Below are 104,068 nucleotides of genomic sequence, written 5' to 3' on the forward strand. Positions count from 1 at the left end.
GGCCTACTCGCTCCCTTGGGGGGGGGGCGCACACTCGCCGGGCCCCCCCCGGGTGGCGGGCCCTGTTCCGCCCCGTCGTGTGCCCGGCCCCCCCCCGGGGGGGGCGCGGTCCTCGGGTGTCACGGGGTGGGGGAGAGCGCGGCCAGCCCCTTCCTGGCGTAGGCGATGCTTCCCGACAGGAGCGTCACGCCCGACAGCACGCCGCTGACGAACGGCACCCAGGCCAGGGCGGGGGTGAACGACATGATCAGACCGATGATCCCGAGCGCGGTCAGCCCCACGCCGGGGATCAGGATGCTGGGCTCCTTCCACACCGGGGCCAGCGCGACGAAGTGGACGCCGACGATCAGGGCGACCCACGCGACATTCGTCTCGACGGGACGCTCCATGAGGCGCAGCACCTGCAGGCCGCCGAACAGCAGGATCGCCTCCGCGGCGACGATCAGCAGGTAGCCGCGGCCGAACATGGTGCCGCCCTCGGGCGGCTGGGGAGGCTGGGCGCCCGACCTGAGGCGCCGACCGGCGCTGAACCACAGGAAGATCGCGTACGCCGCGGCGAGACCCGCGGCCACTCGAAGGACGGTCGCGATCACGGAGCCCAGGGGGCCCGGCGCGTTGACGATCACGAATACCGCTCCGAAGACGGCACCGACCAGCATTCCGGTCAGACGATTCTGCATGTCCGGAAACGATACAGGTTGTCATCATCTTTCCCGGAAGTGGGTATTCGCCGCAGAACTAAACATCAACACCATCGCTCCCAGCACCGCCGCCAGGTGCAGGACGCGGCTGACCGTGAACGCGTAGGTGGGCAGGTCGGCGGAGGCGAAGAAGGCCGTGACGGAGTTGCCCGCCAGCAGCCACTGGACGGGTTCGATCACCAGTGACACGGTGCCGAAGACACCGAGCGTGAGGGCCAGCGCGATCCTGGCCCAGTTTCGGCCCTGTCGCAGGCGGATCGCGAGGAAGACGGCGCCGGCGAAGACCGCCAGCCGTACCGCGAGGCCGCCGGCGAGGGAGGAGAACGGCGCGCCGGCCGACATCGCTTGCCCGACGGCGAGGGCGGCCTCGAAGGCGCCCGCGCCGACGGCGGCGAACCAGAGGGTGGCGGCGGCCCTGACGGGGGCAGGGACGGGGGCCGGAACGGAGGCTGTCTGTACGGTGACCATGCACGCAGTCTCCACGCACGACCCAGGCCGGATCAGCCCTGCGCGCACCCGGACCGGAGGTGGGGCGCTCCCTACCCCCGGTCGGTGGTCAGCTCGTCGGTGGCCTCCTGGAAGGCGTTGGCGGCCTTGCCGAAATAGTCGAACAGCGTCGCCTGCTGCTCGTCGGTGTAGTCGCCCAGCAACTCCGCCAGCCGCCGCCTGGCCCCCTTGAGCGCCTCGTCGAGCCGGGCGGGCCTGCCGGAGGCCTCGACGATCACCTTGCGCCGGTCGGTGGGGTCGGCGACCCGCCTGACGTAGCCGCTGCGCTCCAGGCGGTCGATCAGCCTGGTGGTCGCGCCCGTGGTGAGCCCCGCGCGTACGGCCAGCTCACCCGAGGTGAGCGGGCCCGACAGCGCCAGCGTGTTGAGCGCGTAGAGGTCGGTGGCGTTCAGCCCCGCCGATTCGGCGCTGGCCAGGCTGTGCAGGACCACCGCGCTGAGGTACTGCCGGAAGACCACGCTCGGTTCCATCGGGGGATTCCTCTTCCTGTGCAAGTGTTGCACTAAGGAAGATATCATCCCCCGTTCCGGTCAGCGAAGCTCGCGCTTGAGGATCTTCCCGGTGGCGGTCATCGGCAGGCTCTCACGGAACTCGACGACGCGGGGGTACTTGTAGGCGGCCATGTTCTCCTTGCACCAGGCCACCAGCTCGTCCTCGGTGATCGAGGCGCCCGCGTTCGGGATGATGTAGGCCTTGATCTCCTCGCCGTGCGACTCGTGCGGGATGCCGACCACGGCGGCCAGTGAGACCGCGGGGTGGGTCATCAGGACCTCTTCGAGCTCGCGCGGGTAGACGTTGAACCCACCGCGGATGATCATGTCCTTGGCCCTGTCGATGATGGCGTAGTAGCCGTCCTCGTCGCGGGTGGCGATGTCGCCGGTGCGGAACCAGCCGTCGTTCATGACCTCTTCGGTCGCCTCGGGCCTGTTGTAGTAGCCCTTCATGACGTTGTGACCGCGGACGGCGATCTCGCCGGGGCCCTCGCCCTCGATCGTCTTCCAGTCGTTGTCGACCAGTCGTATCTCCACGCCCCAGATCGGGGTGCCGATGGTGCCCGGCTTGGTCGGCCGGCCGAGCTGGTTGAAGCTGGCCACGGGGGAGGTCTCCGACAGGCCGTACCCCTCCAGGATGCCGATGCCGAAGGTCTGCTCGAAGTCGCGCAGCACCTCGACGGGGGAGGAGGCGCCGCCGGCCACGGCGACCTTGAGCGAGGTCGGCACCTCGGCGCCCTCGGCGTGGATCTTGGTGAGCAGGCCCCAGAACATCGTCGGCACGGCCGCGAGGAATGACACGTTCTCCCTGAGTATCAGCCCCAGGGCCTCGCCCGGCTCGAAACGCGGCATGAACACGAGCGTGCCGCCGCGGCGGAAACCGGTGTTCATCACGACGGTCTGGCCGAAGGAGTGGAAGAGCGGGAGCACGGCCAGGTAGGTGTCGCCGCCCTGCGTGCGCGGGAACATCTCGTCGCTGACCATGGCGTTCATCAGCATGTTCTGGTGGCTCAGCTCGGCGCCCTTGGGCTGGCCGGTGGTGCCGGAGGTGTAGAGGATGACCGCGGTGTCGTCGGGGGCGGTCTGCACGGTCTGGAACTCGCCCGGCATGCCGTTCAGCGCCGCCCAGATCGACTCGCCGTACACGGACTCGGTGGCCAGCGGCGTGGCCGGCAGCACGAAGAAGTGCTCGCACCCGTCGGCGGCCTCGAAGCCCGCCCTGCCGCGCTCGCCGAGCGGCAGCTCAGGGGTGCCCTCGAAGCAGAACAGCGCCTTGGCGTCGCTGTCGTCGAGGTGGTAGGCGATCTCCCTCGACTGCAGCAGCACGTTCAACGGCACGACCGTCGCCCCGGCCTTGAGGATGCCGAAGTAGACAAAGGGGAAGTAGGGCACGTTCGGACAGGCGAGCGCGACCTTGTCCCCCTTGCCGACGCCGCGCGCCACCAGCAGGTTCGCCACCTGGTTGGCGACCGTGTCCACCATGGAGTACGGCAGGCGCATATCGCCGAAGACGACGGCCGTGTCGTCGGGCGCGGTGCGGGCGCTGTCCTCGAGGACGATCGACAGGTTGAGCATGGGCAGGCCTTCCTCCCTCGCGCTTACTCCTACCCGCGACATCTTGGCAGCAAGTACATACCAACCGGTAGGTAACAAAGGTTACAGATGAGTATGGACGAGCCGGGCAAGCTGACGTATGCACGTCCTGTGGAGTATGACTATGTGATCGTCGGCGCGGGTTCGGCGGGCTGCGTGCTGGCCAACAGGCTTTCCATGGACCCCTCGGTGACAGTGGCGCTGGTCGAGGCGGGCGGGCGGGACGACAAGCTGGAGATCCGCATGCCCGTCGCCTTCGCCAAGCTCTTCAAGACCGACTACGACTGGAACTACTCCACCGCCAAGCAGGACGAGCTGGCCGGGCGCGAGCTCTACTGGCCGCGCGGCCGCGTCCTCGGCGGCTCCTCCTCGCTCAACGCCCAGATGTGGGTGCGTGGACACCGGCGCGACTACGACCAGTGGCAGGTCCCCGGCTGGGGCTACGACGACGTCCTGCCGTACTTCCGCAGGGCCGAGCGCCGCGTCGGCAGCAACACCGGCGGCGTGTACGGCGAGGCCGGACCCGTGCACGTCTCCGAACTGCGCAGCCCCAGCCCCACCACGCTGGCCTTCCTCCAGGGCTGCGAGGAACTGGGCATGAGCAGGCTCGACGAGCTCAACGGGCCGTCGAACGAGGGCTACAGCCCGACCCCTGTCACCCAGAACCGCGGCCGCAGGTGCAGCGCGGCTGACGCCTACCTCAAGCCCGTGCTCAGGCGGCGCAATCTGACCGTCGTCACCGGCGCCCGGGTCGAGCGGGTGGTCTTCGACGGCAGGCGGGCGGTGGGCGTCGAACATGACGGTGGGGCCAGGATCACCGCCAGGCGCGAGGTGGTCCTTGCGGCGGGCGCGATCGGCTCCCCGCACCTGCTGCTGCTGTCGGGCGTCGGCGCGGCGGGAGAACTGAAAGAGGCCGGTGTGCCGGTGGTCCACGACCTGCCCGAGGTCGGCAGGAACCTGCAGGACCACCTCGCCTCGGCCGTCTACATGAGCTGCCCCCGGCCGATCACGCTCACCAAGGCCGCCGAGAGTTTCGGCAACCTGCTGCGCTACCTGGTGCTGCGCAACGGGCCGCTGACCACGAACGTGGGCGAGGCCGTCGCCTTCGTCAGGACCTCGCCCGACGAGCCGGCCCCCGACATCGAGCTGGTCTTCGCGCCCGGCTTCTTCTTCGAGCACGGGCTCGTCGCGCCCACTGAGCACGGGCTGACCATCGGCGCGGTGCTGCTGCAGCCCGAGAGCAGGGGACGGGTGGGGCTGAGCGGCCGCGACGCGGTCATCGACCCCCGCTACCTGTCGGCCGAGGCGGATCTGCGCAGGCTGGTGGCGGGGCTCAGGACGGCCAGGCAGATCTTCGCGACCGGGGCGCTGCGGCCGTACGCGTCGGGGCCGATGGCGCCCTACGCCGGGCAGAGCGAGGACGAGGAACTGGAGCGGTGGGTGCGCGAGCGCGCCGAGACCCTCTACCACCCCGTGGGCACCTGCAGGATGGGCACGGACGCGGGCTCCGTGGTGGATCCCGAGCTGCGGGTGCGCGGAGTGGAAGGGCTGCGGGTCGCCGACGCCTCGGTCATGCCGACGCTCAACCGCGGTCACACCCACGCCCCGGCCGTCATGATCGGTGAGAAGGCGGCGGACCTGCTGGTCGCGGCGGCTCGGCGTGGACCCTTGACGTAAGTGAACACTTGCGCCAACGATGGGCGGCATGGACATCGATCTGGCGCAGATCCCGTTCTGGGGGCTTCCGCAGGCCGAGCGGATGGAGGCCTTCAGGCGGCTGCGCGAGCTGGACCGGCCGGTGTTCGTCAAGGAGAACGCGGTCCCGTTCATCGGCGGGGGCGAGGGCTACTACGCCCTGGTACGGCACGCCGACGTGACCGAGGCCAGCCGCAACGCCGCGGTGTTCAGCAGCGAGCCGTGTTCCAACAGCATCCCCGACATGCCGCGCTGGCTGGCGGTCTACTTCGGCTCGTTGATCAACATGGACGACCCGCGGCACGCCAGGCTGCGCAGGATCGTCTCCAGGGCGTTCACGCCGCGCATCCTGGCCAAGATGGAGGACGACCTGGCCGTGGCGGCGGCGGAGATCGTCGACGCGGCGGTCAAGGAAGGGCCTGGCGACTTCGTCGAGCAGATCGCCGCCAGGCTCCCGGTCCGCGTCATCTGCGACATGATGGGGATTCCACCGAAATTTCATGACATGGTGCTGCGCCGTACCAATGTGATCCTCGGCAACGCCGACCCCGAGTACACCGGCATCGGGCCCGACCTCGACCGGTGGAACGTCGCCAAGGGCCTCGGCAAGCTCCTGCACGCCGGCCACTCGCTCAACCGGCTGGCCGCCAGGCTCGGCGACGAGCGGCGCAGGCGCCCCACGGGCGACCTGGTCAGCCTGCTGGTCAACGGCGAGGAGCGGCTCACCTCCCAGGAGCTGGGCTCGTTCTTCATCCTGTTGGTCGTGGCGGGCAGCGAGACCACCCGCAACGCGATCGCCTACGGGCTCAAGCTGTTCACCGACCATCCCGAGCAGCGCGAGCACCTCATGGCCGACTTCGACGGGCGGATCGTCAAGGCGTGCGACGAGATCGTGCGCTACTCCACCCCGGTGATCCAGTTCCGCAGGACCGTCACCAGGGACCACGGGATGTACCGCAAGGGCGACAAGGTGCTGCTCTTCTACAACTCCGCCAACAGGGACGAGTCGGTCTTCGCCGACCCCGACGTCTTCGACATCACCCGCGACCCCAACCCGCACGTCGGCTTCGGCGGCCCTGGACCGCACTACTGCCTCGGCGCGCACCTGGCCCGAAGGGAGATGACCGTGATGTTCCGCGAGCTGTTCACCAGGCTGCCCGCCATCCGCGCGGTGGGCGAGCCCGACCTCCTGCTGTCGAACTTCATCAACGGCGTCAAGCGCCTGCGGTACGAGCACTGATGCGTGGCAGACTGGCCGCCATGGAGATCAGGACAGTCCACGCCAACGGGCTGGAGTTCGCATATCTGGCCTTAGGTGATGGCCCCCTCGCCCTGTGCCTGCACGGCTTTCCCGACACCGCGCACACCTGGCGCCACCTGATGCCCGAGCTGGCCGCGCACGGCTACCGCGCGGTCGCGCCGTTCCTTCGCGGCTACGCGCCCACCGAGGTCCCCGCCGACGGCGCCTACGAGGCGGCGGCGCTCGTCGCCGACGTGGTGTCCCTGCACGAGGAGCTCGGCGGCGACGAGCAGGCCGTGATCATCGGCCACGACTGGGGTGCCGTCCCCGTGTACGGCACGACCGGCCGCTTCCGCAGGTCGGTGGCCCTTGCCGTACCGCCGGTCGGCGCGCTGCTGGGCGGCTTCACGGAGTACGAGCAGCTCAAGCGCTCCTTCTACGTCTTCCTGTTCCAGACCGGCCTGGCCGAGAGCGCCGCCGCCACGCCCGGCTTCATCGAGGGCCTGTGGCGCGACTGGTCGCCCGGCTACGACGCCACCCGCGACCTGGAGTTCGTCCGCCACAGCATCGGCGCGCCCGCCAACCTGGCCGCCGCCATCGGCTACTACCGCGCCATGCTCGGCACCACGCCGCCCTCAGGCCGCTACCCCGCACCTCCCGCCCCCGACCGGCCTGTCCTCTACCTGCACGGCGCCCAGGACGGCTGCCTCGGCGAGCACCTGGCCAAGGACGCGCTCGCCCACCTGCCCGAGGGCTCCAGGGCGGAAAGGGTCGCGGGAGCGGGCCACTTCCTCCACCTCGAACGCCCCCGAGAGGTCAACGACCTGATCCTGTCCTGGCTGCGGGCCTGAGCAGGCGGGCTATCCGCCCAGCACCAAACTGACGTTGTGGCCGCCGAACCCGAACGCGTTGACCAGGACCGCGCCGCGGGGCAGCGGGGCGGCCGACCCCCGCACCACGTCGAGCTCGATCGCCGGGTCGAGCGCGTCGAGGTTGACGGTCGGCGGCACCAGGCCCGCCATGATCGAGCGCACGGCCGCGACGGCCGCCACGCCGCCCGCGCCCCCGCAGAGATGGCCGATCATCGACTTGATCGCGGTCACCGACGGATGCCCGCCGACCGCCCTGCCGATCGCCGCAGCCTCCACGGGGTCGCCCTCGGGGGTGGAAGTGGCGTGCGCGCTGACGTGCCCCACGTCGGCCGGGTCGAGCTCCGCCTCCCGCAGCGCCGTCGTGATCGCCCTGGACTGGCCTTCGACGTCGGAAGCGGTGATGTGGACCGCGTTCGACGTGATCGCCGCCCCCGCCAGCGTGGCCAGCACGCGGGCGCCGCGCGCGGCGGCGAACTCGACCCGCTCCAGCACCACCAGGCCCGCCCCTTCACCCAGGACGAACCCGTCCCTGCCCACGTCGAACGGCCTGGAGGCCCGCTCGGGCTCGTCGTTGCGCTTCGACAGCGTTCTGGCCTGCGCGAACCCGGCCAGCGTCAGCGGGTGGACGCACGCCTCCGCGCCGCCGGCGACCACGACGTCCGCCCTGCCCAGCCTGATCAGGTCGAGGCCCAGCGCGATCGCCTCCGAGCCTGACGCGCACGCGCTGACGGGAGTGTGGGCGCCGCCGCGCGCGCCGAGCTCGATGCTGACCCAGGCGGCCGGGCCGTTGGCCATGAGCATGGGAATCGTGTGCGGCGAGACCCTGCGCACGCCCTCCTTCTCCAGGATGTCGTCCTGGCCGAGCATGGTCAGCGCGCCGCCGGTGCCCGTGCCGATCACCACGGCCAGCCGTACCGGATCGACCTCGGGGCTGCCCGCGTCGGCCCACGCCTCCCGCGCCGCGACCAGGGCCACCTGCTCGCAGCGATCGAGGCGGCGGGCCAGCGGTCTGCCGAGCACCTCGGCGGGGTCGTCGGCCAGCGGCGCCGCGATCCGCGCGGGCAGGTCCCACTCCGTCTTCCGCACGCCCGAGCGCCCGGCCAGCAGCCCTTCCCACGTCGCCTGCACGCTCCCGCCCAGCGGGGTGGTCGCGCCGAGCCCGGTGATCACCACGTCAGATCTCATGCCTCCACGCTGCAGGGTAGAGATCGCCCGCGTGGTTGACGCATCCGACGAACGTCGGCACGGGATCTTGTCGGACCCGCACACAATCTTGACGTAAGTGGTCACTTTCGCTAACTATGGGGTTCATGACTGCCGTGGACTTCGACCTGTCGGACCAGGCCTTCTGGGCACTGCCCATGGCCGAGCGCGAGGCGGCGTTCGCGCGGCTGCGCGCGCTCGACGAGCCCGTCTTCTTCGAGGAGATGGAGGTGTCCTTCGCGCCGAAGGGGCCCGGCTACCACGCTCTGGTACGGCACGCCGACATCCTCGAGGCCAGCCGCAACCCCGCGGTCTTCTGCTCGGGCGACGGCGGCGCGACCAACATTCCCGACATGCCCGCCGAGTTCGCCGAGTACTTCGGCTCGATGATCAACATGGACGACCCGCGGCACGCCAGGCTGCGCCGGATCGTCTCGCGGGCCTTCACCCCCAAGATGATCAAGCAGTTCGAGGCCGACGTCGAGTCCGCCGCCGCCCGCATCGTCGACGACCTGCTGGCCAAGGGGCCCGGCTGCGACTTCGTCACCGAGGTGGCCGCCCGGCTGCCATTGAAGATCATCTGCGACATGATGGGCATCCCGGAGAAGGACTACCAGTTCGTCTTCGACCGCTCGAACTTCATCCTCGGCGGCTTCGACCCCGAATACACCGGACCGGACATCGGCGACATCGCCACCCGCCTGCTCAACGCGGGCTTCGAGCTCCAGCAGCTCGTGCAGGACCTGGCCGCCTACCGCGCCGAGCACCCCACGAACGACCTGACCTCCGCGCTGGTCAACGCCAACCTCGACGGCGAGCGGCTCACGCTGCAGGAGCTCGGCTCCTTCTTCATCCTGCTCGTCGTGGCGGGCAACGAGACCACCCGCAACGCCATCTCCTACGGCCTGCGCCTGCTCACCAAGAACCCTTCCCAGCGGGCCCTGCTGCTGTCCGACATGGAGGCGCACCTGCCCGGCACGGTGGAGGAGATCGTACGGCTGGCCTCGCCGGTCAACTTCATGCGCCGCAAGCTCACCCGCGACTTCGAGATGAACGGCCACCTCTACAAGGCGGGCGAGAAGGCCGTCCTGTTCTACTGGTCGGCCAACAGGGACGCCGCCGTCTTCACCGCCCCCCACGTCTTCGACATCACCCGCAACCCCAACCCCCACGTCGGCTACGGCGGGCCTGGCCCCCACTTCTGCCTCGGCGCTCACCTGGCGCGCAGGGAGATCACGGTGATGTTCCGCGAACTGCTGCACCGGGTGCCCGGCCTCGAGGGCGGCAGGCCCAACCGGCTGCACTCCGCCTTCATCAACGGCATCAAGCACATGGAGTGCACGTTCTGACCTCCGCCGACTGACCCCCGCCGACCGACCTCCCGCCGGGCTGTCAGGAGGCGGTCGGCTTGATCTGCCTGAAGACGCTGTTGATGTCGGGCAGCAGTTCCTTGTGCTCCGTCGGGACCGACATGTAGACGATCGCGGGCACGTCCGCGCCCGTGCTGATCGCCGCGGCGACCACGGTCGTCTTCACCCCGTCGACCGTGACCTCGTAGGCGTTGAGCTGCGCGGGCATGCCGCCGACCTTCAGCGCCTGGGTGGCGGTCTTCCTGGCGGAGTTCGGGGTGGAGAAGTACAGCTTGCGAGCCGACACCACGACCGCCTTGATCACCGGCTCGAGATTGTCGGGCGAGGCGTAGTGGCCGGCCAGCTTGGCGGGAAGCGGGCCGGTCATCACCTGGGCGACGACCTCCTTGCCCGCCGCGTCGGTGCCCGCAAGGGCGAACTGGCGGGTGCTGTAGCCGTACGTGGACTTCATGGTGCTGCGCAGGTCGGGCTTCCACGGGCCGCCGAGACGCGGCACGGAGATGCCGGCGGTGGCGTCGGCGGTGACGCCCGTGACGGGGGAGGGCTCGCCCTGGAACCTGGGCAGGCGGCCGACGGACGGCTTCTTCGTGGGGGGCTTCTTGTCGACGGGTCCGGTCGAGGTCGGGTCGGAGATGGGGGCGGCCGAGGTCTCCGAGGCCAGCGGGCCCGCGAGGAAGGCCCACAGCAGGGCGGCGACCAGCGCGATGGCGACCGATCCGGCCAGCGCGTAGATCCAGACGGGCTTGCCGGGGCCGTCGTCGTCCTCGCCCATGGCCTCGTAGTTGTCGCCGAAGACGGTGTCCCAGAGCTCCTGCTGCCGCTCGGGCGGCGGGGTGCGGGAGCCGCTGATCTGTCCGGCGGTGACGAAGCGGTTGTCGGGGTCGGAGGGGTCGCGGCTCAGGTTGGCGCCCGGCCGCGGCTCACCGGGCGAGCCCTGTGGCGAAGCGCCCTGTGAGGGACCGCCGTGTCCGTGAGCGCCTTGTCCATGAGCGCCTTGTCCATGAGCGCCGGAGCCGGGGGCGCCGTGTCCTGGAGCGCCGAGTCCTGGGGCGCCGTGTCCTGGAGCGCCGAGTCCGGGGCCGCCGGGGGACGCGGCGTGGCCGTTACGCATGCCGTCGCCCATGGGGCCGTGCTGGAGGTGCCCGTGGCCGGGCTGGGGCGGCATGCTCCCGGCGGGACCACCGGCGCCGAGTGGGTCACCGGCCCGAGGGTCACTCGCCTGGGGGTGGCCCGCGCCCGGATGCCCCGTCTGCTGCTGGGACCCGAGCGGGTCGAGGCGCGGGTGGGAGGGGTTGGTACCCGGTCCGAGCGGGTCGAGGCGCGGGTGGGAGGGGCTGGTGCCCGCACCCAAGGGGTCGGACGGGTCGATGCCGAGCGGGTCGGCCCCGGACGGCGTCGCCGCAGCGTCCCTCGGCGGCCACGGCGCGGGGCTGGACAGGTTGGACCAGGCCGGCAGCGGATCACGGGCCGGCGGCGACTGCTCGGGCCAGGCGGGCGCCGAACCACCGGCGCGAGGGGCCTCGGGCCACGAGCCCGAGGCGGGCTCGATGCGCCCGGACTCCGGCCAGGAGGTGGGAACGGGCTCGTCGCGCGGTACCTCGGGCCACGACGTCGGCACGTCAGGCCAGGACGGCGGCAAGGGTGACGCTCCGGAATTCTCCGTTGCCATTGCTGCCGTACCTCCCGAGGTTATGTCCGGATTGGACGCACCCGGCATGATCTCATGCGAAGCCGGTAGTTCCGCAGCAAAACGTGAGAAGCCGGTGGGATCGGTCGGCGGGTCCTGCATGGGCAGGTCGTCGGGGTCCCATCCGGGCTCAGCTGGGCGCGCCACGGTGACGAGAGTAATCTAAAGGGACATAAGCGGGCACATGGGGCGTAGGTAGTCGGGTGGGAACAGCGAGGAAACGCTGCATGCTTCACCAACGGGTCTCGCAGTAGCAGAAACGTCCATTGTGCCCGGGGATCCTGCTCCGGACATGGCTTTCCCGGAAGACGAGGAGTTGCGGGCTGCGCTAGTCTTGACGTATGCGTTCCGCGACCCAGCTTCTTAGCGGGCCGCGACGGCCGTCGAGCTGAACTCCCGCCGTCGCGGCAACCCCTCGTTGCGGGAACGAGGGGTTTTCTTATGGGTCAAGCCAACCGAAGGAAAATCGCCGTGAGTGAGTACGATCCGCAGGCGCTGCAGGCCAAGTGGCAGCAGCGGTGGGAGGAACAGGACCCCTTCCGGGCGAGCGAGGACGCCGCCGACACCCGGGAGCGGCGCTACCTGCTCGACATGTTCCCGTACCCGTCGGGCGACCTCCACATGGGCCACGCGGAGGCGTTCGGCCTGGGCGACGTCGTGGCGCGCTACTGGTTCCAGAAGGGCTACAACGTCCTGCACCCCATCGGCTGGGACTCCTTCGGCCTGCCCGCGGAGAACGCGGCGATCAAGCGCAACGCCCACCCCGCCGAGTGGACCTACGCCAACATCGAGACCCAGGCGGCCTCGTTCAAGCGCTACGCGATCTCCTTCGACTGGTCCAGGCGCCTGCACACCAGCGACGCCGAGTACTACAAGTGGACTCAGTGGCTGTTCATCCGCTTCTTCGAGCGCGGCCTGGCCTACCGCAAGGGCGGCCTGGTCAACTGGTGCCCCAACGACCAGACCGTGCTGGCCAACGAGCAGGTCGTCGCGGGCCGGTGCGAGCGCTGCGGCGCCGAGGTCGTCCGCCGCGAGCTGACCCAGTGGTACTTCAAGATCACTGACTACGCGCAGCGGCTGCTGGACGACATGGACCAGTTGCAGGGCGGCTGGCCCGACCGCGTGCTGGCCATGCAGAACAACTGGATCGGCCGCTCCACCGGCGCCGACGTGAAGTTCGAGATCGAGGGCCGCGACGAGCCCGTCACCGTCTACACCACCCGCCCCGACACCCTGTACGGCGCGACGTTCTTCGTCGCCGCCGTCGACTCGGCGCTGGCCGAGGAGATCTGCGACGACGACCACAGGGAGGCCTTCGAGGCCTACCGCGCCGAGGTCGCCAAGCTGAGCGACATCGAGCGGCTGTCCACCGAGAAGGACAAGACGGGCGTCTTCCTGGGCCGCTACGCGATCAACCCGGTCAACGGCGAGCGCATCCCCGTCTGGGCCGCCGACTACGTGCTGTCCGACTACGGCCACGGCGCCATCATGGCCGTGCCCGCGCACGACCAGCGCGACCTCGACTTCGCCCGCGCCTTCAACCTGCCGGTCAAGGTGGTCGTCCACACCGGCCTGGCCGACCCGGGCGAGACCGGCGTCGCCACCCCCGGCGAGGGCCTGCTGGTCAACTCCGGCCCGCTGGACGGCCTGAGCAAGGTCGAAGCGATCGCCAAGATCATCGAGGTGCTGGAGGAGCGCGGCACCGGCACCGCCACGGTCAACTTCCGCCTGCGCGACTGGCTGCTGTCGCGCCAGCGGTTCTGGGGCACCCCGATCCCGATCATCCACTGCCCCGACTGCGGCGAGGTCCCCGTCCCCGACGACCAGCTGCCCGTCACGCTGCCCGACCTGCGCGGCGAGGCGCTGGCCCCGAAGGGCATCTCCCCGCTGGCCGGCGCGAGCGAGTGGGTCAACGTCGAGTGCCCCAAGTGCGGCGGCGCCGCCCAGCGCGACACCGACACGATGGACACCTTCGTCGACAGCTCCTGGTACTACCTGCGTTACACCGACCCGACCTACGCCGACGGCCCGTTCGATGTCGAGAAGGTCCGCCAGTGGGGCCCGGTCGACCAGTACGTCGGCGGCGTCGAGCATGCGGTGCTGCACCTGCTCTACTCCAGGTTCTTCACCAAGGTCCTGCACGACATGGGCATGGTCGACTTCACCGAGCCGTTCACCCGCCTGCTGAACCAGGGCCAGGTCATCAACCAGGGCAAGGCGATGTCCAAGTCGCTGGGCAACGGCGTCGACCTGGGCCAGCAGATCGACGCGTTCGGCGTCGACGCGGTCCGCCTGACGATGGTGTTCGCCGGTCCGCCCGAGGACGACATCGACTGGGCCGACGTCTCGCCCGCCGCCTCGCAGAAGTTCCTGGCCAGGGCCTTCCGGGTCTTCGCCGAGGTGGCCGGCGAGCCCGGCGTCTCCTTCGAGGGCGGCGACCTGGAGCTGCGCAAGTTCACCCACCGGACCATCGACGAGGTCACCAAGCTGGTCGAGTCCCACCGCTTCAACGTGGCGGTGGCGCGCATGATGGAGCTGACCTCGGCCATCCGCAGGGCGATCGACTCCGGCCCCGGCGCCGCCGACCCCGCGGTCCGCGAGGGCGCGGAGGTGCTGGCGGTCATGCTGTCGCTGGCCGCGCCGTACACCAGCGAAGAGGGCTGGGAGCGGATGGGGCGCACCGGCTCGGTCTTCCACGCGGGCTGGCCGGTGGCCGAGCCCGCGCTGCTGGTACAGGACTCGGTGACGGCGGTCGTCCAGGTCGCGGGCAAGGTGCGCGACCGGCTGGAGGTCTCGCCCGACATCTCCGAGGGCGACCTGCTGGAGCTGGCGCTGGCCTCGGAGAAGGTGCGGGCGCTGGTGCCGGGCGAGCCGCGCAAGGTGATCGTCCGCGCGCCGAAGCTGGTCAACATCGTCCCGTAGGCGTTCGCGCGCGGCTTTTCGAGCCTTCCGTACGGCAAGCGGGGTCACGGCCACCGGGGTCACTCGGTGGCCGTCCGCTTGTCACGCGTACTCCAGCGGGACTTCGCGGCCCGCCGTCACGTCTTGTACCTGACGGCCGATGACAGGAACGCTGAGCGGGGGCATCGCCGTTCCTCCAGGAGAAAAATCTTCGGCTGGCGGCGAGGCGCGCATTAGTGTGCACTTGTGACAATTGGCGCTTACCTAAGGTATCCGCATCTGTACGGAGACCTGATCACGTTCGTGGCCGACGACGACGTCTGGCTCGCCCCCCTGGACGGTGGAAGGGCCTGGCGGTTCACCGCCGAGCGCACTCCCGTCTCCCACCCCCGCTTCTCGCCCGACGGCACCCGGCTGGCCTGGACCAGCACCCGCGAGGGTGCGCCCGAGGCGTTCGCGGCGGAGATCGACGGGCCAGAGGGCGAACGGCTGACCCACTGGGGCAGCCCGACGACCGGCGTGCGCGGCTGGACTCCCGACGGCAGGGTCCTGGCGATCAGCGCGACCGGGCAGGCCTCGCGCGACAGGACGTGGGCCTACGCCGTACCGCTGGACGGCGGTCAGGCCGAGCGCCTGCCGTACGGATGGGTGAGCGAGGCGGACGCGAACGCGGACGGCGGCGTGGTGAGCGTCTCCCCGGTGTGGCGCGAGCCGTCGCAGTGGAAGCGCTACCGCGGTGGCACCGCCGCCAAGATCTGGATCGACGCCGCCGGATCGGGCGAGTTCACCAGGCTGTTCGGCGACAGCATCGCGCAATACTGGTCGGCCGTGTGGCTCGGCGACCGGATCGCCTTCCTGGCCGACCACGAGGGCGTCGGCAACCTCTACTCCGCCCTGCCTGACGGCTCCGACCTGCGGCGGCACACGCCGCACGAGGAGTTCTACGCCCGGCACGCCGCCACCGACGGCACCAGGGTGATCTATAGCCACGCGGGCGACCTGTGGGTGCTCGACTCGCTCGACGGCGAGCCGTACCCGCTGGAGATCAGGCTGGGCGGACCGCGCCCCGCACGCGGCCGGCGCCCGGCGCCGAGCCGGATCGGCGACTTCGCGCCCGATGCGGGCGGCAGGGCCAGCGCCGTCGAGATCCGCGGCAGCGCCCACTGGGTGACCCACCGCGACGGCCCCTCGGGCGTGCTGCGCGCCGAGCCCGGCGTCAGGGTACGGCTGCCCCGTGTCCTCGGCGAGGACGGCCAGGCCGTCTGGGTCAGCGACGCGACCGGCGAGGACGCGCTGGAGATCGGCCGCCCCGGCGGTGAGCTCCGCACGCTGGCCTCCGGCGAGATCGGGCGAGTACTCGACCTGGCCGCGGCGCCCGACGGCAGGCACGTCGCGCTGGCCACCCACGACGGGCGCCTGCTCGTCGTCGACACCTCCACCGGCGCCATCAGGGAGCTCGACAGGACCGCCAACGGCGACATCAACGGCATCACGTTCTCGCCCGACTCGGCCTGGCTGGCCTGGTCGCACCCGCACCACGAGCCGCTGCGTCAGATCAAGATGGGCCGTATCGACGGCACCTCCACCATCGAGGTGACCTCGCAGCGCTTCAGCGACTACGCGCCCGTGTTCACCAAGGACGGCAAGCACCTGGCGTTCCTGTCGATCAGGACGTTCGACCCCGTCTACGACGCGCACGTGTTCGACCTGTCGTTCCCCGCGGGGGCCAAGCCGTACCTGGTGCCACTGCGGGCGACCACGCCCTCGCCGTTCGCCCCCTCACTGGAGGGTCGCGGCTTCAACGGAGAGTCCCCCGACTCCTCCTCGGACTCCTCCGAGGGCGGCAAGGACAAGAAGGACAAACCCGCCACGGAGGTGGACGCCGACGGCCTGCCCGCCCGCGTCGTGGCCGTCCCCGTCCCCGCCGGGCGCTACACCAACCTGCGCACCACCAAGGACGCGCTGCTGTGGCTGCGACACCCGCTCACCGGCGAACTCGGCGACGGCAACGAGCGCGAGGAGGTCGTGCTCGAACGCTACGACCTCAACAAGCGCGCCAAGTCGGAGATCGGCAAGGAGGTGCGCGCCTTCGAGGTCAGCGGTGACGGCACCCGCCTGGTCGTCAACGGCAAGAACGGCCTGCAGACCCGATCGGCGAGCGAAGGCGACGAGGTCATCACCATCGACCTCGACCGGATCACCGTCACCGTCGACCCGGTGGCCGAGTGGCGGCAGGCCTACCACGAGGCAGGACGCCTCATGCGCGACCACTTCTGGCGCGAGGACATGAACGGCGTCGACTGGCCCGCCACCCTGGCCCGCTACGCGCCGCTGGTCGAACGCATCGGCGCCCACTCCGAGCTGATCGACCTGCTGTGGGAGGTGCAGGGCGAACTGGCCACCTCCCACGCCTACGCCCGTCCCAACGGCGGCGCCATCGACCCCAAGCGGCGCCAGGGACTGCTCGGTGCCGACCTCGCCCTCCAGGACGGCTCGTGGGTCGTCACCAGGATCCTGCCGGGCGAGTCCTCCGACCACGCCGCCCGCTCGCCGCTGCTGGCCCCCGGCGTCGCCGTCCGCGAGGGTGACGCGATCGTCGCCGTCGGCGGCCGGCCCGTCGACCCGGTGCGCGGCCCGCACCCCCTCCTCGCCGGTACGGCCGAGCAGCCCGTCGAGCTGACGATCAGGCCCGCCTCCGGCGGTGACACCCGACGTGTGGTCGTGACGCCGCTGTCCGACGAGACCGCGCTGCGCTACCACGACTGGGTGGAGAACCGGCGCGCCTACGTCAGGCAGGCCTCCGGCGGCCGGCTCGGCTACCTGCACGTGCCCGACATGGTGGCCAGCGGCTGGGCCCAGTTCCACCGCGACCTGCGCACCGAGATGCCGCAGGAAGGGCTGATCGTGGACGTGCGCGGCAACAGTGGCGGGCACACCTCCGAACTGGTGCTGGAGAAGCTGTCGCGCAAGGTGTCAGGGTGGGCGATCTCGCGAGGCTACGAGCCGATGCGCTACCCCGAGGACTCCCCCCGCGGCCCGATCGTCGCGGTCACCGACGAGTTCGCGGGGTCCGACGGGGACATCGTCAGCGCGGGCATCAAGCACCGTCGGCTCGGACCCCTGGTCGGCACCCGCACGTGGGGCGGGGTGATCGGGATCGACGGACGGTACCAGCTGGTGGACGGCACGCTCGTCACCCAGCCCCGGTACTCGTTCTGGCTGGACGGCGAGGGGTGGAAGTTGGAGAACTACGGCGTCGACCCTGACGTCGAGGTGGTCATCACGCCCCAGGACCGGGTGGCGGGGCGGGACCCGCAACTGGAGAAGGCGGTCGAACTGGCGTTGGCGGCGCTGAACGACCACCCGGCCGCCACACCCCCGGAACTCCCTCCGGCCGCGCAGTAGCCACCCGCCCGCCCCTCGCGACTCCGACACCGTCGGGTGTCTGGAGGGGCGGGCGCGCGCCACCGTCGTCGCCGTCTGCTTGTGGAGCTTGCCACTGACCCCGCCTCGATCGTGCGCCGTTGTCTCCCGCGCCAGAAGGCCGCCACCCTGATCGCATGGGCGACCGCCACTCTTCCCGCACCCCTTGGGCGCGAGCCGCCGCTTCGCCGCGTGTCGTGGCCGTGGCCGGGGTTACGGTAGCGGGTGCTCCGGGAGCGAGCACACGCCCAAGGCCAGGGTTACGGCAGCGCGTGCTCCGGAATCGAGCACACGCGCCCAAGGCCAGAGTTACGGCAGCGCGTGCTCCGGGAGCGAGCACACCCGTCCAAGCCGATCCAGGACCTCGCTCACGATCCCCGTCGAGGTCGCGAAGTTGATCCTGACGAACGTCTCCCCGCCGGGCCCGAAAGCCGCCCCGTCGCTCACCAGGATCCGCGCCTCCCGCTCCAGCACCTCGGTCATCCCCGGACGCCCCAGGTCGAGCCACGCCAGATAGGTAGCCTCAGGCGCCACGTACCCCGGAACTCGCGAGGCGATCAGGCGCCGGTTGCGGTCCAGGACGGTCATGGTGTCGCGCAGCCATCCGTCGGCGTGCTTCCAGGCGGCCACCGTGGCCTCGACGCCGAACACGTTCGCCGCGCCGTACAGGAAGGAGGGCTGTGCCTGGAGCGCCTCGCGGATCCGGGGCGGGCCGAGGTGGGCCAGCGCGCAGCGGACCCCGCCGAGGTTGAAGGCCTTGGTGGCGGACGTGAGCGTGATCGTGCGTTCGGGCAGGATCGAGGCGAACGGGATGTGTTCGGCTGGGGCGTACACCAGGTCGGCGTGGACCTCGTCCGAGATGACCAGCAGGTCGTGCCGTTCCACCTGTTCGGCCAGGGCGGACAGCTCGGACCTGGTGAAGACCTTGCCCGTCGGGTTGTGCGGGTTGACCAGGAGGAGCGTGCGGCAACCGGCCAGATCCGACAGGTCGGTGCGCAGCATGCGGCCCATCTCCTCGATCGTGCCGAGGAACGGCGGGTACGCCGGGGTGTGCATCGCGACCGCGTCGCCGGGTTCGGTGGCGAGGTGGAGGACCACCTGGAGTGCCTGGTTGAGGTCGGAGAAGGCACGGACGGCTGACGGGTCGGCGGCCCAGCCGTACCGGACGAGCATGCGCTCGGCGAACGTCTCGGCCAGCGGGCCCGCCTGCGGTTCGGCCGCCCATGTCGGGTACCCGAGGTCGCCACGGGCGCGCCGCTGAAGTGCCTCGACGATCGCGGGGGCGGTGGGGAAGTCCATGTCGGCGATCCAGCAGGCGATGACGTCAGGACCGGCGTTCGCCCATTTCAGGCCGTCTTTGGTGGGGCGGAGGAAGGTATCGTCCACCCGATCAGTGTCACCCAGGATGCGCCGAATGTCCGAAGGGCCTGGGTTGCAGGCTTTCGTCCATTGAAGGGGGCGCGGTGCTGTGCGCACACGAAGACCCGTCCGGAACGCGCGAGCCCACCACTCCGCCGCAGCCACTCGACCACCGCTCAGCACCCCGAATCAGCGCGCGGGACCCTCGGGCCGCTCCCAGCCCACCCCCTAGAGCACGCCGATCATCGCGGCGCTGCTCAGCACCCCGAACCCGCGCTCGGGACACGCCCACACCGCTCCGCGACCAGGATCGGGAGCACGCCTTCCGTGATCCGCCACCCGACCACCGCCGCTGATCAGCAGCCCGAATCGGCGCTCGCGACACGCCCACGCCGCTCCGCGACCCAGGATCGGGGACCCGCGCACCGCGCCGCTGATTGGCACTGCGAACCAGCCGGGGAAGACCCACGCCTTCGCCGCGAGGGTACGCCGACTCGATCGACCCTCGGGAAAGGTGAGGGCCGATCGAGTGGCGAGATACGGCTAGAGGCGGCGGAGAACCGCGACGACCTTGCCCAGCACGCTGGCCTCGTCGCCGGGGATAGGGTCGTAGTTGGCGTTGTGCGGGACCAGCCAGATGTGGCCGTCCTTGCGCTTGAACGTCTTCACCGTCGCCTCGCCATCGATCATGGCTGCCACGATGTCGCCGCTCTCGGCAACAGGCTGCTGCCGTACGACCACCCAGTCGCCGTCGGCGATCGCCGCCTCGATCATCGAGTCACCGGTGACCTGGAGGAGGAAAAGAGTGCCCTCGCCGACGAGCTGCTTGGGCAGCGCGAAGACGTCCTCGACACTCTCCTCGGCCAGGATCGGACCACCGGCGGCGATGCGACCGACCAGTGGCACGTAGGCGGCCGTCGGCCTGCTGACCGGCGTCTCGTCATCGCGGGCGTCGGGGTCGACCCAGAGCACGGGCTCACCCGGCAGCCTGACCTCAAGGGCGCGCGGGCGGTGGGGGTCACGCCTCAGGTAGCCCTTGCGCTGCAACGCGGTCAGCTGGTGCGACACGCTGGACGTGCTGGTCAGCTGCACGGCCTCGCCGATCTCGCGCATGGACGGCGGATAGCCGCGTTGCTGCACCGAGTCGCGAATCACCTCAAGGATCTTGCGTTGTCTGGGCGTCAGACCCAGTGAGTCGCGACGGCGGACCGCAAGGTCGCTGACGCCATTGCCGTCATTCGGCTCGCTCATGCTCTCCTCCTCGCCCGGCGGCCTGCCTCACCGGCGCAGCTTCCGGTCCGTGGTCTTCATGTCGCACACAGCGACCGTACCGCCGATGAAGATCAACTTCAAACAATTGTTCGAGTCTTCCTCGAAATCCTCGGCGACGTGGTGTACAACATCGTACGGGAGTTCGATCGACACCGTGTTCGATTCGCTGATCTTTGTTTGACCTTTTCCTTGGGTCGACGGTGGCGGGAGGTCATCAGTGCGGGCGACCACAACGACAGATTCGACCGGCCATGACGAGCAACTCACCCTGATCGCTGACATCACGAGAGAGGAGCGCCGGCGCCCGCCCGCACCCGGAGGCCGCCGCCTCCGCCTGGTCCCCCCACTTCGCGGTACGGCAGAGCGCGGCCCGGCGCCTCGCGCGGTGAGGCGGCGTGGCGCGGGGGCGTCGGTTCACGTTGAGACTCAGGGCGAGCAGGACGGTCGGAGCGACCATGTCGGCCAAGACGTTCGCAGGGGCACGCGGATCGGCGGACGGTCCGCGGGTCCACGCGAGGCCGGGGGTGGGTGGTCCGCCGGGTCGCGAGGGGCACCGGGCGGACGGTCCACAGGGCGCGGCGGGGCGGGTAACGGGCGGTTGCGGGTCGTCCGCGACCGGGAGGTGCAGGGGCGGGGCGGGCGGATGGGCGCGACCGACCCAGAGGAAGATCCGGGGGCGGGGATGTACGGCATGCGCGACCGATCGGGCGCACGAGGCGACCGGCGGGGCAGGACCGGACGCGGTGAAGGGCCACGTGGCGGGCGGGAGGAGCAGCAGGGTCGTCCGCAGGGCAAGGGCAACGGACGGCGGCGCAGGACGGTGGGCAGGGGGAGATGGCGGCGGAAGGGCGGTGCCGTAGCGGGCGCGCCACAAGGACTCGCGACTCGACCGGGTGATCCAGAGACAGGCCCCCGCGCAGGCCGGATACGCGAAGGGCGAGAGGGCGTCGGCCGGGCCCGCGAGGCGCAGCGTGAGACCCGGCGAGAGGTCCGCCGGGTCCAGGAGGTGCGGGGCGATATCCGCTGGTTCCATGAGCCGCAGGGCGAAACCCGTCGAGCACGCGAAGGGCGAGATGGCATCAGCAGGGCTCGTGAGGCGCAGGGTGAGGCGCGCCGAGAACCAGAGGGCCGACTGGAGGCCCGCAGGGCGCGAAGTGAGGCGCGCCGGGAACCGAAAGGCCGGCAGGAGGTCCGCCGAGTCCGGCAGAAGCGGGAGAGAATCCGCCGGGCCCGTGAGAGGCGGGAGCCGACCCGCAAAGCCCTGGGAGTGCGGTCGGGCGCGGGCAGGAGGCGGGGTGGTCTCCGGCTGGTCGGGGCGGAGGTGCCTGGGGAGCGAATCCAGGCTCCTCCCATGAGGCTGACGAGGCGGGGGAGGGCCGTACTCGTGGGGTTGTTCGCCCTGCTGTCGCTGGGCGGCTTCGTGCTCGGCGCCAAGGCCACCAGCTGGGCCATCGCTCAGGAGACGACCGGCGCGGGGCACGAAGGCCTGCCGTGGGTGGTCGTGGAGAAGGGCGACACGTTGTGGACCATCGCGGCTGCCGTCTCTCCGAGCGACGACCCTTCTGCTGTGGCCCGGGAGATCATGCGGCTCAACGGGTTGAGCAGTTCGCTCATCCGCCCGGGCGGGCGCCTCTACCTCCCGGACCGCTCGCCCTGACCCCGGCCAGTCAGGCCCGATGGGGAAGCGCGCGTTCTCCGAGGCCGTGCACAGTCGACGGTGGTGGTCTCTCGTGTCCGGCATCGTGCTGACTGCGGCGTGGAGCGCGCAGGGAGGATCTTCGGGCGCGGTACGGCGATGCCTCCGCTGAACATGCCGCCGAAGTTCCCGCCGGAGCGCATCGGCGGGGCCCCGAAATTGTCGGTGCCGTCTGGTGGGATGGATTTCACATCGGGAAGCGAAGGAGTGGCATGGACATCGACACGTGGCTGCCGTTCCTGCGGTGCTGGAGCGAGGAGCGGTTCTCCACGCATCCGGTGATGCCTCGTTCGGCGTTCCGAGTGCCGATCACGAGCGGCTGGCTGGGCCACGCGCCCACCTCGAAGGAGGAGCTGGACGCGGCCGAGGCGAGGCTCGGCCGCGCGCTCCCACCGTCGTTACCCGCCGTCCACCTGGTGTCGAACGGCTGACGGAACGCGGCCCGGATTCCCGGCGCACTCCGTGCCACGGGCAGGCGACCTCGAGTGGATGTGGCTCGACGCTCACGTACTACCTCGACGGGGATGATCCCAAGACGACGCTCACGGTGACGAGCGTGGTCCGCTGATGACGTCGCCGGTCACAATGATGATGCGGTTGTGGTGGTGTCCTCAGTGACCAGGGTGGTCTGACGGTGATGGCGGCCGTCACGATGAACCTGGCGGCGAGACCGACCCCGACGGCGTCATCCTCCGGTGGTAGCCGCAGATCTCCTGTCATGTGGCTTACTCGATCCCGGTGACGTCGGCGAGCGTGGTGTGCTGGCCGACGTCGTGTCGCAGGGGCACAGGTCGTTCGCCGAGCTGATTTCGCAGTCGCTGAAGACGCGGTACGAGCCGTCGCACCCCCGCCGGATCGGCGCCACAGTCGGTCTTTCCGGACGAGTCACGCCAGCGTGCCCACGTCACTCGCGTGCGACACGCCCGGCCCTGCGTGGCTGATCAGCGACTTCGATTCGGGGACCCCCGTCAACTTGCGTTCATGGTCGCGCGCTTCTACGGTTGGACCACAACATCTAGTAGTTACACCGATGTAGTTCACCACAACTTGTGTTTCCGTGACCGCTCCATGGCTGCCCGTAGAGCGGGCGCGAGCATCTGCCGACGAGCATTTTACGAGTGGTGAACCAGGTGGCGTGCCGAGGAGGCGAAGCGTGCACTGTCCGTTCTGTCGTCACCCGGACACCAGGGTCATCGACAGCCGCTCCACGGACGACGGGGCCGCCATCCGGCGTCGCCGTACCTGCCCCGAATGCGGGCGCAGGTTCACCACGCAGGAGACGGTCCTGCTGATGGTGAGCAAGCGCAGCGGAGTGACGGAGCCGTTCTCGAGAGACAAGGTGGTGGCAGGCGTGCGCAGAGCGTGCCAGGGCCGGCCTGTCAGCGAGGATTCGCTCGCGCAGCTCGGGCAGCGGGTAGAGGAGGCCATCAGGGCCAGAGGCGCGGCCGAGATCCCCTCCAACGAGGTCGGCCTGGCGATCCTCGGGCCGCTGCGGGAGTTGGACGAGGTGGCGTACCTGCGGTTCGCATCGGTATATCGCGGTTTCGAGAGCCTGGCGGACTTCGAGGCCGAGATCAAGCAACTTAAAGCCGAGAAGGGGGAGTCATGACGGAGACGGTCAGCGGGTCAGCGACGCGTGGGGGCAAGCGCAAGGGGATGAAGATGAAGAGGATCTTCACCAAGCCCGGAGTGCATCCCTATGACGAGATCACGTGGGAGCGCCGAGACGTCGTCATGACCAATTGGCGCGACGGCTCGATCAACTTCGAGCAGCGGGGCGTGGAGTTCCCCACGTTCTGGTCGGTCAACGCGGCCAACATCGTGACCACCAAATACTTCCGGGGCGCGGTCGGCACCCCGCAGCGCGAGTGGAGTCTGAAGCAGCTCGTCGACCGCGTGGTCGGGATGTACACCAAGACCGCGGTCGAGAACGGCTACTTCGCCACCGACGAGGACGCCGAGATCTTCGACCACGAGTTGAAGCACGCGCTGGTCAACCAGGTGTTCGCCTTCAACTCGCCGGTGTGGTTCAACGTGGGCACGCAGAGCCCGCAGCAGGTCAGCGCCTGTTTCATCTTGGCCGTCGACGACACCATGGAGTCGATCCTCGACTGGTACAAGGAAGAGGGTGTGATCTTCAAGGGTGGTTCGGGCTCGGGCGTCAACCTGTCCCGCATCCGCTCCTCCAAGGAGCTGCTGTCGAGCGGCGGTACGGCCAGCGGCCCGGTCAGCTTCATGCGCGGCGCCGACGCCTCCGCCGGCACGATCAAGTCGGGCGGCGCGACCCGCAGGGCCGCCAAGATGGTCGTCCTCGACGTCGACCACCCCGACATCGAGGAGTTCATCGAGACGAAGGCGCGTGAGGAGGACAAGATTCGCGCGCTCCGTGACGCCGGGTTCGACATGGACCTGGGCGGCAAGGACATCGTGAGCGTCCAGTACCAGAACGCCAACAACTCCGTCCGCGTCTCCGACGAGTTCATGCGCGCGGTCGACAAGGGCGGCGAGTTCGGCCTGCGCGCCCGCCTGACGGGCGAGGTCATCGAGCAGATCGACGCCAAGGACCTCTTCCGCAAGATGGCCAAGGCCGCGTGGGAGTGCGCCGACCCCGGCGTGCAGTACGACGACACGATCAACGACTGGCACACCAGCCCCGAGACCGGCCGCATCACCGCGTCCAACCCGTGCTCGGAGTACCTGCACCTGGACAACTCCTCGTGCAACCTGGCCAGCATCAACCTGCTGAAGTTCCTGAAGGACGACAACTCCTTCGATGTGCCGAACTTCGTGAAGCTCACCGAGCTGATCATCACGGCCATGGACGTGTCGATCACGTTCGCCGACTTCCCGACCGAGAAGATCGGCGAGACCACCCGCGCCTACCGCCAGCTGGGCATCGGCTACGCCAACCTGGGCGCGCTGCTCATGGCGACCGGCCATGCCTACGACTCCGACGGCGGCCGTGCGGTGGCCGGGGCGATCACCTCCCTCATGACCGGCGTTTCCTACCGGCGCAGCGCCGAGCTGGCCGCGGTCGTCGGGCCGTACGAGGGCTATGCCAGGAACGCCGACGCCCACAAGCGCGTCATGCGCAAGCACGCGGGCGCCAACGACAGCCTGCGCACCGTCGGCACGATGGACGCGAAGATTCACGCCGAGGCGTCCAAGCAGTGGTCCGACTGCCTCAAGCTGGGCGAGAAGAACGGCTACCGCAACGCGCAGGCCTCGCTGCTCGCGCCGACCGGCACCATCGGCCTGATGATGGACTGCGACACCACCGGCATCGAGCCCGACCTGGCGCTGGTGAAGTTCAAGAAGCTCGTCGGCGGCGGCTCCATGCAGATCGTCAACCAGACGATCCCGCGGGCGCTCAAGCAGCTCGGCTACCAGCAGGAGCAGATCGAGGCCATCGTCGAGTACATCGGCGAGCACGGCCACGTCGTCGACGCCCCCGGGCTGAAGCGCGAACACTACGAGGTGTTCGACTGCGCGATGGGCGAGCGGGCGATCGCGCCCATGGGCCACGTGCGCATGATGGCCGCCGCGCAGCCGTTCCTGTCCGGCGCGATCTCCAAGACCGTCAACCTCCCCGAGTCGGCGACGATCGAGGACATCGAGCAGGTCTACATGGAGGGCTGGCGGATGGGCCTGAAGGCCCTGGCCGTCTACCGCGACAACTGCAAGGTCGGCCAGCCGCTGTCGGCCGCGGGCAAGAAGGAGGCCCCCGCCGCCGTCGAGGCGCAGGAGCCCGAGGTCAAGGTCATCGAGGTCAACAGGCCGACCCGGCGCCGGATGCCGAACCAGCGGCCCAGCACCACCACCCGCTTCACCGTGGGCGGCGCCAAGGGCTACATGACCGCTTCGTCCTACCCCGACGACGGGCTGGGCGAGGTCTTCCTGAAGATGTCCAAGCAGGGTTCGACGCTGGCCGGCGTCATGGACGCCTTCTCCGTGGCGATGTCCATCGGCCTGCAGTACGGCGTGCCGCTGGAGACGTACGTCAGCAAGTTCGTCAACATGCGCTTCGAGCCGGCCGGGATGACCGACGACCCCGACGTGCGGATGGCGACCTCGGTGATGGACTACATCTTCCGTCGCCTGGCGCTCGACCACCTGCCCTACGACGAGCGGGCCGCCCTCGGCATCTTCTCCGCCGCCGAGCGTACGGCTCAGCAGCGCGGCGAGGACCCCGCGGTCGACAGGGAGGAGCTCGCGCAGTCGGCGCCGATCGAGGCCAAGGCCGTCGAGCCCGCCGCACCCACGTCGCCGGCGCGGGAGGCCAAGGAGCTGACGCTGGAGAGCCACCAGCGCTTCACCGCCGACGCGCCGCTCTGCATGACCTGCGGCACGAAGATGCGGCCCGCGGGTAGCTGCTACGTCTGCGAGGGCTGCGGCTCCACCAGCGGCTGCAGCTGATTCTGGGCGTCAAATAGATGTGAAGTGCCTGGTCGTGAACGGGGTGTCGGGGGTATCGACGCCCCGTTCGTGATTTCTGTCCCAGCGACTGGGCGGGGCTTGATGTCGCCGGCCACCCTGTAGTGGACGAGGGCGGCTGGTTACGCGGGTCAGGTCGATCAGTACATGACGTACTTGACGTGGCACTGTGGAGGTGCGTCTCACTGGAGGTTCCGCCATGACCGCCATTCACTTTGACAGCTATAAAGAGGCTCGCGCGCATCTCAAAGTGCTCTTGGATGCAGCCGAACGAGGCAGGGTGGCTACGGTGCGACGCGAGTCGGCTATGACTGCCTTCGTGGACGTTGAAAGACCGCGACACCACCTCGCGGTGGCCACTCCTTCTCGGGCGCACGTGGTTCCCGAAGCCGGTGGCTGGTCGGTCTTCATCCCAGGGCTTCCTGTCGCCACGGATGGCGCGACCTTCGACCAAGCCGTTGCGGAGATGGTTGAAGGGCTGCGTGAGTACGCGGAGGACTGGCAGGACCATCTGCTCGATGCGCCGAACCACCGGGAGAACTGGGGGCTGGTGCAGCTGATCAGCCTCAGCGACGACGAGCAGTTGCGGGAATGGCTGGTAGGGGAGGTCCGGTGAGCTGGCCGCAGCCCATCCGTGACCATCATGATCGCTTCTGCCGGATCGAGGGTTGGCATCTCGGGCGGAACGAACGATGAGGAACGGGGACCCATCGCGTCACGTACGAACTGGATCTTCCCGACGGCAGAACACTGAGGACGCGGATATCTCATCCGGTCGATCGAAGCGCCTACGGACCTGGCATCTGGAGTCATATTCTCCGCGACCAACTTCAGGCGTACGGCGCGCCCACGCGCCGGGCTAGGCTGGGCGGCGTGCCGGAGCCCGCAGTGATCGCCAAGGAGCTCACCATCGGGGAGCTGTCGGAGCGCAGCGGCGTGCCCGCCTCCGCACTGCGCTTCTACGAGCGGGAAGGCCTCATCAGCAGCCGCCGCACCACCGGCAACCAGCGCCGTTACCACCGCAGCACGCTGCGCAGGGTGGCGTTCATCCGGGCCTCGCAGAGCGTCGGCATGCCGCTGTCGGTGATCGGCGACGTGCTGGGCTTCCTGCCCCAGGACGTGCCGCCTACGCGGGAGTTCTGGCTGAGGGCCTCGCACTGCTGGAGCGAGGAGATCAACGCCAGGATCGAGAAGATGGAGCGGATGCGCGACCGGTTCACCGAGTGCATCGGCTGCGGCTGCCTGTCTTTCGAGCAGTGCACGCTGGTCAATCCCCAGGACACCCTCGGCACCCAGGGCCCTGGGCCGCGCCGCCTGCTGGAACCCTGACCGACGGCGACCTTGGCCCTGACCCCCCGCCGCAGGAACCCTCGCTGACGGCAGCCCTGTCAGAGGGACGCCTCACTGACGGGAGCCCTGGCCGACGGCAACCCTGGCGATGGGAACCCGGGCCGATCGGGACGATGCGATGGGGATCTTGTCCGATGGGGACTATGGCCAAAGAAAGTCCCGGCCCAAGATGACCTCGACCGAGGGTGACGCTGACCGTGGCCGATAGGGCCTCGGGCCGGGGGTGGGCCGGCCGAAGGTGTTCGTGGGCGATGGGAGCCTCGGGTCGGGGTGATCCCGGCCGAAGGTGACCCTGACCGATGGGAGTCTCGACTCACGGCGCCCTCGACTCACGGCGCCCTCGACTCACGGCGCCCTCGACTCACGGCGCCCTTGGCCGATGGGCGCAGCCGGAGGCTGCCGGAGACCGGTCGAGGCGCTGGCCGGAAGAGGCGCCACGCGACGGCACACCCACTTGGGTTCGATTGTCAGCGCTCTGCCCGCTCGGCGACACCATCTCGTGGCAGATGTTTCCGCTGGGCCGCCGCTCCCGCTGACGCAGGGCAACCTGGCGGCGGTGGCGTCGTGGCTCGACCGGCACGTGCTGGACTGCGTCGCGGCTGGACCGGCATGTCCCGGACGAGGAAGGTCAGCCGCAGTTGCTCCAATCCTTGCTGCCGCCGTACGACATCTTCGACTTGGCGTAGCCGTTCGCCATCGAGCCGAAGAACTGCACGCACATGCCCTTCCCCTGGAGCTTCACCGGGCCAGCGTAGTACTTGAACCTGCCGGTGTCGGAGTCTATCTCTTCGTACGACGCGGTGCCGTTGCCGGCAGGCCGTGCGACCCGCAGTTCGACCGTGGTGCGGGTGCTGAGCCCCTGGAGCTTCGACTTGATGGTGACGGCACAGTTGAGCCCGTTTCTGCGGTTGTAGAGCAGGTAGACGGTGCCCAGGGAACCCACCGGCGCCTTGTTGACAACGGCGAAGCCGTTGCCGCAGATCCCTTCGGGTGTGTATCCGGCGGCGTTGGCGGTCGAGGGCGCCGCCAGGACTCCGCCGAGGATCACCGTAGCCGCGAGAAGAGACTTGAACACGCTCGGTTTCCTTTCGTCAGACTGACGGATCATCATGCCGGATATTTCCTGACATGGAGGGATGAACCCGGAAAACAAGATGGTCGGGTCCGCTAGGTTGCATGCATGAATATCGCGATCACCAGCGGATATGTGGTTCCTGTCGACGGCGATCCGATCGACGGCGGTACCGTCCTCATCCAGGACGGCAAGATCGTAGCCGTCGGACGAGACATTGAGATCCCCGAGGGCGTGCCGGTCGTGGACGCCGAGGGCAACTGGGTGCTGCCCGGCTTCGTCGAGGCGCACGGCCACCTTGGCGTTCACGAGGAGGCCGACGGCTGGGCCGGCCAGGACACCAACGAGATGACCGACCCCAACGGCGCCAGACTGCGCGCGCTCGACGCCATCAACCCCGCCGACCTCGGCTTCGGCGACGCGCTGTCCGGGGGTGTCACCACGACGGTCATCAAGCCGGGCTCGGGCAACCCGATCGGCGGCCAGACGGTGGCGGTGAAGTGCTGGGGCCGTACGGTCGAGGAGATGCTGCTCCGCGAGCCCGTCAGCGTGAAGAGCGCCCTCGGTGAGAACCCCAAGCGTGTGTACGGTGACCAGAAGAAGCTGCCTTCCACCAGGCAGGGCGTGGCCGCGGTGATCCGTGACGCGTTCCGCAAGGCGCAGGACTACAAGGCCAAGCGCGAGCAGGCCGAGGCGGAGGGCAAGGCGTTCGACCGCGACGGCACGCTCGAGGTTCTGGTGAGGGTGCTGGACGGGGAGCTGCCCTGGTGCCAGCACACGCACCGGGCCGACGACATCGCCACGGCGCTGCGCCTGGCCGACGAGTTCGGCTACCGCCTGATCATCAACCACGGCACCGAAGGCCACCTGATCGCCGACCTGCTGGCCGAGCGGCAGGTCCCGGTGATCATCGGTCCGCTGTTCACCAGCAGGTCGAAGGTGGAGCTGCGCAACCGCTCGCTGCGCAACCCGGGCATCCTGGCGCGGGCGGGGGTGGAGCTGGCGATCACCACCGACCACCCGGTCGTGCCGATCCATTTCCTGGTCCACCAGGCGACGCTGGCGGTGAAGGAGGGGCTCGACCGTGGTACGGCGCTGCGGTCCATCACCGTGACTCCGGCGAAGATCATGGGGCTGGACGACCGGGTCGGGTCGCTGGCGCCGGGACTGGACGGTGACGTGGTGATCTGGTCCGGCGACCCGCTGGACGTGATGAGCAGGGCACTCAAGGTGTTCATCGACGGGCGGGAGGTGTACTCCTACTCGACCGACACGGGAGAGGAGACGATCGCCGACCCGTACTACCGCGAGTCCTGAGGTCACGCCGGAAGGGGGGCCATCGCGGGCTCCCCTTCCTTGAAAGGCCGAACGTCAGGGGAGTGGTTCGAGCATGCGGTGCGGCTGGTGGAGCGCCACGCTGACCGCGTCGGCCCTGGAGGTCTCCAGCCCCGGCCCTGGCCGTACCTCCACCTCCTCCAAACCCACCCGCACCCCGCACGCCGAGCAGTGCGCCGCCTGGTCGAGGCGGGTGCCGCAGGCGGTGTGGAAGAACAGCCGCCGCGTCCCCGTCGAGGTGAGATGGCGCTCGCCCCACTGGGCCAGCGCCAGCACCGGCAGCCACAGCTCCCTGCCCACCTCCGTCAGCACGTACTCCTCTCGGGGCGGGCTGTCCTGGTAGCGCCGTTTGTCCAGGATTCCTGCCTCGACCAGTGTGGACAGGCGCTGTGACAGCACCGCCCTGGGGATGTCGAGGTGGGCGAGGAAGTCGCCGTATCGGCGCACGCCGTACATCGCGTCCCTGATCACCAGCAGGGTCCAGCGCTCCCCGATCAGTTCCAGGGCTTTGGCCAGCGAGCAGTCCTGCCCGTCGTAGTTCTTGCCCAATGCCATGGCCCCACTTTAGTTCATTCACCGAACCATGCTAGGTTCAATGAATGAACCGACTGATCGTGGCGGCGTCGGCGCCGCTCCTTGTGCTCATGAACTACACGGTCCCGATGGTCACGCTGCCCGACACGGCCAAGGCCCTTGGCGCGGGTCCGACCGGGCCGGTGTGGATCCTGAGTGCCATCGCGCTGGGCTTGTCGTCGCTGTTGCTCGTCGCCGGCAGCCTCGCGGACGACTACGGCAGGAAGCGAACGCTGGTCGCGGGCACGGCGGTGCTCGCCGGGGCCAGCGTGGTGGCCGCGATCGCGCCGACAGTGCCGGTGTTCGTGGGCGCGCGGCTGGTGCAGGGCGCGGCCGGCGCGGCGATGCTCGCCGCAAGTCTCGGCATCGTCGGCCACGCCTTCGCGTCCGGGGCTGCCCGGGTGCGGGCCACCGCCGTCTACGGCGCGATGATGGGTCTCGGCACCGCCGTCGGGCCGCTGTTGTCCGGCGTGCTGGCCGTGTTGACGAGCTGGCGGGCGGTCTACTGGGTGGTGGCCGTCGCGGCGCTCGCGCTGATGGTGGCGGCGGCCTGCACCCTGGAGGAGTCGCGGGCGGCCGTCACGAAGGAGGAGTCGCGAGCGTCCAAGCCGCTGGAGGGGTCGCGGGTAGCCGTAGCGCGGGAGGTGTCGCGGGCGGCCAATGCGCGAGACGAGTCCGGGGTGGCCAGCGCGCGAGAGGGCTCGGGGGTCGCCAGTACGCGGGTTGAGCCGGGCACGGGTGGGCGGCGCAGGGTCGACCTGCCGGGCGTCGTCCTGCTGACCCTCGGCATCGCCGCGCTGGTCGCCGGGGTGACCGAGGGGCGCATGGGCTGGACTCGCCCGATCGTCGCCATCGCCTTCGCCGCCTCCGTGTTCCTGCTGGCTGCCTTCGCCGTGGTGGAGCGCCGGCGCCGCGAGCCGCTGCTGGACCTCGCGCTGTTCGGACGGCCGCGCTTCCTGGTCGCCACGGGCGGAGCCCTGGTCGTCGGCGCCGCCGTCATCGGCCTGCTCAGCTACCTGCCCAGTGTGCTCCAGGCCGCCCACGGGATGAGCGCGCTGACGACCGCGCTGCTGTTCGCCACCTGGTCTGGTATGTCCGTCGTGTCCTCCCTCGCGGCGGCCAGGGTACGGCTCGGCGCGGGCTCGCGGCTGTCGCTCGGGCTGCTGCTGAGCGCGGTCGGGTTCGCGGGCCTGCTCGGCGTGGTCACGCACTTCTCGCTTCCGCTGACCATCACGGGCCTGGTCGTCAGCGGTGCCGGCAGCGGCCTGATCAACTCCTCGCTGACCCACCTGGCGATCGAGAGCGTGCCGCGGCACCGCGTCAGCATGGGCTCGGGCGCGAACAACACCGCCCGCTACGTCGGCTCGTCGCTCGGCGCGGCGGCCATGGCCGCCCTCATCGGCGCGCTGGGCCTGGAGACGGGCGTGCTGGTGACCGTGATCGCCTGCATCGTGCTACTTCTCGGTACGGCGGGCGCGGTGCAGGCGCACCTTCTCGCGGTTCCCGCACCGTTTCATCGAGCACCACTGCCGGGTCCCCGCGTTTGACCTGTCGGCGAAGCGCAGCCCGCACGTGGGGGAGGCGCACACCCGCACCTGGCGCAGCTCGGGCCCGCCGATCAGCTCGACGGCGTCGCTGGCGATCTCGGCCAGCGCCGCCACCACGGGGTCGGCGGGCGGCAGCCGTACGACGGACAGGTCGGGGGCGAGCGCGACCAGGGCGGGCCGGCGTCGCGCGGCCCACCGGTTGATCGGCTCGGGAAAGCCGCGCTCGCCCGCGACGGCCGCGTCGACGCACCGGCAGATGGCCTCCCTCAGCTCCCGCGCCTCCCTCAGCAGCGTCACCCCCGCCACCGCGGACTCCTGGGGGCTCGGGCTGAACGGAAGGTCCTCGGGCAGGCCGAGCCAGGCCAGCAGGTCCTCCGGTTCGCGCAGCAGCTCCCAGCCGCCGGTCTTGCGGTCCCGGTAGGTGTTGACGAAATCCAGAGCGGGCCGCCCGCCATCCCACACCCAGTCTCGCGTTCTCATGCCTCTAACCCTATGATGGGGTTAACCCTGTAACCGTACGATGGAGTTACATGATGGCGGAGTCACGGATGGCCCAGATCGGCGACCTGCGCATGCACTACCTGATCGAAGGGGAGGGCCCGCTGCTGATGCTGCTGCACGGCTGGCCCCAGACCAGCCACTGCTGGCGGCACCTCATCGCGCCGCTGGCCGAGCAGTTCACAGTCGTGGCGCCCGACCTGCGCGGATACGGGCTGACCGACAAGCCGCGCACCGGGTTCGACAAGCGCACCATGGCCGCGGACGTGCGCGAGCTGGCAAGACAGCTGGGCCACGAGAGGGTCACGCTGGTCGGCCACGACAGGGGCGGGCGGGTCGCCCACCGCTACGCCCTCGACCACCCCGGCGAGGTCGAGCGCCTGGTCGTCATGGACATCATCCCCACCAGGGAGATGTGGCGGCGCTTCGACATGACCTCAGGCTTCGCGCTCGGCACCTGGCACTGGACCTTCCACCTGCAGCCCGACCTGCCCGAGCGGCTCGCGGGCGCCGACGTGCGCGGCTATCTCGGCTACTTCTTCGACAAGTGGACCGTCCAGCGGGCCGCGCTCGACGTGGAGGAGTACTACCGGGCCTTCTCGCAGCCGGGTGCGTTGCGGGCGGGTTTCGACGACTACCGAGCCTCCTTCCCCGACGACGCCGCACACGACGACGCCGACTACGACGCGGGCAGGCGGCTGGAGATGCCGGTGCTCGCCCTGTGGGGCTCGGCGGGCCTGCCCGCTCGCGTCGACGTCGAGGAGGCGTGGCGTGACTACGCCCGCGACGTGCGGGGAGCGGAGATCCCCGACTGCGGCCACTTCCTGGCCGAGGAGCGCCCCGACGTCGTGCTGTCCCACCTGCGCGACTTCCTGAAGGCCTGATCATGAAAGGCGGTCACCAGCGCCGGGCGGCGCCCATGACGTGCAGCAGGGCCTCGCGCCTTCCCGTGAACTCGGCGGGCGCCATGCCCTCCCGCTCGGCGCGCAGGTGGAGCATGGCCAGCTCCGTCGCCGCGTGCTGGTAGTCGGACATCGCCCTGGACAGGCCCGCCCGCTTGGCCCACCGCCGCGCGTGCCTGCGCGATTTGAGCGAGCCCAGCATGCCGACGTCCTGCGGGGTGACGACCCCGGTGGGCAGGTACCAGGGCAGCACGCCGCCGATCATGGCGAGCACCCGCCTGCGCTCCTTGACGGTCACCACCACGAGCACGACGATCACGGTCAGTTCGAGCAGGTAGGCGCCGCCCAACGCGGGCAGGCTGCCCAGCGTCGCGGCGCCGTTCCAGGCTCCGTGCAGCAGGATCGCGCCCAGGTAGCCGAGCGGGATCGCCAGCCATCTGGCCGGGTGTCGCCTGGTGGCGGCGTAGGCGACGCCGAGCCCGATCATCGAGGTGTAGACGGGGTGGCCGAGCGGCGAGATGAGGCCGCGCAGCACGAACACGCCCACCGCGTCGTCCGCCCCGCCCTGCATGAACGCGACGAGGTAGTAGCCGACGTTCTCCACCAGCGCGAAGCCGAGGCCCGCCATGGCCGCGTAGATGATGCCGTCGGTCAGCCCGTCGATCTCCCTGCGCCTGCGCAGGAGCAGCAGCAGCGCCGCGCCCTTCAGGCCCTCCTCGGTGACCGGGGCCAGGACGACGGCGCCGATGTTGCCGGCCACCGCCTCGCCGTACCCCGCGTTGAGGACCAGCGCCTGACCGGCCAGGCTCAGCACGAGGGCGAGCAGCACGGCCACGCCCGCGCCCCAGACGAAGGCGAAGGCGAGGCTGAGCTTCGGCTCGGGCTCCAGCCTGTCGAGCGCCAGCACGGCGGCCAGCAGGACGGGCAGCGGCGCCAGCGCCATGAGCGCCGCCAGGCCGAAGCCGGAGGGTTCGTTGGACAGCAGCATCGACGCCAGCGTCAGCAGGGCGCACAACCCCGAGACCACGAGGCCGATGATGAGCGCTTTGCTCGGTCGCGGATAGAGCACCGCCGGGCGGGTAACACCAGTCACCCTCTCACGGTGCTCTTCCACGCTGTACGGACGGTTGACGCCTACTTACCGGCCTTGAGCACCGCCTCGACGATCGAGCGGCGCCCGAGCGGGTCGGCCAGCGCCCACCTGGTCGCCGGTGCGCTGCCAGCCGAACATCGAGTGGGCTCGCCGTGCGTGGCGTAGCTGGTCGCCGCGATGGTGAAGGACGACATCGAGCCCGCCTCGGCCCCCCTGACGCGGGGGCGCTGGAACGGCGGGATCCCGACGTCGGCCGCCGGGTCCGCGAGCAGGTCCTCGGCTACGCGGACTGGCCCGGTAGCGACCGGATCGCGGCCATGGTCAAAGATGGGCAAGGCAGGATTCAGTTCGACAGAGGGGACCTCATGGCCTGGGACGAGATCACGTCAGAGCAGGAGCTGCGCGAGCTGCTGGGCGAGGTGATGCCCAGGGCCGTGACCAAGGACCGGGCCGCGCTCCACGAGCGCGACAGGGAGTGGCTGGCCAACTCGCCGTTCTGCCTGATCTCCACCGCGGACGCCGACGGCAACTGCGACGTCTCGCCCAAGGGCGACCCCGCCGGATTCACCCACGTCATCGACGACACGACGATCGCCATCCCCGACCGCCCCGGCAACCGCAGGGCCGACGGGTTCCGCAACGTCCTGACCAACCCGCACGTCGGCCTGCTCTACCTGGTTCCCGGGCGGGGTGAGACGCTGCGCATCAACGGCAGGGCCAGGCTGGTCAAGGAGGCGCCGTTCTTCGACGAGATGATCGTCAAGGGCCACCGGCCCAAGGTGGCGATGGTCGTGGAGATCGAGCAGATCTTCTTCCACTGCGCCAAGGCGTTCCTGCGCTCGAAGCTGTGGGAGCCGGAGACGTGGAACCCCGGCGCGCTGCCGTCGCACGCGACGATCATCAAGAGCCTGCAGAAGGTGGAGGAGTCTCTCGAAGAGCTGGAGCGCTACTACGGAGACTCCTACAAGGAGAAGCTGTACAAGGCCTAGTCAAGCGGCGGGGGTGGGCCCCGACGGCAGGCGGATCACGTTGCGGCCGCTGTAGGCGCTCAGATCGACGACCGTGGTGTCGGTCGGGGTCGGCTTGCGGCGGCCGGCCGTCCTGATGTCGCGGACCTTGTGCCGCGCCACACGCGATGGCACTACCTCAAGCGTCTTCCTCACAGAGCCCCCCGGCGTGATGTTTTCGTTACATCACATTACTTACAGAATGCCCCATAAGTCCCATGTAAAGATCGCGTCAGTACGGCAGCTTCCGCCCGGACGGTGACCGCAGGTCGAGGTCCTGAGGCCGGGCCGGCTGGCGCTTGGACGATGTCTTCACGATCCTGGTCTGTCGCATGATCTGCCCCCTTTGCTTGCCTCCACAGTGGACCCGGCCGCTTGACGGCCACTTGGCGCGCGCTTGCGGTCCGCCTTCGCGTCAACCTGAAGGCCACGCGCAGCGCAACTCCGCAGCCTGCACCGGCGTCTAACCCGCCGTGGGGGATCCAGAGCGCATCGGAGACAACTGGCTGGCCGGACGGCTCGGCGAGGGCGGCCAGGGAGTCGTCTACGAGGCCTACGACGGCCAGGGCCGCAGGGTGGCGGTCAAGGTGCTGCACACCGCCGATGCGAAACGGCTGGCCAGGGAGGCGACCGCGGCCCAGCGGGTCGCCTCGTTCTGCACCGCCCGCGTCCTGCGCGTCGAGACGGAGGGGCCGCGGCCGCACATCGTCTCCGAGTACGTCGAGGGGCCGAGCCTGCGCAGGGCCGGCCGCGTCTTCGCCGGAGACGACCTCCACCGCCTGGCCACCGCCGTGGCAACCGCACTGACCGCCATCCACGAGGCGGGCGTGATCCACCGCGACCTCAAGCCGGACAACGTGCTGCTCAGCCCCGACGGGCCCAGAGTGATCGACTTCGGCATCGCCAGGACCGCGGACATGTCGCTGACCAGGAGCGGCGAGGTCGCGGGCACCCCCAGCTACATGGCGCCGGAGATCTTCACCGGTCAGCGCGCGACGCCCGCGGTCGACGTGTTCGCGTGGGGCGCGGTCGTGCTGTTCGCCGCGACCGGCGAGGACCCCTTTCCGCGCCGACCACCTGGGCGGCGTCATGCACAGGGTGCTGTCCGCCCAGCCCGACCTGAGCATGCTTCCCGAACGGCTGGCCGCGCTGGTGGCCGCGGCGATGGACAAGGACCCCGCCCGCCGTCCCACCGCCCGTGACCTGCTGCTCGCGCTGGTCAGCGGCGCGGCCACCGACACCGGGGCGCTGCTGGCGGCGGGCAGCCGCTCGGCTATGGGCGTGCACGTACCCGACACGGCCGATCCCGCCCTCGGCACGATCGCCGAGGACGCCTTCGGCGGGCTCGGCCCGCGCGAGCGCGAACTGGCCCCCGAGGTGTTCCTGCGCCTGGTCGCCGTCGACGAGGACGGCAGGGAGACGGGCAGGTGGGCGCCCAGGTCGGAGCTGTCCGACGGCGACAGGAGCGAGGCGGTCGAGCGGATCCTGCGCGCCTTCTCCTACGTCGTCACCGAGAAGGACGGCATGGTCGCGCTGTCGCGCCCCGCGCTGCTGCGGGCCTGGCCCAGGCTGCGCAGGTGGGTGGAAGCCGACAGGGCCGGTCTGGTGGTCCTCACCAGGCTCAGCAGCGCCGCCAGGCAGTGGGCCGACCACGGCCGCCGCGACGGCGATCTGCTGCAGGGCAGCCACCTGGAAAGCGTGCTGAGCTGGGCCGCGACGGGGCGCAAGCACGTCACGCTCACCCCGACGGAGCGCGACTACCTGCGCGCGGGCACCGAGCTGACCAGGAAACGCGCGCGACGGCGCAGGCTGACCACGGCGGCGCTGGCGGGCCTGCTCGTGGTCGCGCTGGTGGCGGGCGGGCTCGCGCTCTGGCAGGCCAGGCGCGCCGACGCCCAGCGCGACGCGGCCACGGCGCGCAACGTCGCCACCGAGGCGGCGGCGCTGCGGGCCGGCGATCCCGTCAAGGCGATGCTGCTGACGGTGGCCGCCTGGCAGATCTCGCCCGACGCCGACACCCGCTCCGCGCTCACCTCCTCCTATCAGCAGAGCGAGCGGGCCGCCTTCCACGACCCGCCGGTCGAGGGGGTGGCGCTGCGCACGCTCACCCATGACGGGCGCTTCCTGGTCAGCGTGAGCGAGAGCGGCGTGGCCGTCCACGACGTGCGGTCGGGGCGCAGGACGCGCGGCTGGGCCGTACCGGGGCTCGACAGCGAGCACCTGTTCGACGTCTCGGTCAACGGCAGCGGGCGGCGGGTCGCGGTGACGACCGAGAAGAAGATCACCGTGTGGGACGTCGCGACGGGCAGGCTGGTGGCCCAGCGGGCGATGCCCGAGGGCTCCGGCGGGCGCGGCGCCGACTACGGCGACAGCGAGTCCACGCTGGCCGTGAGCCTCACCGACGAGCTGATCCACCTGTGGGACCACGACACGGGCCGCACGTTCGGCGGGGTCCTCGACGAGGGGTACCAGGCCGCGCAGTACCCGCTCGTCGACAGGACGGGACGGATGCTTGTCGTGCCGGGCGATCCGCGCTTCTACGTCCGCCGCCTGCCCGCGTGGACCAAGGACGACCGGCTGAACGCGGCATGCCAGGGCCAGCCGTACGCGGCGGCCTTCAGCCCCGACGGCAGAACGCTGGCCTGCGCCGGCGCCGAGATCCGGCTCGTCGACCCCGCGACGGGCAGGAAGCTGCCGCTGCGGGGCGGCGACAATCAGTTCTGGCCCGCGGCGCCGTCCTGCGAGCTGTGTGACGCGGCGGCCAAGGGCCTGCGCTTCAGCCAGGACGGCCGCTACCTGGCCGCGTTCGCCGACCGGTCGCTGCGCGTCTGGCGGGTCGACGGCCAGCGGCAGGTCCTCGCCTACCAGGCAGAGGGCGAGCTGACCGACGTCAGGTTCGACGGCGAGGTCGTGCGCTACCTGCTCGACGACACCGTCGTCACCCTCGACCTGGGCGCGCGCGTCACCGACTTCCGCACCACCCGCGCGCCGTGGGGTACCGAGCTGAGCCCCGACGGCAGGTGGGCGCTCGTCCGGCCGGACGAGAACACGATGGTGCTGTGGGACCTGGCCGCCCGCCGGCAGGTGTGGACCACCCGCGCCCCCGGCATGACGGTCTTCGACCGGCAGGGCGAACGGCTGGTCACGATCCCCGACAGCGGCCGGATGACGATGTGGGACGTCGGGACGCGCCGGCGGCTCTGGACGGCGCCCGTGCCGTTCGGCGTCTCGCCGGTCCGGGCGGAGTTCACCCGCGACGGCCGCACGCTGGTCCTCACCAGCGCGCTGACCGAGACGCTGACCGACTTCCGGCTGACCCGCCTCGACACGGCGACGGGCCGCGCGTTCGGCACGGTGACCACCCGCAGCCCCGGCGGCGTGCTCACCCCCGACGGCAGGCGCCTGGCCTCGGCCGACGGCAGGATCTACGACCTGGCCACCGGCAGGCCGCTCGGCGCCGGGTTCGGCTCGGGCGTCCTGGCCGTCAGCGACCAGTCGGTGCTGGCCGTCAGCGGCGACCGCACGGGCCGGATCGCGCTGCGCGGCCTGGACGGCCCGGCGACGTCCGCGCCCCTGCTCAGAGGCGTGAGCGAGCGGATCGCCCACCTGGCGTTCGCGCCGAAGGGCGACGTGCTGGCCACCGTGGGCGACGATCCGGGCACGCTGCAACTGTGGGACGTCCGCGCCCGCCGGCGGCTCGGTGGCCCGGTCAGCGCGTACGCCGACGGCCTGCCGGGCGAGGGCGGTCTCGCCTTCAGCCGCGACGGAGGCGTCCTGTACGTCGCCGAGGACGACGGCCTGATCCACGAGTTCGTGGTGGACCCCGCGAGGATGGCGGGCCTGGTCTGCGAGCGGGCCGGGCGCGAGCTGACCGAGCGGGAATGGCGCGAACACTTCGATCAGGTCCCCTACCGCAACCTGTGCGGCGCCTGAAATCGCCTGCGCAGGAGCGGCGCGTCCGCCTAGGCTTACGACCATGACGCTGGCCAGGCTTGTCGCCGTCTGCGCGGTCTGGGGAGTGTTCTGGGGGTCGTGGTCGGCGCTGCTGCCGGCCGTACAGACCCAGGTCGGAGCGAGCACCGCCGACCTCGGGCTGGCGCTGGCCGGGGTGCCCGTCGGCGCGATTCCGGCGATGGCGCTGACCGGCAGGCTGGTCAGGGGCAGGGAGCGCGCGGCGCTGGCCGTCACCACCGCCCTGTTCGCCGCCGCGGTGGCGGGCATCGGGTTCGTCACCGGCCCGCTCGCGCTGGGCCTGGCGCTGGTGGGGCTCGGAGCCGCCAGCGGCGCGCTCGACATCGCGCTCAACACCGCGACCGGCAGGGCCGAACGTGAGTCCGGGCGCAGGTTCTTCCAGCCCGTGCACGCCGCCTTCCCCGTCGCCGTGATCGTCGCCGCGCCCGCCACCGGGCTGGCCCGCTCCCTCGGGTACGGCCCCGCGCAGGTGCTGACCGTCATCGCGGTCCTCGTGCTGGCGTGCGCCGTCTTCGCCCTCGGCCTCTCGCTCGGCAGGGGCGTGCAGCCGGTCGGCGAGCCCAGGCCGAAGGGCGCCTGGCGGCAGGCCGTCGTCCTCGGCGCGCTGGCCGCGGGCGCGCTCGTCATCGAGAACTCCGTCGAACAGTGGTCGGTCATCCTCCTCGAAGACCATCGGGCCGCGCTCACCCTGCTGGCCAGCGCCGCGCCCGCCGTCTACATGGGCGCGCTCACCGCGGGCCGCCTGACCGCGCAGGCGATGCCGGGCCTGGGCCTGCGCACCCTGTACCTGCTGGCGGGCCTCGGCGGCGGGGCCGGGATCGCGCTGGCGGGGCTCGCGCCGCAGGTGTGGCTGTCGCTGGCCGGGTTCGGGCTGACGGGGCTGGCGCTCGGGCCGCTGGTGCCCGCCATGCTCAGCAGGGCCGCGGTGGGTGACCAGGACGGCAGGCTCGTCTCGGCCGTGTCCACGATCTCCTACGCGGGGTTCGTCCTCAGCCCGTTGCTGGTCGCGGGGCTGTCGGCGGCCTTCTCGCTGCCGGTGGCGCTGGCGCTGCTCGGGCTGCTGGCCGTACCGCTGCTCGGCGGGTATGTGGCCGAACGCTCCGCCGCCCCGAAGTAGATCATCGGCCAAGAGTGGGCGCGGAAGACGAATGTGGTCCTCCCTGTGGGTATTTCCGCTGGAGTACCCAAGAGCGGAGGACCGACATGGCCGTCTGTGAAGTCTGCGGCAACGACTACGACATGAGCTTCGAGGTGCACGCGCAGGGCGCCGTGCACACCTTCGACTCCTTCCAGTGCGCGATCCAGGCGATGGCGCCCATCTGCGAGCACTGCGGGCAGAAGATCATCGGGCACGGCGTGGAGGCCGACCGCCGCTGGTTCTGCTGCGCCCACTGCGCGCGGCAGAAAGGTGCGACGGCGATCGTCGACAGGGTCATGGCGGGGACGTCCGCTTAGAGGCACACTGGCGGTGTGGCCGACTTTGACGTACTCGTCGTGGGTTCAGGCCCCGGCGGTCAGCAGGCGGCCATAGCCGCCGCCCGCCGGGAGGTCAGCGCCGGTGTATGACTTCGATCTCCTCGTTCTCGGGTCCGGTCCTGGAGGGCAGAAGGCGGCGATCGCCGCGGCGAAGCTCGGCAAGCGGGTCGCGATGGTCGAGAAGAAGCACATGCTCGGCGGCGTGTGCATCAACACGGGGACGATCCCGTCGAAGACGCTGCGGGAAGCCGTCCTCTACCTGACCGGCCTCAACCAGCGCGAGCTGTACGGAGCGAGCTACCGGGTCAAGGAGGAGATCACGGTCGCCGATCTCGGGATGCGCACGCAGCACGTGATCGGCCGGGAGATCCAGGTGATCCGGAGCCAGCTGGGCCGCAACCACGTGACGGTCCTGCAGGGAACGGGGCGGTTCCTGGACGCGCACACCATCGGCGTCACTGGAGACGAGGAGCGGAAGGTCACGGCCGAGAAGATCGTGATCGCCACGGGGACCTCACCGGCCCGCCCGTCCAGCGTGGAATTCGACGACAAGATGATCATCGACTCGGACGCGATCCTGCATCTCGATCGGGTGCCCGAGACCCTCGTCGTCGTCGGAGCCGGGGTCATCGGCATCGAGTACGCCTCTATGTTCGCGGCGCTCGGCACCAAGGTCACCGTGGTGGAGCGCCGTGAGCGGATGCTGGAGTTCTGCGATCTGGAGATCGTGGAGGCGCTCAAGTACCACCTGCGCGACCTGGCCGTCACGTTCCGGTTCGGTGAGAACGTCGCCGCGGTCGAGCGACGGCCCCGCGGGGCCCTGACCGTTTTGGAGAGCGGTAAGAAGATTCCCGCCGACTGCGTCATGTACTCGGCCGGGCGGCAGGGCAAGACGGCTGAGCTGTGCCTGGAGAACGCCGGGCTCGCCGCCGACGACCGGGGCCGGATCCAGGTGGACGAGAACTACGCCACCTCCGTCCCGCACATCTACGCGGTCGGCGACGTGATCGGCTTCCCCGCGCTCGCGGCCACCTCGATGGAGCAGGGACGGCTGGCCGCCCAGCACGCGTGTGACGAACCGGTGGCGGAGATGCACGAGCTGTCGCCGATCGGGATCTACACCATTCCGGAGATCAGCTTCGTCGGGAAGTCCGAGGACGAGCTGACCCGGGACAAGATCCCGTTCGAGGTGGGCATCTCGCGGTATCGGGAGCTGGCCCGAGGTCAGATCATCGGCGACTCGTACGGCATGCTCAAGCTGCTCATCTCGGCGGAGGACCGGCGGCTGCTCGGCGTCCATGTCTTCGGCACGGGAGCCACCGAGCTGGTCCACATCGGGCAGACCGTCATGGGCTGCGGCGGGACCGTCGACTACCTGGTCAACGCCGTGTTCAACTACCCCACGCTCGCGGAGTCCTACAAGGTCGCCGCCCTGGACGCCATGAACAAGATGCGAGTGATCGCTCGGCTGACAGCCGAGCTGTGACCTCTCCCGGTTCTCACGGCCCGGTGGCATGATCACCATTGTGCTGATCACCCCATGCGCTACCGACGAAGTCACACCGCAGTTGGTCGTGGACGGTGTCGTGCCGCTGCATCCGGCCATTTCCCCGGACGGTCGCTGGATCGCCTACGCAGCCGCCACGATCGGACGGAAGGAGCGGCATCCGAGCAGTGCGATCTGGGTCGCCGCGACTGACGGGAGCTCCTCGCCCAAGAAACTGACGGCAGGTACGGCCGAAGACTCCATGCCGCGCTGGGCGCCGGATTCAGCCTCGCTGTTCTTCGGGTCCGATCGGATGAATCGGGGCACCGTTCAGCTGCATCGGATAGCGCTCGACGGCGGCGAGGCGCAGGCGCTGACCACCGGGAAGAGCGGGATCTCCGGCTACCGCCCGCTCGCTGACGACCGACTGGTCGCGGTGGTGGCCGCTGACGAGCCGACCGGCGAGGGCGACGCGAAGGTGTGGGGCGAGCGGGTGCCCTACGGCCGGTTACGGCTCCTTGACCTGGACACCGGCGGGTGGCGCGTGGTGGACGGACTCGGTGACAGGCACGTCGTCGACATGACGCAGGGTCCGGACGGCAGGCTCGCGGTGCTCAGCCGACCCACTCCGGAGCTCGACCCGGTCAGCCCCACCGGCGAGTTGCACGTGGTCGAGGTGAAGACGGGGGAGGTACAGGACCTCGGCCGGACCGCGCTGGAGGCGTCCTCGCCGACCTGGTGGAACGCCGGAGGCGTCTGGCGCGTCTGCTACCTGGCGACGACCCCGCCCGGCCCGGTAGGGGGCCGCGCCGTCTTCGACGTCATCGTGCCCGAGACCGGCGCCGCGGCGGACCATCGCAACCTGACCAGCGACATGACCGTCTGCCCGTCCGGGCTGGCGCAGGTCGCTGACGGGCCGCCGCTGGCGCTGTTCGCCGACGGACTGGACACCGCGATCTACCGGCTCGATCAGGAAACGCGGCGGTTCCAGCAGGTGTCGTTCGTGAAGGGATGGGTCGGCTCGCTCACCGCGAGTCACTCAGGCGAACTCGTCGCGGCCTTGGTGAGCACGTCGCCCGAGACGCCCAACGTGCACGCCGGGCCACCCGCCGGCCGGCTCGTCCGGATCAGCGACACCAGGCCTGAACTGCGCGCGGTCAGGTGGGGAACTCAGGAACGCCTGTCCTACCAGGCGTCCGACGGGCTCGACCTCGACGGGCTCCTGGTCCTGCCCGCCGGGCGAAGTCGCGACGACGGCCCGTTTCCGCTGGTCACACTGGTGCACGGCGGCCCGTACGACAGGTACGCCGACCGGTTCTCCTTCGCCGGGCTCCTGTCGGGACAGTGGCTGGCGACCGCGGGATACGCCGTCTTCCTGCCCAATCCGCGCGGCGGCGAGGGGCACGGGCACGCCTTCGCGGCGGCCGTCGCAGGCGCGGTCGGCATGGACGAATGGACCGACATCGTCAGCGGCATCGACCTGCTGATCGCCGACGGCATCGCGGATCCCGACCGGCTCGGCATCGCTGGATGGAGCCATGGCGGGTTCATGGCCGCCTGGGCCATCGGGCAGACCGACCGGTTCAAGGCCGCGGTGATGGGCGCCGGCATCAGCGACTGGGGAATGCTCCTCGCCACCGGAGAGTTCGGGATCTGGGATGCCGGGCTCGGCGGTAGCTGCGGCTGGGAGGGCGCAGGACCGCACCGGCACGACCAGGTCAGCCCCATCTCGTACGCCTCGAAGATCCGCACCCCGGTTCTGATTCTGCATGGCGAGGACGACGCGAATGTGCCGGTCGGCCAGGCCACGTACTTCCACCGAGCCTTGCGGCGGTACGGAGTCGAGCACGAGTTCGTCGTCTACCCTCGTGAGGGCCACGCCATCCTGGAACGCGACCACCAACTCGACGTCCTGCGGCGCACCCGCGCATGGTTCGATCGGTGGCTCGCCGACCCGGCATCGGACCACGCGTAACGGCAGGAGAGCCGACGACTGGCGCTCCGAGCCCTGAAGGCCGGCACGGCGGTGAGGCGTTTGAGGGGCGGCCCCTCGCAGGCGGCGCGGGGGTGAGGCGCTTCAGGAGCGGGCGCCGAACGCGGCGCGTACGGCGTCGCCGATCTGTCGCTGGACGGGGTCGGCGTCCGGGCCGAACAGCCGCGCGTCGAGGCCGGCCACGACGTTCGTCGCCTCCTTCAGCAGCCGCGCGCCCTCGTCGGTGATCTCGATCGTCGAGGCGGACCCGGCGCGGGCGGTGTTGTCGCGGACGAGCCCGGCCACGGACAGCGCCTTCACCGCCGTGTGAACGCTCTGGACGGTGATCCCCGACATCCGCGCCAGGTCGCTGAACGACGCCCCCGGCACGTGGGCGATGTGCCCGAGCAGGCCGAGCCTGCTGACCGTCAGACCGAGCGGCGCGAGGGCGGCGCCGAGTTCGGTCTCGATCCGGTGCGCCAGGGTGAGGAGCACGATGGTGGGGCTGGTCACCGGCGGACCTGGACGGGCGTTGTCGGTCGTCATCTGCCCAGTCTCCCGTACGGCTCGCGGGCCGGGCTCAGTCGGCGTCACGGCCGTCGTCGCCGTTGATCATCCGGGGCAGTGCGACCAGCACCGCCCCTCCGGCCCCTCCGCAGCTCAACAGCGCCACGGGCCAGGAAGCGCCGCCGGCCAAGACGAGCGCGCACGTGATCGCCGCGATCACGGCGGTCACGGTGAGGACGAGCAGGGTGTGCACGGTGAACATGAGGTCGTTCCTATGGTTGGACGGCAAGACGGTCATCGGCCCAGAACTCGATCAGTTCCTCGATCGAGAGGGCCTCGGGAGGGTCGCGTGGCGGGAGCCGGCCCGTGGTGAGCGCCCACGTGGTGATGAGAACGTCGCGGAGCCATTCGTCCTCGCGGGTGGCGCACGCCCGGTGGACTGCGCTGATCACGGGGATGCCGGGGCGTGGCGGGGCATGGGCGTGCTCCTCTGGTCGGCTGTGAGGCAACGATGCTGCGACGGCGTGCCGTACCGCCGCCACGCCTTTTCGGAAACCCGGACGAATGCAGACGGAATTCGCGGCATCCCATATCGTCCGGAAATATCCGGACAGTTCTTCTGTTACCGGCGGGTTTCAAGGGGCGGGCAATCCGGATGGGGTGGAATATCAAATCTGCCAAGCTTGACTACCTATCGGTGGGAATATGTGTCTCGTTCACTTTCGAGTTCACCAACCCATTCCTGTTGTCGAGGGACGATGACTGACAAGCGCATACGTTTCATCGAGCAGCTCAACGAACTGCACGAGTCGGCAGGCTCGCCGTCCCTCGGCCGGCTGGTGAAGCTGGCCAAACGCGAGAACCTGCCCAGGGCCCTGGCCAGGAGCACGATCAACGACATCCTCAACGGCAAGCGGGAGCGACCGCCCGAGTGGCCGTGGGTCGCCTCCTTCGTCAAGGCGGTCGAGGCGGCGGCGGTCGAGGCGGAGCTGTCGCCGGTGCCGGTGACCATGGCCGAATGGGAGCGGCGCTGGCGGGACGCCCGCGCCGCGCGGCCCACCGGGTCGCAGCAGCCGCTGGACGAGCTGCACCGCCGCTACCTCGCCGGCTACGGCAGGACGGGCGCCAGGCTGGTCAGGTGGGCGGGGGAGGGCAACGCCGACGCCTCCTACCAGCTCGGCGTGATCCAGCTCCTGCACGACCAGGGCGAGGAGGCCGACGAGTGGCTGAGCCAGGCAGCCCACGCCGGTCACCAGGGCGCGGCACAGCTCTACCGCGACCCGCATGCGTACTCGAAGGCGATCGAGATCGCCTTCGAGTACGGCACCGCCTACGAGGCCGAGGGGCACGCCAAGCGGGAGATCGCGAGGTTCTTCCACACCATGGCCGCCCGGTGCGGTCACGCGGGCGCGGCGAGGAGGCTGACCGGTGACGGCGGGTTCTCCCCGCTCATGCGCACGCTGCCCGTGGACGATGTCCCTTTATTGACCATCTCGGTCTAGCTCTAGCCGTGCACCCCTGCGTAGGGGCGGGTCTGGCGCGTGTCAGGATGGCGACATCGCCTGACACGCGGGAGGAGCGTCCATGACCGATCGCTTCGAGACGTTGATCGACCGGCAGATTCGCGAAGCGCAGGAGCGCGGGGAGTTCGACGACCTGCCCGGCGCGGGCAAGCCGCTGCCGAACAGGAACGAGCTGACCGACGAGCTGTGGTGGGTCAAGCGCAAGCTCGCCGACGAGAGCCTCACCATGCCGCTTCCGCCGTCCCTCGCCCTGCGCAAGGAGGCGGAGACCGCCCTGGCCAAGGCCCGCGCGGCCGCCACCGAGGACGAGGTCAGGAGCATCCTCGAAGAGATCAACGGGAAGATCGTCGAGGGCAACAGGAAGGCGATGTCGGGCCCGCCGCTCAACCTGATGCCCTACGACATCGAGGAGTTCCTGGACGGCTGGCGGGACGACGGCTGACAGAGACCGGGCGATTGGTGGCCGGGCTCTGGCGTGCGGCATGATGGGGCGGCCTGGCCGATCGTCGGGGAACGGGGTTGACCTTGATCACTTCCTCATCGGGCCCCAGGCCCGCGGACTTCACCGACGTCAGAGCGGCCAACCTCGCCGTCGTCCTCCGGTTCGTGCGCGACCACGCGCCGTGCTCCAGAGCCGAGATCGCCGCCTCCACCGGGCTCAACAAGGCAACCGTGTCGAGCCTGGTCGCCGATCTCATCGACCGGCGGCTCGTGCGTGAGGTGGGCCTGACCGAGAACCGCGTCGGGCGGCCCGCCACGATGCTGGTCCTGGACGGCTCGCCGTACGCGGCGATCGGCCTCGAGATCAACGTCGACTATCTGACCGCCGTCGCGGTGGACCTGTCGGGGGAGCGGCTGCTGTCGTGGCGGCGCTCCTTCCCCGGGGCGACGGCCACGCCCGCGCGGGCCGTGTCCGCGCTCGCCGCGCTCACCAGGCGCGTCATCAGCCGCATGACGAGAGACCGGCGGCAGGTGCTCGGGGTGGCGGTCGCCGTACCCGGCCTGATCGCCACCAGCGGCACGGTCGTGGTCGCGCCCAACCTCGGCTGGCGCATGGTGGACCTGGCGGGCGACCTCGCCACTGCCCTGCACGAGCCCGGCCTGCCCGTCCAGGTCGAGAACGACGCGAATCTCGCGGTGCTGGCCGAACACCGGTTCGGCCCGTTCGGCGGCACGCCGAACCTGGTGTACCTGACCGGCGAGGTCGGCGTCGGCGCCGGAGTCATCCTCGACGGGCGGCTGCGGCGGGGCGGTCAGGGGTTCAGCGGCGAGATCGGGCACATCCAGATCGACCCCGAGGGGCCCGCCTGCCGATGCGGCCGTACCGGCTGCCTGGAGGCGGTGGCGGGCATCGGGGTCTTCGTCTCCGCCACGGACCCCGCGCAGGTGGAGCCCGCGATCGCGGAGGTCGTCCGCCGGGCGGAGGCGGGCGATCGGCGGACCCTCGACCGGCTCGCCAGGGTCGGCCGCGATCTCGGCAGGGGCATCGCGATCGCCACGAATCTCCTCAACCCCGAGGCGGTGATCCTCGGCGGCTACTACGTGCCGCTCGCCCCGTGGCTGCTGCCCGCGGCCGCCGCCGAGGCCGAAGAGCGCACGATCGCGGCCGGGCTGGGCGGCTGCCGGATCGTCGCCTCCACCCTGGGGTACGGCGCGGCGGCCCTCGGCGGCGCCGCCCGCGTCCTCGACTCGGTCGATTCGGGCCGTCTCCCCTCACCCCAGGCCTCCTGACCCGAGGCCCCCAAGCCAAGACCCCAGACCCCAGGTCCTGACCCCCAACCCCAGGCCGCCTTAGCCGAAGCCCTCCCGATCTCGGGCCGACCCCAGGCGTGCCGACCCCAGGCGTGCTGACCCCGGGCTCCCTCAGCCCGGGCTCCCTGACCCCGGCCCCTGACCCCGGCCCCTGACCCCGGCCCCTGACCCCGGCCTCCTGGGGTCCGTGGCCCTCGCCCCCGGGCCTGCTGACATGGGGCCCACGCTCCCTCGGCGAAGCGGACGCCCCGACCCCACAGGCGCCCCTGCGGTCCGCAGGATTAGGTTAGGCTCGCCTTAGTGCGACGCGAAGCCCGTGACGACCGGAGGAACCGCAGCAGTGCCCATCGAAGGCCGTGACGTCCTGCGACGTGCCATCACCGGACAGTGGCGACAGACCGCGGGCGGAGCCGTACTCGCCGCCGGCCACCAGACAGGAGAGGCGCTGGTCCCCGTCGTGATCGGCGTGGTGATCGACCAGGCGATCTCGGGCGGCGACGCCCGCGTCCTGGTCACCTGGATCGCGGTCCTCGCGCTGGTGTTCGCCGGGCTGTCCTACAGCTACCGTTTCAGCGCCCGCGCCGCCGAGAAGGCCGCCGAGCTGGCCGCCCACGAGTTACGCCTCGCGCTGACCGGCCGGGTCCTGGAGCACAGGGCGGGCGCGGAGACGGGACGGCTGCCCGGCGAGCTGGTCTCCGTCGCCACCTCCGACGCCAAGCGGGTGGGCGCGGTCAACGTCGCGCTGGCCGCCGGTGTGTCGGCCCTGGCGGGCCTGCTGGCCGGTGGCGTGGCGCTGCTGATGGTGTCGGTGCCGCTCGGCCTGCTGGTGCTGCTGGGCGTCCCGCCGCTGCTGGCGCTGGCGCACCTGCTGGGCAAGCCGCTGGAACGGCGCAGCGGCGCCGAGCAGGAGCGGGCCGCCCGCGCCTCGGGCGTGGCCGCCGATCTCGTCGCGGGACTGCGGGTGCTCAAGGGCATCGGCGCCGAGCGGGCGGCGGTCGACAGGTATCGCAGGACCAGCAGGGACGCGCTGGCCGCGACCGTGCGGGCGGCCAGGGCGCAGGCCTGGCACGACGGCGGCATGCTGATCCTGACCGGCGTGTTCATCGCGGTGGTGGCGCTGGTGGGCGGACGGCTGGCCGCTGAGGGCGACATCAGCGTGGGCGGGCTGGTGGCCGCGGTCGGCCTGGCCCAGTTCCTGCTGACTCCGCTGTCGATCCTGGCCTGGGCCAACGGCGAATTCGCCCAGGGCCGGGCCTCGGCGGCCAGGATCGCGTCGGTGCTGTCCGCGCCGCCCGCGGTGGCGGGAGGCGAGGACGGACTGCCGGTGGACGTGCGGGGCGGGCTCGCCTTGCGGGACGTCTCCTACGGCGTCCTGCGCGAGGTGAGCGTCGAGGTGGCGCCCGGTGAGCTGCTCGGCGTCGTCACGACGGACCCCGCCGCGGCCACCTCGCTGCTCAAGGTGCTCGGCAGGACGGCCGACCCCGAATCGGGTGTGGTGGAGCTGGACGGCGTGCCGCTGTCGAGCATCGAGCCCGGGCAGGTGCGCAGGGCGATCGTGGTGGCCGAGCACGACGCCGACCTGTTCGAGGGGACGCTGCTGGAGAACGTCGCGGCCGAGCCCGACGCCGCCGCTCCCGCGATGGCAGCGGCGGCGGCCGACCAGGTGGCGGCGGCGCTGCCGTACGGGATGGACACGCCGCTCACCGAGCGGGGGCTGTCGCTGTCGGGCGGCCAGCGCCAGCGGGTGGCCCTGGCCAGGGCGCTGGCCGCGGCGCCGCCGGTGCTGGTCCTGCACGATCCGACCACCGCGGTGGACGCGGCCACCGAGGCCAGGATCGCGCGGGGCATCAGGGCCGCCAGACAAGGGTGCACCACGATCATGGTGGTGACCAGCCCCGCGCTGCTGGCGGGGGCCGACCGGGTGATCTTCCTGGACGGCGACGGCCGGATCGCCCACGGCACCCACGCTGAGCTCGTCCACGACCACGAGACCTACCGCGCGACGGTCCTGGCGTGACCCGACCGCCGAAAGCACGGAGCACACGGCGGCGAGATGCCAAGAAGAGCGAGCACGTGACCGCCACGAGGAGGCGTCGATGACGACCGAGGAGCGCGAGCTGCTGCCCACCGCCACCCCGGCACAGACCAGGGCGGCGGTGTGGCGGCTGGCCCACCCCCACCGGGCCACGGCGCTGGGCGGCTCCGCCGTCCTGGTCGTCGCGACCGGGATCGGCCTGCTGACCGCGCCGGTGCTCGGCCACATCATCGACCTGGTCACCCAGGGCCGCCCGGCCTCCGCCATCACCGAGCCGGTCGTCTGGCTGGTGGCGATCGCGGTCGGCTATGGCGTGGCGACCGCGATCGGCGTCTCGCTCGTGGCCCGGCTGGGCGAGGGGATGCTCGCCACCCTGCGCGAACGCTTCGTGGACACGGCGTTGCGGCTGCCGCTCGACCAGGTCGAGCGGGCCGGCTCCGGCGACCTGACCTCCCGCGTCACGAGTGACGTGGCGGTGATCACCAACGCGGTCCGTGACGCGCTGCCCGCGCTGGCCCGCTCGGTGCTCACGATCGCGCTCACCCTGGTGGGGATGGCGCTGCTCGACTGGCGTTTCCTGCTCGTCGCGCTGCTGGCGGTGCCGATCCAGGCGCACACCCTGCGCTGGTACGTGCGGCGTGCCGTACCGCTCTACGCGTCGCAGCGGGTGGCCGTCGGCGCCCAGCAGCAGCAACTGCTCGGCACGGTCGGCGGCGCGGCGACCGTGCGGGCGTTCGGCCTGGCCGACCGGCACGTCGGCCTGGTGGGGGCGAGCTCACGGGCCGCGGTCGACCTGGCGGTGGCGGGCGTCAGGCTGGTCACCAGGTTCTACGGCAGGCTCAACCTGGCCGAGTGGGTCGGGCTGTCGGCGGTGCTGGTGACGGGCTACCTGCTGGTGCGCGGCGGCGCCGTCACGATCGGTACGGCAGGCGCCGCCGCGCTGTACTTCCACAGCCTCTTCACGCCGATCAACATCGCGCTCGGCCTGGTCGACGACGCGCAGGCCGCCGGGGCCGGGCTGGCCAGGCTGGTCGGCGTGGTCGAGGCCGCCGCGGCGCCCGCCCCGCCGCTGGCCCGCGGCTCGGCCGCGCTGGACGTCCGCGTCTCGGACGTCGGATACGCCTACCGGAGCGGCCATCCGGTGCTGCGCGGGGTGAGCCTGGACATCGCGGCCAAGGAGACGGTCGCGCTCGTGGGGACCAGCGGCGCGGGCAAGACCACGTTGGCCAAGCTGATCGCCGGCATCCACGCCCCGGACAGCGGCTCGGTCGCCGTCGACGGCGCGGACCGGCACGTCGCGCTGCTCACCCAGGAGGTGCACGTCTTCACCGGCACGCTCGCCGACGACCTGAGGCTCGCCGGGCCGCAGGCCTCCGACGAGGAGCTTGCCGCCGCGCTCGACCTCGTCGGCGCGCTGGCGTGGGCGCGGGCGCTGCCCGACGGGCTCGACACCGTCGTGGGCGACGGCGGCCACCGGCTCACCGCTGCCCAGGCCCAGCAGCTGGCGCTGGCCAGGCTGGTGCTGGCCGACCCGCCGGTGGTCGTGCTGGACGAGGCGACGGCCGAGGCGGGCAGCGCGGGCGCGAGGGCGCTGGAAGCCTCGGCCGCCGCCGCGATCGAGGGCAGGACCGCGCTGGTCGTCGCCCACCGCCTCACCCAGGCCGCCACCGCCGACCGCGTGGTGCTGCTGGAGGAGGGCCGGGTGGCCGAGACCGGCACGCACGACGAGCTCGTGCGTGCCGGCGGCCGCTACGCGGCCCTGTGGGAGGCCTGGTCGGACCACCGCGAGGGGTGATCAGCCCTGCCCCGTTCAGCCCTGCCCCGTGGCCTCGACGAGGCTGCGGGGCCGCAGGTCGGTCCAGTGGGTCTCCACGTACTCCAGGCAGGCATCGCGCGTCTCCTCACCGAAGACCACCTGCCAGCCCGCGGGCACCTCGGCGAACGACGGCCACAGCGAGTGCTGGCCCTCGTCGTTGACCAGCACCAGGAAACGGCCGTCCCTGTCCTCGAACGGGTTCGTGCTCACGCCTTGCTCCTCACTTCGGTTGTCAGAATGCGGACCAGCTCGTCCGCCATGGACTGGATCGTGCTCTGGTCGAACAGGTCGGTCGCGTACTCCAGCAGGCACTCCACGGGACCGTCGCCGCGCGGCTCGAAGAAGCTGAGCGTCAGGTCGGCGTTGAGCGCCCCCGTAGGGACGTACTCGAAGGCGAGCTCGCCCGTGTCGGCCTGCTCGTGGTGGACGATCATCACCTGCGGTGCGCGCAGGCGCAGCGCTCCTGCCACCCTGTCGAACGGCACGTCCTGCCGGTCGAGCGCAGCCAGGTCGGTCTCACGGACCCTGGCCAGCAGCTCGCGGAAGGACGGCTCGCCCGAGGTGTCGGTGCGCAGGACGACCGTGTTGAAGAAGCAGCCGACCAGATCCGTCAGCTCCTCCTCGGTACGGCCCGCCACCAGCGAGGCGATCGGCAGGTCGGTGCCCGCACCCCGCCGGGTGAGCAGGGTCGCGAACGCCGTGTGGAGCACCATGAACATGCTGGTGCCGCTCTCGGCGGCGAGCGCGTCGATGGCCGCGTGCAGCTCCGCGTCGAGCGCGACGCGGACGTGGTCGCCCCGCACCCCCTCACCCTTCCTGTCGTACGGCAGGGCGATGGCCTCAGGCATCCCGCGCAGAGTCCGCCTCCAGTAGTCGAGCTGCCTCTCGTCAGCCACCTCGTGAGCCCACCTCGTGTAGTCGGCATAGCCGACCGGCAGCGGCTCCCACACCGGCGGGACGCCCTGCCGCCTGGCCTCGTAGGCGGTGGCGAAGTCCCGCACGAGCGGCACCACCGACCACTCGTCGACGGCGAGGTAGTGCATGGTCAGCAGCAGCGCCCGCGCGCCCGCCTCGTCGGTGAGCAGCCTGGCCCGCAGCGGAGGCCGCCCCTCCAGCTCGGCGGGTTCGGTCGCCAACACGCGCAGTCCCTCGTCGAGGTCGCGCACCCGGACGTGCTCCAGCCACTGCGCGGCGGGCACCTGGACGAGCCTGCCGTCGCGGCGGGACAGCGTCGTGCGCAGCGGCTCGTGCCGGGCCGCGACGTCGGCAAGCGCGGCCGCCGCGGCGTCGGCGTCGGGGGAGCGGAGCGCGAACGCCATGTCGTACGGCATCCCCTGCCTGTGCCTGGACCACTGCCATTCCTGTGGCGGCGCGGCGGGCAGATCCCGCCGCCGCAGCCTGGCCCGCTCGCCGAGATCGTCCTCGTCGAGCACGGCGGCCAGCGTGGCGACGGTGGGCGCGTCGAAGACGGACCGCAGCGTGAGGCGGGCGTCCAGCGTCGAACGGATCCGGCCGAGCAGCCGCATGGCCGACATCGAGTGGCCGCCGAGCTCGAAGAAGTTGTCGTGGATGCCGACCTCGGGCAGGCCAAGGACCTCCGCGAACAGCTCGGCGAGCCGGTGCTGGCGGCCCGTACGCGGGCGGTCGCCGCCGGTCAGCGCCGACCAGTCGGGCGCGGGCAGCGCGGCGCGGTCCAGCTTGCCGTTGGGCGTCAGCGGCAGCGGCCGGTCCAGCACCACCACCGCGGACGGCACCATGGCGGGCGGCAGCAGCGCGGCCACGTGCGCCCTCACCTGTGCCGGGTCGAGCGCGCCCGCCGTCGAGACGGCGTAGCCCACCAGACGCGGTTCCGGTCCGCTGGTGTCGGTGACGACGGCCGCCTGGGTGATCGACGGGTGCCTGGTCATCGCGCCCGCGATCTCGCCAGGCTCGATCCGGAAACCGCGGATCTTGACCTGGTCGTCGGCCCTGCCGAGGAAGTCGAGGTTGCCGTCGGGCCGCCAGCGGGCCAGGTCGCCCGTGCGGTACATCCTGGCGCCGGGAGGGCCGAACGGGCAGGCCACGAACCGCTCGGCGGTCAGGCCGTGCCTGCCGAGGTAGCCGCGGGCCAGGCCGCGGCCGGCGATGTACAGCTCGCCCGTCACGCCGGGCGGCACAGGACGCAGGCGCGCGTCGAGCACGTAGGCGCGGGTGTTGGGGTCGGGCACACCGATCGGCACCGCCCCGGCCCAGCCGGGTTCGGCCGCCCACAGCGTCGAGTTCACCGTCGCCTCGGTCAGGCCGTAGGCGGCCAGCAGCCGTAGCCTGCCCGCCCACCGCTCGATCACGTCCGGCGGCACCGTCTCCGTGCCGACCAGCACCGTGCAGCCCTCGGGCAGTTCGCAGCCGGCGGGCAGCGCCGCCACCAGCGACGGCGGCAGGATCGCGTGGGTGATCCGCTGCTCGTTCATGAAGTCGGTCAGCTCGCGGCCCGGCACCCGCGCGGTGTCGGGGACCAGGACGAGGCTGCCGCCGTGGCACAGCGCCATCGCCAGCTCGAAGGCCGTGACGTCGAACCCGATCGAGGCGAAGTGCAGCACCCTGCTGTCGGGAGTGAGCCCCATTCGGTCGACTGCGGTCGCGACCAGGCTGCCGATGCCCTCGTGGGTGACGATCACGCCCTTCGGCCGGCCCGTCGAGCCCGAGGTGTAGATGACGTACGCGGCCTGGTCGAGCGCGACCTCGGGCAGGACGGGCGTCCGCCGAGGGCCGGCGAGGGCGTCGCCGAGCAGCAGCACGTCCAGCCCCTCGACCGGCTGCGCGGCCACCACCACCTTCGCCCCCGAGTCGCCGACCAGGTACGCCAGGCGGTCGGCGGGATGGGCGAGGTCCAGCGGCAGGAACGCGGCGCCGAGCTTGAGCGCGCCGAGCATCACCGCCACCATGTCCACCGAGCGCGGCACCGCGACGCCGACCACGCTCTCCTGCCGCACACCGTGATGGGCGAGCATCCCCGCCATCCGGTCGGACAGGGCGTCCAGCTCCGCGTAGGTGACCGAACGGCCGCCCTCGACCACCGCGACGGCGTCGGGCCGCTCGGCGGCCCTGCGCCGGAACATCCCGTGCAGGCTCTCCTCGGCCACCTGCCGGTCGGTCGCGTTGAAACCGGTGACCACCAGCTCCCGTTCGGCAGGGGTCAGCACGTCGATCTCGCCGACCGCGACCGAGGGGTCGGCGGCGACGACCCCGACGAGCCCCGCCAGCCGCTCGCCGATCGCGGCGACCGTGGACCTGTCGAACAGGTCGGCGCGATACTCGATCACGCAGGAGATCGCGGCGTCCTCGACGAAGCTGAACACCAGGTCGAACTTGGCGGTGCCGGCGTCCACGGGCGCGGGCAGCAGCTCCAGGCCCTCCATGGCGAAGTCGTCGTCGGTTCGGTTGCGGTAGCCGACCATCACCTGGAACAGCGGGTTGCGGCCGGGTGACCGTACCGGATTGAGGGCCTCGACAACCGCCTCGAACGGCACGTCCTGGTGGGAGAAGGCGGCCAGGCCCCGCTCCCTCACCCGGGCCACCAGCTCGGCGAAGGTCGGCTCGCCCGACACGTCGGCGCGCAGCACGAGCGTGTTGACGAAGAAACCCACGAGATCGTCCACGGCCTCGTCGGTGCGGCCAGAGACCGGCACGCCGAGCGGCAGGTCGTCACCCGCGCCGAGGCGGTGCAGCAGCGCCGCGACGGCCGCGTGGCAGACCATGAACATGCTCGCGCCCGACCGCTGGGCCAGCCGCCGCAGCCGCTCGCTGTCGTCCGGGCCGAACGCGACGCGCAGCTCGCCGCCCGCCGACGTCGGCCGGGCGGGGGAGGGCCGGTCGGTCGGCAGGTCGAGCCGCTCGGGCGCGCCGCGCAGCGTCTCATGCCAGAACGCGAGCTGGCGGGCGGCCAGGCTGTCGGGGTCGCTCCGGTCGCCGAGCAGGCGGCGCTGCCAGAGCGTGTAGTCGACGTACTGCACCGGAAGCGGCTCCCACTCCGGTGCCTGGCCCCTGCGACGGGCGGCGTAGGCGGCCGACAGGTCGCGCAGGAACGGGCCGTCCGACCACTCGTCGGTCGTGATGTGGTGCAGCAGCAGCGCCACCACGTGCTCGCGCTCGCCGAGCCTGACGACGGTGGCCCGCAGCGGCAGCTCGGCCGCCAGGTCGAAGGGCCTGGCGGTGATCTCCTCCAGCGAGACCCCTTCTCCGTCGACCACCTCGACCGGCGGGACCGCCTGTTCCACGGGTACCACCCGCTGGAAGGGCCGGCCCTCCCGCTCGACGATGAGCGTGCGCAGCGCCTCGTGTCTGGCCGCCAGATCGGCCAGCGCGGCCCGCAGCGCCTCGACGTCGAGCTCGCCGCGCAGCCGCATCACCAGCGGGAAGTTGTAGAGTGCCGAGGGGCCTTCCAACTGCTCGATCACCCACAGCCGCTGCTGCGCGAACGACAGCGGCGGCTCGGCCGGACGCTCGGCCACCGCCGTCAGGGCGGGGCGCGGGTCGCGCTCGCTCACCCTCGCGGCGAGTTCGGCGACCGTCGGCGCCTCGAACAGGTCGCGGATCGCCAGCTCCGCCCCGAGCGCCGTGCGGGCCCTGCTGACCAGGCGGGTGGCCAGCAGCGAGTGGCCGCCCAGGTCGAAGAAGTCGTCGTCGATGCCGACGCCGTCCACGCCCAGCAGGTCGCCGTACAGCTCGCACAGCACGCGCTCGCGCGCCGAGCGGGGCGGCCGGCTCTGCCCGCCGCCGCTGACGGCGGGCTGGGGCAGCGCCCGCACGTCCAGCTTGCCGTTCACGGTCAGCGGCAGCCGGTCCACCGCGACCAGCGCGGCGGGCACCATGTAGCTGGGCAGCCTTTCCTTCAGTGACCGGCGGATCTCCTCCGTGAGGTCCCCGCCCTCGGCATCGAGCACCACGTAGCCGATCAGCCTCCTGCCGCCGTCGGCGACCACCGCCGCGTGCGAGACCAGCGGGTGCTCCTCCAGCGCCGCCGCGACCTCGCTCGGCTCGACCCGGTAGCCGCGGATCTTCACCTGGTCGTCGGTGCGGCCGAGGAAGTCGAGGTTGCCGTCTGGGCGCAGCCGTACCAGGTCGCCCGTGCGGTACATCCTGGTGCCTGGCGCGCCGAACGGGTCGGCGACGAAGGCGGCGGCGCTCAGCCCTGGACGCCGGTGATAGCCGCGAGCCAGGCCGACGCCCGCGATGTAGAGCTCGCCGGGGGTGCCGGGCGGCACCGGACGCAGCGCGGAGTCGAGCACGTACGCCCGCGTGTTCCAGATCGGCCGGCCCACGGTCGGCGTCGCGCTGTCGTCGGTGGACGCGCCCAGCGTGTTGATCGTGTACTCGGTCGGGCCATAGAGGTTGTAGCCGAAGGTGCCCTCGGTGTCGCGCAGCGCGGCCCACACCGTCTCGGAGACGGCCTCGCCGCCGAGCAGCACCAGCGGCGGCCGGTGCCCGTCGAGCAGGCCCTGCTCGATGAGGTGGTGGGCGTAGGTCGGCGTCACGTTGACGACGTCCACGCGCTCCCTGTCGCAGTAGGCGACCAGGGCCTCGGCGTCGCGCCGCAGGTTCTCGTCGCAGACGTGGACCTCGTGCCCCTCCACCAGCCACAGCAGCTCCTCCCACGACATGTCGAAGGCGAAGGAGACCGTGTGGGCGATGCGCAGCCGCCGTCCCCCGCCCGCGGCGATCGCCGGCTGGAAGATCGCCTCGCGGTGGTTGAACTGCATGTTCGTCAGGCCCAGGTACGGCGTGACGACCCCCTTCGGCCTGCCGGTCGAGCCCGAGGTGAAGATCACGTAGGCGGGGTGTTCGAGCCGGTGCGGCAGGTCGCGGGCGAAGCCAGGACGCTCGGCGTCGGCCAGCTCGCCCGGCGGCAGCGCGGCCAGCCGGGCGACGGTGGCGGGGTCGTCGAGCACGACGCGCGCCACCCCGGTCTCCGGCAGCACGACCGAGCCGGTGGACACCACACACGCGGGCGAGGTGTCCGCGATCATGAAGGCCAGCCGCTCGGCCGGGTACTCCAGGTCCAGCGGCAGGTAGGCCGCGCCCGTCTGGAGCACGGCGAACAGCGCCACGACCATGTCGGCCGAGCGGGGCAGCGCGAGCGCGACGATCCGCTCGGGCGCGGCGCCGTGTTCGATCAGCAGCCTGGCCATCCTGTTGACGCGGGCGTCGAGCTCGGCGTACGTCAGCCGCTCCTGTCCGAACACCAGCGCCACCTCACCGGGGGTGCGCGCCGCCTGTTCGGCGAGCAGCTCGGCCACCGTCGAGCGGGGCAGCGGCCGCGGCTCCGCGGCGTCCTGGCGCTCGTCCTCCAGCAGCAGGTCCACGGCGCCCACCAGGGCCCGCGGCGCCGCTACCAGGCGGGAGAGCACGGTGGTGAAGCGGTCGAGCACCCGGCCGGCGTCGTCGACCACCTCCGGCCGGTGCGATAGCGTCACCCGCAGGCGTGCGCCCTGCGTCACGACGATCGTGAGCGGATAGTGGGTCGCGTCGGCCGCCGTCACGTTCACGATCCCGTGGCGGCCGGCGAACTCGCCCATCCGCTCCTCGCCGCCCGCCTCACGCAGCACGAAGAGGGTGTCGAAGAGCCGCCGGTGACCGCTCACTCGATGCAGCTCGCCCAACCCCACGTGCTCGTACGGCATCAGCGCCACGCGCTCGTCCTGCACCCGCCTGGCCAGGTCGAGCACCGTCTCGCGCGGGTCGAAGCCGATCCGCACCGGCACCGTGTTGAGGAACATCCCGATGATGCCCTCCACGTCGGCGACCGCCGCCGGCCTGCCCGCCACCGCGGCGCCGAACACCACGTCGTCGCGGCCGACCGTGGCCGTCAGCACGAGCCCCCACGCGACGTTGAGCAGCGTGTTGAGCGTCAGCCCCGTCTCGCGCGCCAGCGCCCGCAGGCCGTCGCCCAGCTCGGCGGGCAGCACGACGTCGAGGTTGACGGGGATCGCCGGGCGCAGGCCGTCGTCGGCCGGCCGGACGAGCGTCGGCTCCTCCAGCCCCGACAGGGCTTCGCGCCATGCGGCCAGGGCCTCGCCGACCGGCTGCGCGGCCAGCCACGCCAGGTAGTCGCGGTAGCTGCCGGGCGCGGCCCGCGTCGCGGAGGCGTCGCCGAGGAGCTGCTCCATCACCAGCCAGCCCGACCAGCCGTCCCACAGGATCAGGTGGTGGCTGAGCACCAGCAGGTCGCGCTCGCCCAGGCGGATCAGCAGCAGCCGCATCAGCGGCGGGTCGGCCAGGTCGAACCGGGTCATCCTGTCCTCGGCCAGCAGCTCGGCCACCGCCCGGTCCCGCTCGGCCTCCGGCATCGCCGACAGGTCGATCTCGCGCAGCGGCGGCGCCACCTCCGCGCCGATGAACTGCACCGGAGCCGACAGCCCTTCGGCGGTGAACCCCGCCCTCATGCCCGGGTTGCGGGCCAGCATCGCGGCGCAGGCCGCGCGCAGCCGGTCGAGGTCGACGGGCCGCTCGAACTCGAAGACGTCCTGCGAGGTGTAGACGTCGACGGCGTCGGCGTCGTAGCTGGAATGGAAGTAGATCCCCTCCTGCAGTGGCGACAGCGGCCAGACGTCCTCGACGGGAACCGGGCTGGCGCGCCGTACGCTCGCGGCCTCCTCGCCGGTCAGCGTGATCAGCTCGACCGCGGGCGTCTCCTCGACCGCCTGCGTGGTCGCCGCCGCCAGCGCCGCAGGGGTACGGCAGGCGAAGACGTCACGCGGGCTGACCGCCAGACCCGCCTTGCGGGCCCGGCCGGAGACGGCGATCGAGGCGATGCTGTCGCCGCCGAGCGCGAAGAAGTCGTCGTCGGCGCCGACATCTTCGCCGAGCACCTCGGCGAAGATGTCGCGGAACAGCCGCTCCCGGTCGGTCCTGGGCGCGCGCACGCTCCTCGGCGCGGCCTCGGGGACGGGCAGCGCCTCGCGGTCCAGCTTCCCGTTGACGGTGAGCGGGAGCCGGTCCAGCATCACGACCGCGCTCGGCACCATCGGCGCGGGAAGCGCCGCCGCCAGCGCGGCGCGCAGTCCTGCGCCGTCGAGCTCGGCGCCCTTCTGAGTGTCCTTCTCGGCGCCCTTCTGAGCGCCCTTCTGAGCGCCCTCTTGAGGGTCCTTCCCGGTGTCCTTCTCTGGGACGACGTAGCCGATCAGGCGGGTGACGCCGCCGTGGTTGCGGGCGACGACCACCGCCTCGGCGACGCCGTCGAGGGCCGCCAGGCGTGCCTCGACCTCGCCGAGCTCGACGCGGTTGCCGTGGATCTTGACCTGGTGGTCGGTCCTGCCGACGTACTCCAGCGCGCCGTCGGGACGCATCCGCACCAGGTCGCCGGTGCGGTACATGCGCGTGCCCGGCGAGCCGAACGGGTCGGCGACGAACCGCTCGGCGGTCAGGGCGAGCCTGTCGTGATAGCCGAGGGCGAGCTGCTCACCCGAGACGTAGAGCTCGCCCTCCGTCGCGGGTCGCAGGCAGACGTCCAGGACGTAGAGGCCGGTGTTCCAGACGGGCCTGCCGATCGGCACCCCGGTTCCATGTGCGCCGGTTCTATGCGCGCCGGGTTCATGTGTGCCGGTTCCATGTGCGCCGGTTTCAGGTGCGCCCGTTTCGGGTGCGCCGTCCTCGTCGCCGTCCCACCAGGTGACCTGGACGGTCGCCTCGGTGGGGCCGTAGGCGTTGTCGACGGGCACGCCGGTCAGCTCCCGCCAGCGGCGGGCCAGCTCGCCGGTCAGCGCCTCCGCGCCACCGAAGACCCTGCGCAGGCTCGCCGCCCAGCCCGGATCCCGGGTGACCTCGTCGGTGGACAGGAAGGCTCTGATCATCGACGGGACGATGTCGAGGACGCTCACCCGCCGGTCCCTGATCAGTCCCGCCAGGTAAGCGGGGTCGGCGTGCCCGCCGGGCTCGGCCAGCACGACGGCGGCGCCCGAGCACAGCGGCCAGAAGATCTGCCAGACGGAGGCGTCGAAGCTCGCCGAGGCCTGCTGCAGCATCCTGTCGCGGGCGTCCATGGCGAACAGGTCCTGCGCCCACGCCAGGTGGCCGACGATCGACCGGTGGGTGACGACGACGCCCTTGGGGCGGCCGGTCGAGCCCGAGGTGTAGATCAGGTACGCGGGATCGCCCGGCGAGGCAGGCCGCAGGACAGCCTGGCTCCCATCGGCCGCGCTCTCACCGGCCGCGCGCTCACGGGGTGCGGTTTCATAGGGCGACGCCTCATCGGCTGCACTCTCGCCGGGCGTGCTCGCACCGGACGCGACCTCGCCGGGCTTGCCGATGATGATGCGCTCCACCCCCTCGTGCTCGGGGAAGGAGGGCGTGGTGACGACGAGGTGGGCGCCGCAGTCGGCGAGCATGTACGCCAGCCGCTCCGCCGGATAATCGGGGTCCAGCGGCACGTAGGCCGCGCCCGCCTTCAGCACGCCGAGCAGGGCGACGAGCAGCTCGACCGAGCGGGGCAGCGCCACCGCGACGAACTGCCCGGGGCCGACCCCGCGGCCCGCCAGCCGTACCGCGAGGGCCCGCGCCCGGCGATCCAGCTCCGCATAGGAGACCTCATCCGCGCCGAAGATCACCGCGGTGGCGTCGGGCGTCCTGGCGGCCTGGGCCGCGAACGCGCTGGCCAGCGTCGTGAGCGGCGCCTCGCGCGGCCCGCCGACCAGACGCGCGTCGTCGAGGTCCATCAGGTCGAGGCGGCCCACCGGCCGGTCTGCGTCGGCCACCATCCCGTCCAGCAGCCGCTTCAACCCGTCGGCCAGCCGGGCGGCGGCCTCCTGGCCGATGGTGTGGTCGAGCCGGAACGCGATCCGCCGCCCCGGCACGACGGTGAGCGACAGCGGGTAGTGCGAGCCGTCGCGGACGTCGATTCCCGAAATGGCCGTCGTGTCGCCCTCGACGGGATAGTTCTCGACCGCCACGAGCGTGTCGAACAGGGTGGTGAACCCGGCGATCCGCTGGATCTCGGCAAGCCCGAGGTGCTGGTGGTCGAGCAGACTGGCCTGGGCGTCCTGGAGCCTGGCCAGCAGGTCGGCGGGACGGTCCTCCGGGCGCCAGGCCAGCCGTACGGGGACGGTGTTGACCAGCAGGCCGACCATCGACTCGACGCCCTCGACGGCGGCCTGCCTGCCGGAGACGGTCGTGCCGAAGACGACGTCGTGCCGTCCGGTCAGCCTGCCGAGCAGCAGACCCCACGCGCCCTGCACGACCGTGCTCAGCGTCAGCCCACGCGCCCGCGCCCACTCGGCCAGCTCCGCGCCCACCTCAAAAGCAATCTGCCCCGTCTGCCCGGCCTGGTCCGCGTGGCTCGCCCGCCCGGCCTGCCCGGCCTGGCCCGCATGGTCCTCCTCGACCGCCTGCGCGGCCGGGCCTGCGGGGCCTGCCTCGACCGGTCTGCCGAGGAGTGTCGGTTCGTCGAGTCCGGCCAGGGCCCGCCCCCAGGCCTGCCGCGCCGCCTCGTCGTCGCGGCTCAGCAGCCAGGCGAAGTAGTCGCGGTACGGCGTGACGTCGCCGAGCCGTTCGCCCAGCAGCTCGCGCAGCATGATCGGCACCGACCACCCGTCGGCGACCAGGTGATGCAGCGTCAGGACGAGCGTCCGCCCGTTGACCAGGGTGGCCCTGAGCAGCGGCGGCGCGGCGAGATCGAAGGGGCGGGCGCGCTCTCGCCCGGCGACCGCCTCGACGTCGGCGGAGGCGACCTCCTCCCACGGGACCGTGACGTGCCGGACGACGTACTGCGCCACCCTGCCGTCGGCGCGCTGCAGGAAGCCCGCGCGCAGTGGCGCGTGCCGGTCCACCAGCCGCTGCACCGCCTCGCGCAGCGCCGCCGGGTCGACCGGCCCGGCCAGTTCGACGACCTGCTGGACGGTGTAGACGTCGGGGTCGGACAGCGAGTGGAAGAACAGGCCCTGCTGGAGTGGCGTGACCGGCAGGACGTCCTCGAGCTCGCGCGGGAGCGCGTCGATCTCCTCCTGGTCGAGCGCCACCATGGGGAAGTCGGACGGCGTGTGCCCGCCCGCGCCTGGCCCCGACACGTGGACGGCGATCCCGCGCAGCGCCTCCAGCCACGCCTCGGCCAGCCCGGCGACGTCGGCGTGGACGAGGACCCCTTCCGGCCACGACCAGGTCGCGCTCAGCTCCGGCCCCGACGCGCCGTCGCGGACGATGGCGTTGATCTCCAGGTGGTGCGTCAGCGGCATGCCGGGATCGCGCCCCGCCGACAGCGGAGCGCCGTCGCCCGCGGGCTCCCAGTCCGCGTCGCCGCCTGCCCTGAAGCGTCCCAGGTAGTTGAAGAGCAGCTCGGGTGCAGGCAGGTCACGCAGCTCGCGGCGCAGCTGACCGAAGCCGAGGCCAGAGGAGGGTACGGCGCGCAGCTGCTCCTTGACCCGCTTGAGCGCGGCGCCCACCGGTGAGCCGCCCGCCCGGAACTCCTCCCACGCCAGGTCGCCCGCGTCGATCCTGACGGGGTACATGCTGGTGAACCAGCCGACCGTGCGGGTCAGGTCGGCGCCACCGGCCACCTGGTCCTGCTCGCGGCCGTGCCCCTCCAGCTCGACCTGCAGGCCGCCCGCGCCGTGACGGCGGGAGAAGGCGGCGGCCAGCGCCGTCAGCAGGACGTCGTTGACGGTGCCATGGTAGGCGGCGACGGCGTCGGTCAGCAGCCGGGAAGTCTGGTCGGCAGGCAGGGAAACCGTCAGCCTGCGCTCGCGCGCGGCCGTGTCGACCACCGGGTCGAGCAGCCGCACCCCAAGACGCGCCACCGGCTCGTCGAGCGGCCGCACCCCAAGACGGGTCACCGGCTCGGCAGGCGGCCTCACCCCAAGACGGGTCACCGGCTCGGCAGGCGGCCTCACCCCAAGACGGGTCACCGGCTCGTCGGGCTGCCTCGGCCCGAGGGGTGTCGCGGGCCCGGCGAGCGGCCCCATCGCAAGGGGTGCCGCGGGCTCGGCGAGCGCCGCCCGCCATGCCTCCAGCTCGGCCTGCCTGGCAGGGGTCAGCGCGTCCTCGGCCAGCAGCCGTGACCACCGCGCGAACGAGGTGGCGACCGGCGGCAGCTTGACCGGCTCACCCGCGGCCACCGCCCTGGCGGCCTGGGCCAGGTCGGCCAGCAGGATGCGCCAGGACACCCCGTCCACCACGAGGTGGTGCGCCACCAGCGACAGCCGCCGCGCCGCAGCCGACCACACCGCCTGCAACATCACTCCCGCCGCGGGATCCAGCCGCCCGACGGCCGCCTCGACCCCGAACGCCTGCCCGACCGCAGCCCCCTGCTCGGCGGCAACCCCGGTGCCGGACGGCTGCCCGACCGCAGCCCCCTGCTCGGTGACAACCACGCTGCCGGACGGCTGCCCGACGGCGGCCCCCTGCTCAGCGGCAACCTCGGTGCCGGACGGCTGCGCCTGGACGATCCCGGTGTCCTCGACGGACAGCAGGTCGGCCGCACGCACCGCGCCCGCCGGCGGCACCTCCATCCGCCAGCCGTCCTCGCCGCGCAGCAGCCTGGCGCGCAGCATCCCGTGGTGGTCGACCACCGCCTGCAGCGCCCCGATGAGCACGCCCTCGTCGAGATCGGCGGGCACGCGGACCGTCACCGACTGGTGGAAGCCGTCGATCGGCCCGCCCGTCTCGCGCAGCCACCCGACGATCGGCGTCTCCTCCACGACCCCGACGCCCGGGTCATGGACCTGCTCCGGTACGGCAGCGCCGCGCCCCTGCGCCAGCGCCGCCACGGTCCTGTGCTGGAAGACCTCGCGCGGCGTGATCGCCAGACCCGCCCGCCTGGCCCTGTTGACCAGCTGGATCGCGACGATGCTGTCGCCGCCCAGCTCGAAGAAGCTGTCGTGCACGCCCACCGAGGGCAGGCCGAGCACCTCGGCGAACAGCGCGGCGAGCGTCCGCTCGGCGGGGGTGGTGGGCGCGGCGGCGCCCGCCTGTGCCGTCCACACGGGCTGGGGAAGCGCCCGTCTGTCCAGCTTGCCGTTCGGCGTCAGGGGCAGCGGCCCCTCCAGCACGACGATCGTGCCGGGCACCATGTACTCGGGCAGCGCGGCCGCCGCGAGCTGCCGCAGCGGCGCGGTGTCGAGACCGGCCTCGCCCGTCACGTAGCCGACGAGGCGCTTGACGCCCCTGTGGTCCTCGACGGCGGCGACCGCCGCCTGCGCGACCGAGGGGTGGCTCATCAGGACGCTCTCGACCTCGCCCGGCTCGATGCGGTAGCCGCGGATCTTGAGCTGGCCGTCCTCGCGGCCGAGGAAGTCGATGGTGCCGTCGGAGCGCCGGCGGGCCCGGTCGCCCGTGCGGTACATCCGCTCGCCAGGCCCGCCGAACGGGTCGGCGACGAACCGCTCGGCGGTCAGCGCCTGCCTGCCGAGGTAGCCCCTGGCCAGGCCGCGCCCGCCGACGTACAGCTCGCCCGCGACGCCGGGCGCGACGGGGCGCAGCGCGGAGTCGAGGATGTGGCAGCGGGTGCCGGGGTCGGGCACGCCGATCGGCACCGGGCCCGACCAGCCGCGCTCGGCGAGCCACAGCGTGGAGTTGACGGTCGCCTCGGTCAGGCCGTAGGCGACCACGACCCGCAGGCGATCGCCCCACCGGGCGATCAGCTCGGCGGGGACCGTCTCGGTGCCGACGACGAGCACGCCGCCCTCGGGCAGCTCGCACTCGGCGGGCAGCGCCGCCACCAGCGACGGCGGCAGGATCATGTGGGTCACCCGGTGCTCGGTGAGGTAGCCGGTCAGCTCCACGCCCGCCACCCGCCGCTCGGACGGCACGACGACGACCGTGCCGCCCACGCACAGCGACATGACCAGGTCCCACACGGCCACGTCGAAGCCCACGGAGGCGAACTGCGCGACCCTGCTGGAGGAGTCGACGCCCAGCCGTTCGGCGGCGGTGGCGATGAGCGCGCCGACCCCGTCGTGGGAGATCACGACGCCCTTCGGGCGGCCGGTCGAGCCCGAGGTGTAGATGACGTAGGCGGCCCTGTCGAGCTCACCCTCGGGCAGCGCGCCGCCCTCAGGGGCCTGCGGCAGGTCGTCCACGAGGAGCCGGGGGAGCGGCAGATCTCCGGCGTGACCCGGCACCGTGACGAGCAGGCGCGCCCCGGCGTCCTCCACCATGTACGCCAGCCGGTCGGCCGGATGGTCGGCGTCGAGCGGCAGGTAGGCGGCGCCCGCCTTCATGACGCCGAGCAGCACGACCACCATGTCCGCCGAGCGGGGCACCGCCACCGCGACGACATCCTCGGCGCCGACACCTCTGGCGCGCAGCGCGTGGGCGAGCCGGTCGGCCTTGGCGTTCAGCTGCGCGTAGGTCAGCCGCTCCGACTCGCAGATCACCGCGACCTTGCCGGGCGCGAGCTCGGCCTGCCGCAGGAAGGCCGACGTCCACGAGAGCCTCGGCAGGTCGGGCAGCGCCTCCACCGGCGGGACGGGCGCCAGGTCGATGCCGCCCAGCGGCAGGTCGGGCCGCCGCGCCACCGCCTCCAGCACGAGCAGGAAGCGCCGCTCGTGCTCGGCGAGCTCCTCGGGAGCGCAGACCGCGGCGTCGGCATCGAAGTCGATCCGCAGCCCCTGCCCCGCAGGCCGGTCGTAGACCACCACGGACAGGTCGCTGACCGGCCCGAGCGAGAGGTGGCCGATGGAGCAGCCGCCGTCGCCGAACCTGATCTCCTCGTGGTACGGCATGACGTTCACGGTCGGCCCGACGAGCGTGCGCAACCCCTCGACCCGGCCGAGCTCCCTGGCCAGGTCCTCGCCCCGGTAGCGGGCGTGCCCGGCCAGCCGCCTGACCTCCTCGGCCACCGCCGCGACCAGCTCGGACCCCGTGGTCCACGGGCTGACCGCGAGCCTGAGCGGCAGCACGTTGGACATCAGCGCGGGGGAGTCCTCGCCCTGGAGCCTGCCCATGACGGGCAGGCCGAGCACCACGTCACGTTCGCCGGTGGCCCGGTGCAGGTAGGCGGCGACGGCGGCGATGGCCAGGCGCGACAGGCGGATGCCCAGCGCGGCGGCGGCCGCCCTCAGCCGGTCGGAGCGCTCCACCGACAGGTGCACCGTGCGCCGCACCGCGCTGACCGCCTGGGCCGGCGGGCACTCCACCAACCTGGCGGGCTCGTCCGGCAGGCCCTTCAGCCGGTCGTGCCAGAAGTCGGCGTCCGCGGCGTGCTGGGCAGAGGCGCGGTAGTCCGCGTCGGCCGCCACCAGCCGGGGATAGGACCAGTCGACCTCCTCGTGAGGGCCCTCGCCGTACAGGTGGGCCACCCGCTGGATGAGGCGCAGCACGCCGGTGCCGTCGGTGACCAGGTGGTGGTAGCGCTGGTACCACCACACCCGGCCGTCGCCGAGCCTGAGCAGCGCGTGGGCGAACATGGGGCCGCGGGCCAGGTCGACGGTCCGCGCCAGGTCGGCCGCCATCCACGCCCGCGCGGCCTCCTCCGTCAGGTCGAGCACGGGCAGCGGCCACTCACCGGCCGGCCCGGTGATCTGGACGGGGCGTCCCTCCTCCTGGGCGAAGACGACGTGGAAGCTCTCCGCCTCGTCCACCGCCTGCCTGATCGCGCCGGCCAGCCGCGGCACGTCGGCCGAGAGCTCCACGTAGCAGCCGATGGTGTAGGCCGGACTGTCCGGCTCTATCTGCTGGGCCAGCCAGATTCCGGTCTGGGCTCCGGTCAGCGGAAGTACGGACATCTGGCTGCCTTTCGCGTCACTTCTGGAGGGACTGCCGGGACGTCACTTCTTGATGAGCGGGACGACCTGGTCGATGGCGTAGGGGATGCTGAGCACCGTGTTGAAGGACAGCGCGGCGCCGATCGGCGGGTCCTGGTAGGTCAGGAAGAGATCGCGGCCCTGCTTGGCGACCTTCAGCTCCTTGTAGACGCTGTCGTTCTTGATCCGCTCCCACGGCTCCTTGCCGGTGGTGAGCCAGACGAGGCGGTCGACCTCCAGCAGGTCCATGCGCTCGGAGCCGAACTCGACGCCGTTGAGCTTGCCGGCCTCCTTGTTGATCCCCTCGGGGACGGTGAAGCCCAGCTCCGCGAGGAAGGCCGACTTGGGGTCGCCCTGCTGGAAGGCGAAGTACTGGCCCGCCTTGAAGCTGTCGGCGGCGACCGCGCTCAGCCCCTTCCACTGCGGGTTGGCCTCACGGGCCTGGGCGAACTTGTCCTTGATGCCGGTGATGAGCTGCTCGGCCTTGGCCGACTCGCCCAACGCCTGCCCGGCCAGCAGGGTCATCACCGGCCACGGCGCGGCGTAGGGGTCGTAGCCCTTCGGCTGCGCGACCACGGGAGCGATCTTCGACAGCTTGTCGTAGTGCTCCTTCTGGATGCCCGAGTACATGGCGAAGATCAGGTCGGGCTTGAGCGCGACCAGCTTCTCGAACTTGACGCCGTCCTCGCGCAGGCCGAGCACGGTGGGCTCGGTGCCGCCCCACTTGTCCTTTGCCCACGGCCAGTCGGTGAACGGGCTGCGCTGGAACCAGTCCACGACGCCGACCGGCTTGAAGCCCAGCGCGAGGACGGGCTCGTGGTCGCTGAGGCCGATGGTGACGATCCGCTCGGGCCTCTTGGCGATCTCGGTCGTGCCGTAGATGTGCTCGACCTTCACGGGGAAGGCCGCTCCCGACGGCGGGGCGGACGAAGAGGGTGCGGGGGCGGGCGCCGTACCGGCTGGGGGGCTGGAGGTGCCGCAGCCGGCGGCGACGGTCAGCGCCAGTGCCGCGAGCACCGTCGAGAGACGCTTGGACATAGTTTCCTCTTCCGGATCAGGAGTGTCACCGGCACGCAGACTAAGGTAAGCCTTACCTATCTTCAATTCGGGGAAAAGTCTTGCGTCAAAGGCCTCAGTGAGGTATGCCTTACCTAAAAGTGCCCCCAGATCGGATCTTCGTGACACAGCTGAAAGCCGCCGCGGCACGGCGTCCGCTCCTGATCGCGGCGAGCGCGGGGGTCCTGCTCGTGCTCTGCGCGCTGTCGCTGGCCGTCGGCAGCAGGGCGATCCCGCTCGGCCAGGTCTGGACGGCGCTGACCGACCCGGCGAGCGTCGACGCCGAGGTCGCGGCCATCGTCTCCGGCACCAGGCTGATCCGCACGCTGGTCGGGATCCTGGCCGGCGCGGCCCTCGGGCTGGCCGGAGCGCTCATGCAGGGCCTGACCCGCAACCCGCTGGCCGACCCCGGGCTGCTCGGCGTGAGCGCGGGCGCCGCGTTCGGCATCGTGGCCGCCGTGGCCGCGCTCGGCGTGAGCGGGCTGTCGTCCTTGATCTGGTTCGCCTTCGGCGGCGCCGCGCTGGCCGGCGTCGTGGTCTACGCGCTGGGCAGCAGGGGCAGGGGCGGCGCCTCTCCCGTCAAGCTCGCGCTGGCGGGCGTGGCCGTGACCTACCTGCTCGACTCGCTGACCGGCGGCATCGCGCTCACCGACCCCGAGGCGCTCGACCGCTACCGCTACTGGTCGGCCGGCTCGCTGACCGGGCACGACGGCGCGACGCTGCTGACGGTCCTGCCGTTCCTGGCCTGCGGCGCGCTGCTGGCGCTGAGCACCGCACCCGCGCTCAACAGCCTGTCCCTCGGCGACGACGTCGCCGCCGCACTCGGCCGCAGACTCGTCCTGGTACGGCTGCGCGGCGCGCTCGCCGTCACCCTGCTGACCGGAGCGACGGTCGCCGTCACGGGACCGATCGTCTTCGTCGGGCTCGTCGTCCCACACATGGTGAGAATGATCACAGGCCCCGACCACCGCTGGCTGCTGCCCGCCTCGATGCTGCTCGCCCCGTGCCTGCTGCTGGTGGCCGACATCCTCGGCCGCGTCGTCGTGCGCCCCACCGAGCTCGACGTGAGCCTGATGGCCGCCTTCCTCGGCGCCCCCTTCTTCATCGCCCTGGTCCGCCGCCGCAGGCTCGCGGAGCTGTAGCCGATGTCCGGACTGCACCTGACCCGCTCCCGCGGCCGCCTGGCCTTCCGCCTCGACAGGCCCGCGGTCTCCGGCGTGCTGCGCCCCAGGCTCGTGCTGACCTGGCTCCTGCTCGCCCTGGCCGTGTTCGCGGCCCTCTGCCTGACCGTGGGCGCGGGCGCGGGCGACTACCCGATCTCGCCCGCCGCCGTCGTGCGCGCGCTGTGGGGCGAGGGCGAGCCCGCCGACCTGTTCGTCGTCTGGGAACTGCGCCTGCCCAGGGCCGCGGTCGGCCTGCTGGCGGGCGCCGCCTTCGGCCTGTCCGGCGCCATCTTCCAGTCCGTCACCCGCAACCCCCTGGCCAGCCCCGACATGATCGGCATCACCCATGGGGCCGGCGCCGCCGTCGCCGCGGGCATCGTGCTCGGCCTCGGCACGGGCCTCGGCCTGCAGGGCCTCGGGCTCGCCGGCGCCATCGGCGCCGGGCTGGCGATCTACCTGCTGGCCTGGAAACGCGGCACCACCGGCTACCGGATCGTGCTGGTGGGCATCGGCGTCAGCTGGATGTGCGTCAGTTTCACCTCCTACCTGCTGAGCAGGGCCGAGATCTTCCAGGCGCACAAGGTGCTGGGCTGGCTGGTCGGCAACCTCAACGACAGGGGATGGGCGCACGCCGGACCGCTCGCCGCGGCCCTGGCCGTCCTGCTCCCCGTGGTCCTCCTCCTCGTACGGCTGCAGCGGACGCTGCGCCTGGGCGACGAGGTGGCCGCCGGGCTCGGCACCCCCGTCCAGCGCGTCCGCCTGGCCCTGCTGCTGTGCGGCGCGGCCTGCGCCGCCTTCGCCACCGCCGCCGCGGGACCGATCCTGTTCGTCGCGCTGGCCGCGCCCCAGATCGCCCAGCGCACGGCCCGCACCAGCGCGCCGCCCGCCACCGCCGCCGCCCTCACGGGAGCGGCGATCGTCCTGGTCGGCGACCTGATCAGCCAGCGGCTCATGGCCGAGTCCGTCCTGCCCGTCGGGGTGGTGACGGGAGTGCTCGGCGCGCCGTTCCTGCTGTGGCAACTCGCTCGGGCCAACCGGATGGGCACTGGAGGATGAAACACGTGACGCACCCGTCGCTGCGGGCCAGCGGGCTGAGGCTCGCCTACGACGACCGCATCGTGGTCGACGGCCTGGACCTGGAGGTGCCGCCGGGCCGGATCACCGCCATCATCGGCGCGAACGCCTGCGGCAAGTCCACCCTGCTGCGGGCCATGGCCAGGCTGCTGTCCCCGCGCGAAGGCGCCGTCCACCTCGACGGCCGCGCCATCCACACGATGCCGACCCGCCAGGTGGCCCAGGTCCTCGGCATCCTGCCGCAGTCGCCCGTCGCGCCCGAAGGGCTGACCGTCACCGACCTCGTCGGGCAGGGCAGGTCGCCGCACCAGACCTGGTGGCGGCAGTGGTCGTCGGCCGACCAGGACGCGGTCACCAGGGCACTGGTGGCCACCGGCATGCTCGAACACGCCGACCGCCCGCTCGACGAGCTGTCCGGCGGCCAGCGGCAGCGGGCGTGGATCGCCATGGCGGTCGCGCAGGGCACGCCCGTGCTGCTGCTCGACGAGCCGACGACGTTCCTCGACCTGGCGCACCAGATCGACGTCCTGGACCTGGTCGTCGACCTCAACCGCACCCAGGACCGCACCGTGGTCATGGTGCTGCACGACCTCAACCAGGCCTGCAGGTACGCCGACCACATCATCGCGATGAAGGCCGGCCGGGTCGTGGCGGAGGGGCCGCCCGCGGACGTGGTCGACGCGGAGCTGGTCGAGCACGTCTTCGGCATGCGCTGCCAGGTGGCGGCCGACCCGGTCAGCGAGACCCCGCTGATCATCCCGATCGGCCGCCATCACGCCGGCGGCGTCAGCTCCGGCCCGCGTAGGAGCGCTCGCGGGTGATCGAGCGCACGATCTCGCCCACCCGCACCGCGGTGTTCGACAGCAGCGTCGAGGTGATGCCGTGCGTGTGCTCGGTGGCGCCCTGCACGTAGACGCCGCAGCGCATCGCCTCCGTGGTGGCGACGCGGTAGTCACGCTCGATGCGCAGCCCGCCGCCGGGCAGCCGCAGGCAGTGCTCGCCCGCCTCGCCCAGCAGCGTCAGCGGGTCGCCCGGACGGTAGCCGGTGGCGTAGACGAGCAGGTCGGCGTCCAGGACCGTGCGCTCTCCTGTCGGCAGGAACTCCACCGTGACCCTGGGCCCCCGCGCGACCTCGACGACGCGGGAGGCGTTGAGGATCCGCAGCCGCTCCACGCCGCGCACCTTCTCCTGGTAGTGGCGCCGGTAGAGCTCGTCGATGAGCTCCAGGTCGACCACCGAGTAGTTGGTGGAGGCGTGGTAGTCCAGCAGGCGCTGCTTGACGGCGTCGGGGGCGGTGTAGAAGTGGTCGACGGCAGCGGGGTCGAAGATCCGGTTGGCGAAGGAGCTGTCGTCGGCGGGCGTGTAGCCGTACTTGGCGAAGACCGCGCACACCTCCGCCTCGGGGAAGGCGCTGTGCAGGTGGTCGGTCACCTCGGCCGCGCTCTGCCCCGCGCCGACCACCACCACGCGCCGCGGGGCGGGCAGCGTCGGGAGCCGGTCGAGCAGTTCCTCGCTGTGCCAGACGCGCTCGCCGCTCACCACGCCGGGCGGCAGCACGGGCTCCAGGCCGGCGGCGATCACCACGTTCCTGGTCCGCCTGGTCGTCAGCTCGTCGGAGCAGCCGCCCTGCCGTACGACCACGTCGAGGTGGTCGACCACGCCGTCGACGGTGACGGGGGTGACGGCGACGACCTCCGAGCGGTACTCCACCTGGTCGGCGAAGGCGGCCGCGGCCCACTCGAGGTAGTCGTGGAACTCCAGCCGCGAGGGGAACATCGTCTTGTGGTTGATGAAGTCGACGAGCCGGTCCTTGTCGCGCAGGTAGCTCAGAAAGCTGAACTCGCTGACCGGGTTGCGCATGGTGACCAGATCCTTCAGGAAGGACACCTGCATCGTCGTGCCCTCCATCAGCATGCCGCGATGCCATCCGAAGGCCGGCTGCTTCTCGAAGAAGACGGCGTCGAGCGGAGGGTGCTCCCGTAAGGCGATCGCCAGCGCGAGGTTGGACGGGCCGAAACCGATGCCCACGAGATCGTGGACGTGCTGCTCCGAGGAGGGCATTGATGACCTTTCGCAGTTAGGTTAGCCTGGCCTAATTAAGGGGAGCCTAACCCGTTCCGATCCCCCCTACAAGGAGACGCCATGCGGGTCGTGATGTTCGGCTACCAGACCTGGGGCCACCGCACACTGCGAGCGCTGCTGGACTCGGGTCACGAGGTGGCCCTCGTCGTGACGCATCCGAAGAGCGAGCACGCATACGAACGGATCTGGAGCGATTCGGTCGCCGACCTCGCCGAGGGCAACGGCGTTCCCGTGCTGCTGCGCAACCGTCCCGACGACGAGGAGTTGATGGTCAGGCTCAAGGAGGCCGATCCCGACCTCATCGTGGCCAACAACTGGCGCACCTGGATCCCGCCGGAGATCTTCGCCCTGCCCCGCCACGGCACCCTCAACGTGCACGACTCGCTGCTGCCCGCCTACGCCGGGTTCTCCCCGATCATCTGGGCGCTCATCAACGGAGAGAAGGAGGTCGGCGTCACCGCGCACATGATGGACGCCGAACTCGACGCGGGCGACATCGTGCTCCAGCATGCCGTGCCCGTCGGGCCCGACGACACCGCCACCGACCTGTTCCACCGTACGGTCGACCTGATCGGGCCCATCGTCGCCGAGTCCCTCGATCTCATCGCCTCGGGACGCACGGACTGGACGCCCCAGGACCGCTCCAGGGCCAGCTTCTTCCACAAGCGGGCGATTGAGGACAGCCGGATCGACTGGACCTGGACCGCCGAAGAGATCGCCCGCCTGGTCCGCGCCCAGTCCGACCCCTACCCCAACGCGTTCACCCACTACAACGGCGCGCGGCTCAGGGTGCTCAAGGCGTCGGTCTCGCGGGGCAGGTACGGCGGCACGCCAGGCCGGGTGTTCATCCGCGAGGGCGACGGCGTCGTGATCGTCGCCGGCGCCGACGCCCGCCGGGGCCGTAACCACGGCCTGGTGATCGAGCGGGTCCGCACCGAGGACGACCTCGACCTGCCCGCCACGGAGGTCTTCAGGACCATGGGCGGCTACCTCAGCTGAGACCCGGGAGGACTATTAGGGATATATCCCTACATTTTTCGCGAGACTTGCCACTACGCTCATGACCTCGTGAAGAGCACCTCCGTGGGCCGCTGGCTGCCCGCCTTCCTCCTCCTCGCCCTCATCTGGGGCAACAGCTTCTTCTTCATCAAGGTGGCCGTCGGCGCCCTGCATCCCCTTCAGGTCTCCTTCGGCCGGATGGCCATCGGCGCGGCCACCCTGCTGGTCGCGCTGGCCATCAGCCGCAAGGCGCTGCCGCGCGACCCCCGCCTGTGGGGCCACTTCCAGGTGGCCTCCGTGGTGCTCACCACGTTGCCCTTCACCCTCTTCGCGTACGGCGAGCAGTACGTCTCCTCGGTCGTGGCCGCCATCTGGAACGCCACCACCCCGCTGTGCACGCTCGCCTTCGCGCTGCTGCTGCGCGCGGACAAGCCGAACGGGAGCCGGATCGCGGGCCTCGGCCTCGGCTTCGCGGGCGTCATGGTGGTGCTCGGCGTGTGGCAGCCGATGGACGGCGGCCAGCTCGGCGGCAGCCTGGCCTGCTTCGGCGCGGCCCTCTGCTACGGCGTCGGCGGCTCCTACCTCGGCCGCTTCGTCACCGGCCGCCGCACGGAGGCGCCCGTCGTCCTGGCGGCGGGTCAGCTGCTGAGCGGCACGCTCCAGCTCGCGGTCATCACCCCGCTGGCAGGAGTGGCGCTGGTCGACCTGTCCGCGCCGCCCGCGGTCTGGTGGAGCATGCTCGCCCTCGGCGCTCTCGGCACCGGCATCGCCTACCTGCTGCTGTACGGCGTGCAGGCACGGGCGGGGGTGACCACCACCTCGACGGTGACCTACCTGCTGCCCGTGGTCGCCGCCGTCTCGGGGGTGGTCGTGCTGGGGGAGAGCATCACGTGGAACCAGCCGGTGGGCGCGCTGGTGATCCTGCTGGCCATCGCGATGACCCAGGGACTGGTCCGCCTCGGTCGCGCCCCTGCGGTCACCGTCCCCGAGGACGCGCCCACGAAGGCGTGAGCTGTGGGTTCACTCGGCCGGGTCGGCGGGCTTCTTCGTCCGGCCGCGCCCGCTCCTGGCGGTGCTTGCGGTCTTCCTGCCCGCCACGAGCGTGTCACCCGGCAGCGGCGGCCCGGAAGGCTCGCCGTCTGAAGGGGCGGGCGTGGAGGGGCCGGACCCGGAGGTGAGGGGCCGCGGATGCGGTGCCGTGTCCTCGCCCGGCCCGCGGTCCTCATCCCGCTCACGGTCCTTGGCGGGTACGCCGTCTTCGCCCGGTCCGCGGCCCTCGTCATCCGTCACCGGCCGAGCGCCCGAGTCGAGGTCCGGCGACGGCGGCAGGGCAGGGGGCGGGTCGCCAGGACCGGGCTCGTGGAAGGCCTCGGGGTCGCGCAGGGAGGAGATGACGTCGTCGGCCTCGTTGTCGGCGGCGAAGTCGTCGGCGGCCTGGGCCTCCCTGCGCCTGATCACCACCAGGTGGTCCGCCGAGATCCGCCCGGCGCCGGTCACGGCCAGCAGGACCGAGGCCGCGCCCAGCGCCACGATCAGGTTGGTGTCGACCGGGTTCAGGGGCCTGGCGACCAGGAAGACGGCGAGCGTCTCGGCGAACAGCACCAGCCCCATCACCGGCGTGAACAGCCCGGCGACCAGCAGCGCGCCGCCGATCAGCTCGGTGAGCATGGTGACCGCGGCCCACGCGCCTGGCGCGGGGGCGCCCTGCGCCGCGAACTGCGCGCCGGTGGCGGTCAGGCCCGCTTCGAGCTTGTGCCAGCCGTTGGCGAACAGGAGCGAACCGACCCCTAAGCGGGCGGCCAGCGTGGCGAGATCGTGGAGGGTCCGTCTCACGGTATTCCTGTGACCTGATCGGGTCATTCCAAACCTCGGTCGCGTCGGATGAGCACGGCCACGGCGGCCGCGGTGGCTGCGAGCAGCACGACGCTGACGATGATCGTCGTGTGCAGCGCGTGGACGAACGCCCATCGCGCCGACTCCAGCAGCGCGGCCCCCGCCTCGCCGCCGGTCTGCCGCGCCACGTGCGCGGCGGCGGCCATCGACTGCCGCGCCTGCTCCATCGCCTGCGCAGGCACCCCGCTCACGGTGGGCACGCCGGGCGCGTAGACGACCGCGGTGATCGTGCCGAGGACCGCGACCCCGAGGCCCGCGCCGAGCTCGTAGGCGGTCTCCTCGATCGCGGCCGCGCCGCCCGCCCTGGACTCCGGCGCGGCCGACATGATCGTGTCGGAGGCGGCCAGCAGCGCCACCTGCAGCCCGAAGCCGATGCCGACGAAGCAGACCGCCAGCACGAACGAGTGGGGCTCCACCCCCCACGCCAGCGTGGGCGTCAGCGACACCGCCACCAGCGCCAGGCCGCCGCTCATCGTGGCGCGCATGCCGATCCTGCGCAGCAGCGCCGCGGCGGCCAGACCTCCGGCGATCGCCGACAGCACGAGCGGGAGCATCCTGAGCGCGGCCCCGAGCGGGCTGTCGCCGAGGACGAGTTGAAGGTATTGGGCAAGCATGAGCTGCAGCCCGACGAGGGAGAAGACGCCGAACAGCACGCCCGCCACACCGGTGGCGAACGCCCTGTCCCTGAAGAGCCCGATGTCGAGCAGGGGGTGGGCCAGGCGGCGCTGACGCTGTACGAACCACACGAGCAGGCCCGCGCCCACCGGCAGCGCGGCCAGGGCGGGCAGGTGGCCGGAGCCCGCCGCCTTGAGCCCGAAGGCGACGGCCAGGATGCCGAGCACGGACAGGACGGCGCTGGTCGCGTCCCACGGACGGCTCGTCCGCTCGCGCGACTCGGGCAGCAGGCGCCGGGCGGCGGGCAGCAGCGCCAGCAGGATGGGCACGTTGATCAGGAAGACCGCGCCCCACCAGGAGTGTTCGACCAGCAGCCCGCCGATCAGCGGGCCGACGGCCGCGCCCGCGGCGGCCACCGCGCTCCAGACCCCGAGGGCGATCGCCCGCTCGCGCCGGTCGGTGAAGACCTGGCGGATGATGGACAGCGTGGCCGGCATGATCATCGCGCCGCCCACCCCGAGCAGGCCTCTGGCCAGGATCAGCGTCAGCGGCGTCGGCGCGAACGCGGCGGCCGCCGAGGCCAGGCCGAAGACCAGGTAACCCCACAGGACCAGGCGTTTACGGCCGTAGCGATCGCCGAGCGTGCCGAACATGATCAGCAGCGGCGCGACGACCAGGGAGTAGGCGTCGATGATCCACAGCAGCTCGACGGAGGACGGCTCCAGCGCCGCAGTCAGCGCGGGGACGGCGATGTGCAGGACCGTGGCGTCGACGGTGATGAGCAGCAGGCTGAGGCAGAGCAGGACCAGGATTGACCAGCGGTTGACTCCGCGCACGCTCTCGGCCCGCCGCACACCTGGCGCGCTCTGCAGGATCGTCATGCGGCGTCCATGACGGTTCGGGCTCGGTCATGGAACATGCGTCGCAGCTTAGGCGATGTCCGGCACGTGGCACACCCGTATCGACTGATCACATGGCGTGCCTCCACCCCTATGTCCTGACCTACGACGACATCTCGAACGGCGCGGTGAGGAGCGCCGACGGCGACTTTCCCGCGCGCCGTATAGCGCGCGGCCCGCGCCCGTGCGGTATAACCGGGGGCGAACCGGGGAGGCGTGATGCGGGACTCCGACAGGACTCGCTCGGCGGGGCGGGCCGCGGCGCGGGATCTGTTTGAACAGGTACGGCTGCGCTATTTCCACCTTCCCCCCGCCGTCCGCAGGGTGATGCACGTCGGCGTCCTGGTCGGAGCCGTCGGGCTGGCCGCCGCGATGGGCTGGGACCTGTTCAGGACCTTCCTGATCACGCTCGTCCTGCTCGGCTTCGTCGCGCTCACCCTGCGCTTCCCCCGCGCCGCCGCCACCGCCCTCGTGCTGCTGGGCTGGGCGTGCCTGCTGCCGGTGTTCATGGCGCTGTTCGCCGAACGGTCGATGGCGCCCACCTTCCTCATGCTGCTCGCACTCCCCGTCGCCGGGGGCGCGCACCTGATCCGCTGGGTGCCGCCCTGGGTGACCACGCTGATGGCGCTCGTCCCCGCGGGGGCGCTGGCCGCCGCGCTGTCACCCGTCTCCGAGGGCACCGCCGTGTGGGTGGCGTACGGCGCGGCCGCCGCCGTCCTCGTCCACCGCTTCCTCCAGGCCCGCAAGGCCAGGGCCGACCAGGTGGAGCAGCCCGTCAGGGTGCGGGCGCGCGAGACACAGCCCGGCCATCCGCAGCAGGCCGACAGGAACGCCCCGCCGCCGAAGATCTCGGTGGAGGACGCGCTCGCCGAGCTGGAAGGCATGATCGGCCTGGCGCCGGTGAAGGAGCAGGTGCGCTCCATCGCCGCCTCGCTGGAGGCCTCCCGGCTGCGCGCCGAGGCCGGATACCTCTCCGACCGGCCGACCAGGCACTTCGTCTTCGTCGGCCCGCCCGGCACGGGCAAGACCAGCGTCGCCCGCTCCGTCGCCAAGATCTTCTACGCGTTCGGCCTGCTCGAGACGCCCGAGGTGGTCGAGGCGCAGCGGGCCGACCTGGTGGGGGAGTTCCTCGGCGCGACCGCGATCAAGACCAACGAGCTGGTCGACCGGGCCATCGGCGGTGTGCTGTTCGTCGACGAGGCCTACAGCCTCATCAACTCCGCCGAGGGGCAGCCCGACAGGTTCGGCGCGGAAGCCGTACAGACGCTGCTGAAGCGGGCCGAGGACGACCGCGGGCGCCTGATCATCATCCTGGCCGGATACGAGCAGGAGATGACCTCCTTCCTGGCCTCCAACCCCGGCCTGTCGTCCAGGTTCGCCACCAGGGTGCGCTTTCCCAGCTACTCGCCCGCCGAGCTGCTGGAGATCACCGGCCTGCTGCAGCAGCGGCGCGGCGACCGGCTCGCCCCCGAGGCCAGGCCCGCGCTGCTCGGCCTGTTCGAGGATGTCCAGCGCCGCGGGCTGGTCGACGAGCTCGGCAACGCGCGCTTCGTGCGCAGCCTGGTCGAGGCCGCCGCGCAGGCCCGCGACGTGCGGGTGGTGGGCGCGGGCGGCACGCCGACGACCGCGGACCTCACGACCACGACGGTCGCCGACGTCACCAGGGCGTTCAACGAGCTGACCGCCCGCTTCCGCGGCTACGCCGCCACGCCCACGCTGGAGGAGGCGCTGGCCGACCTCGACCGCATGGCCGGGCTCGAACCCGTCAAGCGGCAGGTCCACGCCATCGCCGCCCAGCTCCAGGTGGCCCGCATGCGGCAGGAGCGAGGGCTGCCCACGCCGCCACAGATGCGGCACTTCGTCTTCGTCGGGCCGCCCGGCACGGGCAAGACGACCGTCGCCCGTGTCATCGGCCGCATCTTCGCCGCGCTCGGACTGCTGGCCAGGCCCGACGTGGTCGAGGCGCAGCGCGCCGACCTGGTCGGCCAGCACCTCGGCGCGACCGCGATCAAGACCAACGAGCTGGTCGACAGGGCGCTGGGCGGCGTGCTGTTCATTGACGAGGCCTACAGCCTGGTCAACCCTGGCTACGCGGGCGGCGACGCCTTCGGCGCGGAAGCCGTACAGACACTGTTGAAGCGGGCCGAGGACGACCGCGACAGGCTCGTGGTCGTCCTGGCCGGATACGCGCGGGAGATGGACGGGTTCCTGGCCACCAACCCCGGCCTGGCCAGCCGCTTCAACCAGAAGGTGGCCTTCCCCAGCTACGCGCCGCGCGAACTGGCCGAGATCGCCGTCCTGCTGGCCGAGCGCTCGGGCGACCGTTTCGACGAGGCCGCCCTTGCCGGCCTGGACATGATCTTCGCCCAGGTCTGCGGTGAGCGCCGCATCGACGGGCTGGGCAACGGGCGCTTCGCCCGCTCCCTGTTCGAGCGGGCCGCGCTGCGCAGGGACGTACGGCTGGCCGCGCTGGGCGACACGGCCAGCGAGTCGGAGCTGACCACCATCACCGGCGACGACGTCCACGCCGCCTGGGACGAGCTTTCGGGACGCTGAGCGGACCTGCCTTTGACGCTTCGCCGTCACCCTCTGATCACATGGTGTAGCAAGATGGCTACGATCCGTGGATGTCGGGAGGGGGGACGATGGCGCTGTTCCTGCTGCGCAGGCTGCTCAACCACGTGGTGCTCGTCGTCGTCGCCACCAGCCTGGCCTACCTGCTGGCGGCGGCCGCGCTCGACCCGCGCGCCAACTACGAGGGCCGCAACCCGCCGCTGCCGCCCGCCGTGATCGACGCCAGGCTCGACGAGCTCAACCTCAACCCCGCCACGCCGCTGTTCGAGCGCTACCTCACCTGGGCCGGTGACGTCCTGCACGGCGACTTCGGCAAGACCGTCGACGGCGACTCGGTCGGCCAGGACCTGGCCCGGCGCGCGGGCGTCACGTTCCGGCTGATCATCCTCGGCGTCGTGTTCGGCAGCCTGCTCGGCGTGGCCGTGGGCGCCTATGCGGCCGTCAGGCAGTACGGCTGGTTCGACAGGGTGAGCTCGACGTTGGCGTTCGTCGCGCTGGCCGTGCCGGTCGTCGTGCTGGCCAACATCCTGATCCTGGCCGGAGTGTGGTTCAACGACGCGGTCGTGCGCGTCTTCGAGGTGAGCGGGGAGTTCACCCCCGGACTGCGGGGCGGCCTGCTCGACCACGCCGTCGACCGGGTCAAGCACCTGCTGCTGCCGACGCTCACGCTGTCGCTCCCGCTGATCGCCACCTTCAGCCGCTACCAGCGCAACATGATGCTCGACGTGCTGGGCGCCGACTTCGTCCGCACCGCGATGGCCAAGGGCCTGTCCAGGCGGGCCGCGCTCACCAGGCACGCGCTGCGCACCGCCCTCATCCCCGCCGCCACCTACTTCGCCTTCACCTTCGGCTCGCTGCTGGTGGGCGCCACGATCACAGAGAAGATCTTCGGCTGGCACGGCCTCGGCGAGCAGCTCATCGACTCCATCAACAGGAGCGACGTCAACACCGTCGCCGCCATCGCGTGCCTGACCGCGCTGTCGGTGCTGGCCGCCTCGCTCCTTTCCGACGTGCTGACCGCGGCGCTCGACCCGCGGGTGAGGGTGGCCTGACGGTGAGCATCGCGGACGAGGAGCAGGCCGAGCAGGTCGGCAGGATCAGGGCGCCCTCCAGGGGCAGGGTCGTGGCGGGACGCTTCTTCCGGATGCGGCAGGGACGGCTCGGCTTCGCGCTGCTCGCGCTGATGTTCGCGCTGGCCTTCGCCGGGCCCCACCTGACCTCGTGGACCTACACCGACAAGGACTTCACCGCCTTCCTCCAGCCGCCCTCGGCCCGCCACTACTGGGGCACGCTGCAGACGGGCGCCGACGTCTTCGCCGTGACGCTGCGCGGCATGCAGAAGTCACTGATCGTCGGCCTGCTCGTGGCCGTCGTCGCCACCGCGCTGGCCGCGGTCGTCGGCGCGTTCGCCGGCTACTTCCTCGGCTGGACCGACAGGGTCCTGATGTGGGTGGTCGACCTGCTGCTCGTCCTGCCGGCCTTTCTCATCCTGGCGATCATGTCGCCGCTGTTCGCGGGCGGCGCGTGGCTGCTGTTCGTCCTCATGCTCGCGCTCTTCCTCTGGATGATCACCTCGAAGGTCGTGCGCGGGATGACGGTGTCGCTCAAGGAACGCGAGTTCGTCAGCGCGGCCAGGTACATGGGCGTGCCCGCGCCGACGATCATCTTCAGGCACGTCATCCCCAACCTGTCGTCGCTGCTGATCGTCGACGCCACGCTCAACGTCAGCGCGGCCATCCTCACCGAGACCACGCTGTCCTACTTCGGCTTCGGCATCCAGCCGCCCGACGTCTCGCTGGGCAGCCTGATCGCCGACGGCTCCAAGACGGCCGTGTTCGCGCCGTGGACGTTCTGGTTCGCCGCCGGCCTGCTGATGGTCACCGTCCTGGCGGTCAACCTCATCGGCGACAGCCTGCGCGACGCCTTCGACCCCACCTCCGCGAGGGCCTCATGACGCCGCCCGTCCCCAAGCCCGTGCTCAGGGTCGACGGCCTCCACGTGCGCTTCGGCGACCTGCACGCGGTGCGCGGCGTCGGCTTCGAGGTGGGCGCGGGCGAGGTGCTCGGCATCGTCGGCGAGTCCGGCTCGGGCAAGTCGGTGACGTCGCTTGCCGTGATGGGCCTGCTCCCGGCGCACGCACGCGTGACGGGGTCGGTCACCGTCCACGGCAACGAGCTCCTCGGCGCCAGGGAGCGCACGCTCACCCGCCTGCGCGGCGGGACGATCTCCATGGTCTTCCAGGACCCGCTGTCGGCCCTCACCCCCGTCTACCGGGTGGGCGACCAGATCGCCGAGGCGGTCAGGATCCACCAGAAGGTCACCAGGCAGCAGGCCGAAACCAGGGCCGTCGAACTGCTCGACCTGGTCGGCATCCCCAGCCCGCGCCGCCGGGCCAGGGCGTTCCCGCACGAGTTCTCCGGCGGCATGCGGCAGCGCGCGGTGATCGCGATGGCCATCGCCAACGACCCTGACGTCATCATCTGCGACGAGCCCACGACCGCGCTCGACGTCACCATCCAGGCGCAGGTGCTCGACGTGCTGCAGACCGCGCGGCGGGAGACCGGCGCGGCGATCGTGATGATCACGCACGACCTGGGGGTGGTGGCGGGGCTCGCCGACAGGGTGCTGGTGATGTACGCGGGCCGGGCCGTCGAGGTCGGTACGGTCGACGACGTCTACTACCGCACGCGCATGCCGTACACGATGGGGCTGCTGGCCTCCGTCCCGCGGCTCGACACCGGCGGACGCCAGCCGATGGTGCCGATCGAGGGGCAGCCGCCGTCGGCTGCGGCGCTGCCGCCCGGCTGCCCCTTCCAGCCGCGCTGCCCGCACGCGGTCGAGGCGTGCGCGGACGCCGAGCCCGCGCTTGAGCCCGTCGGCGAGCCAGGACACCTGGCCGCCTGCATCAGGGCACGGGAACTCGCCACCCCCGCCGCGCCCGCCCCTGCCGCGCCCCCGCCCGCTCCCACATCCGCGCCCGCTTCCGTCGGGCCGCGTGGCGGAGGTGAGGTGGTGCTGGAGGTCGACGGCCTGGTCAGGCACTACCCGCTGCTGAAGGGCGCGGTGTTCAGGCGCAGGATCGGCACCGTCCACGCGGTCGACGGCATCACCTTCGACCTGCGCGAAGGCGAGACGCTCGCCCTGGTGGGGGAGTCCGGCTCGGGCAAGACGACCGCGCTCATGCAGATCCTGGAGCTCACCAGACCGCAGCAGGGCCGGATCGTCGTGCTCGGCCGCGACGTGGCGGCCATCGGCGCCCGCGAGCGTGCCGCGATGCGGCGCGACCTGCAGGTCGTCTTCCAGGACCCGCTGGCCTCGCTCGACCCCAGGATGACCGTCCACGATATCCTCGCCGAGCCGCTGCGCACCCACGGCAGGCGCGATCCCGGCCCGCGCGTACGCGAACTGCTGGACCTCGTCGGCCTCGACCCCGCCCACGCGGCCCGCTACCCGCAGGACTTCTCCGGCGGCCAGCGCCAGCGCATCGGCATCGCGCGGGCCCTGGCGCTCGAACCCAGGCTCGTCGTGCTCGACGAGCCCGTCTCCGCGCTGGACGTGTCGATCCAGGCGGGAGTGCTCAACCTGCTGCGCGACCTCAGGCGCAGGCTCGGGCTCTCCTACCTGTTCGTCGCCCACGACCTGGCCGTCGTACGGCACATCGCCGACCGGATCGCCGTGATGTACCTCGGCAGGATCGCCGAGATCGGCGGCGTCGAGCAGGTCTACGGCACGCCGCTGCACCCCTACACCCAGGCGCTGCTGTCGGCCGTCCCGCTGCCCGACCCGCGCAAGGAACGTTCCAGGCGGCGGATCCTGCTCGAAGGCGACCTGCCGAGCCCGGCCAGCCCGCCGTCCGGCTGCCGCTTCCGCACCCGCTGCCCCCTGTTCGCGACCCTCACAGAAGACCAACGGATTCCCTGCGCGACGGTCGAGCCCGAGATCAGGCAGCTCGGCCCCGACCATGGCGTGGCCTGCCACTACGCCCCACAACCCGACTAGGAGGCACACGTGAGAACATCCCGGCTCGTCGCGGTCATGGCCGTGGCAGGTGCGCTGGCCCTGACGGGCTGCGGAAACGGAGACGGCGACACCGCCCTCAGCGGGCCACAGCCGCAGGGGGCCGAGGTCAAGGCCTTCGACGTCAACCTCGCCGCACGCGGCCAGGTCAAGGACGGCGGCACGCTGCGCTGGGGGATCAACCAGTATCCGGCCCAGTGGAACCTCAACCACGTCGACGGCAACCTCGCCCACGTCAAGGTCGTCGTCGACGCGCTGCTGCCCTCGCCGTTCCGCAGCGACCAGAAGGCGGTCATCAGCCCCAACCCCGACTATCTCGTCGGCGCCAAGGTCACCGCCAACGACCCCAAGCAGGCGGTCACGCTGACGCTCAACCCCAAGGCCAAGTGGTCGGACGGCAAGGCCGTCACCTGGCGCGACTACGAGGCCCAGTGGAAGGCGATGAACGGCGGGAACACCGGCTACCGCGTCGCCTCCACCACCGGCTACCAGGACATCCAGTCCGTGGCCAGGGGCAGGGACGACTACGAGGTCGTCATCACCTTCAAGAACGACTTCGGCGACTGGCAGTCGTTGTTCGCCCCGCTGTACCCCAAGTCCACCAACGACTCGGCGCAGGCGTTCAACGCCGCCTGGCTGAACAAGGTCCCGATCAGCGCCGGGCCGTTCAAGTTCCAGGCCTTCGACCAGACCGCCAAGACGATCACCCTCGTGCGCGACCCCGCCTGGTGGGGCGAACCCGCCAAGCTCGACCAGATCATCTTCCGCGCGATGGAGAGCGACTCGCTGGTCGGCGCCTTCACCAACGGCGAGATCGACACCTTTGATATCGGCCCGTCCGCGCCCGACTACGCCAGGTCCAAGGCCACCCAGGGAGCCGTCGTACGGCAGGCGGCCGGCCCCGACTTCCGGCACATCACGATGAACGGCGAGAGCGCCATCCTGTCCGACGTCAACGTGCGCAGAGCCCTCACGATGGCGATCAACAGGCAGGCGATCGCCCAGTCCGACCTGCAGGGCCTCGACTGGCCGATCACGCTGCTTGACAACCACTTCTTCATGAACACCCAGGAGGGCTACCAGAACAACGCGGGCGCGCTGGGCACCTACGACGTGGAGCGGGCCAAGGCGGCACTCGACGCGGCGGGCTGGAAGCTCAAAGGCCAGACGCGCGCCAAGAACGGCAAGGAGATGAACCTGCGGTTCGTCATGCCGTCGGGGTTGCAGCTGACCAAGTCGGAGGGCGAGCTGGTGCAGAACATGCTGATCCAGCTCGGGGTGAAGGTGACGCTGCAGGCGGTGCCCGCCGACGACTTCTTCACGAAGTACATCATTCCTGGCAATTACGACCTCACCGCCTTTTCCTATGTCGGGACCCCGTACCCGGTGTCGAGCGGGTACGGCATCTACGCCAACGCCACGACAGACGCCAAGGGCGTCCGGCAGTGGAACGCGAACCTGGGCCGCATCGGATCTCCCGACATAGACATGGCGATGCAGCGGGCGACGGCCGAGCTGGACGTCGCCAAGGCCCGCCAGTTGACCAACCTGGCCGACCGGCTCATCTGGGACGCGGTGAACGTCGTGCCCCTCTACCAGCGGCCGCAGAACGTCGCCGCCAAGGCGACGCTGGCCAACCTCGGGGCGCGCGGCTTCTACGACCTGCGATACCAGGACATCGGCTTCACCGGCTGACCCGCCTCCCCGCTTCCGTCGTGCCGGACCCCGTGCCACTCCGAGGCACGCCGGGGCGGTTGTGTCGGTGGCGCGGTGTAGAAGTGGACCTGTGAATCTGACCTGGCCCCACGTGCTCGCCTGGCGGTTGCGCCGCCAGTTCGTCGCCGCCGCCGACGGCCCCGGCGCGGTGGAGATCGCCCGCAGGCTCTGCGGCCTGCAGAACCAGGTCGCCTCCTCCACCAGGCAGGCCGTCGCCGTCCGCAGCGCCGTCCCCGACCCCGGCGAGCTCGACCGCGCCCTGTGGCGGGATCGCACGCTGGTCAAGACGTGGATCATGCGCGGCACCCTCCACCTCGTCCCCGCCGAGGAGCTGGCCGACTACTGTTCGGCGCTCAGCACGCTGCGCTTCTGGGAGAAGGGCGCGTGGCAACGCGGCCAAGGCGTCACCGCCGCCGAGACCGAGGCGATCATCGAGGTCGTGCCCAAGGTGCTCGAAGGCGCCCAGCTGACCCGCGAGGAGCTGGTCGACGCCGTCGTCGACGGCACCGGCGACGACCACCTGCGGGAGGCGCTCACGTCGGGCTGGGGCGCGCTGCTCAAACCGCTGGCCCGCCTGGGCGAGCTCTGCTACGGCCCGCCGCGGGAGGGCAGGGTGACCTTCACCTCACCCCGCACGTGGGTGCCGTCCTGGCCCGCCGAGCTCCCGCCCCACGAGGAGGCGGGGGTACGGCTGGCGCGCGCCTTCCTCGCCGCCCACGGCCCCGCCACGCCCGAGATGTTCGACACCTGGCTGTTCGGCGGCGTGGCCAGGAAGGCCGTGCTCAAGGGCTGGTTCCGCGACCTGGCGCCCGAGCTCACCGAGGTCGACGTCGACGGCGTCCCGCTGCTGGCCCTGACCGAGCACCTCGACGACCTCGCGGCCGCCGAGCCGTCGCGTGAGGTCCACCTGCTGCCGGGTTTCGATCAGTACATCCTGGGAGCTCCCCGCAACCTGGAGCCGCTCATCCCGGCCGCGGTCAAGGCGAAGGTGAGCAGGGCCGCGGGCTGGATCTCACCTGTCGTGATCTACCAGGGTCGCGTGGCCGGGGTGTGGGAGGGCAAGAACGGCGAGCCCGTTATGGAGCTGTTCGAGCCCGTCCCCGAGCAGCCGCTCGCCGACGCCGTCGCCAGGCTGCGCGCCGCGACCACTCTGGAGACCGCCTGACGCGCTCGGGCCGGGCGAGCGCCAACGGTTGAGAGCCGCAGGCGGGCGAGGGCTGGGCGCGAGCCGGGGAAAAGGCTGGCCGGTGAGGGATGGGTGACGGTCTGGGAAAGGCTGGCGGCGGGCTGGGTGAGGGCCTGGGCAATGCCCGGCGGGGAGGGCTGGGGGGGTCAGCGGTTGACGAGTCTGAACGACAGGCTGTCGCCGGGCCGGGCCTGGGCGGCGATCGGCAGGTCGGCGGCGGCCACGACGCCGATCACCGGGTAGCCGCCGGTCGGCGGGTGGTCGGCGAGGAAGACGATCGGCTGCCCGCTCGGCGGCACCTGCACCGCGCCCGTCACCACGCCCTCGCTCGGCAGCTCGCCCTGGCGCGCCCACTTCAGCGCGCCGCCGCGCAGCCGTAGGCCGACCCGGTTGCTGTCCTGGCTTACCTCGTACGGCCGCGCACACAGGACGTCCAAGGCGTCCGGCGCGAACCAGTCGTCGCGCGGCCCCGGCAGCACCCGCAGCACCGGCGGCGGGAGCGGCGGCGCGGGGGCGTGGTCCGCGCAGATCGGCGGCAGCGATCTCGTGCCGCCCACGGGCAGCGTCGTGCCCGCCCGCAGGGGAGCGGGCCCGAGCCCCGACAGCGAGTCGGTCGAGCGGCTGCCGAGCACCGGCTCCACGTCGATCCCGCCGCGCACGGCCACGTAGGTGCGCAGGCCCCAGGCGGGCAGGCCGATCCGCAGGTCGGCGCCGGGCGGCAGCCAGAAGGGCGCCCGCATGCCCAGCGCGCCCCCCTCGAACGACGACGCCAGCGGGCAGGGCGCGCCGGTGACGGCGACCCAGGCGCCCGCAGAAAAGCGCAGCCGCGCGCCGCCGAACGTCAGCTCCAGGCCCGCGCTGCCCTCGGGGTTGCCGACCAGGCGGTTGGCCAGGCGCAGACCGGCGGTGTCGGCGGCCCCGGAGCGGGGCACACCCAGGTGGGCGTAACCGGGACGGCCCAGGTCCTGAACGGTCGCGTAAGGGCCGGGGGCGAGCACTTCGATCATGTCGCCTCGAAGCGTACGCGGGTGCCGGGCGGCAGCAGCGACGGCGGGTCGGCGTGGACGTCCCACACCCGCAGCGACGTGCGCCCGAGCAGCCGCCACCCGCCGGGCGAGGCCGTGGGATAGACCGCCGCATACGGCCCGGCGATCGCCACCGACCCGGCGGGCACCGAGGTGCGCGGCGTGGTCAGGCGCGGCACGTGCAGCGCCGGATCGAGCCCGGTCAGGTAGGCGAAGCCGGGCGCGAACCCGAGCCAGCCCACCACCAGCTCTGTGCCCGTGTGCCTGGCGATCACCTCGGGCACCGTCAGCCCGGCCTCGTCCGCGACGGAGGCCAGGTCCTCGCCGTCATAGACGACGGGAATCGTGACGACCTCCGCCGACAGCGCGGGGGAATCGTCGGCGGCCGACGCCAGATCGGCCAGCGCCGCCAGGTGCGCGCGCAGCCTCGACTGCTCGCCCCTGGCCACCACCAGGACCGTCTCGGGCCCCGGCACGATCTCCTCGACGCCCGCGGGCCGTTCGGCCCTCAGCAGCGCGTCCAGCCGGTGGGAGGCCGCCAGCGACCCCGTCTCGACCAGCAGTCCGTGCTCGCCCGCGGTTCTGATCACGCTCATGCGAAGGACTGGATGGCCACCCCGGCCGCCAGCAGCCCATCGCGTACGGCGCGGGCCAGCCGTACCGCGTCGGGGGTGTCGCCGTGGACGCACATCGACCGGGCGCCGACGGACACCACCGATCCGTCGACCGCGATCACCGTGCCCTCCACGGCCATGCGCACCGCCCGCGCGGCCACCTGGTCGGCGTCGTGGATGACCGCGCCCTCCTCGCGCCGCGACACCAGCGTGCCCGACGGCGTGTAGGCGCGGTCGGCGAACGCCTCGGTGACGGTGGGGACGCCCGCCTCGGCCGCGGCGGCGTGCACGAGTGAGCCCGGCAGGGTGAGCACGGGCAGCGTGGCGTCGTAGTCGAGGACCGCGTCGATGAGCGCCGCCGCCTGCACGGGGTCGCGCACCACCCGGTTGTACAGGGCGCCGTGCGGCTTGACGTAGGAGACCCTGCCGCCCATGGCGCGCGCGATGCCGTCGACGGCGGACACCTGGTAGAGCACCTCGGCGCACAGCTCCTCGGGCTCGACGTCCATCTCCCTGCGCCCGAAACCGGCCAGGTCCCGGTAGGAGACCTGGGCCCCGATCGTCACGCCCCTGTCGACGGCGGCGGCGCAGGTGCGCCTGATCGTCACGGGGTCGCCGGCGTGGAAACCGCACGCGACGTTGGCGGAGGTGACGATGTCGAGCAGCGCGAGATCGTCGCCGAGCCGCCAGATCCCGAAGCCTTCTCCGAGGTCAGCGTTGAGGTCGATCACCATAGGTTGACGCTACAGCCCGTCGGGGATGTCCGCGATGTCATCCAGCGCGGACGCCAGCTCCTCGGGATCGGCGCCGATGCGCTCGACGATCTCGATGAGGACGTGGAGTACCTCGTGGCGGTCGTGGCCCAGGTCGAGCAGCCGCTGTGCCGCCTCCCACAGCTGCGGGGGATCGCCCTCCCACAGCCGCGTGGCGATCTCCTCGTGCCAGGCCAGATGCTGCTCGTCGAGCTCGCCGACGTGGTCGATCTCCAGCAGGATGCGCCGGTCGGCCTCGTCGGCGGGGTTGAGCGTGTCGAGGTCGACCTCGCCGTGCCTGCCCTGCAGGATCGGGAACGCGAACACCCGCCTGGCCAGCGCCGACAGGTCGCCGTCTGGCAGCAGCCGCTCCATCAGCGCCATGTCGAGGCCGAAGGAGGCGGGGTCGCGGTAGGCCTCGGGGAAGCGGGCGGTGGCCTCCCACACGCCGTCGAGGGTGGCGGTGATGCCCGGCTCCGGCAGGCCGGTACGGCGGGCGGCGAAGCGCACCCAGGCCGCCAGCACGTGCGGCATCGCCTCCTGCTCGGCGTGGCTCAGCATCACCTTGCGCGGCAGCCACTCCAGCAGGAACGTCTCGCACTTGGTGGGGCTGACCCGCAGCGGCCGGTCGAAGTCCTGCTCGCAGCCGTAGTCGATGATGTGGTCGGCGCACCGCGAGGCGGCCGAGGGATCGGACAGGTGCTCGGCCGCGTCGGAGGCGAGGAACTCGGCGGCCAGCATCGCCCTGCGCTCCCTGCTGTAGGGCGCCTCGCTGTGCAGCGGGGCGGGCCGCTTGCGGCCCGGCGGCAGCGCCTTCAGCCTGGACCTGGCGAAGGCGTGGTAGGCGCTGTAGCTGTCGCTGACCGGCGGCGGGTTCTTGGGCTCGCGGGTGGCGCGCATCGCCGACTCCAGCAACGCCCTGGCCTGCTGCGGCTCGACCTCCTCGAACAGCAGCATCGGGTTGGCCTCGGCCTCCGCGCGGGCCTCGTCGATCAGCTTGTCGACGTGGGAGGAGACCCAGGCGTCGCGCGCCATGCCCGACATGTTGTAGTCGACCACCACGACCAGCGCGTGCCTGTCCTGGGCGTGCGGCGCGGCCGCGCCCTCTTCGTTCCACCGGTAGCCGAAGGTGCAGATCACCGTGTCCTGGTCGCCGTAGGCGTCGCGCGAGACGTAGCAGCCCGTCGGCTTGACCGCGCCGACCCTGTCGGCCCATCCGGGCCTGGCCACGCCCGACTCCATCATCGCCAGCGCCGCGCCCTCCGCCTTGGCGCCCTGGCGGGCGGTGCCCAGATAGGCCAGGCAGATCAGCAGCGTCAGCGACGCGGGCGTGCCCGCCTTGGCCGCGTAGTCGACCAGCCCCTCACCCAGGACCTGCTCGACGTCACCACCCCGCACCCTGCGGCCCCACCAGGCGCCGACCATGTCGGAGACCATCAGCTCGGCGTCGAGGGGACTGCGTACGGCCAGCAGCTCGCGGGCCGCCTGCACCATCTCGGCGAACACGTCGTCCGGCGGAGTGCTCTCCCTTGGGTCTCGTCGGTGTCGGCGCACGCCCTCCACTCTCTCGCATTCCAGGCGGAAACGGTGCGTTTACCAATGAGAAACCGCGTTCGACCGCCTGTCGTCCCGCGACCGTCTCCCGATGCTAGCGGGCCGGACGCGGCGGCGGCGCGGAGTTGACGATGGCGAGCAGGTGCTCGCGGGCGATGCGCTCGACGATGTCAGGCGTCGCTTCTATGCCGAGGTGCTCGGCGCAGGCGAGAGCGTCGGCCACGCAACGGTCGACGGTCTCGATGGGAATCGTCAGGAATTCGGAGGCCAGGCGAAGGCTCACCGGTTCCCGTATGAGTCGAGTGGCCAGTGCGAGCATAGGAGTGAGATTCCTCTGAAGCCACGGGGCAAAACCCCAAGAACGGTCAAGCTGGGGAGTGCTTTCCCATTCCATCGGTTCTCGGGCAGGTGTCAAGCCTCCGAGCCGCCTGTGTTCGCTTCTCGGGACGGCCATTCGTGCGAAGCTGGTCCCATGCGCATCCAGCTCGCCCAGCGGACGGAGGCCGACGAGCTGCTCGGCCGCAGCCCGTTCGCCCTGCTCGTCGGCATGCTGCTCGACCAGCAGATTCCGATGGAGTGGGCCTTCGCGGGTCCCTGCACCATCTCCAGCAGATTGGGCCATGACCTGACGGCCGAGGAGGTGGCGGCCTATGATCCGGAGGCGTTCGCGGCATTGCTCGCCGAGAAGCCGGCCGTTCACCGCTACCCCAAGTCCATGGCCGAGCGGGTGCAGCGGCTGGCCGCCTACCTCGTCGAACACTACGACGGCAGGCCCGAGCAAATGTGGGCGGGCGTCACCGACGGCAAGGAGCTGTTCAGGCGGCTGCAGGACTTGCCTGGGTACGGCAGGCAGAAGGCCCAGATCTTCCTGGCCCTGCTGGGCAAGCAGCTCGGCGTCCAGCCCGACGGATGGCGGGAGGCGGCCGGACTCTACGGTGAGGAAGGGTCGTTCCGCTCCGTGGCCGACGTCGTCGACGGCGAAAGCCTGGAGAAGGTGCGGGCCACCAAACGGGAGGCCAAAAAGGCGGCCAAGGGCAAGTAGCCTGATCTTGCTGCGCACAGTGGAGCGACTTTGACAGGATGCGTTGACCGTATGGCGGCCGGGGCTTCCGTCCGCGCCTGCCCATCGCCGATGATGTACAGCAGAATCCGGTCGCCCGGAGCTGCGCTACACCGAAACACAGTTATGGAGATGTGCCGCGTGGGAGACCCTGGCACGCGACGGAGGTGCCGACCATGAGCGCCGAGACCTCCGTGCCCCGTCCCCGGGAGTCGGGTGTCGACATCTCCGACTCCGGCCTGTTCAAGGGTCTGATGTCGGAGGCGGAGTTCGCTTTCGCCTTCTTCGACCCCGAGGGCCGCTTCGAGCGGGCCAACGAGGTGTTCAGCGATGTCGTCGGCGTGCCCGCCGACCGGTTGCCCGGCCGTACCCCCGCCGAGACCCTCACCGCCGACCTCAGCCAGCTGGTCACGCACGCCGTCCAGGGCGTGGTGGAGAGCGACGGCCCGGTCACCGAGGACCGCGTGCGGGTGCGCTCGGCCGACGGCGAGTCGCGGCACTGGTCGCTGTCGTTCTCGCCGGTCCACGACGAGGAGGGCGAGCTGCGCGCCGTCGCGCTCGTCGGCGCCGACGTCACCGAGAGCCGCCAGACCGAGGAGGCCCTGCGGCGCAGCGAGGAGCGCTACCGCTCGCTCGTCGAGGCGCAGTCGCAGCTGGTGTGGATCACCTCGCCCACCGGGGCGGTCATCGAGGACGCGCCGCAGTGGCGCGCCATCACCGGCCAGGGCCTGGAGGAGTACCTCGCCCACGGCTGGCTCGAGGCCGTTCACCCCGACGAGCGCCAGCACACCGAGGAGGTGTGGAAGGAGGCGCTGCGCGGGCGCACCATGTTCGAGTGGAACTACCGCGTCCGCACCAGGGCCAGCGGCTTCCGCCACTTCGAGGTGCGGGCCGTGCCGATCATCAGGCACGGGCGCGTGGTCGAGTGGGTCGGGGCCAACACCGACGTCACGCCGCAGCGCGAGGCCGAGGAGATGCGCGGCAGGCTGACCGACCAGCTCGGCGCGGCCGCGCTGCGCACGGCCAGGCTCCAGGGCGCCACCGCGATGCTCGCCGAGGCGCTGACGGTCGAGCAGGTGGTGCAGGTCATCATCGACGTCGGCCGTACGGCACTGGCCGCCGACCGCTCGGCGGTGGCGCTGCTCGACCCCGACAGGGCCGTGCTCAAGCTGGTCAACGGCGGCGGCGTGCCCGAGGTGCCGGGCGCCACCGGCGAGGAGGTGCCGCTGTCGCACTCCAGCGTCCTCACCATGGCCGTCAACAGCCGCCGCCCGGTCTTCGCCGAGTCGCCCGAGAGCCTCAAGGCCCAGTTGCTCGACGCCGGAGGCGACGAGGACGTGCTGACGGCCTTCCTGGCCCACAGCGACGAGCGGGCCTGGGTCGGGCTGCCGCTGCTGGCCGCCGGGCGGGCCCTCGGCGCGCTGCGCTTCTCCTTCACCAGGCCGCAGAAGATCTCCCAGGAGGACGGCGTCTTCCTGGAGGCGCTGGCCGGGCAGTGCGCGCTGGCCGTCGAGCGGGCCACGCTCTTCGAGCGCGAGCACCGCACCGCCGAGACGCTGCAGCGCAGCCTGCTGCCCGACCGGCTGCCGGTGATCAAGGGCCTGGTGCTGGCCCAGCGCTTCCGCTCGGGCAGCCGCCACGTGCAGGTAGGCGGCGACTGGTACGACGCGTTCGTGCTGCAGGATGGCAGGGTCGCCGCGGTCGTCGGCGACGTCATGGGCAAGGGCGTCAAGGCCGCGGCCGGCATGGGCCGCATCCGCAACGCCATGCGCGCCCTCGCGCTGACCAACCCGCCGCCCGCGGCCGTGCTGACGGGCCTCGACAGGGTCTTCGACGCCACCGAGGAGGAGGAGCAGGTCACCACGCTGGCGTACATGGTCGTGGAGCCCGGCACCGGCGAGGGCACGCTGGCGCTGGCCGGCCACCCGCCACCCGTCCTCGTCTCGCCGCAGGGCACGGCGAGCCTGTGCGACGCCGAGCCCGGCACGCCGCTCGGCTGGCCGACCTCGCGCCGGCAGTTCAGGTTCGTGGTGCCGCCTGGACACACCGCCGTGCTCTACTCCGACGGCCTGGTGGAGAACCGCAAGCGGGGGCTGGACGCGGGACTCGCGGAACTTTGCGCGGTTGTGACCGAAGCGCCATCTGAAGTCGTGAACAATCCGCACATGCTCCTAGACTTCCTTGTAGATCGGATGTTGTCCGGGTATGAACAGGACGACGACGTCACGGCGCTCGCGATTCACGTTCCCGCGGCCACGAAGAGTGACTGAATGAAACAGTCATAAGGGTTGCTTTCGGGTATCAGTGCACCGCTTCCGTACGCACTACTGTTCCGGTCGGCCTAGGGTGGAGGTCAACCGCCGGGAGGTGGCCGTATGGAGTGCCGGGTCGTGCCAGAATGCTGGATGGTCCGTTTGCGCTCCGCACGGCCGCACCTATCTCCTAGAGAGGCATAGCCCCCCAGCGGGCATCTGGGTCCATTGTCGCCACGCGTTCGTTCGAGAGGTGTTCGTGTCGCCTGCAAGTTCGACTCGCTCGAAGCCATCAGAGCTGAACGAGCCCGTCATTCAGCGACTGCTCGAGCGTGGGCGCTCGCAGGGGTTCCTCGAGTCCGAGGATGTCCGTCAGGCCTTTGAGGAGGCGGACATCCCCATGTCGCAAGCCGCGGGGGTCCTGCGGACGCTCAGCAAAGAGGGCGTCGTCGTCCGGCTGACCGCCGCGGACTCCGCGGCTCCGAAGAAGTCTCGTGGTCCAGCAAAGCGCCGTACCGCTGCCCCCGTCAAGACGAGAACCGCAGCGGCCGCAAAGGAGCAGCAGCCGGAGACCGTGACCGCGGTCGTAGCCGCTGAGGCGGCCTCCGCAGAGGGGCCAGCCGCGAAGAAGGCCGAGCCCGCCAAGAAGGCCGCCCCTGCGGCCAAGAAGGCGGCAGCGCCTGCCAAGAAGGAAGCCAAGCCCGACACGCCCGCCAATGGTCCCGCACCCGCCAAGAAGGCCACCGAGGGCGCCGACGAGGACGACATCGACCTCGAGGGCGACGTCGAGCTCGAGGACCTCGACGACCTGGAAGAGGTCGACGAGGTCGAGGTCGAGGCCGAGGCGGAGACCGAGACCGAGACCGAGACCGAGGAAGAGGCCGAGGAGGAGCCCAAGCCCGAGGTCGTCGCCACCAGCGACGACGAGGTGCTGATCCTGTCCGACGACGACGATGACGCCCCCGTGGCGCAGGTCGCCGCCGCGGGCGCCACGGCCGACCCCGTCAAGGACTATCTCAAGCAGATCGGCAAGGTCCCCCTGCTCAACGCCGAGCAGGAGGTCGAGCTGGCCAAGCGCATCGAGGCCGGTCTGTTCGCCGAGGAGCAGCTCGGCGGCGACGAGGTCGACAAGCTGCCGGTCGACGTCAGGGCCGAGCTCGAGTGGATCGCCGAAGACGGCCGCAGGGCCAAGAACCACCTGCTGGAGGCCAACCTCCGCCTGGTGGTCTCGCTGGCCAAGCGCTACACCGGCCGCGGCATGCTGTTCCTGGACCTGATCCAGGAGGGCAACCTCGGTCTGATCCGCGCGGTCGAGAAGTTCGACTACACCAAGGGCTACAAGTTCTCCACCTACGCCACGTGGTGGATCCGCCAGGCGATCACCCGCGCCATGGCGGACCAGGCGAGGACCATCCGCATCCCCGTCCACATGGTCGAAGTGATCAACAAGCTGGCCAGGGTCCAGCGGCAGATGCTGCAGGACCTCGGCCGCGAGCCCACGCCCGAGGAGCTGGCCCGCGAGCTGGACATGACGCCCGAGAAGGTCGTCGAGGTCCAGAAGTACGGCCGCGAGCCCATCTCGCTGCACACCCCCCTCGGTGAGGAGGGCGACAGCGAGTTCGGCGACCTCATCGAAGACTCCGAGGCCATCGTTCCGGCCGACGCCGTCAGCTTCACGCTGCTGCAGGAGCAGCTCCACTCCGTTCTCGACACGCTGTCGGAGCGGGAGGCGGGCGTCGTGTCGATGCGGTTCGGCCTCACCGACGGGCAGCCGAAGACGCTGGACGAGATCGGCAAGGTCTACGGGGTGACGCGCGAGCGCATCCGGCAGATCGAGTCGAAGACGATGTCCAAGCTTCGTCACCCGTCACGTTCGCAGGTTCTGCGCGACTACCTCGACTAGGTGTCGCGACGAAACAGGGGTGCGGCCCGGATCGGGCCCCACCCCTGTTTCTCTTTCCGCCTTGTTTCTCATTCCGGCCTGTTTCTTGATCCGGCGGTTCGACACGCCGGGGCCGGTGCCGCGAGCGGAAGTCTCCTGCGGACCGCCGGTCCGCGTCCGCCGCTGATCAGAGGTCTCCTGAAGAGCCCCGGTCCTGGCCCGCCGCCGCGCCGCCCGGATCTCCTGACCTGGGACCTCGGCTCCCTGACCTCGGCGCCCCTGGAGGCCACCCTGCGGTCCGTTCCGCGTCTCGGCGGCTTGGCGGCTTGGCGGAATCGGCCGGGGATCGAGCACCCTGCACGGCTCAGCCGCCTCCCGGCGCGCCGCTCAGCCGAGCCCAGGCCGTCTGCTTCTCAGGGGCGGGCCGTCACCCGTGCTCAGTGCCCGTCACCTGAGCTCAGGTGACGTCACCCGAGCTCAGGTGACGTCCACGTCGATCCGGCCAGGAGCGAGCCGTACGGCGTAGCCCAGCTCGTCCAGAACCTTCGCCAGCTCGTCCGGCGTCGAGGGATCGGCGGCGCTCTCCAGCAGCCTTCTGGCGATCTCACCACGGGTCGCCTTGGCCATGTGGCTGACGACCTTGCCGTCCTTCAGCACCCGCACCGCCACCCCGCGCGCCCCCGCCTTCCATGCGCCCGCGTACGTGGCCGAGCGCATGTCGACGGCCAGCCCCGCGAGCCGGTCGAGCTCCTTGGTGACCAGCGGCCGCCAGAACGCCGCCAGAGCGCCCATCGGCGGCAGGCTCACCCCCATGGACAGCCGGTACGGCGGCACGCGGTCGGTGATCCGCAGCACGCCCCACAAACCCGAGAAGATCACGACGGACTCCTCCGCCCTGGCCCTGGCCTGCTCGTCCATCCTGGACAGGCCGAGGTTGTCGTACAGGACGCCGGTGTAGAGCTCGGCGGCGGGCAGCGTGGCGGCCGTCTTGAGCGCCAGGTTCTTGTCCAGCTCGGCGGCCTGGCCGGGGCTGAGGCCGAGCACGTCGAGGGCGTCGCGGCGCCTGGAGGCCTTGACGAGGGCGTTCACCACGCGGGTGCGCGGCCTGGCGAGGGTAGGGAAGGACAGGTCGCCAACCGCGGGACCGGTGCCGTGGGCGGCCTTGCCTTCGGACGGCGGGAGCAGAATGAGCACGGGTACGGTTTACCACCTGGGCGGCTGACGTGCGACGTTGCGTGTCCCAGCCGGAGTCCCGCTGGAGCGGCGTGCTTGGACGGGCCGGTGGCGGCGACCACGGTGGGCGCGGCTGCAATGCCAGGAAACTCAAGAGTGAAGGGCATGGCCCCTCACGGTGGCGCGCTGCGCGCGCTCGGGTTCGGGACTGTTCTTCCCAGGGGCTTTCCAGCCCCTTCGACCCCGGCCTGGGCCGCTCGGACGACCAAACGCCAGATCACGATTGGAGACCGGCGCGAATCTTGGCCGGACACAGCAACGAAGCTCCTGCTAGGACGGCGATTGTCGAGATCGTTTCACCTGGCAAGGAGCTTCGTTGGCTGCTCATGCCGTCATATCGCGCGGCCGGGCTACACCGGTGTGCTGGCCCAGCTGATCGACGGGCTGGCCGGGCCATTCGCGTGCCGCGCTCTGGTGCAGCCCCTCGTCCACGACGCCAGCCAAACTACGTGTCCGGCCCGGCCCCTTTTCGCCCGGCTGCTGGAACGGGTGGCCTCGCCACTGACCACCGGCCGCGCTGCCTGGTCGCACGTGGGTGATCTGCTGTCGGTGGCCTGGGACGGCCCCACGATCGCAGTGCCGGCCAGCCCGGCCAACCTCACCCGCTACGACCGCCCCACCGGCGGCCGCACCAACCAACCGCCCAAAAGTTCCTGACATCGGGCCTGGCTGTGCTTGCCGTACAGGATGACGGCGGCTTGGATGCGGGGGTGGGTCGTGCCGGATGAGGGCAGCTTCGGCGGCTGGCGCGTCGTCCTGGATGACGGCGGCTCGGGGGCGGGGCGTGCCGTACCGGATGACGGGCGCGGGCGCGCCGCACCGGACGGTGCGGCGGGTGGCTCGGGTGCTTGGGCCGGATCCGATCAGCTGGGCGCTACGCTGCGCGGATGGATATCGACCTGCTGGTGGACAAGGCCTGGCCGGCGCTCGAACGCGTCGAGCTGGACGGGTGGACGCTCCGCCATGCCGAAGGGGTGACCAAGCGGGCCAATTCGGTGCTGGTCACGGGCGACCCAGCCGATCTTGACGACGCGATCGACGCCGCGGAGGCGTTCTACGCCGCCAGGGGCCTGCCGTCCGTCTTCTCGCTGGGGCAGGGTGCGGCGGGCCTGGACCCGGTGCTGGAGGCGCGCGGCTACCGCCTGGTCGACCCCGTGCTGGCCATGGTGTCGCACGCGGCGCCTAGCCCTGTCACGCACCAGGTGCGCATCCAGGACACTCCGTGGCAAGGCTGGCTGGAATCGTGGTGGGCGGTCGACGGCCGCTACGGCGACGGCCTCGAGGTGGCCGCGAAGATCTGCTCGGGTGTGCCCGCCTGGTACGCCGCGGTGGAGGAGGACGGCGTGGCGCTGGCCGTCGGCAGGGGCGTGCCCCAGGGTGACACGCTGGGCGTCTACTGCATGGCGACGCTCCCGCGGGCGCGCCGCCGCGGCCTGGCGCGCAGTGTCCTCAGAGCGCTGGTACGGCACGCGGGCCTGGCCTCGGTCTACCTGGTGGTGCAGGCCGACAACACGGCGGCCGGGGAGTTCTACCGCAGCGAGGGATTCGCCGACCGTGGCGGCTACCACTACCGGGTCAAATGACACGCAGCCAGCGACCACTACCCGGGTCACATGCCAACGCAGGCAGCGGCCACGCTCACCGGGTCACACGCCAGCGCAGGCAGCGACCGCACTCACCGGGTCACACGCCAGCGCAGGCAGCGACCGCACTCCCCGGTCACACGCCAACGGCAGCGACCGCACTCCCCGGTCACACGCCAACGCAGGCAGCGGCCATACTTCCCGGGTCACATGACAGCGCAGGCGGCGGACCCGGGAACACCGGGCCGCCGCCTGCGCTTCATGCCATATGGGGTTATGTCATCAAGACGAACGCCTGGTCAGCGCTCGTCGGTGGATGCGATGGAAGGGGTTTCGCTGAGCCGAGCCGACTCGTCCAGGATTTCGGCGCCCTTCTCGCGCAACACGGCCACGTGCTGACGCCCGTGGTGGGCGCAGAACAGCAGCTCCCCGCCCACGGGCAGGGTCGCGCGAATGTAGGCCTGGGCGCCGCAACGGTCGCAACGGTCGAGGGCCGTCAGCGGCTTAACGGGGGCGAGAGCTCCAGTCACGTATCGCCTTTCGGGTCACCCCCGCCGAAGCGAGGATCGGGCGTCAGTCACTTGAGACAACATCTAACCGGACCTGGACGTTCCCAATCACCGCCTCGCTACGCCCAGAGCGGAATATGGCGGAAGGTAACGCCGAACGCGCCGTTGGTAACGCCAAACCTGACCTGATGGCAAGCTTGTACGCGCAGGCACGGGAAGAACGGTAAGCTACGCACACGTGTTCGATGCTTGACCAGAGGAGCTGGAGTGACGGTAGCGGAGGCGGGTTACACAGCTCGTCACCTGTCGGTGCTTGAGGGCCTCGAGGCGGTCCGCAAGCGCCCTGGGATGTACATCGGGTCCACCGACAGCCGCGGGCTCATGCACTGCCTCTGGGAGATCGTGGACAACGGCGTCGACGAGGCGCTGGCCGGCCACTGCACCCGCATCGAGGTGGAGCTCCACGCCGACGGCTCGATCGAGGTCCGTGACGACGGCCGCGGCATCCCGGTCGACGTCGAGCCCAAGTCGGGTTTGGCGGGCGTCGAGCTCGTCTACACCAAGCTCCACGCGGGCGGAAAGTTCGGCGGCGGCTCCTACGGCGCCTCCGGCGGCCTGCACGGCGTCGGCGCCTCCGTGGTCAACGCGCTGTCCTCCCGCCTCGACGTCGAGGTCGACCGCGACGGCCAGATCCACCTGATCAGCTTCAGGCGCGGCGTGCCCGGCGTGTTCGACGGCGAGGGCCCGACCGCCAAGTTCAAGAAGAAGTCGGGCCTGCGCGACGGCGGCAAGCTGGCCAAGCGCGTCACGGGCACCCGCGTCCGCTTCTGGGCCGACAAGCAGATCTTCCTGCCCGACGCCGAGGTCTCGATCGACGAGATCCACGTACGGCTGCGCCAGACGGCCTTCCTCGTGCCGGGGCTCACGCTCGTCCTCATCCATGAGGGCAAGACCGAGGAGTTCCGCTTCGACGGCGGCATCTCCGAGTTCACCGAGTTCCTTGCCCGCGACGAGGCCGTCTGCGAGGTCCTGCGCATGCAGGGCGTCGGCCACTTCCACGAGACCGTGCCGGTCCTCGACGACCAGGGCCACATGACGCCGACGGAGGTCCAGCGCGAGCTCACCGTCGACGTGGCGATCCGCTGGGGCAAGGGCTACGACTCGACCGTCCGCTCCTTCGTCAACGTCATCGCCACCCCCAAGGGCGGCACCCACATTACGGGGTTCGAGCGCGGCCTGGTCCGCACCCTCAACGAGCTGCTGCGCGAGACGAGGCTGCTGAAGAACGGCGACGACCCCGTCACCAAGGAAGACATCCTCGAGGGCCTGACCGGCGTGGTGACGGTCCGCGTGCCAGAGCCGCAGTTCGAGGGCCAGACCAAGGAGGTCCTCGGCACCTCGGCGGCCACCCGCATCGTCTCCCACGTCGTCTCGCGTGAGCTCAAGGAGCTGTTCGCCAACCCGCCGCGCGGCTTCAAGCAGCAGTTGCGGGCCGTGCTGGAGAAGATCGTCGCAGCGGCCAAGGCGCGCATCGCGGCCCGCGAGCACCGCGACAACCAGCGGCGCAAGAGCGCCCTGGAAAACTCCGCGCTGCCCGCCAAGCTCGTCGACTGCCGCAGCGACGACGTGGACCGCAGCGAGCTGTTCATCGTCGAGGGCGACTCCGCGCTCGGCACCGCCAAGCTGGCCCGCGACTCGGAGTTCCAGGCGCTGCTGCCGATCCGCGGCAAGATCCTCAACGTGCAGAAGGCCTCCGTGGCCGACATGCTGAAGAACACCGAGTGCGCCGCGATCATCCAGGTCGTGGGGGCCGGCTCGGGTCGCAGCTTCGACCTCGACGCGGCCCGCTACGGTAAGATCATTCTGATGGCCGACGCCGACGTCGACGGCGCGCACATCCGCTGCCTCCTGCTGACCCTCTTCCACCGCTACATGCGGCCGATGGTCGAGGCGGGGCGCGTCTTCGCCGCGGTCCCGCCGCTGCACCGCATCGAGCTGACCAACCCGGGGCGCGGGCAGGACAAATACATCTACTGCTACTCCGACGCCGAGCTGCACAAGGTGCTGCGGGATCTTGAACGGCGCGGCAAGCGCTGGAAGGACCCGGTGCAGCGCTACAAGGGTCTGGGCGAGATGGACGCCGACCAGCTGGCCGAGACCACGATGGACCCGCGCCACCGGATCCTGCGCCGAGTGCGCATCGAGGACGCCGAGGCGGGCGAGCGCATCTTCGACCTTCTGATGGGCAGCGATGTGGCCCCGCGCAGGGAGTTCATCGTGAGCAGCGCGGCTGAGGTCGATCGCGACCACATCGACGCGTAACGGCACGGCCGGTCGAGCTCCTGGCGCCCCTCGTCGCCGGCCTGCCAACGCTCTTGTTACGCGACCAAGACGGCCAGCCGGGTGGTACGGCCGGGGCGCCGGACGTCGCATGCGTGTCTTGCGACTGGTGGGGGTGCCGTCGTCCTGTGCACCTTGCGACCCCTGGGGTGACTGGTTGGGGTGCAGGGCGTCTCCGGCGCGACCGTGTGATCAGCCGGGCGTAACGGCTGGGGGCTGGGTGTCTACCGGGTGTCCTTGCGACCCGTGGAGTGGCCGGGTGGGGGCCAGACGTCGTCCTGTGCGCCTTGTGACCCCTGGGGTGACCGGCGGGGGCGCTGGGCGTCTCCGGCGCGACCGTGTGATCAGCCGGGCGTAACGGCAGGGGTGCTGGGCGTCTACTGGGTGTCCTTGCGGCCCGTGGAGTGGCCGGGTGGGGCGCGAGACGTCGTCCTGTGCGCCTTGCGACCCCTGGGGTGACCGGCTGGGACGCTGGGCGTCCCGGTGCGGCCTTGTGATCAGGCGGGGGTGGCGGCTGGCGACACCAGGCGTCTCCCCTGCGACCTTGCGATCAGCGGGTGACCGGCTGGGGTGCTGGGTGTGTTTCCTGGGTGTCTCAGCCGGGCGTGACGGCTGGGGACACTGGGCGCCGCCGCGTGCGCCTAGGATCTTCGCCGAGCGCGAGGGCGGTGCCATCCCGGACGGCAGGCAGGCGGCTGGTCCGCCGCAACTGGCGAAGCGGTCAGTTGCAGGCCGTCCGGCAGGGTAGCGCCCGGTTCGCGGGACCGGAGCTCACTGCTTGAGCGGCTGGTTGAAGCGCAGCAGGTTGCCGGAGGGATCGCGGAAGGCGCAGTCGCGGACGCCGTACGGCTGGTCGACCGGCTCCTGCAGCACCTCGCCACCCGCGGCGCGGATGCGCTCGAAGGTGGCGTCGCAGTCGGCGGTCGTGAAGATGGCGCCGCGCAGCAGGCCCTTCGCCAGCAGTTCCGCCATGGCCTCCTTGTCGGCGGGCGAGGCGTTCGGGTCCGCGACGGGCGGTTCGAGCACGATGTTCACGTCAGGCTGCGACGGCGAGCCGACGCTCACCCAGCGCATCCCCTCGAACCGGACGTCGTCGCGCACCTCGAGGCCGAGAACGTCCCGGTAGAAGGCGAGCGCCTTGTCGTGGTCGTCGACGGCGATGAAGCACGCTGAAAGCTTGATGTCCATGCGTTCCACGCTACGGTCGGGGCGCGGGTTTCGCTTCTCGATTCCTGACCGGCCGCGTGTGGATCTTGGCGAGGCAGGCAGGGATGGCGGCGCCCTCGTCATGGCGGCGGGCCCGGTACGAGCTCGGGCTCTCGCCGACCAGCTCGGTGAACCGCGAGCTGAACGACCCCAGCGAGGTGCAGCCGACCGCGAAGCAGACCTCCGTCACCGTCAGGTCTCCCCGCCGCAGCAGCGCCTTGGCTCGCTCGATCCGGCGCGTCATCAGGTAGCTGTACGGCGTCTCCCCGAAGGCGGCGCGAAAGCTGCGGGAGAAATGGCCCGGTGACATCAGGGCGACGCGCGCCAGCGCCGGAACGTCGAGCGGCTTGGCGTAGTCGCGGTCCATCAGGTCACGGGCCCGGCGCAGCCGGACGAGGTCCTCCAACCTCACGCGACCAGCATCTCACAGCGCCAGGCGCCGGGCTGCTCGGAGCACATAGCGCCGAGGACATGATCCGTCGACTGCCGCGGGCCGCACCCGCGGCGACGCCCATGCACGGGACCAGCCGCCTGAAGCTCGACCGGCCAACGGAGTGCCAGTGCGGTGTCCACGAACCTTCGCCGAGTCAGTGGGGGTCGTCAACCTCGGCACTTCCGAGCACTAGATGAATGAGTCCAAGGCATAGCTGCGGAGATAGGGCGAGGGCGCCCATCCTCAGTGTGTGACGACCGAACTGGACACCCTCGCAACCGCAC

Annotated in this window: 77 protein-coding genes; 44 read left to right on the top strand and 33 right to left on the bottom strand. The window is 71.3% G+C overall.

Features of this window, described 5'->3' with window-relative positions; translation table 11 throughout:
- Positions 1–119: 119 nt before the first annotated feature.
- From ACFXJ8_RS31520 to ACFXJ8_RS31535, 4 genes are all read right to left on the bottom strand, one after another.
- A complete protein-coding gene (locus ACFXJ8_RS31520; RefSeq protein ID WP_379647620.1) occupies positions 120–680 on the bottom strand; it encodes a hypothetical protein in 561 nt (186 codons plus the stop codon).
- Positions 681–704: 24 nt separating this feature from the next.
- Positions 705–1,169 (bottom strand): hypothetical protein, encoded by a 465-nt coding sequence (locus tag ACFXJ8_RS31525; protein ID WP_379647621.1) that lies wholly within the window; start codon positions 1,167–1,169, stop codon positions 705–707.
- A 71-nt stretch (positions 1,170–1,240) separates the two neighbouring features.
- Positions 1,241–1,678 (bottom strand): MarR family winged helix-turn-helix transcriptional regulator, encoded by a 438-nt coding sequence (locus ACFXJ8_RS31530; RefSeq protein ID WP_379647622.1) that lies wholly within the window; start codon positions 1,676–1,678, stop codon positions 1,241–1,243.
- A gap of 60 nt (positions 1,679–1,738) precedes the next feature.
- Positions 1,739–3,274, bottom strand: a complete 1,536-nt coding sequence (locus ACFXJ8_RS31535) for a long-chain fatty acid--CoA ligase (protein ID WP_379647623.1) — start codon at positions 3,272–3,274, stop codon at positions 1,739–1,741.
- 129 nt (positions 3,275–3,403) lie between these two features.
- On the opposite strand from ACFXJ8_RS31535, the gene ACFXJ8_RS31540 reads away from it, so the two are divergent.
- The 3 genes from ACFXJ8_RS31540 to ACFXJ8_RS31550 are packed head-to-tail and all read left to right on the top strand — an operon-like array spanning position 3,404 to position 7,078.
- Complete coding sequence (locus tag ACFXJ8_RS31540) at positions 3,404–4,969, top strand: GMC family oxidoreductase (RefSeq protein WP_379647624.1); 1,566 nt, start codon at positions 3,404–3,406, stop codon at positions 4,967–4,969.
- 28 nt (positions 4,970–4,997) lie between these two features.
- Positions 4,998–6,227 (top strand): cytochrome P450, encoded by a 1,230-nt coding sequence (locus ACFXJ8_RS31545; RefSeq protein ID WP_379647625.1) that lies wholly within the window; start codon positions 4,998–5,000, stop codon positions 6,225–6,227.
- Entirely contained in the window at positions 6,227–7,078 is an 852-nt protein-coding gene (locus tag ACFXJ8_RS31550) for an alpha/beta fold hydrolase (protein WP_379647626.1), read from the top strand. The genes ACFXJ8_RS31545 and ACFXJ8_RS31550 overlap by 1 nt, the downstream gene beginning before the upstream one ends.
- A 9-nt stretch (positions 7,079–7,087) precedes the next feature.
- On the opposite strand, the gene ACFXJ8_RS31555 is transcribed toward ACFXJ8_RS31550, so the two are convergent.
- Positions 7,088–8,284, bottom strand: a complete 1,197-nt coding sequence (locus ACFXJ8_RS31555; protein ID WP_379647627.1) for a beta-ketoacyl-[acyl-carrier-protein] synthase family protein — start codon at positions 8,282–8,284, stop codon at positions 7,088–7,090.
- Between the two features lie 125 nt (positions 8,285–8,409).
- On the opposite strand from ACFXJ8_RS31555, the gene ACFXJ8_RS31560 reads away from it, so the two are divergent.
- On the top strand, positions 8,410–9,651 hold the full coding sequence (locus ACFXJ8_RS31560) for a cytochrome P450 (protein WP_379647628.1): 1,242 nt from the start codon (positions 8,410–8,412) through the stop codon (positions 9,649–9,651).
- 43 nt (positions 9,652–9,694) lie between these two features.
- Here the strand turns inward: ACFXJ8_RS31560 and ACFXJ8_RS31565 are convergent, their stop codons facing one another.
- Positions 9,695–11,290, bottom strand: a complete 1,596-nt coding sequence (locus ACFXJ8_RS31565) for a hypothetical protein (RefSeq protein ID WP_379647629.1) — start codon at positions 11,288–11,290, stop codon at positions 9,695–9,697.
- Positions 11,291–11,800: 510 nt separating this feature from the next.
- On the opposite strand from ACFXJ8_RS31565, the gene leuS reads away from it, so the two are divergent.
- A complete protein-coding gene (gene leuS, locus ACFXJ8_RS31570; RefSeq protein ID WP_379647630.1) occupies positions 11,801–14,281 on the top strand; it encodes a leucine--tRNA ligase in 2,481 nt (826 codons plus the stop codon).
- Between the two features lie 225 nt (positions 14,282–14,506).
- Positions 14,507–17,665, top strand: a complete 3,159-nt coding sequence (locus ACFXJ8_RS31575) for a PDZ domain-containing protein (RefSeq protein WP_379647631.1) — start codon at positions 14,507–14,509, stop codon at positions 17,663–17,665.
- A 327-nt stretch (positions 17,666–17,992) separates the two neighbouring features.
- Here ACFXJ8_RS31575 and ACFXJ8_RS31580 read toward each other — a convergent pair whose 3' ends face one another.
- From ACFXJ8_RS31580 to ACFXJ8_RS31590, 3 genes are all read right to left on the bottom strand, one after another.
- On the bottom strand, positions 17,993–19,069 hold the full coding sequence (locus tag ACFXJ8_RS31580) for a MalY/PatB family protein (protein ID WP_379647632.1): 1,077 nt from the start codon (positions 19,067–19,069) through the stop codon (positions 17,993–17,995).
- Between the two features lie 516 nt (positions 19,070–19,585).
- A complete protein-coding gene (gene lexA / locus ACFXJ8_RS31585; RefSeq protein ID WP_379647633.1) occupies positions 19,586–20,293 on the bottom strand; it encodes a transcriptional repressor LexA in 708 nt (235 codons plus the stop codon).
- Between the two features lie 27 nt (positions 20,294–20,320).
- The gene (locus ACFXJ8_RS31590; protein ID WP_379647634.1) at positions 20,321–20,545 is read right to left on the bottom strand and encodes a hypothetical protein; all 225 of its coding nucleotides are present in this window, start codon (positions 20,543–20,545) and stop codon (positions 20,321–20,323) included.
- A 1,120-nt stretch (positions 20,546–21,665) separates the two neighbouring features.
- Here ACFXJ8_RS31590 and ACFXJ8_RS31595 point away from each other — a divergent pair.
- From ACFXJ8_RS31595 to soxR, 6 genes are all read left to right on the top strand, one after another.
- Positions 21,666–21,971 carry a LysM peptidoglycan-binding domain-containing protein gene (locus tag ACFXJ8_RS31595; RefSeq protein WP_379647635.1) on the top strand — a complete coding sequence of 102 codons (306 nt, stop codon included), beginning with the start codon at positions 21,666–21,668 and terminating at the stop codon, positions 21,969–21,971.
- Positions 21,972–22,222: 251 nt separating this feature from the next.
- Complete coding sequence (locus tag ACFXJ8_RS31600) at positions 22,223–22,441, top strand: hypothetical protein (RefSeq protein ID WP_379647636.1); 219 nt, start codon at positions 22,223–22,225, stop codon at positions 22,439–22,441.
- A gap of 722 nt (positions 22,442–23,163) precedes the next feature.
- Positions 23,164–23,619, top strand: a complete 456-nt coding sequence (gene nrdR / locus ACFXJ8_RS31605) for a transcriptional regulator NrdR (RefSeq protein WP_379647637.1) — start codon at positions 23,164–23,166, stop codon at positions 23,617–23,619.
- On the top strand, positions 23,616–26,426 hold the full coding sequence (locus ACFXJ8_RS31610) for a vitamin B12-dependent ribonucleotide reductase (protein WP_379647638.1): 2,811 nt from the start codon (positions 23,616–23,618) through the stop codon (positions 26,424–26,426). The genes nrdR and ACFXJ8_RS31610 overlap by 4 nt, the downstream gene beginning before the upstream one ends.
- A gap of 217 nt (positions 26,427–26,643) precedes the next feature.
- Positions 26,644–27,060, top strand: coding sequence for a prevent-host-death protein (locus ACFXJ8_RS31615; protein WP_379647639.1), 417 nt, complete (start codon positions 26,644–26,646; stop codon positions 27,058–27,060).
- A 257-nt stretch (positions 27,061–27,317) separates the two neighbouring features.
- On the top strand, positions 27,318–27,773 hold the full coding sequence (gene soxR / locus ACFXJ8_RS31620) for a redox-sensitive transcriptional activator SoxR (protein ID WP_379647640.1): 456 nt from the start codon (positions 27,318–27,320) through the stop codon (positions 27,771–27,773).
- 649 nt (positions 27,774–28,422) lie between these two features.
- Here soxR and ACFXJ8_RS31625 read toward each other — a convergent pair.
- Positions 28,423–28,869: a hypothetical protein gene (locus ACFXJ8_RS31625; RefSeq protein ID WP_379647641.1), complete on the bottom strand. Its 447-nt coding sequence runs from the start codon at positions 28,867–28,869 to the stop codon at positions 28,423–28,425.
- A gap of 105 nt (positions 28,870–28,974) precedes the next feature.
- On the opposite strand from ACFXJ8_RS31625, the gene ACFXJ8_RS31630 reads away from it, so the two are divergent.
- Positions 28,975–30,183, top strand: a complete 1,209-nt coding sequence (locus tag ACFXJ8_RS31630) for an amidohydrolase (protein ID WP_379647642.1) — start codon at positions 28,975–28,977, stop codon at positions 30,181–30,183.
- A 54-nt stretch (positions 30,184–30,237) separates the two neighbouring features.
- On the opposite strand, the gene ACFXJ8_RS31635 is transcribed toward ACFXJ8_RS31630, so the two are convergent.
- Complete coding sequence (locus ACFXJ8_RS31635; protein ID WP_379647643.1) at positions 30,238–30,756, bottom strand: winged helix-turn-helix transcriptional regulator; 519 nt, start codon at positions 30,754–30,756, stop codon at positions 30,238–30,240.
- Between the two features lie 44 nt (positions 30,757–30,800).
- Here ACFXJ8_RS31635 and ACFXJ8_RS31640 point away from each other — a divergent pair, with 44 nt between their 5' ends.
- The gene (locus tag ACFXJ8_RS31640; protein ID WP_379647644.1) at positions 30,801–32,321 is read left to right on the top strand and encodes an MFS transporter; all 1,521 of its coding nucleotides are present in this window, start codon (positions 30,801–30,803) and stop codon (positions 32,319–32,321) included.
- Here the strand turns inward: ACFXJ8_RS31640 and ACFXJ8_RS31645 are convergent.
- The gene (locus ACFXJ8_RS31645; protein ID WP_379647645.1) at positions 32,229–32,801 is read right to left on the bottom strand and encodes a CGNR zinc finger domain-containing protein; all 573 of its coding nucleotides are present in this window, start codon (positions 32,799–32,801) and stop codon (positions 32,229–32,231) included. The genes ACFXJ8_RS31640 and ACFXJ8_RS31645 overlap by 93 nt on opposite strands.
- Positions 32,802–32,851: 50 nt before the next feature.
- Between ACFXJ8_RS31645 and ACFXJ8_RS31650 the strand changes: the two genes are divergently transcribed.
- A complete protein-coding gene (locus ACFXJ8_RS31650; protein ID WP_379647646.1) occupies positions 32,852–33,703 on the top strand; it encodes an alpha/beta fold hydrolase in 852 nt (283 codons plus the stop codon).
- A 13-nt stretch (positions 33,704–33,716) separates the two neighbouring features.
- Here ACFXJ8_RS31650 and ACFXJ8_RS31655 read toward each other — a convergent pair whose 3' ends face one another.
- Both ACFXJ8_RS31655 and ACFXJ8_RS31660 read right to left on the bottom strand, forming a co-directional pair.
- Positions 33,717–34,790, bottom strand: a complete 1,074-nt coding sequence (locus ACFXJ8_RS31655) for a PrsW family intramembrane metalloprotease (protein WP_379647647.1) — start codon at positions 34,788–34,790, stop codon at positions 33,717–33,719.
- Positions 34,791–34,855: 65 nt separating this feature from the next.
- Positions 34,856–35,149 (bottom strand): hypothetical protein, encoded by a 294-nt coding sequence (locus tag ACFXJ8_RS31660; RefSeq protein ID WP_379647648.1) that lies wholly within the window; start codon positions 35,147–35,149, stop codon positions 34,856–34,858.
- A 30-nt stretch (positions 35,150–35,179) separates the two neighbouring features.
- Between ACFXJ8_RS31660 and ACFXJ8_RS31665 the strand changes: the two genes are divergently transcribed.
- Positions 35,180–35,803 carry a pyridoxamine 5'-phosphate oxidase family protein gene (locus ACFXJ8_RS31665; RefSeq protein ID WP_379647649.1) on the top strand — a complete coding sequence of 208 codons (624 nt, stop codon included), beginning with the start codon at positions 35,180–35,182 and terminating at the stop codon, positions 35,801–35,803.
- Here ACFXJ8_RS31665 and ACFXJ8_RS31670 read toward each other — a convergent pair whose 3' ends face one another.
- Positions 35,804–35,956 (bottom strand): hypothetical protein, encoded by a 153-nt coding sequence (locus tag ACFXJ8_RS31670; protein WP_379647650.1) that lies wholly within the window; start codon positions 35,954–35,956, stop codon positions 35,804–35,806.
- A 338-nt stretch (positions 35,957–36,294) separates the two neighbouring features.
- Between ACFXJ8_RS31670 and ACFXJ8_RS31675 the strand changes: the two genes are divergently transcribed.
- The 6 genes from ACFXJ8_RS31675 to ACFXJ8_RS31700 all read left to right on the top strand — a co-directional run bounded on the left by ACFXJ8_RS31675 (position 36,295) and on the right by ACFXJ8_RS31700 (position 44,730).
- Positions 36,295–37,023: a serine/threonine-protein kinase gene (locus ACFXJ8_RS31675; protein ID WP_379647651.1), complete on the top strand. Its 729-nt coding sequence runs from the start codon at positions 36,295–36,297 to the stop codon at positions 37,021–37,023.
- Positions 36,911–39,754, top strand: coding sequence for a hypothetical protein (locus tag ACFXJ8_RS31680; protein ID WP_379647652.1), 2,844 nt, complete (start codon positions 36,911–36,913; stop codon positions 39,752–39,754). Before ACFXJ8_RS31675 ends, ACFXJ8_RS31680 begins: the two co-directional genes overlap by 113 nt.
- Positions 39,755–39,797: 43 nt before the next feature.
- Positions 39,798–40,910 (top strand): hypothetical protein, encoded by a 1,113-nt coding sequence (locus tag ACFXJ8_RS31685; protein ID WP_379647653.1) that lies wholly within the window; start codon positions 39,798–39,800, stop codon positions 40,908–40,910.
- Positions 40,911–40,996: 86 nt separating this feature from the next.
- On the top strand, positions 40,997–41,248 hold the full coding sequence (locus tag ACFXJ8_RS31690; RefSeq protein ID WP_379647654.1) for a hypothetical protein: 252 nt from the start codon (positions 40,997–40,999) through the stop codon (positions 41,246–41,248).
- A gap of 103 nt (positions 41,249–41,351) precedes the next feature.
- On the top strand, positions 41,352–42,755 hold the full coding sequence (gene sthA, locus ACFXJ8_RS31695; protein ID WP_379647655.1) for a Si-specific NAD(P)(+) transhydrogenase: 1,404 nt from the start codon (positions 41,352–41,354) through the stop codon (positions 42,753–42,755).
- Positions 42,756–42,795: 40 nt separating this feature from the next.
- Positions 42,796–44,730, top strand: coding sequence for a prolyl oligopeptidase family serine peptidase (locus ACFXJ8_RS31700; protein ID WP_379647656.1), 1,935 nt, complete (start codon positions 42,796–42,798; stop codon positions 44,728–44,730).
- A gap of 102 nt (positions 44,731–44,832) precedes the next feature.
- Here ACFXJ8_RS31700 and ACFXJ8_RS31705 read toward each other — a convergent pair whose 3' ends face one another.
- From ACFXJ8_RS31705 to ACFXJ8_RS31715, 3 genes are read right to left on the bottom strand one after another with little or no spacing between them, the layout of a single operon-like run.
- On the bottom strand, positions 44,833–45,273 hold the full coding sequence (locus tag ACFXJ8_RS31705; protein WP_379647657.1) for a MarR family winged helix-turn-helix transcriptional regulator: 441 nt from the start codon (positions 45,271–45,273) through the stop codon (positions 44,833–44,835).
- Between the two features lie 34 nt (positions 45,274–45,307).
- Complete coding sequence (locus tag ACFXJ8_RS31710; RefSeq protein WP_379647658.1) at positions 45,308–45,496, bottom strand: hypothetical protein; 189 nt, start codon at positions 45,494–45,496, stop codon at positions 45,308–45,310.
- A 10-nt stretch (positions 45,497–45,506) separates the two neighbouring features.
- Positions 45,507–45,686 carry a hypothetical protein gene (locus ACFXJ8_RS31715; RefSeq protein WP_379647659.1) on the bottom strand — a complete coding sequence of 60 codons (180 nt, stop codon included), beginning with the start codon at positions 45,684–45,686 and terminating at the stop codon, positions 45,507–45,509.
- Between the two features lie 306 nt (positions 45,687–45,992).
- Here ACFXJ8_RS31715 and ACFXJ8_RS31720 point away from each other — a divergent pair, with 306 nt between their 5' ends.
- The 5 genes from ACFXJ8_RS31720 to ACFXJ8_RS31740 all read left to right on the top strand — a co-directional run bounded on the left by ACFXJ8_RS31720 (position 45,993) and on the right by ACFXJ8_RS31740 (position 52,339).
- Positions 45,993–46,736 carry a hypothetical protein gene (locus ACFXJ8_RS31720; RefSeq protein WP_379647660.1) on the top strand — a complete coding sequence of 248 codons (744 nt, stop codon included), beginning with the start codon at positions 45,993–45,995 and terminating at the stop codon, positions 46,734–46,736.
- Between the two features lie 82 nt (positions 46,737–46,818).
- Positions 46,819–47,199, top strand: a complete 381-nt coding sequence (locus tag ACFXJ8_RS31725) for a DUF1992 domain-containing protein (RefSeq protein WP_379647661.1) — start codon at positions 46,819–46,821, stop codon at positions 47,197–47,199.
- Positions 47,200–47,282: 83 nt separating this feature from the next.
- A complete protein-coding gene (locus tag ACFXJ8_RS31730; protein WP_379647662.1) occupies positions 47,283–48,488 on the top strand; it encodes an ROK family protein in 1,206 nt (401 codons plus the stop codon).
- A gap of 361 nt (positions 48,489–48,849) precedes the next feature.
- Complete coding sequence (locus tag ACFXJ8_RS31735; RefSeq protein WP_379647663.1) at positions 48,850–50,526, top strand: ABC transporter ATP-binding protein; 1,677 nt, start codon at positions 48,850–48,852, stop codon at positions 50,524–50,526.
- A 79-nt stretch (positions 50,527–50,605) separates the two neighbouring features.
- The gene (locus ACFXJ8_RS31740) at positions 50,606–52,339 is read left to right on the top strand and encodes an ABC transporter ATP-binding protein (protein ID WP_379647664.1); all 1,734 of its coding nucleotides are present in this window, start codon (positions 50,606–50,608) and stop codon (positions 52,337–52,339) included.
- 15 nt (positions 52,340–52,354) lie between these two features.
- Here ACFXJ8_RS31740 and ACFXJ8_RS31745 read toward each other — a convergent pair whose 3' ends face one another.
- Genes ACFXJ8_RS31745 through ACFXJ8_RS31755 form a run of 3 tightly spaced genes read right to left on the bottom strand, consistent with a single transcriptional unit; the run spans position 52,355 to position 69,105 of the window.
- Positions 52,355–52,570 carry an MbtH family protein gene (locus ACFXJ8_RS31745; RefSeq protein ID WP_379647665.1) on the bottom strand — a complete coding sequence of 72 codons (216 nt, stop codon included), beginning with the start codon at positions 52,568–52,570 and terminating at the stop codon, positions 52,355–52,357.
- Positions 52,567–68,049, bottom strand: a complete 15,483-nt coding sequence (locus ACFXJ8_RS31750; RefSeq protein ID WP_379647666.1) for an amino acid adenylation domain-containing protein — start codon at positions 68,047–68,049, stop codon at positions 52,567–52,569. Before ACFXJ8_RS31750 ends, ACFXJ8_RS31745 begins: the two co-directional genes overlap by 4 nt.
- A 42-nt stretch (positions 68,050–68,091) precedes the next feature.
- Positions 68,092–69,105, bottom strand: coding sequence for an iron-siderophore ABC transporter substrate-binding protein (locus ACFXJ8_RS31755; RefSeq protein ID WP_379647667.1), 1,014 nt, complete (start codon positions 69,103–69,105; stop codon positions 68,092–68,094).
- A gap of 140 nt (positions 69,106–69,245) precedes the next feature.
- Here ACFXJ8_RS31755 and ACFXJ8_RS31760 point away from each other — a divergent pair, with 140 nt between their 5' ends.
- The 3 genes from ACFXJ8_RS31760 to ACFXJ8_RS31770 are packed head-to-tail and all read left to right on the top strand — an operon-like array spanning position 69,246 to position 72,181.
- Positions 69,246–70,265 carry a FecCD family ABC transporter permease gene (locus ACFXJ8_RS31760; protein WP_379647668.1) on the top strand — a complete coding sequence of 340 codons (1,020 nt, stop codon included), beginning with the start codon at positions 69,246–69,248 and terminating at the stop codon, positions 70,263–70,265.
- Between the two features lie 3 nt (positions 70,266–70,268).
- Positions 70,269–71,342 carry a FecCD family ABC transporter permease gene (locus ACFXJ8_RS31765; RefSeq protein WP_379647669.1) on the top strand — a complete coding sequence of 358 codons (1,074 nt, stop codon included), beginning with the start codon at positions 70,269–70,271 and terminating at the stop codon, positions 71,340–71,342.
- Positions 71,339–72,181, top strand: a complete 843-nt coding sequence (locus tag ACFXJ8_RS31770; RefSeq protein WP_379647670.1) for an ABC transporter ATP-binding protein — start codon at positions 71,339–71,341, stop codon at positions 72,179–72,181. The genes ACFXJ8_RS31765 and ACFXJ8_RS31770 overlap by 4 nt, the downstream gene beginning before the upstream one ends.
- On the opposite strand, the gene ACFXJ8_RS31775 is transcribed toward ACFXJ8_RS31770, so the two are convergent.
- Positions 72,147–73,421 (bottom strand): lysine N(6)-hydroxylase/L-ornithine N(5)-oxygenase family protein, encoded by a 1,275-nt coding sequence (locus tag ACFXJ8_RS31775; protein ID WP_379647671.1) that lies wholly within the window; start codon positions 73,419–73,421, stop codon positions 72,147–72,149. The two genes, ACFXJ8_RS31770 and ACFXJ8_RS31775, sit on opposite strands and share 35 nt — an antisense overlap.
- 81 nt (positions 73,422–73,502) lie before the next feature.
- Here ACFXJ8_RS31775 and ACFXJ8_RS31780 point away from each other — a divergent pair, with 81 nt between their 5' ends.
- Together ACFXJ8_RS31780 and ACFXJ8_RS31785 are read left to right on the top strand one after the other, a co-directional pair.
- On the top strand, positions 73,503–74,441 hold the full coding sequence (locus tag ACFXJ8_RS31780) for a methionyl-tRNA formyltransferase (protein WP_379647672.1): 939 nt from the start codon (positions 73,503–73,505) through the stop codon (positions 74,439–74,441).
- 69 nt (positions 74,442–74,510) lie between these two features.
- The gene (locus tag ACFXJ8_RS31785) at positions 74,511–75,452 is read left to right on the top strand and encodes a DMT family transporter (RefSeq protein WP_379647673.1); all 942 of its coding nucleotides are present in this window, start codon (positions 74,511–74,513) and stop codon (positions 75,450–75,452) included.
- 9 nt (positions 75,453–75,461) lie between these two features.
- Here the strand turns inward: ACFXJ8_RS31785 and ACFXJ8_RS31790 are convergent, their stop codons facing one another.
- Both ACFXJ8_RS31790 and ACFXJ8_RS31795 read right to left on the bottom strand, forming a co-directional pair.
- The gene (locus ACFXJ8_RS31790; RefSeq protein WP_379647674.1) at positions 75,462–76,274 is read right to left on the bottom strand and encodes a DoxX family protein; all 813 of its coding nucleotides are present in this window, start codon (positions 76,272–76,274) and stop codon (positions 75,462–75,464) included.
- 23 nt (positions 76,275–76,297) lie between these two features.
- On the bottom strand, positions 76,298–77,830 hold the full coding sequence (locus ACFXJ8_RS31795) for an MFS transporter (protein WP_379647675.1): 1,533 nt from the start codon (positions 77,828–77,830) through the stop codon (positions 76,298–76,300).
- A gap of 237 nt (positions 77,831–78,067) precedes the next feature.
- On the opposite strand from ACFXJ8_RS31795, the gene ACFXJ8_RS31800 reads away from it, so the two are divergent.
- From ACFXJ8_RS31800 to ACFXJ8_RS31825, 6 genes are all read left to right on the top strand, one after another.
- Positions 78,068–80,404, top strand: coding sequence for an AAA family ATPase (locus tag ACFXJ8_RS31800; protein WP_379647676.1), 2,337 nt, complete (start codon positions 78,068–78,070; stop codon positions 80,402–80,404).
- 89 nt (positions 80,405–80,493) lie between these two features.
- Positions 80,494–81,474 (top strand): ABC transporter permease, encoded by a 981-nt coding sequence (locus ACFXJ8_RS31805; RefSeq protein WP_379647694.1) that lies wholly within the window; start codon positions 80,494–80,496, stop codon positions 81,472–81,474.
- A gap of 2 nt (positions 81,475–81,476) precedes the next feature.
- The gene (locus ACFXJ8_RS31810) at positions 81,477–82,376 is read left to right on the top strand and encodes an ABC transporter permease (RefSeq protein WP_379647677.1); all 900 of its coding nucleotides are present in this window, start codon (positions 81,477–81,479) and stop codon (positions 82,374–82,376) included.
- On the top strand, positions 82,373–84,421 hold the full coding sequence (locus tag ACFXJ8_RS31815; RefSeq protein ID WP_379647678.1) for a dipeptide ABC transporter ATP-binding protein: 2,049 nt from the start codon (positions 82,373–82,375) through the stop codon (positions 84,419–84,421). The genes ACFXJ8_RS31810 and ACFXJ8_RS31815 overlap by 4 nt, the downstream gene beginning before the upstream one ends.
- A gap of 9 nt (positions 84,422–84,430) precedes the next feature.
- Positions 84,431–86,134 carry an ABC transporter family substrate-binding protein gene (locus ACFXJ8_RS31820; protein WP_379647679.1) on the top strand — a complete coding sequence of 568 codons (1,704 nt, stop codon included), beginning with the start codon at positions 84,431–84,433 and terminating at the stop codon, positions 86,132–86,134.
- A 91-nt stretch (positions 86,135–86,225) separates the two neighbouring features.
- Positions 86,226–87,320 carry a winged helix DNA-binding domain-containing protein gene (locus ACFXJ8_RS31825; RefSeq protein WP_379647680.1) on the top strand — a complete coding sequence of 365 codons (1,095 nt, stop codon included), beginning with the start codon at positions 86,226–86,228 and terminating at the stop codon, positions 87,318–87,320.
- A 167-nt stretch (positions 87,321–87,487) separates the two neighbouring features.
- Here ACFXJ8_RS31825 and ACFXJ8_RS31830 read toward each other — a convergent pair whose 3' ends face one another.
- From ACFXJ8_RS31830 to ACFXJ8_RS31850, 5 genes are all read right to left on the bottom strand, one after another.
- The gene (locus ACFXJ8_RS31830) at positions 87,488–88,348 is read right to left on the bottom strand and encodes a biotin-dependent carboxyltransferase family protein (RefSeq protein WP_379647681.1); all 861 of its coding nucleotides are present in this window, start codon (positions 88,346–88,348) and stop codon (positions 87,488–87,490) included.
- Positions 88,345–88,962, bottom strand: a complete 618-nt coding sequence (locus ACFXJ8_RS31835) for an allophanate hydrolase subunit 1 (protein WP_379647682.1) — start codon at positions 88,960–88,962, stop codon at positions 88,345–88,347. Before ACFXJ8_RS31835 ends, ACFXJ8_RS31830 begins: the two co-directional genes overlap by 4 nt.
- On the bottom strand, positions 88,959–89,714 hold the full coding sequence (locus ACFXJ8_RS31840) for a LamB/YcsF family protein (protein WP_379647683.1): 756 nt from the start codon (positions 89,712–89,714) through the stop codon (positions 88,959–88,961). Before ACFXJ8_RS31840 ends, ACFXJ8_RS31835 begins: the two co-directional genes overlap by 4 nt.
- Before the next feature lie 9 nt (positions 89,715–89,723).
- Positions 89,724–91,226, bottom strand: coding sequence for a hypothetical protein (locus tag ACFXJ8_RS31845; protein ID WP_379647695.1), 1,503 nt, complete (start codon positions 91,224–91,226; stop codon positions 89,724–89,726).
- Between the two features lie 154 nt (positions 91,227–91,380).
- Positions 91,381–91,569, bottom strand: a complete 189-nt coding sequence (locus ACFXJ8_RS31850) for a hypothetical protein (protein ID WP_379647684.1) — start codon at positions 91,567–91,569, stop codon at positions 91,381–91,383.
- A gap of 189 nt (positions 91,570–91,758) precedes the next feature.
- Here ACFXJ8_RS31850 and ACFXJ8_RS31855 point away from each other — a divergent pair, with 189 nt between their 5' ends.
- The 3 genes from ACFXJ8_RS31855 to ACFXJ8_RS31865 all read left to right on the top strand — a co-directional run bounded on the left by ACFXJ8_RS31855 (position 91,759) and on the right by ACFXJ8_RS31865 (position 96,501).
- Positions 91,759–92,328 (top strand): HhH-GPD-type base excision DNA repair protein, encoded by a 570-nt coding sequence (locus tag ACFXJ8_RS31855; protein WP_379647685.1) that lies wholly within the window; start codon positions 91,759–91,761, stop codon positions 92,326–92,328.
- Between the two features lie 194 nt (positions 92,329–92,522).
- Complete coding sequence (locus ACFXJ8_RS31860) at positions 92,523–94,616, top strand: SpoIIE family protein phosphatase (RefSeq protein ID WP_379647686.1); 2,094 nt, start codon at positions 92,523–92,525, stop codon at positions 94,614–94,616.
- Between the two features lie 241 nt (positions 94,617–94,857).
- Positions 94,858–96,501 (top strand): RNA polymerase sigma factor, encoded by a 1,644-nt coding sequence (locus ACFXJ8_RS31865; protein WP_379647687.1) that lies wholly within the window; start codon positions 94,858–94,860, stop codon positions 96,499–96,501.
- A 456-nt stretch (positions 96,502–96,957) separates the two neighbouring features.
- Here the strand turns inward: ACFXJ8_RS31865 and ACFXJ8_RS31870 are convergent, their stop codons facing one another.
- Positions 96,958–97,674, bottom strand: coding sequence for a YaaA family protein (locus ACFXJ8_RS31870; protein ID WP_379647688.1), 717 nt, complete (start codon positions 97,672–97,674; stop codon positions 96,958–96,960).
- A gap of 399 nt (positions 97,675–98,073) precedes the next feature.
- Between ACFXJ8_RS31870 and ACFXJ8_RS31875 the strand changes: the two genes are divergently transcribed.
- A complete protein-coding gene (locus ACFXJ8_RS31875; RefSeq protein WP_379647689.1) occupies positions 98,074–98,370 on the top strand; it encodes a hypothetical protein in 297 nt (98 codons plus the stop codon).
- Positions 98,371–98,600: 230 nt separating this feature from the next.
- A complete protein-coding gene (locus tag ACFXJ8_RS31880) occupies positions 98,601–99,296 on the top strand; it encodes a GNAT family N-acetyltransferase (RefSeq protein ID WP_379647690.1) in 696 nt (231 codons plus the stop codon).
- A 299-nt stretch (positions 99,297–99,595) separates the two neighbouring features.
- Here ACFXJ8_RS31880 and ACFXJ8_RS31885 read toward each other — a convergent pair whose 3' ends face one another.
- Complete coding sequence (locus tag ACFXJ8_RS31885) at positions 99,596–99,826, bottom strand: hypothetical protein (RefSeq protein WP_379647691.1); 231 nt, start codon at positions 99,824–99,826, stop codon at positions 99,596–99,598.
- Positions 99,827–100,054: 228 nt separating this feature from the next.
- Here ACFXJ8_RS31885 and ACFXJ8_RS31890 point away from each other — a divergent pair, with 228 nt between their 5' ends.
- Positions 100,055–102,127, top strand: coding sequence for a type IIA DNA topoisomerase subunit B (locus ACFXJ8_RS31890; RefSeq protein WP_379647692.1), 2,073 nt, complete (start codon positions 100,055–100,057; stop codon positions 102,125–102,127).
- 789 nt (positions 102,128–102,916) lie between these two features.
- Here ACFXJ8_RS31890 and ACFXJ8_RS31895 read toward each other — a convergent pair.
- Both ACFXJ8_RS31895 and ACFXJ8_RS31900 read right to left on the bottom strand, forming a co-directional pair.
- Complete coding sequence (locus tag ACFXJ8_RS31895) at positions 102,917–103,333, bottom strand: VOC family protein (RefSeq protein WP_379647693.1); 417 nt, start codon at positions 103,331–103,333, stop codon at positions 102,917–102,919.
- Positions 103,334–103,343: 10 nt separating this feature from the next.
- A complete protein-coding gene (locus ACFXJ8_RS31900) occupies positions 103,344–103,718 on the bottom strand; it encodes a helix-turn-helix transcriptional regulator (RefSeq protein WP_379647696.1) in 375 nt (124 codons plus the stop codon).
- Between the last annotated feature and the right edge of the window lie 350 nt (positions 103,719–104,068).

The sequence above is a fragment of the Nonomuraea sp. NPDC059194 genome, from assembly GCF_042754765.1.
GTDB lineage: Bacteria > Actinomycetota > Actinomycetes > Streptosporangiales > Streptosporangiaceae > Nonomuraea.

Bases quoted from the DNA above. Each gene is read 5' to 3' on its own strand.
- ACFXJ8_RS31520 (WP_379647620.1), bottom strand. From the start codon at position 680: ATGCAGAATCGTCTGACCGGAATGCTGGTCGGTGCCGTCTTCGGAGCG.
- ACFXJ8_RS31525 (WP_379647621.1), bottom strand. From the start codon at position 1,169: ATGGTCACCGTACAGACAGCCTCCGTTCCGGCCCCCGTCCCTGCCCCC.
- ACFXJ8_RS31530 (WP_379647622.1), bottom strand. From the start codon at position 1,678: ATGGAACCGAGCGTGGTCTTCCGGCAGTACCTCAGCGCGGTGGTCCTG.
- ACFXJ8_RS31535 (WP_379647623.1), bottom strand. From the start codon at position 3,274: ATGCTCAACCTGTCGATCGTCCTCGAGGACAGCGCCCGCACCGCGCCC.
- ACFXJ8_RS31545 (WP_379647625.1), top strand. From the start codon at position 4,998: ATGGACATCGATCTGGCGCAGATCCCGTTCTGGGGGCTTCCGCAGGCC.
- ACFXJ8_RS31550 (WP_379647626.1), top strand. From the start codon at position 6,227: ATGCGTGGCAGACTGGCCGCCATGGAGATCAGGACAGTCCACGCCAAC.
- ACFXJ8_RS31555 (WP_379647627.1), bottom strand. From the start codon at position 8,284: ATGAGATCTGACGTGGTGATCACCGGGCTCGGCGCGACCACCCCGCTG.
- ACFXJ8_RS31560 (WP_379647628.1), top strand. From the start codon at position 8,410: ATGACTGCCGTGGACTTCGACCTGTCGGACCAGGCCTTCTGGGCACTG.
- leuS (WP_379647630.1), top strand. From the start codon at position 11,801: ATGGGTCAAGCCAACCGAAGGAAAATCGCCGTGAGTGAGTACGATCCG.
- lexA (WP_379647633.1), bottom strand. From the start codon at position 20,293: ATGAGCGAGCCGAATGACGGCAATGGCGTCAGCGACCTTGCGGTCCGC.
- ACFXJ8_RS31595 (WP_379647635.1), top strand. From the start codon at position 21,666: ATGAGGCTGACGAGGCGGGGGAGGGCCGTACTCGTGGGGTTGTTCGCC.
- ACFXJ8_RS31600 (WP_379647636.1), top strand. From the start codon at position 22,223: ATGGACATCGACACGTGGCTGCCGTTCCTGCGGTGCTGGAGCGAGGAG.
- ACFXJ8_RS31610 (WP_379647638.1), top strand. From the start codon at position 23,616: ATGACGGAGACGGTCAGCGGGTCAGCGACGCGTGGGGGCAAGCGCAAG.
- ACFXJ8_RS31615 (WP_379647639.1), top strand. From the start codon at position 26,644: ATGACCGCCATTCACTTTGACAGCTATAAAGAGGCTCGCGCGCATCTC.
- ACFXJ8_RS31630 (WP_379647642.1), top strand. From the start codon at position 28,975: ATGAATATCGCGATCACCAGCGGATATGTGGTTCCTGTCGACGGCGAT.
- ACFXJ8_RS31635 (WP_379647643.1), bottom strand. From the start codon at position 30,756: ATGGCATTGGGCAAGAACTACGACGGGCAGGACTGCTCGCTGGCCAAA.
- ACFXJ8_RS31640 (WP_379647644.1), top strand. From the start codon at position 30,801: ATGAACCGACTGATCGTGGCGGCGTCGGCGCCGCTCCTTGTGCTCATG.
- ACFXJ8_RS31645 (WP_379647645.1), bottom strand. From the start codon at position 32,801: ATGAGAACGCGAGACTGGGTGTGGGATGGCGGGCGGCCCGCTCTGGAT.
- ACFXJ8_RS31650 (WP_379647646.1), top strand. From the start codon at position 32,852: ATGATGGCGGAGTCACGGATGGCCCAGATCGGCGACCTGCGCATGCAC.
- ACFXJ8_RS31665 (WP_379647649.1), top strand. From the start codon at position 35,180: ATGGCCTGGGACGAGATCACGTCAGAGCAGGAGCTGCGCGAGCTGCTG.
- ACFXJ8_RS31680 (WP_379647652.1), top strand. From the start codon at position 36,911: ATGCACAGGGTGCTGTCCGCCCAGCCCGACCTGAGCATGCTTCCCGAA.
- ACFXJ8_RS31685 (WP_379647653.1), top strand. From the start codon at position 39,798: ATGACGCTGGCCAGGCTTGTCGCCGTCTGCGCGGTCTGGGGAGTGTTC.
- ACFXJ8_RS31690 (WP_379647654.1), top strand. From the start codon at position 40,997: ATGGCCGTCTGTGAAGTCTGCGGCAACGACTACGACATGAGCTTCGAG.
- ACFXJ8_RS31705 (WP_379647657.1), bottom strand. From the start codon at position 45,273: ATGACGACCGACAACGCCCGTCCAGGTCCGCCGGTGACCAGCCCCACC.
- ACFXJ8_RS31710 (WP_379647658.1), bottom strand. From the start codon at position 45,496: ATGTTCACCGTGCACACCCTGCTCGTCCTCACCGTGACCGCCGTGATC.
- ACFXJ8_RS31720 (WP_379647660.1), top strand. From the start codon at position 45,993: ATGACTGACAAGCGCATACGTTTCATCGAGCAGCTCAACGAACTGCAC.
- ACFXJ8_RS31725 (WP_379647661.1), top strand. From the start codon at position 46,819: ATGACCGATCGCTTCGAGACGTTGATCGACCGGCAGATTCGCGAAGCG.
- ACFXJ8_RS31740 (WP_379647664.1), top strand. From the start codon at position 50,606: ATGACGACCGAGGAGCGCGAGCTGCTGCCCACCGCCACCCCGGCACAG.
- ACFXJ8_RS31750 (WP_379647666.1), bottom strand. From the start codon at position 68,049: ATGTCCGTACTTCCGCTGACCGGAGCCCAGACCGGAATCTGGCTGGCC.
- ACFXJ8_RS31755 (WP_379647667.1), bottom strand. From the start codon at position 69,105: ATGTCCAAGCGTCTCTCGACGGTGCTCGCGGCACTGGCGCTGACCGTC.
- ACFXJ8_RS31765 (WP_379647669.1), top strand. From the start codon at position 70,269: ATGTCCGGACTGCACCTGACCCGCTCCCGCGGCCGCCTGGCCTTCCGC.
- ACFXJ8_RS31770 (WP_379647670.1), top strand. From the start codon at position 71,339: ATGAAACACGTGACGCACCCGTCGCTGCGGGCCAGCGGGCTGAGGCTC.
- ACFXJ8_RS31775 (WP_379647671.1), bottom strand. From the start codon at position 73,421: ATGCCCTCCTCGGAGCAGCACGTCCACGATCTCGTGGGCATCGGTTTC.
- ACFXJ8_RS31780 (WP_379647672.1), top strand. From the start codon at position 73,503: ATGCGGGTCGTGATGTTCGGCTACCAGACCTGGGGCCACCGCACACTG.
- ACFXJ8_RS31795 (WP_379647675.1), bottom strand. From the start codon at position 77,830: ATGACGATCCTGCAGAGCGCGCCAGGTGTGCGGCGGGCCGAGAGCGTG.
- ACFXJ8_RS31800 (WP_379647676.1), top strand. From the start codon at position 78,068: ATGCGGGACTCCGACAGGACTCGCTCGGCGGGGCGGGCCGCGGCGCGG.
- ACFXJ8_RS31805 (WP_379647694.1), top strand. From the start codon at position 80,494: ATGGCGCTGTTCCTGCTGCGCAGGCTGCTCAACCACGTGGTGCTCGTC.
- ACFXJ8_RS31815 (WP_379647678.1), top strand. From the start codon at position 82,373: ATGACGCCGCCCGTCCCCAAGCCCGTGCTCAGGGTCGACGGCCTCCAC.
- ACFXJ8_RS31830 (WP_379647681.1), bottom strand. From the start codon at position 88,348: ATGATCGAAGTGCTCGCCCCCGGCCCTTACGCGACCGTTCAGGACCTG.
- ACFXJ8_RS31835 (WP_379647682.1), bottom strand. From the start codon at position 88,962: ATGAGCGTGATCAGAACCGCGGGCGAGCACGGACTGCTGGTCGAGACG.
- ACFXJ8_RS31840 (WP_379647683.1), bottom strand. From the start codon at position 89,714: ATGGTGATCGACCTCAACGCTGACCTCGGAGAAGGCTTCGGGATCTGG.
- ACFXJ8_RS31845 (WP_379647695.1), bottom strand. From the start codon at position 91,226: ATGGTGCAGGCGGCCCGCGAGCTGCTGGCCGTACGCAGTCCCCTCGAC.
- ACFXJ8_RS31855 (WP_379647685.1), top strand. From the start codon at position 91,759: ATGCGCATCCAGCTCGCCCAGCGGACGGAGGCCGACGAGCTGCTCGGC.
- ACFXJ8_RS31860 (WP_379647686.1), top strand. From the start codon at position 92,523: ATGAGCGCCGAGACCTCCGTGCCCCGTCCCCGGGAGTCGGGTGTCGAC.
- ACFXJ8_RS31880 (WP_379647690.1), top strand. From the start codon at position 98,601: ATGGATATCGACCTGCTGGTGGACAAGGCCTGGCCGGCGCTCGAACGC.
- ACFXJ8_RS31895 (WP_379647693.1), bottom strand. From the start codon at position 103,333: ATGGACATCAAGCTTTCAGCGTGCTTCATCGCCGTCGACGACCACGAC.
- ACFXJ8_RS31900 (WP_379647696.1), bottom strand. From the start codon at position 103,718: ATGGACCGCGACTACGCCAAGCCGCTCGACGTTCCGGCGCTGGCGCGC.